Source organism: Roseobacter fucihabitans (assembly GCF_014337925.2).
Lineage (GTDB): Bacteria > Pseudomonadota > Alphaproteobacteria > Rhodobacterales > Rhodobacteraceae > Roseobacter > Roseobacter fucihabitans.
On record NZ_CP143423.1, the window covers coordinates 377,987 to 492,023 of the forward strand.

Genomic DNA, 114,037 nt, shown 5'->3' on the forward strand with positions numbered 1-114,037 from the left:
AGACCCTCTTTACCGTGCAAATGGTAGGGTTCCTCCCTCAGGTCCAGTTTGGATCGCCGCATCTTCTCATTTTTGACCGACGCAGTCGTAGTGAGAAAACCAAGTTCCACCACATCTCCCTCACCATCCGCTTGGTAGATGGCTTCAAGAAGTGGATAGAGGTCTACCGGCCCGTCAAGTGTTACCACGCCAAGGCTATTTGCTTTCTGACGCAAAGTGGATTGCAAAGCATGCGCAAGATCCATGGACATCCCCGTGGGAAGGTCCGTACGTATTTCGACGGATGCATGGTCGTGTGGCACCCAGATGACACTGAACAGCTGAACTGTACGAAACTTAAGACCAACGATTTCATCGTATTGCTGTTGCAAGGCAGTCGAATCGTCTGAAAGATCGTCAAACTCGATAGTTTCTCGCTTTGTCAGTCGAACCGCATTCGCGAAAACTGCACCGAGCCCATCGTCGGTTTTCTGAATGGCGACAAGCTCAGGATCACCCAGTTGCGTGATCTTTTCGGGATCGCGCGAAAGTGGATAGCAAAGCGCAAAATCGTTGTCGCCAGGCGAAAGACTCAGTATTGCCGTTTGGAGTGCGTCCCGCGTTTCAGAGGTGATTTGGTAAATCTTAGTAAACTTTTCGCCGCAGACATTGTGGTCGGCGAGGTAGTCCAAAAGCTTCGCTTCTGCATCCGGGTTTTGTGTGTCTGCATATTTCGCTTGGGTCTTGTCCCACCCGTGAGCAGGTTCGACACCTGCCCATCTCAATATAACTCGCGCTACATTCCACGACATGCGCTCGCGCATGCTATCAAGCACAGTCTTCATGATGCCTCATTACAGCAAAAAGCCCGGCAGTATTAAGGCAAACGACAATTGTCACTACTCATGCAAGGCCAAAGTGCGTCGCCACGGATAGTCGTGCAGCGTCCTCTGCCGCGCAGGCTTGATGGCTCGCTGTATAACGGCGTTTAGCTGGTGTAGCGGCCCCGTGCAGTCAATTCGAGCGCAGATGCCTATCTGTTTCACTTGGTGACACCTATACGTACAGGATCATGTCCGCTGCTACACCCAGATCAGGTTCTGGATCAGGAAACGTTGCAGGCTGCCCTATAGCGTGCCATCTCATTCTGGTCAGGAACTTGGCCGACGAGGGACTCGAGGCGCTCTGCCTCGGCGATCTAGAGTCCAGCAGCCGCGGCAACTTCATCTTGGGTCAGGCCCGCAGCATCCCGTAGGCAACGAAGCTCCATGGCCTGACGCCCCTTCGCGAAATGCGCCCTGCAATCTCGGGCCGGATTGCAAGCATCTTTTCTCGAAAACTGGTCTTAGACAATATTATTACAACCAGAACTGAAAAGAGAGTTCTTCGGCAAAAGATCCCGTTTTGCCCGTCCAAGTGCGCTGGACCTCTCTATTTTCCGCTCATCCGGCTGCTTCAATATAGCCTTTAATGCCGCCGCGCTGCATCAAAGGCCGCGAGGATATGTATGTGGTGAATAACGCGGGCTGAGATCGCTCTATGAGACGATGCCGAAACCAAGGTATGGCGGGGGGACGCTATCGGTGAGCCACACTCCGTTGTCCGTGCGGTAAAACGCGTGTCCGGCGGCATGCATTGCGGCGGCACCGACTCGAAGAACCGTGGGCTTGCCATGTCGCTGTCCGACACGCATGGCTGTTTCCGGGTCTGGCGAAAGGTGAACCTGATGTCGGCGGCCTGGGTTAAGGCCCGTCTCGAAGATCGCGTCGAGGCTCTGCGATGCGGTCCCATGGTAAAGCGTGTCTGGTGGGGTGACTGGTGACAGGTCGAGGTCCACGTCGATGGAGTGACCTTGTGCTGCGCGTAAGCGTCTGCCGTCTGGACTCAGCGTGAAACGTCGCTTGTCGTTCGTCTCTATGATTTTGAGGAGCTGCGCCTTGGTCAAGCCGCGCCCGGCCTTCTTTAGCTTGAGCAAGAGCTCGTCGACCTGCACCCAGCCCCGTCGGTCAATCCGGACGTCGATCAGCTCCGGTTCATGGCGGAGAATTCGAGAAAGGAATTTGCTGTCGCTGCTCATGGGGTCGGACCGTATCTGAATTCGTCGGTGTTGGCAGCTATTAAAACTGATCCGCCATCACCATCATCATCACCATCTCGCATCACCAACCAGATCATATCTCACGCTGTGGCACTGTCTCAACGAAAGCCGCCAAGGGATGTCTTGGCAACTTTCGTCGTTTCTGGCGGCTGGACGGTCGGCATGGTTCGTCGTGTAAAGATAGCGGAAAGTCACTGGCTTTGTTCTTCAGAACCGGCGCGAAATGCTGTTGGCGAATATCGCGCAACCTTTTGGGCGCAGCCCAGCGATTTTCCTTAGTGAATTCTGAGAAGGGTGCGCACGGTTACGCGGCATCTTACAAGTATTTGGGCTTGAAGCTTTCAGGCCGCGGTCGGCCGAGCAGGGCATATGGCAGCCGGAGTCAATCCCATCGAACAGTGCCTGCGTCTCGGGTTTGATAAGATGTCTTTGGGATCAGCTTCTCAGGCTTCGGGAAACGGAAAGCGCTCGGTGGTGCTGCTGATGTAAAGAGGGTGGCCAGCTGACCCGTCTTTGTTCAATTTCAAGCAGGAGAGCGGTTTTCCGGTCTTCCTGAGCGCGCTTAGGGTCTCAGCGACGATGGGTGCGAAGCGCTTATGTAGATTACCATAGGCCAGCAGAACTTCCTCAGCGGCCTCGGCTTCTCGGAGGATTGCCAGAAGATTCTCCGAGCTGCGTGCCAGTTCTGGATTATGTGGAACGTTCTTCGGTTCGGTTGCACGCCAATCCAGCATGTTGACTTTCACGTAGCGAGTGAAGCCCCACCGTTTGGCGAATCCAAGCTCCCTGTCACAGGTCGGGTCTGAAACGTTTTCCGTGGCGACGGAGGGATTATGGCCGACGAAGATTATGGTTCGCGGCTCTGTGCCGTCTGGTGTCCAGTCACGGGTCAAAACCTGTCGGTATCGGCCGCATGGGGAGAAGATCGCGCCACCGGTTACCCCGTCCGGAAGGTTGATTCGAACCTTGCCGCCGGCATCGTGCAGCCTGTGTGCATCTTCGCCGAGGCTTGTTGCCTTCATTTTAGTCATCTTTCTCTCCAATGCAGGAATACAGTCGGCAGCACACTGTATTTCTTTTAATAGACTGAATCTTAAGTAAGAAAACATTTTTTTAGTGTATATAAGACCGTCTCATCCGCCTTGGAGGGGTTGAGCATGATAAAATTGACCCGTGGTGCGGTTTTTTCTCAGATCCGCATGAGATCGTAGCGATAGAAACCACATTCGGAATAGCAGGCCGTCGAGGCCGTCGTGTCGGTTTGATGTGTGCGGATCAGCATGTTGGGACAATGCCAATTGACGCGCGCCGGGACAAGCTATTCCCATGCATGAAAGGGGGTGCCCTGCAAATGGCGCCCCCTTTGAGAGCTAGCCAGTTTCAGGCCGCTGTCGTGATCCGTTTGCGTGGGAACTCAAAAATTTCACCGCGCAATTCCAACACGGCTGCGGCGACCACCGCGTAGATGATGTGGCCCCAAAGCGCGACCCATGCGATGCCTGTGAAGCCAAGGAACGGTTTCATGCCGGCCACCAGATGCGCCATCCCGTAGAGTGCGAAAACCCACAGGGCGATGCCGTAAACGGTTGCCGTGATGGACCAGTGCAGCTGAGGCAGAACGGCGCGCTGGAGTGGGCGGGCGATGGCAAAATACCCGATGACATAGAAGATCAGCCCTGTGAGGGTGTGCAGCAGATGCGCCGCACCGGAGGGGGCCGCGCCAAAGACCGATTTGAGCGTCGCCCCGGCCAGCCCGACGGGGGCCAGTTTGGCGTAACCAAAGAGCGGGCTGAGCGCCTGTCCGAAGACGTCAAAAGCGATGGTGGCAAAGGCACCGGCGGTCAGGATCGAAAGGATTGTGCGTTGCATGTCAGGGTCTCCATATGGGATCAGGTTAATCTGTCTGACCCCGATATGGCATCGTAAATCGCCTCTGTGCAGCCCACTCACGCAGGGCTTACCGGGACATGCGGTTTTGTAACAAACCCTGTAACAAAGCACCCGAAACGCTGACATCGGCGCGAGGATTGCGACAGGTTGAAATATTTGGAACCGGTCAGTTCTTAATATTCAGAACGCGTGTGGGGTGCAACGCGCCGGATTTGTAGCGTCCGATGGCGACAACCTGCCCCTCATGGGACGCCCAGCACTCCTCGCCATACTCAATATTATGGGCGATCACCATGCCGGGATTGCCGTTGCGCAGGCGCGTTGCGCCCTCCTGCGTGGCTTTGACCTCTGGCAGCGCGATAAAGGCCTCCTCAACGGGGCGGATATGCGCATCAAGCGCCTCGGTGCGTGCGATCTCCTCGATTTGTGCCAGGGTCAGCCCATCGCTGGCCTCGAACGGACCCGACCAGATGCGGCGCAATTCCCGCACGTGACCATGACACCCCAGGGCCGCCCCCATATCGCGAGCAACCGAGCGCACATAGCCACCCTTGCCGCAGACCATTTCCAGCGTGACATGATCTGCGTCCGGCCGATCAACCAGCAGCAGGCTTTCGACATAAAGCGGGCGCGCGGCAATCTCCATGGTTTCGCCGTCCCGCGCGCGTTTATAAGCCCGTTCGCCGTCGATCTTGACGGCTGAAAATTGCGGCGGGATCTGCTCGATATCCCCGATAAAGGCGCTTAAAGCCTCTTTGATCGCGGCGTCGCTGGGGCGCAGATCACTTGTTGCGATGATCTCTCCTTCGGCGTCATCGGTATTGGTGGCCTGTCCCAGGCGGACGGTAAACTCATAGGCCTTCAAGGCTTCAGTCACATAGGGAACGGTTTTGGTCGCCTCACCCAGAGCCACCGCCAAAACGCCGGTCGCGTCCGGATCAAGCGTGCCTGCATGGCCTGCCTTCTTGGCGTCAAGCGCCCAGCGGACCTTGTTCACCACGGCCGTGGAGGTCAGCCCGGCGGGTTTGTCCACGATCATCCAGCCCGATATCTCTCTGCCGTTGCGTCTGCGACCCATGGTATCCTCATTCTTCTCTGCGACCGGTCCCATATCCGAGCCTCTCCGACATCGCCAGCGGTTTATGTTTCCAGCTTGCGGCTGAGGGCGCAGAAAGCCTAATTGGTCTCGGAGACAACGCCGACGATGGGTCCCAGCCGAAAGCCAAAGTCATTCCGGTTCAGGGCGGGGGCATAGATACGCGAGATGTTGCCATCGAAATAAAGCGCATTGGGGGTTTTCAGCACGTCCCGGAACAACACGGCGAAATCGTAGAAATTCACCGGCTTGTCCGAAATTGCAAAAACGACGCGCTGCCCGTCCGCTGAGGTGCCAACACCGTTACGGATGTATTTTGACGTCCCATCCGGCAGGAAGCGCGGATGCAACGCGCCATCAATGACCAGCATGGGCCCCGATTGCGTCGCATCGGTGCATTGCGGTGCATCGCTCACATATTTGGAGGTTTCAAAGACGTCCGCGCGGCCATCGCGCAGACAAAAGATACCGTTAGGCAACAGTCCGAAATTCCCCGGACCTGCGTTTTCGATAACCCGCATCAGCTCGCGGCCATCCTCAACGTAATGCCCCACGGGCGCGCGGTCTTCATGATACATGCCCGCATTCATGGCAAAGCTGAGCTTTTTGCCACTCGCGGCCAGGTTCCGGTCGATCGTGAAGAAATGCCCCAGAACTGTGTCATCCTCATCATAGAGGAAGAGCTCCAGTGTCTCCTGCACCGCATCCACTTCGCAGATGGTGTAGGGCGTTGCGGCGTGTTCCAGCGTTTCACATTCCACCGCACTTGCGCTTTGTGCAAGCAGTGAGAGGAGTGTCGCCGAAAGGACCGCCCGTATCATTCCGGCCCCTGTTCCTGCGTTGACCCTGTGGCGGTATCCCGGCGGACTTCATCGCGGTTGAGCATTTCGCGGGTTTCATCCATGCGATCAAATGTTTCATCCAGTTGGAAGCGCAGATCCGGCGCAAATTTCAGCGCCAGCTTTTTCGACACCATATGCCGTAATTCGCCCTTGTTACGGGCCAGCAGGGCGATCACCTCGTCGCGCCCCTGTCCGCCCAGAGGCAAAACATAGGCGGTTGCGATCCGCAGATCGGGTGAGGTGCGCACTTCGCCGACGGTTATGGACAGCCGGTTCAGGTCCGGATCATGCACATCGCCGCGCGCCAGCACATCGGACAGAGCGCGCCGGATAAGCTCTCCAACCCGGAGTTGTCGTTGTGAAGGGCCAGTGCCTTCGTGAAATTTGTTCTTTCCCATAGCTTCCATTTAAGCGGTCATCAGGGCTTTGCCAAGCAAGTGCTGTCGCGATAAGCAGGCCGTGACGTTGCGTGGATTGGAGAATGGAATGACAAAGCCAATGGGGATCGTGGTCACGGGGGTTTCTGGCCGGATGGGCAGGATGCTGGTGGAGACGATTACGACCTCTGAAAAGGCGCGGCTTGTGGGCGCGCTGGAGCGCGCGGGCCATGCATGGATCGGGCAAGATTTGGGACAGGCGATGGGATCGGCACCCATGGGTGTCATGGTTTCCGATGACATTGCGCAGACCTTGGAAGGTGCGGATGTGGTGATTGATTTCACGGCCCCCACCGCCACCATCGGTTTTGCGCAAGCGGCAGCGCGCGCGGGTGTCGCACATGTGATTGGCACCACGGGCATGAGCGGCGCGGAGATCGCGCAACTGCCACCGCCCTCCAGGGATGCGTTGATCGTGCGGGCCGGGAACATGAGCCTTGGTGTCAATCTTCTGGTGCAACTGACAAAGCAAGTCGCAGCCGCGCTGGATGAGGATTACGATATTGAGGTCATCGAGGCGCATCACAATCAAAAGGTCGACGCCCCCTCGGGCACGGCCTTGATGCTGGGGGAGGCGGCCGCGCAAGGGCGCGGTGTGATGCTGGAGGATGTATCGGATCGTGCACGCGACGGCATCACCGGCGCGCGGCAGCGGGGGCATATAGGGTTTGCCGCCATTCGGGGGGGGGACATTGTCGGTGAGCATGACGTGCTGTTTGCAGCGACCGGAGAACGCATCATCCTGCGCCATGTCGCCTCTGACCGCTCCGTTTTTGCGCGCGGAGCGTTGAAGGCGGCTCTGTGGACCGCCGGGAAAGCGCCGGGTCATTATGATATGCTTGATGTTCTCGGGCTGTCGGAGCAATAAATTAACGCTGTTGTGAGATGCAGGTGAACCAACCGCCTGTGACGTGCGTATACCCTATAGACGCTATTGGAGTTTCGTGAGATGCGCCCATTTTTTGTAGTAGTATCCGTCGCTGCCGCGCTCTGCGCCACATCTGCGGTAGCGGAGTTTGCCAAGGTCAACAGTCAGGATCAATTCGTTTCACTCATTGAAGGCAAAGAGTTGCGCCGCCCGTTTGTACGATTGGAGGTCTCGCCACAGGGTGATATCTCCGGCATGGGTGCGGTCTGGGCGGTCTCTGGAAACTGGACCTGGCGCGAGGGTTTTTTCTGTCGCGAACTCTTCTGGGGTGGCGATCCGCTTGGGTATAACTGCCAACAGGTCGATACCAAGGATAATCGCATTCGGTTCACTTCGGATCGCGGTGCTGGCGATTCGGCTGAGTTCCGCCTGAGATAGGCGTGCTGACCTGATCCAAATGAACGCGCTGCGCGCGTGCGACATGCGCCCGTGCCGGGCATTGGTGCACCCGGCCAGGGGCAGCGTCAAAAATCGATCGCCAGGCCTTTGTCTTCCCAATCCCCATAACGCACCGGCTCCGGGCCATCACGCCCCCCCAATTCGGTTGGCAGGTTGAGGGCCTTGGCTTTGGCGCGCCGCTCTTCGGCTTCTGCGAGCGCCCGTTGCGCCGCTGGCGTTAAGATGGGCTTTTCATTCATTGGGTCCGGTTCGTCGGTTGTTTCGGTCATGCGGGCTGATCCACCTTATATCTGTTCTTGATATACGTCACTCTTTGGCGCAGACAACCCGCCAACCATGATGGAGCTTTTCAGATGTCAGATACCGGCGTTCCGGCGCGCAGAAGTGCGGTTTACCTGCTCGACGAGATCCTTGATGAAGGGCGGCTGATGTCTGAACTCCTGGGCGCTGGCGTTCTTGACAAACTGCCCGTGGAGGATCGCGCCCGCGCTGCCCGGCTGGCGCTCGACACCCTGCGCGGTTTGGAACGTGCGGACCGTATTTTGCAGAAACATCTCAAGAAATACCCGCCTTCGACGGTGCGCAATGCGTTGCGCGTGGGGACCATTGAATTGTGCCAGGGCGCAGCAGCGCATGGTGTGGTGAATGCCATGGTCGAATTGGTATCACGGCACAATCGGTATTCACATCTCAAGGGGCTCACGAATGCGGTCTTGCGCAAAGTCGCCGCGGACGGCCCCGAAACATGGAACACCCTGCGTGTGCCGCGCTTGCCCAAATGGTTGCGGGTGCCGCTGGTTCAGGCCTGGGGGCCGGAGGCGATGGCAGCGATGGAGGCCGTGCATTTTGCCGGTGCGCCCCTCGATTTGACGGCAAAGGCGGATGCCTCTGCGGTGGCCGCGGCAACAGGGGGCATCGTGCTGCCGTCCGGTTCGGTGCGGATCAAGGAGGCCGGGCAGGTTTCCACAATGCCGGGCTTTGAGGCAGGTGATTGGTGGGTGCAGGACGCCGCCGCCGCCCTGCCGGTCCAGGTTCTGGCACCACAGCCTGGCGAAAAAATCCTTGATCTTTGCGCAGCACCTGGCGGCAAGACGATGCAGCTTGCGGCGAGGGGTGCGCATGTCACGGCGGTGGACGATTCCGCTGGCCGGATGGCGCGGGTGAAGGACAACCTGACCCGTACCGGCCTCAAAGCGCAGTTGATCGTGCAGGACGCGCGCGTCACGGCCGGTGAATATGACGCGATCCTGCTGGATGCGCCCTGTTCAGCCACGGGCACGATCAGGCGTCACCCTGATTTGCCCCACGCCAAGGACGGATCGGAATTCAGCGCATTGATCGAGTTGCAGGAACAATTCATCGATCACGCTTGGTCGCTACTGAAACCGGGGGGGCGCATGGTGTTTTGCACCTGTTCGCTATTGCCCGATGAAGGCGAGGTGCAGGTAGATGAAGCACTTTTGCGCCATTCGGACATGCAGGTGGATAAGGCGGCGCTGGATGTGCCGGGGGTCGATGCGGCCTGGCGTACTGTTGAAGGCGGGTTGCGTCTGCGGCCGGATTATTGGTCCGGGCTTGGCGGCATGGACGGGTTTTACATCGCCTGCCTGCGCAAGGCACCCGCCTGACCCCGGCCGGTTGGTGAAATCAAAGATTTCGTATGAAAGCCGGTGACTCATCTCATCTGCCGCGCTAACATGGCACAAAACGCCGCCAGAGCGTCCTCAGGCCGAGTAATGCATGTCCGATTCCATTAGCTTTGCGACCCGAAAGGTGAACTTTCTCAACCGCTGGCATGCGCTGCGGGCGGGTCGGATGCGCGCTCAGGCCGTGGGATTTGTGTCCTCTCCTGAACCGCGCACCATCGGCAGCTTTGCAAAGGGGCGCCAACTTTTGGCCGGCAACTTTCTCTTTGCGGGTCATCTGCTGGAGCATCGCGACATTGATCTGTGGGATTTGCCCGCGCCAAACGCAGAATATGAGCAGGAGACCCAAGGGTTTGCCTGGCTGGATGATCTGGCCGCCGTGGGGGACGCACAAGCGCGGGAGGCCGCACAGCGCTGGTTGTGGAGCTGGATCGACCGCTATGGGCGCGGGCGCGGGCCGGGATGGACGCCGGACCTGACGGGGCGTCGCCTGATCCGTTGGATCAACCACGCGCTGTTTGTCTTGCGCGGCCATGATGCCCCCGACAGCGATGCGTTTTACCGCAGCCTGCTCCAGCAAACCCGGTTTCTGGCCCGGCGCTGGCACGGTGCGGCGAGCGGTTTGCCGCGCTTTGAGGCCTTGACGGGGCTGATCTATGCCGGGTTGTCCCTGGAAGGGATGGAGCCCGTTGCTCTGCCCGCGATCAAGGCGCTGGCAAAAGAGTGCCGCACGCAGATCGACGCACAGGGCGGCTTGCCGACCCGCAATCCCGAAGAACTGCTGGCGGTTTTCACGCTACTCACCTGGGCCTCTGCGGCCTTGTCGGATGCGGGCCATGCCACACCGGCGGATCATTTAGATGCGATTGAGCGGATAGCTCCAACCCTGCGCACCCTGCGCCATGCGGATGGCGCGCTCGCGCGGTTTCATGGGGGCGGGCGCGGGGCTGAGGGCTGGCTGGATCACGCGCTGGCCGAGGCGCGGGTGAAAACGCGCCAGCCTGACGGTTTGTCGATGGGATTCGCTCGCCTTTCGGCAGGGCGCACCAGTGTCATCATTGATGCCAGCAAGCCGCCAAAGGGGCGCGCGTCCTATAATGCACATGCCTCGACCCTGGCGCTGGAGCTGACCTCGGGGCGCAGGCCTTTGATCGTGAATTGCGGCTCGGGGCGGTCCTTTGGGGCGGATTGGCGCCGTGCGGGGCGGGCGACGCCGTCGCATTCCACATTGTCGCTGGATGGCTATTCCAGCGCACGGCTCAGTGATACGGATCGCGCGACGGGGCGCGAGGAATTGATCGAAGCCCCCACAAAGGTCCCGATTGAGATTGGCCATGTCAGCGATGGGTTGCGCTTTCAGGGCGGACATAACGGCTTCGTCGCAACGCACGGCCTGACCCATGCGCGCACGCTGGAGATGACCTTTGATGGGCGCGCGATGGCGGGCGAAGACATGCTTTTGGCGCTGGATGATCCTGAAAAGCGACGCTTTGATCTGGCCCTGGATGCGACCCAATTGCAGGGAGTCTCTTATGACATACGGTTTCATCTGCACCCCGAGGTCGATGCGACGCTCGATATGGGCGGGGCGGCGGTTTCCATGGCGCTCAAGAGCGGGGAGATCTGGGTGTTTCGCTATGACGGGGCGCAACATCTGTCCCTGGAGACCTCGGTTTATCTCGAAACCGGGCGATTGAAGCCGCGCGGCACAAATCAGATTGTCCTTTCGGGCCGGGCCATGTCATACGCCACGCGTGTCCGCTGGTCCTTGTCCAAGGCGCAGGAAACTGCGATTGGCGTGCGGGATCTGAGCCTGGATGCGCCTGATCTGACGAAATAGCCTCAAAGGACCCCTATCTATGACCGATCTTGCCCCGCTGCGCCGCGCGCTTCTTTCCGTGTCCGACAAGACGGGTCTGGTGGAACTGGGACAGGCGCTTGCAGCGCGGGGCGTGGAATTGCTCTCCACCGGGGGCACAGCCAAGGCCCTGCGCGCGGCTGGGCTTGAGGTGCGCGATGTGGCGGATGTCACAGGGTTCCCCGAAATGATGGACGGGCGGGTCAAAACGCTGCACCCGACCGTGCATGGCGGCTTGCTGGCGCTGCGCGACAACGCGGATCACGTCGCGGCCATGCAGGCGCATGACATTGGCGCAATCGATCTGGTGGTGGTGAACCTCTATCCGTTTGAGCAAACCGTCGCCAAGGGTGCGGTTTACGATGAGGTGATCGGGAACATCGACATTGGCGGTCCGGCGATGATCCGCTCTGCGGCCAAGAACCACGGGTTTGTGAGCGTAGTGGTGGATGTCGAGGATTACGCCGCGCTGTTGGATGAACTGGCCGCGCATGAGGGGCAAACGACATATGCCCTGCGTCAACGTTTGGCGCAAACGGCCTATGCGCGCACTGCGGCCTATGACACGGCGGTCAGTACATGGATGGCGGCGCAGGTAGGGGGGACGCCACGGCGGCGTACATTCGGCGGCACACTGGCGCAATCGCTGCGCTACGGCGAAAACCCGCATCAGGCAGCGGCATTTTACACCGATGGGTCGGCGCGTCCGGGTGTGGCCACCGCGCAGCAGCATCAGGGCAAAGAGTTGAGCTATAACAATATCAACGACACCGATGCGGCCTTTGAATTGGTGAGTGAATTTGACCCCGCGCAGGGCCCTGCCTGTGCGATCATCAAGCATGCAAACCCTTGCGGTGTGGCAACGGGCGCGACGCTGCTGGAGGCATATCGCCGCGCCTTTGATTGTGACCGCACCTCTGCCTTTGGCGGGATTATTGCGCTCAACCAGCCCCTTGATGCCGAGACTGCGCGGGAAATCACCGGCATTTTTGCCGAAGTCGTGATCGCGCCTGGGGTAGATGAAAGCGCAATGAGTATTTTTGGCCAAAAGAAAAACCTCCGGTTGCTGAGCACGGATGGGTTGGCGGACCCGACTGTTGCCGCATTGGCAGTCCGTCAGGTCTCTGGTGGATTCCTGGTGCAGGATAAGGACATCGGTCGCGTCTCTCCGGATGATCTGAGGGTTGTTACCAAGCGAGAGCCCAGCGAGCAGGAGATGGCGGATATGCTCTTTGCCTGGACGGTGGCGAAACATGTGAAATCCAACGCGATCATCTATGTCAAGGACGGTGCGACCGTCGGTGTGGGTGCCGGGCAGATGAGCCGCGTCGACAGCACGCGCATCGCCGGGCGCAAGGCGCAGGACATGGCCGAAGCGATGGGTTTGCCCGCGCCGCTGACGCAAGGGTCGGTCGTGGCGTCAGATGCGTTTTTTCCCTTTGCCGATGGGCTGATCACGGCGGCAGAGGCCGGTGCCACGGCGCTGATCCAGCCGGGCGGATCGATGCGCGATGATGAGGTCATCGCAGCGGCGGATGCGGCCGGGCTGGCGATGGTCTTCACTGGCATGCGTCATTTCCGCCATTGAGAAAGGAGCCCTGATGCGCGTGCTTGGCCTTGCCGCTCTGGTGGCATTCTTGATCGACCAGATCAGCAAATATTTAGTGATTCATGTGATGGAATTGTGGCGCATCCGCTCGATTGATGTCCTGCCGCCGGTGCTGAATTTTCGCTACGGCGAAAATCGCGGGATCAACTTTGGCCTGTTCAGCGACGGCTCCGACGCCAGCCGTTGGATTCTGATCGCCCTTGCGGTGGTCATATGTGTCGCAATTGTGATCTGGTCACGCCGCCATCCGCTTGGCAACTGGGCGCTGATCGGTGCCGGATTTCTGGTCGGGGGCGCGCTCGGGAATGTTCTGGACCGCCTGGTATACGGCTATGTCCTTGATTTTCTGAACATGTCCTGTTGCGGCATTAACAACCCGTTTGTTTTCAACCTTGCGGACGTGTTTATCTTCGCCGGTGCCATCGCGCTTGTGTTTTTAGCCCCCGACCCGGAAAAAACGCCCAAAAAAGGCCAGTGACATTCCCCCTGCGCATGGCGTATTAACGGGGTGTTCGCGAGGAGATCTGATATGAGCCGGATTCTGGCCCTCATTTTGATAACGGCAAGCCTCAGCGCCTGCGCCAATCAGGGCTTGCGCGATCTGCGATCGAATTCGCGCGGGCCGGATGAGTTCATCGTTGAACCAAAGGCCGAATTGCAAACACCTGCTGATTTGAGCGCTCTGCCCGTACCGACTCCGGGTCAGGGAAATCTCACGGATGTGAATCCCATCGATGATGCGGTGATCGCTTTGGGCGGCAGACCGTCCAGCGCCACGGGTATCCCCGCTTCTGATGGTGCGCTGGTCACAGCGGCAAGCCGATTTGGTGTGACCCCTGATATCCGGCAGGATCTGGCGCAGGCGGATGCCGATTTCCGCCGCCGTCAATCGCGTTTCACGCAGTACCGGCTGTTTCGTGAAGACCTTTATAATCGCGCCTACCGCAGCCAGCGGCTCAATGCTGAGGCCACCGCGGACAGTTGGCGCCGTGCTGGCGCGAAAACGCCGAGTTATCCGCCGCTGAATTAGCAGTTTGTCAATGCGCTGGCCTCACATTCGTGACAGCGCACTTGAACGCAACCTCTCGGGGCGTATCTCTAGACGCAAGCTTGCTCATTTTATTGCAAAAGGATGGATCATGTCCCGACTTTCGGTTTTTGTCACGCTCCTGGCATGCATTCCCGGTCTGCTGGCCGCTCAGGAGGAGGCGGTGACGACCTTCGTTCTGGACAATGGGATGCAGGTGGTTGTGGTTGAGGATCATCGCGCACCGGTGGTGCAACATATGGTGTGGTATAAGGCGGGCTCCGCGGATGAACCAAAGGGCTCCTCGGGGGTCGCGCATTTTCTGGAGCATTTGCTGTTCAAGGCAACTGATGATATGGAATCCGGAGAATTATCAGCGACCGTGGCGCGCAATGGCGGACGGGACAATGCGTTCACCTCTTATGATTACACGGCCTATTTCCAACGCGTTGCAGCGGATCGGCTGGAATTGATGATGCGGATGGAATCCGACCGGATGCGCAATATTCGGCTGACCGAAGAAAATATCGCCACCGAGCGCGATGTGATCATCGAGGAGCGCAACCAACGCACCGAAAATAGCGCCGGCGCTCTGTTTGGTGAGCAGTTGAGTGCGGCGCAATACCTCAACCACCGCTACGGCGTGCCGATCATCGGCTGGATGCATGAGATGCGCACGCTGGATATGGAAGATGCGCTTGGCTTCTATGAAATTTATTATTCGCCCAATAACGCCGTGCTTGTCGTATCCGGGGATGTAACGCCCGAAGAAGTACGCACCCTGGCGGAAAAATATTACGGCGTTATTCCGGCAAATCCTGACCTTCCCGAAAGGCTGCGGACGGAAGAGCCGCCGCAAACTGCCGAGCGTCGGTTGATTTTCCGCGATGCGCGGGTAGCGCAGCCCTATGTCAGGCGCTCCTATTTGGCCCCCGAGCGGGATGCAGGCGCGCAGGAAACAGCCGCCGCCCTGACCTTTCTGTCCGAAATTCTCGGAGGCGGCACGACCTCTTATCTGGCCGAAGCGTTGCAATTTGACACGCAGATCGCAACCTATTCCGCCGCCTTTTACAGCGGCGTGCGATTGGATGATACGACGTTCAATGTGATCGTTGTGCCCAGGCCGGACGTGAGCCTGCAAGAGGCTGAGGACGCAATGGATGCCGCTCTGGAGCAATTCATGATCGACGGTGTGGACCCTGAACAATTGGAACGGATCAAGCGGCAAATCCGCGCCGATCAGATCTATGCACGTGACGATGTAGACAGGATCGCCAACCGCTATGGGCAGGCGCTGACGTCGGGTTTGACGGTCGACGATGTGAAGGCCTGGCCCGATATTTTACAGGCGGTAACGGGCGAGGACATCATGCAGGCGGCGCGCGATGTATTTGACATGCGCGCCTCTGTGACGGGGTGGCTGATGCGCGAGGAGGTAACCCAATGATGCGTTTTATACTGTCTTTTGTCGCCGTTATCGGTTTGGCGCTACCGGCCGGCGCGGAGGTGGACATCAAGGAGGTGACCTCCGAGGCCGGCTTGACGGCCTGGCTCGTTGAGGATCATTCGATCCCCTTTGTCGCACTTGAAATTCGCTTTCGTGGAGGTGCGTCGCTGGATGCCCCCGGCAAACGCGGTGCCATCAACCTGATGACGGGTCTGCTTGAAGAGGGCGCGGCGCAGATGGATGCGCGTGGCTTTGCGCGTGCGACCGAGGATCTGGCGACCTCTTTTGGATTTGACGTCAGTGACGATTCCGTGGCCGTTTCGGCACGGTTTCTGACGGAGAACACAGAGGCATCCGTGGCATTGTTGCGTGCGGCCCTGCTGGAGCCGCGCTTTGATGAAGATGCGATCGAGCGGGTACGCGAACAGGTCCTGTCGGGCATCCGATCAGACGCAAAGGATCCCAACGATATCGCCCGGCGCGCGTTTGATGCGATCGTTTTTGGCACCCATCCCTATGGGTCCTCCCTGAGCGGGACGCTGGAGAGCGTGGCGGGGCTGACACGTGATGACCTGCTGGCAGCGCATGAGGCCGTGCTGGCGCGCGACAGGATTTACATCGGAGCGGTGGGAGATATCACGCCGGAGCAGTTATCGGTGGTGATGGATGCGTTGTTGAGTGATCTGCCGGAGACGGGCGCACCGATGCCGCCCATGGCAGAGGTGAATATTCCCGGTGGCATCACCGTGGTGCCCTTTGAGACGCCGCAATCTGTCGCATTATTCGGTCAGAAGGGGATCACACTGGAAGACCCGGATTACTTCACGGCCATTCTGCTCAATCAGGTTCTGGGCGGCGGGTCTTTTGAGAGTCGCTTGATGGATGAGGTGCGCGAGAAACGCGGGCTGACCTATGGGGTTTATTCATTTCTGGCTCCCAAGGACCTCGCGGCGACTTATCTGGGGTCGGTCAGTTCAGCCAATGACCGGATTGCAGAGGCCATTGAGGTCATCAAAACTGAGTGGGCGCGTGCCGCTTCAGAGGGCGTGACACAGACTGAACTGGATGATGCAAAGACGTTTATGACCGGGGCGTACCCGTTGCGGTTCGATGGCAATGGACCGATTGCGCAGATCATGGTGGGTATGCAGATGTCGGGCCTGCCGATAGATTATATCCCGACGCGAAATGACCGTGTGGAAGCGGTCAAGCTGGCGGATGTGAAGCGTGTGGCTGGCGCATTACTTGACCCGGAAGGGTTGCATTTCGTTGTGGTGGGCCAACCTGTCGGACTGGAAAACACGCCCGGCAATTAGGTCCATGTCGCTGTTAAGCGGAGGCGCTTGCGCGCCATGACATGTCCTCGGCCCTGCCGGGCCGAGTGTTGGCGCGGGTGGCGGGTGTCATTCGCCGTAAGGCACCCAGATGTTTTTGATTTCAGTGGCGGCTTGGAGGAATTCCTGGCCTTGGCGAGGTGTTCCCATCCAGTCGCGCGCAACCCCGTTATTGACCCATGTGCGTTTGAGGTTGCTGGCGCTGGCTTTCTCAATCTCTCGGCTGAGAGATTTCCGGCCGAAACACCAGACGGCGTCGATGTCCATGTGAGCGGCCATATGCGTTGCCACGTCGTCATGGGTGCCGGTGAGGATATTCACGACACCTGCGGGAACGTCGGATGTTTCTAGGATCTGTATGAAGTCCGTGGCGGCCAGCGGGAAGATTTCCGAGGCGCTCAGGATCACGCGGTTTCCCATGGATATTGCCGGTGCCAGGCAGGAAATCAGGCCGAGCAGGGGGGCCTCATTGGGACAGATGGCGGCGATGACGCCCACCGGTTCCTTCATCGCCAATGCCACGCCGCGGATGGGGACGCCGTGCACCTGCCCATCGTATTTATCGGCCCAGGCGGCATAGGTGAAGAGCCGGTTGATGGAGGTGTCAACTTCTTTGGCGCCGGAATTGCCGCCTTGCATATCATTAAGCCTTTGCGCGAACTCATCTGCACGGGCAGAGAGGTTTTCGGCGATAAAATAGAGGATTTGCGCGCGTAGATGCCCGGTGGTTCTGGACCAGCTCCTTGCGGCATGCGCGGCTTCTACCGCATTGCGCAGGTCCTTACGATTGGCGCGCGATACGTGAGCGAGCAGCGCGCCGGATTTGCTCCACACAGGCGCGGAGTAGCCGCCATCGGGGCGTGATTGTTTGCCGCCGATGTAGAGTTTGGCCGTCCGGTCGATTGGATCGAGGGGCGCATTTTTGCCGCGCGCGGCGGCGCGTTCTTTGAGAGGTTTCTTGCTGCCTTTTGGTCGCGTATAGCCTGCCAGTCCCTCCCAACCGCCTTCGCGTCCAAACCCGCTTTCGCGCACACCGCCGAACCCCGCCGCCGCATCCATCAGGTTGGTGCCGTTGATCCAGACGATTCCGCTGGCCAGTTTTGGGGCGATATCAAGCGCGAGGTTGATGTTTTCGCTCCAGACTGTCGCGGCGAGGCCATATCGGGTGTTATTTGCCAGCGCCACGGCGTCGGCGGGTGTCCGGAATGTTGTGGACACCAAGACGGGGCCAAATATCTCCTCCTGCATAAGCGGATCGGCCGGGTTCAATCCGGTGATCAACGTGGGGGGATAGAAGCTGCCTTCTGTGGGCAGGTCGGTTTTGGCCACATGCATCTGACCCGCAGCATTGGAGGCAACAAGGTCAGTGATCATCTTGAGCTGTGCGGGGTCGATGATGGCACCGACATCTATGCTTTTGTCCAGAGGATCACCGACGCGCAGCTTGTCCATGCGGGCGCGCAGTTTGGCATAAAACACGTCGGCCACCGGTTCGTGCACCAGAAGGCGGGACCCGGCGCAGCAGACCTGGCCCTGGTTAAACCAGATTGCATCGACCAGACCTTCGACCGCCGAATCCAGATCGGCATCGTCAAAGACGATATAGGGGGATTTCCCGCCTAGTTCCAACGTCAGGGCCTTGCCAGTCCCCGCGGTTGCTTCGCGGATGCGGCGACCCACGGCGGTGGACCCGGTGAAGGCGATCTTGTCCACATCCGCCGCGACGATCATTTCACCGACCGACCCATCGCCGGTCACGATGTTCACCACACCCTTGGGTAGGCCCGCCTGTTGACAGATATCGGCAAACAGCAAAGCGGTGAGGGGCGTATATTCGGCGGATTTCAGCACGACAGTATTGCCCATCGCCAGCGCGGGCGCAATTTTCCAGGCCAGCATCAGGAGCGGGAAGTTCCAGGGGATGATCTGACCGCAGACGCCAAGGGCTTCGCGGTCGGGCAGTTCGTCTTCCATCAATTGGGCCATGCCCGCGTGGAAATAGAAGTGGCGTTGGGCCAGCGGAATGTCGATATCGCGGCTTTCGCGGATGGGTTTGCCGTTGTCGAGGGTTTCCAGCACCGCAAAAAGGCGGCTGTGTTTTTGCAGCAGGCGCGCGAGGGCGTAAAGGAAACGCGCGCGTGCGTGCCCCCCCAGCCCGGCCCATTTGGGGTGCGCGCGTCGTGCGGCCTGCACGGCAGCATCGACATCGGCCTGCGTGGCTTGCGTCACCGCAGCAAGCATGTCGCCAGTGGCGGGGTTGCGGGTTTCAAACCCATTGCCGGGGGTGGTGAAGGTGCCATTGATGAAATGCCCGAAGGTCCTGTTGCGGGTGTCCAGCCAAGCCTGCGCCTCTGTCGCGCTTTCCGGTGCGGTCCCGTAATCCATCGTTTCAAAAATCTCAGAGATGGTCATGGCCTTGGGCCCTTTCAAATCGTGTCAGCTTGTCGGATGGCGATAGCTGGCGGAATAATTGCCGGTGACGTGATGTTCCAACTGGCGTTCGATATCCCCGAGCAGCGACGAGGCACCAAAGCGAAAGAGGTCGGGGCGCAGCCAACGGTCCCCCAATTCCTCCTTCATCATCGCCAAATAGGTAATCGCATCCTTGGCCTTGGAAATGCCACCTGCGGGTTTGTAGCCGACGCGAAACCCGCTGCGTTCATGATAATCGCGAATGGCGCGCACCATCACCAGCGTCACGGGCAGGGTCGCATTGACGCTTTCTTTGCCGGTTGAGGTCTTGATGAAATCCGCGCCCGCCATCATGCAGATCATCGAGGCGCGCGCCACATTGCGCAGGGATCCCAATTCGCCGGTGGCCAGGATCGCCTTGACATGCGCTTCGCCACAAGCCCGGCGAAAGGCGCACATCTCGTCATAAAGCGCCTGCCAGTGACCCGACAGAACATGGCGGCGCGAAATGACGATATCGATCTCGCCAGCTCCGGCTTTGACGCTTTCCTCGATCTCGGCAAGGCGCAGATGAAACGGCGACAACCCTGCGGGGAACCCCGTGCTGACCGCAGCGACCGGGATGCCGGAGCCCTCCAGCGCACGCAACGCGGCGGGGATCATGTCGTGATAAACACAGACCGCTCCCGTGGTGATCGGCCCCATGCCCAGAGCATCCAGCAGCGGTTGTGCGACGGGTTGGCGCGCCTTGGCACAAAGCCGCGCAACGCGATCGTCGGTATCATCCCCGGATAATGTCGTGAGGTCGATACAGCTCACGGCACGCAATAACCATGCCGCCTGATGTTGCTTCTTGACGGATCTGCGGGCGGGCAGGCTCGTGGCGCGCCGTTCAATGGCGGATGTATTGGCCTGGAGGCCGCGCACCCAGTCCATATCCAACGCCATCCCGGGATTTCTGGGTTCGGTGACCTGTGGCAATTGGTGACGGGTGCCGTCAACTTGTTGTGTCTCGGTCTGACTGAGCATGGCGGCGTCCTCATCGATCATCGGGGCAAATTCGCACGGGTTGCACGGCATGGCAAGCAGAGCCCCTTGCGGGTCCTGCGACGGTCGGTAACAGGGCGGGCGGATGATTATAGCCACGTGGGTCCGTCGATTTCTGGATTTTGTATGTATTTTAGTAAAAAGGCCGAGAAAGCCAGTTTGCTTTTGCGAATTAGTCGCATTTGGGTTGACATTTTGCGAATGACTCTCATGTTCAATTTCATGAAAGATAAAACCAACACCACTTTTCTAAACCGCCGCGCCGCTATCACAGGACTGGGCGCTGCGTTTCTGCTGGGCCATGTACGCCCCTTGCAGGCCGCCGCCGCGCAAATTTCCGTCGTCGCGACAACGGGGATGATCGCGGACGTCGTGCGCCAAGTGGGGGGCGATCTGGTATCGGTAAAGGCTCTGATGGGGCCGGGTGTCGATCCGCATGCCTACCGGCAGACCCGCAGTGACATTGTCGCCATGACGCGCGCCGACATTGTTTTGTGGCATGGTCTCTATCTGGAGGCCCAGATGGAGCGGTTTTTTGAAGATCTGAGCCGAAAGGGCCGGGTCGTGCCGATTGCAGAGGGCGTATCACAGGATCTGCTTGTGTCTCATGCTGATTATGAGGGTCGCTATGATCCGCATATCTGGATGGACCCGATCCTGTGGCGCGATGTCGTCGTGGCGATCCGGGATGAGTTGAGCGTGTTTCACCCCGAGCATGCGGCGCAGTTCAAGACCAATGCTGATACCTTCCTGATGGAACTCGACGCATTGGCAGATTACGCGGTGGCGTCGCTCGCCAAAATACCGCGCGACAAGCGTGTTTTGCTGACGGCCCATGATGCCTTCAGTTATTTCGGGCGCGCCTATGATTTCGAAGTGATCGGGATTCAGGGCATCTCAACCGAAAGCGAAGCCGGGCTCAATCGCATATCCGAATTGGTCGATTTGCTGGTTACCCGCGACATTGGTGCCGTTTTTGTCGAAACCTCGGTCTCTGATCGAAACATGCGCGCCCTCATCGAGGGGGCCGCCGCGCAGGGTCATGCGGTGTCCATCGGCGGGTCGCTTTATAGCGATGCGATGGGACAGGACGGAACCTATGAGGGGACCTATCTGGGCATGATCGACCACAATGTAACCACCATCGCGCGGGCTCTGGGTGCTGATGTGCCCCAGAGTGGCCGTCTGGGTCGATTGGGATTGGAGAGCTGAGATGGCAATTGCACTGGCAACACGCGAGGGTTTAGCTGACGCAGACGATATCCGCACCACAAGCCCTTTGGCTGTGCGCGGATTGACCGTCTCCTATGGCCAGAAACCGGCGATTTTTTCGGTGGATATGACGGTCGTGCCCGGTGCGATGACCGCCATCATCGGTCCAAACGGGGCCGGTAAATCCACCTTGCTCAAGGCCGCGCTGGGGCTGCTTAAACCGCTCGCAGGGCAGACGACCATTTTTGGCAAACCGGTCGCGCAATGCCGTGACCGGATCGCCTATGTGCCGCAACGTGCCAGTGTGGATTGGGATTTTCCGACGCGGGTGATCGACGTGGTACTGATGGGGCTTTACCGCCAGCTTGGCCTTCTGGGTCGCGTGCGCGCGGCCCATCGCAGTAAGGCAATCGCCTGCCTGGCCCGTGTCGGCATGGAGGATTTCGCGACGCGCCAGATCGGCCAGCTTTCGGGTGGTCAGCAACAGCGCGTTTTTCTGGCGCGGGCATTGGCGCAGGATGCGGATCTCTACCTGCTGGACGAACCCTTTGCGGGTGTCGATGCCGCCACCGAAAAAGCGATCATCTCGGTCCTGAAATCATTGCGCGATGCCGGTAAGACCGTGGTCGCGGTGCATCATGACCTGAGCACGGTGCGCGAATATTTTGATCACGTCTACCTGATCAATACGCGGTTGGTGGCCGCAGGATCAGTCGAGGACGCCTTCACCGAGGACAACCTGCAAGCGGCCTATGGCGGGCGTCTGGCTGGCACTCAGATGGACCAGTTGAACGGCACGCTGGGCTAGGGGATGATCCTGGATGCGCTGTCCTTGCAACTGGGGTACAACGCCACCCTCGTGACGCTGGGCGCGATGCTTTTGGGTATGGCGGCGGGCGTGGGTGGCACGTTTTTGTTCCTGCGTAAACGCGCGCTTGTGAGTGATGCGATTTCCCATGCGACCCTGCCGGGGGTAGCGATTGCCTTCATGATCATGGTCGCTTTTGGCGGGGATGGGCGCAACCTGATCGGCCTGCTGACGGGCGCGGCGATCTCGGCGGCTTTCGGTCTTCTCTGCGTCAGCTGGCTCAGCACCCGCACGCGATTGGCCGAGGACGCTGCGATTGGGGCTGTGCTGTCGGTATTCTTTGGCATGGGTATTGTCGGGTTGACGGTGATACAGGGCATGACCTCCGGCCAACAGGCTGGATTAGAAGGGTTTCTGCTCGGCTCCACGGCCGGAATGCTGCGCTCTGACGCTTTGGTCATCGCCGTGTCTGCGGCGCTGACCCTGGTGTTGGTCATGATGTTGCGCCGCCCTCTGACGCTGGCCTCCTTTGACCCGGATTATGCGGCGGCCAGCGGGCAGAACGTGGCGCGCACCGATCTGGCGATGATGGGGATCGTGCTGGCCGTGACGGTCGTGGGGATCAAGATCGTCGGTCTGATCCTGATCGTAGCCCTGTTGATCATTCCGCCCGTAACCGCGCGTTTCTGGACCGACCGAACCGATCATGTGATCCTGATTTCCGGCCTGCTTGGCGGGGTTGCGGCTTATGTCGGGGCGTCGCTCTCGGCGGCGCTGCCAAACCTTCCGACCGGGCCTATCATTGTTTTGACTGGTTTTGCCTGTTTTCTGGTCTCGCTGTTGCTCGCTCCCAGGCGCGGTGTGCTGGCGGCAGTGCTGCGACATCGCAAATTCCAGCGACGCGTTCATTTGCGACAGGGCTTGCTCGCCTTGGCGCAGGGGCAGCCCATATACGAAAAACTGACACTGCGCCTTTTGCGCCGCGAAGGCTATGCGCTGCCGGATGGTGTGGCGACCCAGGAAGGCCGGGGCCGCGCGGGCAGAGCGCTGCTCGATGAGACGCGCTGGCAATTGATCCGGCGGGATCCCAGCTTTGAGGCCGCCGCCGCCCATTACGACGGGTTGACGCCGATTGAGCGCGTGTTGACCCCGGATCAGATCACCGAAATTGATAGCCGGATTCCGGCGCCGCAGGGGGTTCACCCATGAGTGGTGCCGAATTTGTGCCGTTGTCGCTGACCCCTTTGCTGATCGGCATCTGCGTGGCCATCGCATGTGCACTGCCCGGAAACTTTCTGGTGCTGCGCCGCCAGGCTCTGATCGGTGACGCGATCAGCCATGTCGTGTTGCCCGGTATCGTGGTCGCCTTCCTTATCACCGGTGTGATTGCGGCCTGGCCGATGCTCTTGGGGGCCGCCGGAGCCGCTATTATCGCGGTTGCCGCCATCGAGGCCATCCGGCGTTTGGGAAAGATCGAACCGGGCGCTGCGATGGGCGTGGTTTTCACAACCATGTTCGCAGGCGGCGTGCTTCTGCTGGAGCAATCGGACACATCATCGGTGCATCTGGACGTGGAACACGCCCTTTTCGGCAATCTCGAAAGTCTGATCTGGCTGGACGCGACGGGATGGCGGTCGTTGCTTGATCCACAGGCCTTGCGCGGTCTGCCGGTTGAACTGGCGCGGATGGCGGGCGCTATGCTGGTGGTCGCGACGTTTACGTTTTTCTTCTGGCGACCGCTGAAAATCTCCACTTTCGACGAGGGTTTCGCACAGACGATAGGCATGCGCACGCAGCCGCTTGGCCTGGCGCTGGTCATCGTTTCAGCCGTCGCTGCGGTCGCAGCTTTTGACGCCGTGGGCAGCATCATCGTCATCGCCATGTTCATCTGTCCCCCCGCGGCCGCGCGTCTGATGACCAACCGGCTCGAACATCAGGTGGCCTGGTCCGTCTTGTTTGCGGCCCTGGCGGCGGTGTTTGGGTATGTCGCGGCCGGATATGGCCCGATCTGGCTGGGACATGGCTCCTCTGTCTCTGCGGCGGGCATGATTGCAACTGTATCAGGGGTTATCCTTGCACTGGCTGCCCTCTGGGCCCCGCATCGCAAGCGAGGCGGTGACGCGATGCACACCGGCAGCGATACAACACCGTAAGGTGGGCTTTCAGGCCACCTTTGCCGCCGAAATCGGGTTTCAGAATCGCAGCGTACCATGCTATACTTAGCGGTATGGTCTCTCTCAACCCCAATATAAGCGAAACGCGCCCCGTCATTCGTCAGTTGGACGAAGGTACCGTCAATCGGATCGCTGCTGGTGAAGTCGTCGAGCGGCCGGCCTCTGCGGTCAAGGAACTAGTTGAAAACGCGCTCGATGCAGGGGCCCGACGCATCAGCATCGATTACGCGGATGGCGGCAAGACCCTGATCCGGGTTCAGGACGATGGGTGCGGTATGCTCGCCAGCGATCTGCCGCTTGCTCTATCGCGCCATGCGACGTCCAAAATCGACGGTTCCGACCTTCTGGACATTCACACCTTTGGATTTCGCGGCGAAGCCCTGCCGTCACTTGGGGCCGTTGGCAAACTCACGATCGCCAGCCGCGCCGAAGCTGCTGAAGGGGTCGAAATTTCGGTAAAAGGCGGCGTCACATCGCCCACCAGACCCGCCGCGCTCAACAAAGGTACGACCGTCACGCTGCGCGATCTGTTTTACGCCACACCTGCACGGTTGAAATTCCTGCGCACGGACCGCGCCGAAGCACAAGCCATCACGGATGTCATCAAACGTCTCGCCATGGCTGAACCTTTCGTGCAATTCACCTTGCGTGATGTGTCAAAGGACGGCGAGGGCCGCGTCCTTTTCAAGGCAGACGGCGAACAGGGCGATATGTTTGATGCCCTGCACGGTCGTTTGGCCTGTGTCATGGGGCGCGATTTTGCGCAAAACGCCCTGCCCATCGACGCGCTGCGCGACGGGTTGCACCTTACCGGTTATGCGGCCTTGCCGACCTATTCGCGCGGGTCTGCGGTTGCGCAATATCTCTTTGTGAACGGGCGTCCCGTGCGGGATAAATTGCTGGTGGGCGCGCTGCGCGGCGCCTATTTTGATTTCCTGAGCCGGGATCGGCACCCGGCGGCGGCGCTCTTTATCGATTGCGATCCAACGCTTGTGGACGTCAATGTGCATCCGGCAAAATCGGAGGTGCGTTTCCGCGATCCCGGCCTTGCGCGCGGATTGATCGTCTCTGCGCTGCGCCACGCGCTGGCCGAGGCCGGGCATCGCGCCTCCTCAACGGTTGCTGATGCAACCTTGGGAGCGATGATCCCGGAACCCACAGGCGCGCGCATTTACCAGATGGACCGGCAACCAGGCAGGTCCGCAGCACCCAGTTTTCAGGAAACCGCGCCTGTCTGGGGGCGGATCGAAGAGCCCGCACCTTTGACTGATGTCGAAGAGATCCCCGATTACCCCTTAGGTGCGGCGCGGGCTCAGGTGCATGAAAACTACATCATCGCCCAGACCAAAACGGGCATGGTTATCGTGGATCAGCATGCCGCCCATGAACGTCTGGTCTATGAAAAGCTCAAACGCCAGATGGCCGAGAACGGTGTCGCCCGCCAAGCCCTGCTGATCCCCGAAATCGTGGAGCTTTCCGCGCAGGATTGTGCAAGGCTTATGGCCATCGCCGACGCGCTTGAGAAATTTGGTTTAGGGATTGAACTATTTGGTGGAAATGCGGTTGCGATTCGCGAAACACCGGCAATTCTGGGTCAGGTTGACGCAAAGGGTATGGTGCTCGATATTCTCGATGAGTTGGAAGATGAAAGCAGCAGCACCCTGGTGCAAGCGCGCATCGAGGCGATCCTGAGCCGCATCGCCTGTCATGGGTCGATCCGCTCGGGCCGCCTCATGCGCGGCGAAGAAATGAACGCGCTGTTGCGCGAGATGGAGGCTACGCCGCATTCGGGGCAATGCAACCATGGTCGCCCGACCTATGTCGAGTTGAAACTGAGCGACATTGAGCGGCTGTTTGGCCGGACATGATTGAGCTCTTCGGCCAGACTTACACGATGGACGACCCTGTCGTTATCGCGGCGTTGGTGGTGGCGGGATTGGTCGCATTGCTTTTCCTGCTCCTCATTCTGGCGGTGCGCGCCGCGGGACAGGCGGCACGGATGTCGGCACCGCTGGCCCAGCAGATCGGCATGCTGGGCCAGCACGTGCAGCAGTTGGGTGCGGGGCAGGAGCAGTTGCGCGGTGGGCTGCAAATGGTATCGGACACACAGGCCACAGCGCAAACCCAGGTGATCCAGACCGTGGAGGCGCGTCTGGCCACGGTGCAACAACAGATGCAGGACCGTCTGGCGGATAACGCGTTGCGCTCGGCGCGCTCGCTTGCCGAGATGCAGGAGCGCATGAAAGAAGCGCTGCACGGCTCTTCCAAACAGACGACGACCTCATTGACGCAATTGCAGGAACGCCTCGCGGTCATCGATAAGGCGCAGGATAATATCACCAAACTCTCCGGCGATGTACTGTCCCTTCAGGACATCCTGAGCAACAAGCAGACGCGCGGGGCCTTTGGCGAAATCCAGCTGCATGACATCGTGTCCAAGGCCCTGCCGAAGGATAGTTTTTCGCTCCAGCATACGCTCAGCAACGGCAAGCGCGCCGATTGTCTGATCCACCTGCCTAACCCGCCCGGACCGATCGTGATCGACAGTAAATTTCCATTGGAGGCCTATGAGGCCCTGCGCGCGGCCAAGACGGAGTGGGACCTCAAGGAAGCGGCGGCCAAGATGAAGGTTGCGGTGCTCAAGCATATCAAGGACATCTCGGATAAATACATTCTGGAGGGGGAAACCGCCGATGGGGCGTTGATGTTTCTGCCCTCGGAAGCGGTTTATGCGGAGCTGCACGCGAATTTCCCGGAACTGGTGCGCAAGGGGTTTGACGCGCGGGTCTGGATCGTGTCACCGACCACCTGCATGGCCACGCTCAACACGATGCGGGCGATCCTAAAAGACGCCCGGATGCGCGAACAGGCCGGGGCGATCCGTTCGGAATTGTCCAAACTGGTGGCGGATGTGGACAGGTTGGGCGCGCGCGTCGGCAATCTGGACCGTCACTTTTCGCAGGCCTCAAAGGACATCGAAGAGATCAAGATCAGTTCGGACAAAGCAGGTAAACGCGCCCATCGCCTCGATAATTTCGATTTCGAGGAATTGTCGCCTGATGAGGTCGCCGCTGCTGTGCCGCTGAGCAAACTGGGGCCTTAGCCGCGATAATCGCCCGTGATCCGACCCGGCGTCTGACCAGGACGCATTTCAACTCAGAGCTGCCAGCCCCCATAGAGGGGGTGGTTATCGCAAAGCGGTAAATTGACGGTCTGACCGCTGCGCGCAGCGTGATAGATCGCAGTGACCAACGCGATGGATGCCCGCCCCTCTTCAAGGGTGACGGCGGTGCTGGCCCGGCCCGCCAACTGATCCGAAATTGCCGCGAAAAACCCCTCATACCCGATGGGTTCCGACCCCAATTCGGCCAGACAGGCATCAATTTGAGGCTGATGGTCGGGATTTCGAGCGGTGAACGACCAGGGCGCGGCTCCGGGCGCATAGGGGGCTGTTCCTGATGTTGCGGTCAAACGCTCAAACACCAGGCGGATGCGCGTTTCATCCCGCGCGGCCCCCAATGTGATGCTGCTCGTGGCCAGAGCACCGTTGGCCAATCTGAAACTGATCGCCGCGCAGTCTTCGGTCTCGATAGGGTTCACCCGTGTTGTCGTCATCGCGCCGACCGAGGCGACAGGGCCCATGAAATGGGTCATCAGGTCGTGGTTGTGGATGGCATGGCCCAGAACCGCACCGCCCTGTTCTCCCGCCCATGTCCCACGCCAGGGCACCGCATAATAATCAGCGCCGCGCGACCAATGGGTCTCGATTGCGCCAACCTGCGGTTGTCCGGTGAGCCCGGCAGCGATCAGGCCGCACAATTGCGCCAAGGGTGGACCCCAGCGGTATTGAAAGACCGGGAACACCTGCTTTTGGTTCAGCTGTGCCGCCGTGCGGAGCCGGTCGACATCAGCCAGCGATGTGGCCAATGGCTTTTCGCAGATCACATGCTTGCGGGCTTCAAGGGCTCGAAGCGCGACCGGGACATGTAAATGCGGCGGGAGGCAGATATCAATAACATCCACCTCTGGCGCGTCCAATGCCGCTTGCAGGTTGTCCGAAACCTCGAAGGTATCACCCTGCCGCAGGCTTTCTGCGCGGGCCTCGTCCTGATCGACGATCCGTGTGACGTCAAACGTGTCGTGTAATTTGCGATAGGCTGCGAGATGTTCACGCCCAATCCCCGCGCCAAGGATCGCAACGCGGATCACCATTGGGGGCCTTCCGCGACCGTTTGGATCTGTATCGCCAGCGACATCACAGTGAAACATCCTTTTAGGTCATTACCGTTTCGCTTTTGTACTGAATATCACGCAGCACCCATGCGAAATAGGGAAAACCTGACCTGCTTACCTCGTATTTTTTGCCACACCGTCCCGGTTCATCAAAGGGAAATGATCACGGTGCACCGCGTCGCCGCCAGCGATGAATTGCACAATTCGATCTATCCCTGCGCGCTTTATTGTGGCGCGTTTTTGGTCGCCGGGCGGGGCATGCCCTCCCGCGAGCGGTGGGCGCACAGCACGCACGTAACCACGGCCTGCGTCAGTGCTGAGCGGCAATCTGGGATCCTGGTTGGTGTCTTTGCGTGCCGTCGCCACCGTACCAGTGCGGCCAGACTCGCCGTTTGCGCCACGCGCGCAGATCACCGCCTCGGGTGATACAGCGGTTTGAAGCGGATCGGTGCGAAAGACTTCCGCGGGCTCATGCTGGGATGATCGCACCGCGATACTGCACCACGCGGGAGGCGCAGTCATGGCCCGCTTTCAGCGCGACCTGTTGAGATTTTCCCGCAAGAAGTGCACCGAGATAGCCACCGTTGAAACTGTCGCCTGCGGCGGTGGTATCCACGACGTTTGCTGCGGGCGCATAGGTTTGATCGACCGCTTCGCCCAGTGACAAAGGTCCCAGCCCGCCACGCTTCAAAGCACCTTGTGCGGCTCCCGCTGCAAACCGCGCGGCGACCGTTTCCGCGCTTTCCTCAAAGAGGGCCATCTCATCGTCAATGGACGGCAGCGCGATATCGGCGAGAGACCAAAGCGCGCGGGTGATCTGCCGCGCCGTGGTGGCATCCTCCCAAAGTCGGGGCCGGTAATTGCTGTCATAAGCCACGCGCGCGCCGGTTTCCTGCAACCAGCCCATCAGCGCCAGGCGCACCTGTTGTGGCAGGATGGCCATGGTAATCCCCGATAGATACACGACGTCATATGGCGCAAGTATTGAGAAATCATACTCCTCGCCAACCTGAAACATCTGACGCGCGGCAGAGGCATTGCGCCAATAGGTAAAGGCCCGTTCCCCGGCTTCATTTGTGGTTATCGCGTAGAGGCCGGGTGATTTGCCAGTGATCACACGGATATTGTCGCAGCCGATATTTTGGGCGGCAATGAAACCCATGATCTTTGTCGAGAACGGATCGTCGCCCAGGCAGGTGACATAATCCACCGCAATATCCGGGGCCGCGCGTTTGAGGTAAATGGCGGTGTTGAGCGTGTCTCCGGCCACGCCGACCTGCGCCTCAGCTTCGTTCATGGAAAGCTCAATCATGGCTTCACCGATACAGGCAACCCGCATTATTTCTGTTCCCTTTTCCAGATGATCAAGCCTGAAACAACGATGATCATCGCGCCCATGATTGTCCATTGATCCGGCACATGATGAAAGACCAGATAGCTGAGGATCGACAGGTAAATCATGAATGAATAGGTGTAGGGCATCAGCGTGTTCGCCGTGCCGAAGCGATGCGCATTTGTCAGCAATTGATGCCCGGCCCAGCCGAAGATACCCAGGCTGATCAGCACCGACCAATCCAGCAGGTTGTCCGGCCATTGCCATGCCCAGATCGCCATGGGTAACATCACCGCCGTGCCCAGTGCGCCCATGTAAAACTGCATGGTTTCGGTTGCGACCACGCCCGCGAGTTTACGGGTCATGATCGAATAGAGCGCGAGGCTCAGCGCATTGAACAAGGGCAGCAGCATGGCGATATGGAAGGCCTCGCCAAAGGGGCGGATGACCACCAGCACCCCTGCAAATCCCAGCAGTATGGCGAACCAACGCCATGGCCCCACCCGTTCTCCAAGTAAAGGGCCCGATAAGGCACAGACGATCACGGGGCTGGAGAACATGATCGCCGCCGTCACCGTCAGCGGCAGGAAATTCAGCGCATAGAAGTTGGACAAGGTCGCCGTTACCAGAAGCAAAGCGCGGCTGAGCACCTGCCACAGATGCCCGGTCTGAAACCGGTCGCGTGTCATGCCGCCCTTTGCGATCACGGCGATGGAAATCACGAAATGCCCGGCATATCGCATGAAAGCCAGTTGAAAGGCGGAAAAACCCGCGATCACCAGCCATTTGGCCCCGGTGTCGACCAGCGAAAACAAAAACCACGCGCCCAGCATCAATACGATGCCGAAATGGGGTCGATCCTCCAGCAGACCCGCGGTGACGGCCATGTTACGTGCTCATTTTCTGGACATAGAAATCGACCATTTCACTGACCATCTTCTCACCATGACCGGTTTCTGTCGCCTCGCGCAGAGCAGAGAGCGCGCCTTTGGACATGATGCTTTCAACGCCCGCCTCATCGGCCATGCGGGCATAATACCCCACGTCCTTGGCGGCGTTCTTGATGGCAAAGGCCAGTTGATTAGGATCGCCATCCACACCGTAGCCCTTGACGAAATCCATCATCCCCGAATGCAGCGGCCCGGCGGCCATGACGTCATAGACCTGTTTGCGATCAATCCCTGCGACATCGGCCATGGCAAAGGCCTCGGCCATCGCATTGGCGACCGTCATGCCAAAGAAGTTGTTGATCAGCTTGATCGTATGCCCGGACCCGGAGGCCCCGAGGTGAAAGACGTTTTCACCCAGATCCTGGAGCACCGGTTCGACCTTATCAAAGGCCCCCTTGTCCCCGGCGGCCATGATGTTGAGCAAGCCGTCCTTGGCATGGGAGGGCGTGCGCCCGAGCGGCGCATCAAGGTATTGCCCACCGGCGGCGGCAACCTCCTCGCTGAGTGCGCGCGTACTGGCGGGCAGCGAGGTGCCGAAATCAATGACCACGGCACCGGCGCGCAGGCCTTTGATCACCCCGTCATCGCCGCGCATGCGGGCCTCGACGCTGTCGCTGGTGTCCATGCACAGCATAACGATGTCGCTGGCCGCCGCCACCTCGCGCGCGGTTGCAACCTCGCTGGCCCCGCGCGCCACGGCGGCGTCCACATTGGGGCGCGACCGGTTGGCCATGACCGTCACGGCATATCCCTTGTCCTGAAGCCGCCCGACCATGGCCGCGCCCATCAGGCCAAGGCCGATAAATCCGATTGTGGGTTGTGTCATGTTCTGTCCCTCTCGCTTGCGCGGTTATGTGATGGTGTCAAAGGTCTGTTTTTCAAACCTTGCGATTTCAGCGTGGATAGGGGCCGACCAATCGTCCGGGATATGGTTTTGCGGCACCAGATACCCTTGCTCCCGATCGCGCGCGATTTGCTCAGCTGTTAGCGACTCCGCCATGTGCACCCTCCTCTTGAGTGGGCGAAAGCTGGGCCTCGATGTCCAGCGTTATGGCCAAGGTGCGCGTCGCATCGGCCACGTCGATCAAGGGGGTCGCGCCGTCGATGACATCAAGGAAATGGTTAAGCTGCGCGGCCAGTGGGGGGGTGGTGTTGACCTCGACCGCCAGAGGGACCCGCGTTGCGGCCTGACCCCAATCGGTCCCGGACCAAAGCGTCAGGGACGGGAAGCTCACCGCGCCCGCCGTGCCCATGATCCACATCATATCCTGCCCCGTTGCGCCGATATTGGGGTTCTCGCCGGTGCCCGCTTCAAAACCCCAGGGGCTGGGCGTGGTATCGGCAAAGCTGATCGTGCCTGTCGCGCCATTGGCAAAAGCCAGGGCCACCGCGCCGCTTTCGATGCGCGCACTCCCGCGCAGACCGGCCCCGCGCAACCCGGTGACGGCCAGGATGTCGCCGAGGACAAAGCGCAGGGTATCAATGTCATGCACCAGATTGATCATTACCGGGCTGCCGCCTGCCGTGCGCCAGTTCCCGTCAAAATACCCCTCCGGTTTGCGCATCGCCCAGATCAGATTGGCGCAGACCGGGGTACCGATACGCCCCTCATCAATCAGGGCCTTCAACTGCTGGACCGGCGCGTGATAGCGGCGGTGATGTCCGACCAGCGATCCAACGCCCGCTTGCACCACCGCGTGGGCCAGGGCCTGCGCCCCCGCCATGTCCGAGGCCACAGGTTTTTCGATCAGCATGGGCCACCCGCGGCTGGCGGCATAGATGCCGTGGCGCGCATGTAGCCCGGTCGGCGTGGCGATGATCACCCCATCCACCGGTTCCGTGACCTCTGCCATATCCACAAACCGCTTGAGGTGTGGCGCAATCGACGTATCCGGATCCACCAGCCCGACCAAGGTGCACCCCGGATGGGCCTCAACCGCCTCAACGTGGCGGATTCCGATCAACCCGCCGCCAAGCACAAGGATGCGTTTCACATGACCGCCCCAATTTGCCAGGGGACGAATTCATAATCGCCAAGGCCTTGCGCTTCGGATTTTGTCATCTCGCCGCTGGCCACGCGCAGGAAGGTTTCGTAAATTTCGCGCCCCTTTTCTTCAACGCTCACCCCTTCGCTCAGGATGGTGCCGGCGTCGATGTCCATATCCTCTATCATGCGCTTGGCCATCTGTGAATTCGTGGCGACTTTGATCGTTGGGCTGGGTTTGGAGCCGAAAGCGGAGCCGCGCCCGGTGGTAAAGCACACCAGATTGCACCCGCCCGCGATTTGTCCCGTGACGCTGGCCGGATCATAGCCGGGAGAATCCATGAAGGTGAAACCGCGCGCCCGAACCGGTTCGGCGTATTTATAGACGCCCATCAGGGGGCTGGTGCCGCCCTTGGCCGCGGCACCTAGCGATTTTTCCAGGATCGTGGTCAAACCGCCCGCCTTGTTGCCCGGAGAGGGGTTATTGTCCATCGAGCCCTTGTTGCGCAGCGTGTAGTCTTCCCACCATTTGATCAGATCAACCAGACGCGCGCCGGTGGCGTGGTCCACGGCGCGCCGGGTCAATAAATGTTCCGCACCATAAATCTCGGGCGTTTCGGCCAACACGCCGGTTCCGCCCTGTGAGGCCAGCAGATCACAGGCATAACCCAAGGCCGGATTGGCGGTGATCCCAGACCATGCGTCCGAACCGCCGCATTGCAGGCCCACCATCAATTCCGACGCCGGGCAGGGGGTGCGCGTCGCCTCATTGGCAATCGGCAGCATGGCTTGGATCTTCTGGATCCCCAGTTCCACGGTTTTGCGCAGACCCGCGACTGATTGAATGTTCATGACCTGAAACGTGGGGCCTTGTTTTAAGCCATAGGCCTCAACGAGCCAGTCGATCTGGTTCATTTCACAGCCCAATCCGACCATCAAAACACCGGCATGGTTGGGATGGCGCGCATAGCCCCACATCACCCGCTGGAGCGCCTCAAACCCATCACCGCTATCGGCCATGCCGCATCCCGTGCCATGCACAAAGGCCGCAACACCGTCCACATTGGGAAAGGGTGCAAGAACATCCGGCGTAAAATGGTTGGCGATCATCCGCGCGGCGGTGGCCGAACAATTCACCGATGTTACGATGGCGATGTAATTACGCGTGCCGACCTGACCGTTTGCACGGCGATATCCCATGAATCTGTCGCGATCTGCCTCAGCCGCCGGTGTGATGGGGCGCAGGTCAGTGGAGAAATCATAGGCCGCTTCGGTATTGCGAAATTCCACATTCTGGGAATGGACATGATCCCCCGCGGTGATGTTTTCCGCCGCATAGCCGATGATCTGAGCGTATTTGCGAATGGGTTGGCCTTGGGCGATATCGGCGGTGGCGATCTTGTGACCCGATGGGATCAGCGCGCGTGTCGCGGTGGTTTCAACGGCAACGCCGACCTCAAGGGCGCGGGTTGCTGTCACGACATTGTCGATGGGGTCGAGGCGAACGGTGTCCATAATCTCTCCTCAGGCGCAGAAAAGCGCATTATTTTGCCCGCGATCAATATGAATACGGGGCCGTTGTGCAAGCTCTTTGCGCGCCTCCTGCCAGATTTGCCTGCCCGTGAGCGTATGGTGGAGATTTGTCACGCTGTGGGTGAGGAAGTCGCGCAGAGGCATCTGCCCAATCGCATTACCGGTCGTATTGTCGCGCGACCTCAGAGGTATAATATCTTGCCGTGCAAGAGAACCTCTGATCGCGAATGCATTAGCCTGCACGGCGCTGAGCATGGGGCCTCCCCTGTCCTAGGGCAGAAGGATTGAAACGATGGGTGGATAGATCAGCAGTACCGAGAGCGCACAGAGCTGGATGCCGATGAAGGGCAGGAAGCCCTTGAAGATATCGGTCAGGCTGATGTGGGGCGGGGCCACGGATTTCAGATAGAAGGCGGCGGGGCCAAAGGGCGGCGACAGGAAGCTGACCTGCATGTTCATACAGAACACGACGCCGAACCAGATCGCCACATGGCGCGGGTTCAATTCGCCGAACATGCCGATTTCCTCGATCGGCAGGCGTTGCACGATGGGCAGGAAGACCGGGATGATCAACAAAACGATGCCGACCCAATCCATGAAGGCGCCCATGAACAGCAGGATCAGCATCATCGCCAGGATGATCCCCATCGTTGGCAGGTCCGAGCCGACGATGAAATCGGCCACATAGACCGGACCGCCCGCAATCGTATAGGCCCCGGCAAGGGCGGCCGCACCGATGGTGACCCAGATGATGGTGCCGGTGGATTTCAGCGTGCGCATCAGGCTTTCCCAAACCAGATCAAAGGAGGCCTCACCGCGTAGAATGGCGATGACGAGCACGGCGAGCGCGCCCATGCCTGCGGCCTCGGTGATGCCGGTGATACCGCCGTAGATGGACCCCATGACAACGCCGATGACGACGATGGGCGGCACGAGGCCTTTGCCCATGGCCCAGCCTGTTGCGGTGCGTTCGCGTCCCAGAACGGCGAACATCATCACGAAGGATATCGCGACAGCTCCGCCAAACCACGGCAGCCAATCCGCCGTCCCATAGGCAATGTCGGCACCCGTATTGGAAGCATTTTGCCCGGAGACTTCAAAGAAAAGCGCGCGCAAGAACAGCGCGGTGCCGAAGCCTGCCACCAGAACGGACAGGAAGGCCAAAAAGAGTTTCAGTTTCTCCATGCCATAGGGTTCGCCCTCAACGGGTTCGGGCAGGGGCGCGTCTTGTGGGCGCAGTTGCGTGCGGATGATGATGTAGATGATGATGAAGGAGGCCAGCATGAAACCGGGCAGGAACGAGGCGGTGAACAGCGCCTTGATCGAGGTTTCCGTGATCAGCCCATAGATGATCAATACAATCGAGGGCGGGATCATGGTGCCGAGCGATCCGGAGGCGCAGATCGTCCCGATGGCGAGGTTCTGGCTGTAGCCCAGTCGCAGCATTTGCGGCAGGGCGATCAGGCCCAGCAAGACGACTTCGCCCCCGATGATACCGGACATGGCGGCCATGATGACGGCCATGATGGATGTTACAATCGCGATTCCGCCACGCGTGCGGTTCAGCCAGATGTTGAGCGAGGAATACATATCCTTGGCAATGCCGGAGCGTTCCAGCAGTGCCGCCATGAAGATAAACAGCGGGATCGATATGAGGACATAATCCGTCAGGAGCCCGTATATCTTTTGGGCAAGGATATTGAGCGGCCCGGCCCCCGGTCGGCCCGTCAGAATACCATCACCAAAGCTGAACGGGTTCATCAGCAGCATGGGTTCGAATTTCATCACCAGCACCAGCACCGCAAGAATGGCAGAGGCAAAGCCCAATGGCATGCCGATGGCCAGCAGCAGGACAAGGCCCAGCATCAGGACCAGAGAGATCGTTCCGATATCCATTAGCTTTTCCTTGGCGTGTTGGATTGCGTTGCGCCGCGCGGGGCATCCAGATCATCCGCACCGACCGCAGCCTTGAGGCGTTCGATTTCATCCGCGTCAATGTCATCGGCGGCGGAATGGATCACCGGTTCCGCATTCCAGTCAGAGACCAGATTGACGACGGCCTGAAAGGCGACCAGCACCATGATCAGCAAGACCATGGGTTTCAAAGTAGCGGGAATGGGCGGATCAAAGGCGGTGCCAAAGGTCTCCCAGCGGTAAAATTTATCAAAAGCCTCGCCGTAGCCGCCATAGATAAGGAAGAAGGCAAAGGTCACGATCAGCCCCGTGGAGATGCAATCGCAGGTGCGTTGGAGGCTGCGCGGCAGCATGTCATAGAGCAGGAAAATGCGGATGTGGCTGCGTTGTTGCATCGCATAGAGGCCCGCGCAGAGGAACACGAAACCCGCCAGCCAGAGCGAGAGTTCATTGGCCCAGAGCGTGGGCGCCTCAAAAACATAGCGCAGGACGACCTCGTAGATCATGACGGAGCAGAGCAATACGATCAGCATCATGGTCAGACGACCAATGAAGACCGCCAGACGGTCCAGCGGTTTCCAGCTTTCAAATTCCATCGGTGCGCGGCGCACGGTGCGCACACCCAGATAACCGAAAATGGGGAGCAACAGTAAAGCAACCCAATCGACCATATCGGCATAGCCACCGAACAGACCAGCCATTGTCGGGGTCACGTCGATCCGGCCAAAAAGCGCGCTGAGTTTATCGTATTGGGATGGATCTTGCGGCGGGAACCAGGAGAGGGTGAAGGCCGGCAGATGCCAGGTGAGCCAGGCCGCGCAGGCGATGAAGGCGAGCGGGACAACCCATTCGACAAGGCTTCCGGATTTTTCCTGCATGATGTCCCCCAAAAGCGGTCGTTTGGTGTTGATTGTCCCGGCCCAAGACAAAAAGACCCCGCCGAATGATGTCCGGCGGGGTCTGTGGTCAGCTCAGCTTATTGCTTGAGCCCAAGCTGATCGAGATAGGCCAAATGGCTGTCAACCAGCGCTTTGGCTTCTGGCGTATCGGCGAACTCAGGCCATGTGGCCTGGGCTGCGGCACGAAATTTAGCCAGCTCTTCTGGGGCCCACTGGGACAATGTCACACCTTGTGCGCGCAACTGTGCCGCGGCTTCGGCGTTCTTCTTCTCAAACGTCAGAGCGGTGCGCAGTGCGAGGGCTTCCATCGCCACCTTCATGATCTTCTGGTGGTGCGCAGGCATCGCGTCAAACACGGCCTTGTTGCACGCCAGATGGTCCGACGGCATGGAATGGAAACCGGGGAAGTTGGCATGTTTAACGATATCATAGAGACCCAGACCGACGTTATTGGCCAGACCGGACGCATCGGCGCCATCAATGATACCTGTTTCCAGAGCGGTGAAGATCTCGGTGAAATCCATCACGATGGGCGAGGCACCAAGCTTTTCAAAGATCTTGGTTTGCATGCCGGGGGGGGAGCGGAATTTCCAGTCCTTGAAGTCTTCAACCTTGGCGATGGGTTTGCTCGAGGCAAAGCTTTCCTGCCCGTAAACCCACCAGCCGATCAGCTCCATGCCGTATTTATTATAGAGCGGTGCCGCCGCTTCGCGACCCCCACCGAAATAGAGCCAGCTCAGCTGTTGATAAGGCGTGTCATAGCCGCCCATGATGTCGCCCACGAATTGGAACGCGGAGTTTTTGCCGGTCTGATAGCCGCCCCCCGTCATGTCGCAATCCAGAATGCCCGTTGAGGCGGCGTCGAAGGTTTCGACCGACTTCACGACGGATGACGAATAGAACATCTCGACAACGATCTCGCCGTTGGACATGTCCTGAATGTCTTGCATGTATTGACCGGCCAATTGGCCCGACACTGTTTCGGGCGCGTAATGCGTCTGAATGCGAAGCGTTGTGGTTTCCGCCGACGCGGTAAACGCCGTCGAGGCTGCAAGGGCAGCTATTGCGGCAGCCGATGCCGCCTTTTTGATGATTTTCATATGTCCTCCCAGACGTTGAGCGCATGGATGGTACGGGTTTCTCATGGACCCGGTCGTGAATACGCTAACGAAACGTTAGGCTGAGCAAGGTGGATCAGGCAAGAAAATATTTTATTTTTCCAGAATTTCGATATTATTGTTGATTTTCGAAATTTTGCGGATCACGCTTGGGATGTGGTGGGAGAGCTTGAATGGCCGCGCAGGACGCTGACATCTTTGACGATATGAGACACCGTTTGATCACGGGCGAATTTGGCTACGGTACCAAACTGCGCGCAGAAAAGCTACGTGAAGATTACAATTGTTCGGCCAGCACAGTGCGAGAAGTGCTTTTTCGACTGTCCACAGTTGGCCTTGTGGAATTTCAAGAACAACGCGGATTCAAGTCGCCTTATCAATCTGCTAAGCGACAACATGAGTTGACGCACATGCGTATTCTGCTGGAAAGTGAGGGGGCCTGCCATTCCATCCGTCTGGGTGGCGTTGATTGGGAATCCCGTCTTAGCGCGGCGCATCACAAGCTGTCGCACATCGAAACACGCGTGCGCGCATCCGGTAATATGATTCCCCTGCTTGGGCTATGGAGCAGGGCAGAGCAGGAGTTTCATGAAACGCTGATCGACGCTTGCGGCTCGGATCTGCTTAAAAGCACGCATAAGGTGATTTATGAGCAATTTCGCCAGCAACTTGTTTCAGCCGAGACGAATTACGGATATTTTCCCGAAAATATCCGCGAGCATCAGGCGATTCTGGATGCCGCACTGGAACGCAACGAAGACCTCATGCGCGTCACTGTGAACGATCATCTGGCGCGCAACCTGATACGTCCTTTACCGCAAAAGCATCACGCCGATACGTTTGATAGATCCTCCGCGATATAGGTTTGGATGATGTCGTCAAATGAGGATTCCGCGCTGAACCCCAATGAAACAGCGCGCGCGGGATCAAAATCTCGCGGCCATCCCTGTACGATCCTGATGATATCGGGATCGTGCTTCACCTTGATCCGGTCCACGACGCCCTGACCCGCAATGCGGCGCAGCGCCTCGATTTGTTCTTCGACGGTGCAACTCAATCCCGGCAGGTTTAACGCGCGCCGCCCCTCAAGGCGTGCCGTATCCAACCCTGCGGCATGCACCAGAAACCCCGCAGCTGATCGCGGCGAGGCATGCCAATGACGCACTGAGCTTTCCACCGGCAGGATGGCCTCCTTGCCATTCAGAGGCTCGCGAATGATCCCGGAGAAAAACGACGACGCCGCCAGATTCGCTTTGCCCGGCCGCACGCAGATTGTTGGCAGACGCAGCGACAGCCCGTCAACGAACCCTTTGCGGCTGAAATCGGATAACATCAGCTCGCTGATTGCTTTTTGCGCGCCGTAACTGGTTTGCGGGGCCGACAGAAATTCATCGTCGATCTTGTCCGGGAACGGGCCTCCGAAAACGGCGATGGAAGAGGTGAAAACCACCTTGGGCACATAGCTCCCGCCTGATGTGTCGTGAGCATTTCGGAATGCTTCGAGCAGGTGCCACATGGACATCATGTTGATGTCCCAGCCTTTGGTGAAATCGGTTTCGGCCTCGCCCGACACAATTGCGGCCAGATGAAATATAAAATCTGGACGCTCAGATACCAAATCCCGAGCAACGCCCGGTCTGGACAGGTTTCCGGTTTTATGCGTCGCTCCGACAACACCATTTGGTGGGAAGGCAACGTCAAAGAGGGTGATGTCGGGTTCCGAATGCCCCGGCAGGCCTTCGTTCAGAAGGCGCGCGGCCAGTTTCTGACCCACCATACCGCCGCCGCCAATGATCAGGACCCGGCTCATGTGTTCAACCCATTGCGGGCCTTGAGTTCAAGGTAGAGACCGGAGTGGTCCTTCTCTGCGCCGTCCATCGCGTCGATGAAATGTTGAAACCGGTCGCGTACACTCTCTGTGGCGGGCAATTCAAGACCAAGACTGGCGGCCTCATCCAGCGTGTTATTCAGATCCTTGACCTGGAATTTCGTAAGCCCGCCGGGTTCGAAATTGCCTTCCGACATGCGTTCCCCATGCTGTTGCAGGATCACACTATCGGCAAAACCGCCCTTCAGCGCCGCGCGGACCGCTGCAGGGTTTGCACCGCCCTGCTCGACAAGCAACATGGCCTCGGCGACGGCTGAAATTGTCACGGCCACGATCGTTTGATTGGCCAGTTTGGAGAGCTGCCCCGCACCGGATGGTCCGACATGCACCGGGCGTCCCATCGCCTCGAAAACCGCGCGGGCTGCCTCAAAACGATCCGCCTTTCCGCCCACCATGATGGCGAGCGTTCCGGCCTCTGCCCCTTTCGTGCCGCCCGATACGGGCGCGTCCAGATGGCCAAACCCCAGCCCGGTGAGGGTTTCGGCCTGCTGGCGTGCGTGTTCGGGTTTGGCGCTGGACATGTCGATCCAGATCGCGCCGGGGGATAGCGCCGCTTGGACATCCGGGTTGTCGATCAGAGCGCCGGATGCAAAACCATCCGAGAGCATGGTGATCACGAATTCCGCCCCGGTGACGGCGTCCACTTCACTGCTGGCGATGCGCGCACCGTCATGCGCCAGGGGTTCGGCTCTCGCAATCGTTCGGTTCCAGACGGTAAGCTGATGGCCCGCCTTGAGCAGATTGCGTGTCATGGGAACCCCCATCAGCCCGGTTCCGATCAGCGTGACTTTGCGCGAAATTGTCATTGTCTGTGGTGTCCCATAAATTCTGATTTCAAAGCGGTAGCCAAAGCTTGGCTGCTGACATACGCTAACGAAAAAGAGCCGCTGGACCAGCCCGTCCAGTGATTTTTAGTGAAGTCAGCAATATTGATGACCTTCCAGAGCGGGTCCTGCATCGGATCATGCAGCAAGGTGGGCGCAGATAGGGGGAAAGATAATTATGACAGGACAGAGACTTAAGGGAAAGCGCGCGTTGGTGACGGCCGCCGGTCAGGGGATCGGTCGGGCTTCTGCGCTGGCAATGGCTGCGGAGGGGGCGCAGGTCTTTGCGACGGACATCAACATGGATGCGCTTTCCACGATTCGGGATACGAATCACGAAAATATCGAAATTTTCGAATTAAATGCCTTGGATGATACAAGCGTCAAAGAGGGCGTGGCGCGCGCGCAGCCGGATGTTTTGTTCAACTGCGCGGGCTTCGTGCATCATGGCTCTGTGCTCGATGCGACGGACGATGAATGGGAATTTGCCATGAACCTGAATGTGCGCTCGATGTTGCGCACGATCCGCGCGACGCTGCCGGGGATGCTGGAGCGCGGGCAGGGGTCGATCATCAATATGTCCTCGGCCTGTTCATCCGTGATCGGGGCCCCCAATCGGTTTATCTATGGCACGACGAAAGCCGCCGTGATCGGTTTGACCAAATCCGTGGCCGTTGATTACGTCGCCAAGGGCATCCGCTGCAATGCGATCTGTCCGGGCACAGTCGAAAGCCCGAGCTGGCATGATCGTGTCGACGCTTTGGGCGCGCAATTGGGCAGCAAAGAGCAGGCCATGACGCAATTCGTATCGCGCCAACCCATGGGGCGCGTCGCCACGGCGGAGGAAATCGCCGCGCTGGTGGTGTATCTGGCCAGTGACGAGAGCGGTTTCACAACCGGGCATCCACATATCATTGACGGAGGGTGGTCAGGCCAATGAGCAAGAAAATCGACATAAAAGACCTACGGTCGCGCAAGTGGTTCATGAACCCGGACAACCCGGAAATGACCGCGCTTTATCTGGAGCGGTACCTAAATTACGGGCTGACGCGCGCCGAATTGCAATCCGGCAAACCGATCATCGGGATTGCGCAGACGGGTAGCGATCTTTCTCCCTGCAACCGTCACCATCTGGAACTGACCAAACGTGTGCGCGACGGGATCATTGCGGCGGGCGGGACCTGTATCGAAGTGCCGGTGCACCCCATTCAGGAAACCGGCAAGCGCCCGACGGCGATGTTAGATCGTAACCTCGCCTATCTGTCCTTGGTTGAGACGCTCTTTGGCTACCCGCTGGACGGCGTGGTGCTGAACATCGGCTGCGACAAGACCACGCCTGCACTGTTGATGGCGGCGGCGACGGTGAATATTCCGGCGGTGGCTTTGTCTGTCGGGCCGATGCTGAATGGTTGGTTTAGGGGCGAGCGTACGGGCTCCGGCACCATCGTGTGGAAAGCCCGCGAAATGCTGGCGGCGGGTGAGATTGATGACGATGGGTTCATGGAACTTGTCGCCTCTTCCGCGCCTTCGGTTGGGTATTGCAACACGATGGGGACGGCGACGACGATGAACTCGCTGGCCGAAGCCCTGGGCATGCAATTGCCCGGATCGGCGGCTATTCCGGCCCCATATCGCGAGCGGGGGCAGATCAGCTATGAAACCGGGCGGCGGATTGTCGAGATGGTCTGGGAAGACCTGCGCCCCTCGCAGATCATGACACGCGAAGCCTTTGAAAATGCCATCGTGATCAATTCCGCGATCGGCGGGTCGACCAACGCGCCGATCCACCTCAATGGGATTGCGCGGCATCTGAATGTGCCTTTGGACAATAATGACTGGCAAAAAATCGGTCATGATGTGCCGCTATTGGTGAACCTTCAGCCCGCTGGCGAATACCTTGGCGAGGATTATCAGCATGCAGGTGGCGTCCCCGCCGTGGTCGGTGAACTGATGGAAGCCGGTCTGTTGCCGCATCCGGGTGCAATGACCGCGAATGGCAAGACAATGGGCGAGAATTGCGCGGCGCGGCGCAGCGAGGACACCAAGGTGATCAAACCCGTTTCCGATCCGCTGAAAGCGCAGGCGGGGTTTATCAACCTGACAGGCAATTTGTTTGACAGCGCAATCATGAAAACCAGCGTGATCAGCCCGAATTTCCGCGCCAAATACCTCTCCAACCCTGATGATATGAACGCCTTTGAAGGGCGCGCGGTGGTGTTTGACGGGCCGGAGGATTTTCATCACCGCATTGATGATCCCGCCGAGAATATTGACGAAAAAAGCGTGCTTTTCATGCGCGGTGCCGGGCCCAAGGGGTATCCGGGCGGGGCGGAGGTCGTGAACATGCGCCCGCCTTCCTATCTGATCAAAAAGGGTGTCGAGGCTCTGCCCTGCATCGGGGACGGGCGGCAGTCGGGCACTTCGGGCAGCCCGTCAATCTTGAACGCCTCGCCTGAGGCGGCGGATGGGGGTGGCCTTGCGTTGCTCCAGACCGGTGATACGGTGCGCATTGATTTGACCAAATGTACGGCTGACATGTTGGTGCCGCTGGATGAATTGGCCGAACGGGCGCGGGTCCTGCTGGCGGCCGGGGGCTATGAGGTCCCTGAAAACCAATCGCCCTGGCAACAGTATTTCCGCGAGAAAGTAGGTCGGTTTGATCAGGGCATGATCCTTGAGGATGCCGATAAATATCAAGATATTGCGCGCAAGTTCATGCCGCGCGACAACCACTAAGAGGGATACAGATGAAACTTGTACGTTATGGCGCGATCGGCGCGGAAAAACCTGGAATGCTGGATGCGGAAGGCACGCTGCGCGATCTGTCGGCCCATGTAAGCGATATTGCGGGGGATGCGCTGTCCGATGTGGGTCTGGCAAAGCTGCGCGCGATTGATCCTGCCACGCTGCCCGCGGTGGCGGGCTCTCCGCGCATCGGGGCTTGTGTTGGTAACATCGGCAAATTCATGTGTATCGGCCTGAACTATTCCGATCACGCGGCGGAAACAGGCGCGGAAATCCCCAAGCATCCGATCCTGTTCTTCAAGGCAAATTCCGCCGTGGTCGGACCCAATGACGATGTCTCGATGCCGCGCGGTTCAACCAATACCGATTGGGAAGTGGAGCTGGGCGTCGTGATCGGCACCAAGGCGAAATACGTCAGCAAAGAGAACGCGCTGGATCATGTTGCTGGCTATTGCGTGATCAATGACGTCTCCGAGCGGCATTTCCAGACGCAATTGACCGGGCAATGGACCAAGGGGAAATCCTGCGACACCTTCGGCCCGACCGGGCCGTGGCTGGTGACGCGCGATGAAGTGGCTGACCCGCAAAACCTCGCGATGAGCCTCGATGTGAACGGCAAGCGGATGCAGACCGGCAATACGTCGACGATGATTTTCACCGTGGCCGAAATCATCGAACATCTGTCGGGGTTGATGACGCTGCATCCGGGTGACGTCATTACGACCGGCACCCCCCCCGGTGTGGGCATGGGTATGAAGCCAAAGCCGGTCTACCTGAAAAAAGGGGACGTGATGGAATTGACGATTGAAGGTCTCGGCCAGCAGCGCCAGACCGTTACGGAGGACGCATAAATGGCGGAACTGTTTCTGATTGGCAGCGCAACGGACATCATGCTGGAACGGTTGGGGGAGAAATTCACCATTCACCGGGCTAAGGATATGGATGACCCACAAACCTGGCTGGATGAGCATGGCGCAAAGATCACCTATGTTGGCACCAATGGTCATGACGGGGTGAAGCCCGCTTTCATGGCGGCGATGCCGAACCTCAAGGCGATCAGCTGTTACGGGGTCGGCTATGATGCCATCGACACGGATGCCGCGCGCGCCAAGGGCGTTGTGGTCACCCATACGCCCAATGTGTTGAACGCTGAAGTGGCGACCACGGCCGTTTTGCTGATGCTGTCATGCTACCGCGAGGTGCTGCGCGATGATGCCTACGTGCGCGCGGGCCGTTGGGAGGCCGAGGGTAATGCGCCGTTGACGCGTTCTGCGGATGGGCAGACGGTCGGTATTCTGGGTCTGGGCCGGATTGGTCAGGCGATAGCGGATAAACTGGCCCCTTTTGGCACCAGCATTGTCTATCACTCGCGCAGCAAGAAGGACGTCGATTACAAATATTACGACAACCTGACGGCGATGGCCCGCGATGTGGATACGTTGATCTGTATCACGCCGGGCGGGGCGTCGACCAACAAGATCGTGAACCGCGAGGTCATGGATGCATTGGGGCCGCAAGGCACGCTGATCAACGTCAGCCGTGGGTCGGTCGTGGACGAGGCCGCGATGATTTCGGCTTTGCAGGACGGTCGTTTGGGTTGGGCCGGGCTCGATGTCTTTGAGGCGGAACCGAAAGTTCCCGAGGCTCTGCGCGCGCTCAGCAACGTGGTGCTCTTGCCCCACGTCGGCAGCGCGACACATGAAACCCGTGCCGCTATGGGGGCGCTGACGGTGGATAACCTGTTGCAACATCTGGAGAACGGCACGGTGATCAGCCCGGTGCCCGAATGCGCGGACATGTAACGCCATAACCAGGATCGCCGCCGTCAAAGCGCGCCTGTTCAACATCCCGCTCGATGAGGTGCTGCTGGATGCCAAGCACGGCAGTCACAGCCATTTCCACTTGATCACGGTGACGATCACGCTGGAAGATGGGCGCGAGGCAACCGGCTACACCTACAACGGTGGGCGCGGCGGGCATGCGACGGCGGCGATGATTGATCATGACCTTGCCCCCTTTCTGGTGGGGCAGGAGTGCGAGGACATCGAGGCGCTCTATGACGCGATGCAATGGCACATGCATTACGTCGGACGTGGCGGGATTGTGAGTTTTGCGATTTCAGCCGTGGATATCGCGCTATGGGATTTGCGATGCAAGGCCGCGGGTCAGCCGTTGTGGCAAATGGTTGGAGGGGTCGGTAAAACCTGCAAGGCTTACGGCGGCGGAATTGATCTGGGCTACCCGTTGCCTAAATTGTTGTCCCATGTGCAGGCCTATCTGGATGCCGGGCTCAACGGCGTCAAGATCAAGATCGGCCAACCAACGCAAGCCGAGGATGTGGCGCGGATTCGCGCGGTACGCCGACAGATTGGGCCGGATGTGGCCTTCATGATTGACGCGAATTACGCAATGACCGTGCCGCAGGCGATCTCGCTTGCCAATGCCGTCAAGGATCAGAATATTCTATGGTTCGAGGAACCGATTATCCCGGATGATTATCCCGGATATGCCCAGATCACGCACGCCTCGGGGATGGCCGTGGCCCAGGGCGAAAACCTGCATACGATCCATGAGTTTGAAATGGCGCTGGCGCAAGGCGACTTGGGATACATCCAACCGGATGCATCCAATTGCGGTGGCATTACGGGATGGTTGCAGGTTGCGGAAGTATCAAGGAAAGCAGGCGTTCCGCTGTGCAGCCATGGCATGCAGGAGTTACACGTCAGCCTGATGGCCTCGCAGCCCCACGCGGGTTGGATGGAAATCCATAGTTTCCCAATTGATCATTACACAACGCGCCCATTGGTCGTGACGGATCACCGGGCGGTTGCGCCCGATGATCCCGGTATCGGTGTCACGTTTGAATGGGGGCAACTGAAACCGTTCGATATTACGGTATGATTGCCTATCGCGTTTGCGGAAAGACCTTAGTCGATTAACCCTGCCCGAAATCAAATATCCCGACGGGTTAAATGATAGATCGTATTTCAGATATTCCGGGAAACGCTTTAAATACGCAGGAAACGTTGCGCGATTTTTGGCAGTAACGAATCAAACTGCAAAGGCGCATCCGTGACCGCGAGGCAGATGCAATCCTCGTGGATGTCCGCGACGGGCGTGTGATGCATATTACTATCCGCCGTCTCCACGTCGCCGCGCGCGAAATAGCCGTCCTCATCCTGGAAAGCACCCTGCAACACCATGGTCATTTCGGTTCCGCGGTGGCCGTGGTCAGGCATCGCCATGCCCGCCGGGATCAACAGCAACCTTGCGGAGGCGTCTTTTGACGTCGGCAGGATCGCCTGTTTCACACCCATGCCAACGGGTTTCCAGCGGATCGCGTTAAGATCACCGCCGACATAATCGCGCAGGGGTTTTGGCAAAACCGGACATGCGACGCTTGTCGTCTCGGGCGTTTCTACAGGACCGCCAGAGATCAATGCCAGGGTAGCCTCCAGACTGTTACGGCGCAGCGCTGTGCCTGCGTGCGCGTCGATATGCTCCAGCATCTCGCCGCCAAGGGCATCAAAGCTCTCGGCCTGCGCGCGACAGGTGTCACATAGCGACAAATGTGTCGCAACCATCAAACTGAACGCTTCGGGCAGCGTCCCGGCGGAATAGGCCATGAGGATGGTGTCATCAAGGTGGTGCTTAATTGACTCGGTCATATTACCATTCACTTCATTGCGTGACGCAGGCGTTCCAGCGCCAGACGAATTCTAGACTTGATCGTGCCGAGCGGCAGACCGGTTTGAGCGGCGATTTCGCTATGGGTCAAATCCCCAAAATACGCCTTTTCGATCAACTCCCTCTGGGCTTGCGGCAATTCAGCAAGGGCCGTGCCCAATAGTTCCGTTTCTTGTTGTAGAGTCAGGATATCCGCCTGATCGGGTTCTTCCTCGGGGCCCCATGTGAGGTCTTCGGGCTCCGGCCTTCGTTGTTTGCGCAACAGGTCGATCTTGCGATTTCGCGCAATCGTAAAAATCCACGTTGCAACGGAGGCCCGCGTCGGATCGAACTGGTGAGCCTTGTGCCACAGCGTCGCCATAACGTCTTGCGCGCATTCTTCCGCCAGCGACGCATCCGCACCGGATTTGATCAAAAACCCTTTTACGCGGGGCGCAAAATGGGCAAACAAATCGGCAAAAGCGGCGGTATCCTTTTGATCCCTGATCCGCACAACATGCTCCACCCATAAAAGTCGTTTGGGTTCAATCTTTACGTTCACGTCTCTTCGCCTGGTCCTTTCAGCCCGCGGTTCTTTCACCGCAGGATGTACGATTAAGCTGACTGCCGCCGCCTTTACAGCATCATGATTTGTCATTGATAACATGAAAACGATACGGCGCAGTTGCATCACCGGATCAAAAATAATTTGTTCTGACGCAGATGCATCCACTTTGCAGGGCGCATCGTATAAAAGACAATGAGACCAGCAAGACCGGAACCGTTTTTATGCCCTTCGAAGCCCTGGCATCAGGCCTCTATTCTCCCGATCCAACCTCCAGACAACCGCAGAAAATCGCCATCATAGGGGGGGGCATATCCGGTATGGGCGCCGCTTTTATGCTGGGTCGAAACCATAATGTGTCTCTCTTTGAAGCCGAGACCCGTTTGGGCGGGCATGCCCGGACCGTTATGGCGGGCAAGAACGGCGATCAGCCCGTGGATACAGGGTTTATCGTATTCAACCACGAGAATTACCCCTTTATGTCGGCATTATTCGAGCAACTCGAGGTGCCCGTGGTGGCCTCGAACATGAGCTTTGGAGCCTCTATTGATGGTGGACGGCTCGAATATGCGCTGACCTCTCTGGATGCATTGTTCGCGCAACGGCGCAACGCGGTGACGCCGGCTTTCCTAGGCATGGTGCGCGATATCTTGCGCTTCAACAAACACGCTCTGAGGATCGCGCAAGACCGTAGCCTGTCGCTTGGCGAATTTCTGCAACAGCTTGGCACGGGTGACTGGTTTCGGGATTATTACATGCTGCCGCTCTCCGGTGCGATCTGGTCGACGCCGACCCAGAAAATCATGGATTTCCCCGCCCACGCCATGGTGGCGTTTTTTAAGAACCACGCGCTCCTGGGCGTGAATGGTCAGCACCAGTGGTACACGGTTGAGGGCGGTTCGACGCAATATGTGCGCAGGCTGGAGGCGGCGTTGCGCGCGATGGGTGCCGATCTGCGGCTGGGCACAGATGTGCAATCGGTCACGCGCCAGCCAGGCGGCGTCATGATACGTGCGCAGGGCGGGGAGCCGGAGTTCTTCGATCATGTGATTTTTGCGACCCATTCGGATGATTCCCTGCGCCTTCTGGGGGACCCCTCACAGCAGGAGACCCGCGCGCTTGGCGCGATTGCCTATCAGCCCAACGATATCGTGCTGCATTGTGATACGCGGATCATGCCGAAACGTCGCAAGACCTGGGCCAGTTGGGTCTATACCGAGGATCAAGCGGCGAAATCCGATCGCATTGATTTGACGTACTGGATGAATTCGCTGCAACCCATTCCCCAGGACGATCTGCATTTCGTGACGCTCAACACGAAACGCACGATCCGCGAAGAGTGCATTTATGATGCGGTGACCCTGCGACATCCGGTCTATGATTTGCCGGCACTGGCGGCACAAAAAGAGATCACAGAGTTCAATGGCACGCAAAATACCTGGTTCTGCGGGGCCTGGATGAAAAATGGATTTCATGAAGACGGTTTGAGCAGTGCGGTTGATGTGGTGCGTGCTTTGGACCGGATGTCGCAAGATCGTGTTGCCGCCGAATGAGCACAGCCGTCGATCATATCGCAGGCCAGACCTACCATGGTCGCAAGGGATCGGTGGAAAACGCGTTTCGCTATTCGGTGGATTACGTTTTGCTGGATGCGGAGGCCGAGGTGCAGACGCCCCGGCTATTCACGCGCAATGGCCGCGGTTTGACCTCTTTGCACGATAGCGATCACGGCGGCGCGCCCAAACAGGGGCGCGGGGCCGTTTGGGTGCGTGACGTGCTGGAGCAACATCAGATTACAGGTGTGGAAAAGATCGAATTGCTCGCCCAGCCGCGCATGTTGGGCCATGTGTTCAATCCGGTCAGTTTCTGGCTGTGCCGCCGTGCGGACGGTGCCTTGATCACGGTCATCGCGGAGGTGAGCAATACGTTCGGGGATCGCCATTCCTATCTGTGTCACCATCCCGACCTTGCCCCGATCACACCGAGCGACACGCTGAGCGCGCAAAAGATATTCCACGTCTCCCCGTTTCAGCCCGTCGGCGGGGGGTATAGTTTCCGTTTCGACATCACCGATGAGCGTATCGGCATCTGGATCGATTACACGCGGGGGGACGGCGGGTTGATCGCCACATTGACCGGTAAACGGCGTGGCTTGAGCAACCGGTCGATCCTGGGATTTGCATTCAAACGGCCGTTTGGGGCGCGCCGGGTCGTGGCTTTGATCCATTGGCAGGCTTTCAAGCTATGGCTCAAGGGCGCAAGCTACCGCGCCCGCCCGACGCCCCCGAGCAAAGAGGTTTCGCGATGAGCACAGCGCGCGCGCGGATGCCAGCCTATTCTTTGTTTGCCGCCTTGCTCGCCGCGGCGGGCCTGCCGATCTATATCCACGCGCCGAAGTTTTATGTGGATGAATATGGCGTGTCGCTGGCATCCTTGGGGGCGATGCTTTTTGCTCTGCGTTTGCTGGATGTGGTACAGGATCCGTTACTGGCCCGGCTGTCCGAACGATTGCGCGATCACCGTGCGGTGGCCGTCGCCATCGGGTGCGGCGTGATCGCATTGGCGATGGTGGGGCTCTTTGCCATACCGCCGCTGTTGCCCCCGCTCATCTGGTTCGCGCTGACCCTGACGCTGGTTTTTTCGGCCTTCAGTTTCCTGACCATCAACTTTTATGCGCAGGGCGTCATGAAAGGCACGCAATTGTCGGGCCAGGGGCATCTGCGGCTGGCGCGTTGGCGTGAAAGCGGTGCCCTCTTGGGGGTCTGTGCGGCATCGGTGGCCCCGGTGGCACTTGCGCCGGTGATGGTGTCGCCCTTTGCCGGGTTCGCCCTGGGGTTTGCGATCTTGGCGGTGGGGGCGGTGCATGCCATGCGCGGTGAATGGGGCACCAAGGGCCTCGCCCCGCCGACTGGTTTTGGTGTCGTGTTCCGCGACCCGCTTGCACGCCGCTTGCTTTTGATCGCCCTGATCAACGCAGCCCCGGTGGCCGTAAGTTCCACGCTTTTTCTGTTCTTCGTTGAAAGCCGTCTGCAAGCGCCGGGATATGAAGGCCCGCTGTTGCTCTTGTTCTTCCTGTCAGCAGCTATTGCCGCCCCGTTTTGGAGCAAGATGGCGGAGCGTTTCGGGGCCAAGGACGTGCTGATTCTTGCCATGGTACTGGCCATTTGCGCTTTTGGATTTACTTTAACGCTGGGATCCGGAGATTGGGCGCTGTTCGCCTTGGTATGTCTGGCGTCCGGCGCGACACTCGGGGCTGATCTGACCTTGCTGCCTGCCCTCTTTGCCAACCGTATGGCGCAGATTTCGCCCTCCGCGGCAGAGGGGTTTGGGCTCTGGTCTTTCGTGTCCAAACTGACGCTGGCTTTTGCTGCGGTTGCCATCCTGCCGGTATTGGAGCGGGCGGGCTTCGTGAGTGGGGCAGCCGTGGACAACCCGCCCGAGGCGCTGGCGCTTTTGGCGTTTTTATATGCGGCCGTCCCTTGTGTGTTGAAAATCGTTGCAATCGCCTTGTTGGCGATGACCAATCTGAGAGAGGTCTGAGGAGATGAGTGCTTGGATATACGTGATCATAGGAGTGGTTCTGGGGTTTGTCATCGTTTGGGGGGTGCGCAAAACCACGGGGTTTGTGGCGCAAAGTCCCAGTGATTACGAAGACGCCGCGCCCGAATTTGACGCGCGCAAGCACCTCAAGGGGCCGATCCTGTGCGAAGGTGTGATTTTCGGTCCCCTTGGACGGGTCAGCAGTCGGTTTGTGGCAGAATTCGAAGGCTCATGGGAGGGTAACAACGGGGTGCTCAAAGAGCATTTCACTTATGACGATGGCAGCATCCAGAACCGTGAATGGCGTTTGACAGTCGCGGATGATGGGTCTTTGAGCGCGACCGCTGATGACGTGATCGGCAAGGGGGTTGGTCAACAGTCTGGCCCGACGGTCCTGTTGAAATACGACATAAAACTCCCGGAGGAATCAGGCGGACATGTATTGAAAACAGTCGACTGGATGTATCTTACCCAAAACGGCACGATCATGAACCGCTCACAATTTCGTAAATTCGGCATCAAGGTCGCGGAACTTGTTGCCACCTTGCGACCAAAGGATATGGGGTGAAGGATTGGAGCACAAAACGGTATTGGCTTGTCGGGGCAAGTGACGGGCTCGGTGCCGCGCTGGCGCACCGCCTGAGCCGCGCGGGTGCCCATGTGGTCGTGTCGGCGCGCTCTGAGGATAAGCTGAAAGAGCTGGTGGATGCGCTGCCGAATGAAGGGTCCTACAGATCGCTCGATGTGTCCGATGATCAGAGCGTCAGGGAGGCCTATGAGGCCATTGGTCCGGTTGACGGCGTTGTTTATCTGGCCGGTGTCTATTGGCCTTTTTCAGCCCAGGCGTGGGACGCTGAACAGGCGACGGCCATGGTGGATATTAACCTCACGGGTCTGGTGCGGGTCATGGGCGCGGTGGTGCCGGATATGGTGAAACGCAATCAGGGCCACATCATGCTCACCGGCAGCCTGACCGGGTTTCGCGGGCTTCCCGGCTCGATTGGGTACACCGCGTCTAAGGCGGGCATCATGTCCCTGGCAGAATGCATGTATGCGGATTTGCGCAAAACCGGGGTGCAGGTGCAGATCACCAACCCAGGTTTCATCAAGACGCAGCTTACGGATAAGAACGACTTCAAAATGCCCTTCATAATGACGCCCGAAGAGGCCGCCGAGGAAATGTTCAAGCAGATGAACACTGACCGCTTCAAGGTGAGTTTCCCGCGTCTCTTCTCGCTGGTGTTTCGCGGCAGCCAGTTCCTGCCTGATTGGTTATATTACCGGATCTTTTCCTAAAGGCGCGCGATATGTTTGCGGTAGGTTGCCTTTGCACGTAACCATACGGGAGCGTCTGGTTCTGCAAGCTCCGCCAGCACCGGCAGGAGTTGCGCAGCATAATCCTCACTGCTTTCAAGCGGCAACATTGAGGGCAAATTATCAATCGCCGTCACATCCAGCACCGGATCACCCTGCACACGCAGCGCCGGTTCAGCCCAGCTTGTCGTCTGATCATAAACCTTGATCGGGGAAAAATCGCTGTCCGGGTCGCAGGCGATATCGGCGATCACGCTCAGGCGGCGGTCCATTGTGAGGGCGTTTTTGGGGACAAATACCGGCGTGCCCAGGCGGGCGAGCACGCAGTTGAAAAATAGATCATGCGCCAGAACCTGTGGAAACGGTCCGCCCGTCGCGGTTTCGGCCATGTCCCATTTGGTGGTCGTAACGCCCATGGCCGTGCACAGATCCGCAACGCCTGTTCCTACGCGCCCCAAGGCCCCGATGATCAGGGCGGTCGGCCTGTGGCCCCCGGTGGCGACGAGGTCGGATTGCAGGTCCGCCAAAAGATGCGTGGCGCTATCATAGGCCGCGATTGGCCCCGCGATTTGGCCGTTTTGCTGCGCGGCCCAGCATTTCAAAGCAACCGCTGCACCGGCATATCCGGCCCAATATCCAAAGGCCGCGCGCCTGCGCTCGGTTTCATCGGTCAGATATTCAAGGTCCAGCAGCATGCCGCCCCCCGCCTTGAACCGTTGCAACAAACGCAATCCGGCGGGTTGTCCTTTGAATGCATGACCAAACATGATGTGGCGGTGGGGCAGGGGGCTGTCGTCCTCGGGCAATTCCTTGAGGCCGAAAATGATCGCATCCTTGGGGGCGTCCGGCCATGAATGGCTTGCAACCATGTTGCAACCGGCCTCGGCATAGGCCGCGTCGGGGATCACGCGCGTGGGCGAAGCTTCGACGCTGATCTTTATCCCCGCGGCCAGCAGGTTGGCAGCCCCTTTCGGGGTCAGGCCGACGCGGGTCTCATTGTCGCGCTGTTCGGCGCGCAGCCAGATATGGGTCATCAGAGCATCCCCTGTGCGATGGCCGACTGGACCGACGCGCGCCCCTGCATCCGAACCAGAAAAGCCTGAATTTTGGGAAAATCATCAAGCTCCACACCGTCCCCTTCAAGCCAGCTGCACACCATATAGGCGTGGGCGTCCGCCACCGAAAACGCATCCCCCAGCACATAATCACCACTCAGACAGGCGTCGGTGAAATAGCGCGCGCTTTGCGTCATGGTCTGCGCCACTTTGGATTTCATGTCATCGAAACTTGACTGCTGATCCGCCCAGCGGTGGCCGCGCATTTTATGCGCATGGTTCACATGCATCGTGGCGGCGAGGTAATACATCACGCTGCGCATCTGTGCGGCCTTGATCGGATCGGTGGGCATAAGTCCCGCATCCGGTGCCAAAGCGGCGATATACTCAAGGATCGCGCCGGTCTCGGTCAGCAGCGCTCCCATGTCGGTTTCCAACACCGGCACCCGCCCTTTGGGGTTCAGCGCGAGGTATTCGGGCTTGGTCTGCGCACCGGATGCGAAATCGACCGGGACGGGATCATAAGGCAACCCGGCCTCCTCAAGCGCTATGACTGCGGCAATCGATATGGTGCGGGGGGCATAATAAAGGCGCATCAAAGGGTCCTTTTACACATGGGTCTGGGCATAATGGCGATCGGGGTCTTCCAGATGGGGAATCGCGTTGAACATGGTCGGCGACAGCGTCCCGCCGATCGGAAACAGGCGGTGCTGCGAGGTATTGTAAATCGCCAGCGCCATTTGGGCCATGGCCTGAATGTCGAGCCGCAACACATGGCGCATCGCCATGGAAATCAGACCACCGGAGGTCACCACAAGTGCCGGGCCGTCACCGGCGGCAATTTCGCACAACACATCCCAGACGCGTTTCTCGAAATCCGCGAACCGCTCCGGCGCACCGGCAATTTCATCGCGCTGCCAGGCGGCGAAGACCTGCGGCAGATGCGTGGTAAAGGCCGCCTGATCCTGGGGGAAGGGTACGTTGTGTTCGGTCTCCAGGGCGCGCGCGAGCGTGAGGTATTCCAATTCGTTCAGGCGGGCGTCACGGATCGGTTCAAGGTCCGTACCCATGGCATGTGCCGTCTCGATATGGCGTGTCAGGGTCCCGGTATAAAGCCGCGTATGATGTTGGTTTTGCGCCCGCAGATGCGCGCCCAGCCAGGCCGATTGTTGATGGCCCAGCGTGCTGAGCTTGTCATAGCTGGCTTCGTCCTGTGCACCGGAATTGGCCTGACCATGACGTATGAGGGTGATGTGGGACATAAGTGCTTTCTATTGTTGAGGTCTTATTAGGCGAGCCTTGGGCGGGTGGAAAGGGGCTGGTGATGTTCCGCCGGGGACCCGAATACGCCCCAAGCGGTTCCAATGGGAAACACATCTGGCGCAAATTCTGCGCGATATGTCGGGATTCGGGTCCTGAGAGAGCGCGGCGCACCCTATAGTCTCCTAAGAATCTGAAAAAGCGGGTGCGACATGTCTGGCAAAATTACCTTTATCATGGACGGTCAGGAAGTGCAGGCCGAGGCCGGCTTGACCATTTGGGAAGTCGCAAATGGCCGCGGGCTTGTGATCCCGCATCTGTGCCACAAGCCCGCGCCAGGGTATCGCCCGGATGGCAATTGCCGCGCCTGTATGGTCGAGATTGAGGGCGAGCGCACCTTGGCGGCCTCCTGCATTCGCGAACCCAGCGACGGGATGGTTGTCACGACCAATTCTGCCCGCGCCGAGAGCGCGCGCAAGATGGTTGTCGAGATGCTTGTGACGGATCAGCCCGAGCAGGACGTGGCCCATGATAAATCCAGCCACCTGTGGGATATGGCCGAATTGAACGGCGTATCACAAAGCCGTTTTCCGAAACTCGAAGAGGGTCGCATCCCGTTGTTGGATGACAGCCACGTGGCGATGAGCGTCAATCTGGACGCTTGTATCCAATGCGGGCTGTGCGTGCGGGCTTGCCGCGAAGTGCAGGTCAACGACGTGATCGGTATGTCCGGACGCGGGCATGATTCATACCCCACATTTGATATGGCCGACCCGATGGGGGACAGCACCTGTGTGGCTTGCGGTGAATGTGTTCAGGCCTGCCCGACCGGGGCCTTGATGCCCGCGACGGTGGTGGATGAAAATCAGGTGGGGGATAGCGCGGATTTTGACAGTGAGGTCGAGAGCATTTGCCCGTTCTGCGGGGTCGGCTGTCAGGTGTCGCTCAAGGTCAAGGACGGCAAGGTGAAATATGTCGACGGGATCAACGGTCCGGCGAATGAAGGCCGCCTCTGCGTCAAGGGACGGTTTGGGTTTGACTATATCCACCACCCGCACCGTTTGACCAAGCCACTGATCCGCCGCGATGATGCGCCCGCCAAGGGCCTGAACGTCGATCCGGGCAATTGGCAAACGCATTTCCGCGAGGCGACATGGGACGAGGCATTGGATTTCGCCGCCGCGGGTATGAAGGGCCGGGGCCGTGAAATCGCGGGTTTCGGGTCGGCCAAATGCACCAATGAGGAGGCCTATCTGTTCCAGAAAATGATCCGTCAGGGGTTTGGGCATAATAATGTCGACCACTGCACGCGACTGTGTCATGCGTCCTCCGTTGCCGCGCTGATGGAAAACGTCGGTTCCGGGGCTGTGACGGCCACATTCAATGAGATCGAAAACGCGGATGTGGCCATCGCCATCGGTTGTAATCCCATCGAAAATCACCCTGTCGCGGCGACGTTTTTCAAACAATTCACCAAACGCGGTGGCAAACTGATCGTGATGGACCCGCGCGGTCAGGCGCTCAAGCGTTTCGCCAGCCACATGCTGCAATTCCGCCCCGGCGCGGATGTGTCGATGCTGAATGCGATCATGCATGTGATCGTTGAGGAAGGCCTTTACGATCAGCAATATATCGACGCCTACACCGAAAACTGGGAGGCCGAAAAAGCGCATCTGGCGGATTTTTCACCCGAGGCGATGGCCCCGATTTGTGGTATTGAACCAGACGTGCTGCGCGATGTCGCCCGTACCTTTGCCGGTGCCAAAGCGGCGATGATCTTTTGGGGTATGGGCATCAGCCAGCATATCCATGGCACGGATAATTCGCGGTGTCTGATTTCGCTGGCGCTGATGACCGGGCAAGTGGGGCGTCCGGGTTCCGGCCTGCACCCGTTGCGGGGTCAAAACAACGTGCAGGGCGCGTCTGATGCTGGTCTGGTGCCGATGTTCCTGCCGGATTACCAGCCGGTGACGGATGACGGCGTGCGCTCGGCTTTCACCAAAGTCTGGGGCTCTGCGGATTTCTCCAACGAACGCGGATTAACCGTGACGGAAATCATGGACGCGGTGCACGCAGATAAGATCAAGGGCATGTATATCCTGGGCGAAAACCCTGCGATGTCGGACCCGGATGTGGAACATGCGCGCGACGCCTTGGCGAAACTCGACCATCTGGTGGTGCAGGATATTTTCATCACCGAAACCGCGAATTACGCGGATGTGATCCTGCCCGCGAGCGCCTTTGCCGAGAAATCCGGCACCGTTACCAATACCAACCGACAGGTGCAGATGGGACGTGCTGCCGTGTCCCCTCCCGGTGATGCGCGCGAGGATTGGTGGATCGAGGTGGAATTGGCGAAACGTCTGGGGCTAGGCTGGTCTTATGATAGCCCCGCGGATGTATTCGCTGAGATGAAGCAGAACATGCGCTCTCTGGAGAACATCACCTGGAACCGGTTGGCGGAACAAAACGCGGTCACCTACCCCTCGCTCAGCCCCGAAGATCCCGGTCAGGCGATCGTGTTCGGCGATGGCTTCCCACGTCCCGAGGGGCGCGCGAAATTCACCCCGGCCAGCGTGATTGCACCTGACGATGTGCCCGACGCGGAATACCCGATGATCCTGACCACCGGGCGACAATTGGAACATTGGCACACCGGGTCGATGACGCGGCGTTCTGCGGTGCTTGATGGGTTGGAGCCGGAAGCGAACTGCTCCTTGCATCCCTCGACCTTGCGTAAACTGGGCGTGGCGCCGGGCGAGCATGTGCTTTTAACGACCAAGCGTGGCAGCATTTCGATCATGGCGCGCGAAGACCGGGCGGTCTCACCGGATATGGTTTTCGTGCCGTTTGCCTATGTGGAAGCGGCAGCGAATATTCTGACCAATCCGGCAGTTGATCCCTACGGAAAGATTCCGGAGTTTAAATTCTCCGCGGTCAGGGTGGAAAAGGCAGTGCAGGTGGCGGCCGAGTAGCAATTTTGCTTTACGCTGCCCCGAGCAATGAATGCTGGATTGGCTCTTAGGCTGAGTGCAAGGTGTCTTGGGCTGACGGTTTCACCAATGAAATCAAAGTACTTTTTGCGCCAGTTGGGAATAAAATAGCCGCTTGGCCCCCTCAAGTGATCGTACCAAATGACCTCATTATGTGTCTGGTCATGCTCGAGGGGCTAAGAGGCAGGGAATCATTGTCGTCCTGTAAGCTCACTTCGAAAAAAGCCGAAGGTGTAGCTTTTCTACAAGTCTGGGACGCCTTGAAACTGAAAACGCTGCATAATTTCTCGTGTAGGGCCTCATTTAGAACAGATGGATTGCCCGTCCTTATGTATCAAACGCATCAAGCGATTAAAGAAAAGACTCCACATTTCGTTCGATAAGCGCAAATTTACTTGAGATTGAGCCGAGAGTATTATGTCCGAAACGGCGTTTAGTATCCACTTATTGGTCTAAACCCCCCGTCTTCCAGACGGGAGTGCTTTAGCACGAAGAATCGTCTTATGATCTTATCCTCCCCAGAAATGAGCCGTCGCAGGTCTTAAGGCTCATTTCCGGGGAGGATAAGAACATGCAATACTCGACCGGCAAACATTGCGTTTACTATCACAGATATCACCTGGTCTGGTCGACGAAATACCGGTTCAAGGTACTGTGCGGCCTGTTGCGCTTGCGGGTCCGTGATATCTTCCGCCAGGTTTGTGCGCAGAGCGGCGTCGAGATCATCAAGGGCGTTTTGTCGAGCGATCACGTTCATATGTTCGTGTCGGTCCCACCGAAACTGGCAATCAGTGATCTGGTACGGCTGATGAAGGGCAGGTCGTCCCACAAAATACAGCAAGGGTTCCCCCATCTCAAAAAACGCTATTGGGGCAGGCACTTTTGGGGCCGTGGGTACTTTTCAACCACCAACGGTGCCATCCATTGCCCGACAGGGTCATGCGCAGCATGATCCCGAGAGGGACCAAAGACATCGTACTTCAGTATCTGGAACAGCATATCACCAATCCTACCGACGCCAGACGGGATGGTTGCCGCCCTCCCCAGACGGCATCGCAATGTGCCAATATGTGGTGTTGAAACTCACAATACGGAAAGGGCGGCAGGATGAAAGATACTATGATCGGGGTGGATTTAGCAAAGAATGTGCTCCAAGTTCACGGAGCATCTATGACTGGGGAGGTCAAGTTTCGAAAGAAGCTCTCGCGACCGCAGTTTCATAAATTTATGGCAGATCACCCACCTTGTGTAGTGGTTCTGGAATCCTGTGGTGGTGCTCACTACTGGGCTCGTCAGATGGTAAAATTTGGACATAGGGTAAAGTTAATTGCTCCTCAGTATGTAAAGCCCTTCGTAAAGCGGCAGAAGAATGATGCGGCGGACGCAGAAGCCATTGTGATTGCAGCACAGCGCCCTGAGATGCGCTTTGTCGAGCCTAAAACACAAGAGCAGCAGGCCCGGGCGGTATTGTTCCGAGCCAGAGAACGCCTTGTTCGCCATCGGACAGAATTGGTGAATGCTCTTCGGGCGGTGATGTATGAATATGGCCATGTTTTTCCGCTAGGCATTGCGAACCTCAAGCGTATCGAGGCCACCCTTGAGGGATCGAACGGAGAGCTACCTGAACTGGCCCTTGAAGCGTGCCGAGATCTCATTTTACAGATCGCCGAGAAGACAGCCCGAATTGAAGCCAAAACGAAGAAAGCCAAGGTCCTGTCAAAGAATGCGGATTTAACCCGGCAATTACAGACGATGCCAGGCGTTGGACCTCTAACGGCGTTAGCTATTGAAGCTTTTGCTCCGCCGATGAGCAGTTTTAAATGTGGGCGGGATTTTGCCGCCTGGCTTGGTTTGGTGCCCCGTCAACATTCCTCAGGCGGCAAGGCCCGGCTTGGGCGGATCTCAAAAGCAGGGCAGGCTGACATTCGCCGGCTTTTGATCATTGGAGCAATGATGCGGCTCAACTGGCTTGGACGCAAGTCGATCCGGCCAGGCTCGTGGCTGGCGCGAATGTTAGAGAGAAAGCCTCGGATGCTGGTGGCAATCGCATTGGCAAACAAAATGGCGCGCGCGATCTGGGCCATGATGACGCATAATGAAGATTACAGAGATCCGACGCAGGCGGCAGCAGCAGTATGACGCTAGCTCTGCGCACAGCAATCTGACGTCGGTGAAGGAGGTGTGAGAAGTCGATGACCTGAATGGGCAAATTGATCGAATAGACCTGGATTAGGAAAACCAAGACTACCGGCTGAGCAGCAAAGCTCGTACGTCAGATTTGGACCTGATCCGCAGATCACCATACCGGCCAGCGGCTGCTGAAGTGCCGCACTCAAAGGCCTGATAGAAGACCGCACTCAATCACATGCTTACAGCGTCAAAAACAACTTGCACCATAGGCGGTAACCATAAAAGGCGGTCGTGGTTTAGTTATTGTGCCGCATGTTTTGGCAGAGCGTCAAACCAGATTGAGAGGCGGGAGTGCTTAAGAATGGAAACCCGTCCAATGATTTTATCCTACAGGGAATGAACCGCGGCAGGGGCGGGAGGTACATTCTTTGGAAGATATGTCATGCAAAATGCGACCGGCAAGCATTACGTATACCAGTGACCGGCAAGTTTATGCGCAGTATGCACCGAAAGGGAGGGTTTCATCGCTACCACTTGGTGTGGTCCGTGAAATACCGTTTCATGGTGTTTCAAAGTCCGCTGCGCTTGCGGGTTCGTGATATCGGACGTCAGGTTTGTGCAGATCGCAACGTCGACATCATCAAAGGTTTTCCGTCCAACGGTCACGTTGATATGTTCGTATCCGTCCCACCCGAGCTGGTAATCAGCGATCTGATGCGGCCGATAAAGGGCCGATCGTCCCACAAGATCCAGCGGGAATTCTCGTAAATCAAGAAACGCAATTGGGGGTAACACTTTTGGGGTAGGGGTACTTTTCAATCAACGACGGTGCCATCAGCGGAGACATCCTACATCATTACCTCCAACGCTATATCGCTGACTGTAACGTGCAAGGAAGATCAGTGCCGTTCCACTTCATGGTCGAGACGTTGGCGTGCCACTTCCTCGTTGCGCTGTGCCTTGATCTGATCGCGCAATGCAGTTTCAACGTAGTCCAGATGCGCCTGCACGGCGGTGCGTGTGCCATCCGGGTCGCGCTGTTGCAGCGCGTCGTTGATCCGGCGGTGTTGGTCCAGCAACATGCCCCGTGTTGCGCGTTGTTTGAACATCATCTGGCGGTTATAGAACACGCCTTCACGCAGCAGCTCATACATCGAGCGCATCATATGCAGCATCACGACATTGTGGCTCGCCTCGATGATGGCCATGTGGAATTGGGCGTCCAATTGCGCCTCTTCTTCCGGGTTGCGCTTGGCGTGGGCGGTTTCCATCTTGTCAAACACCGCCTGAACCACGCGCAAATCAGTGTCCGAACCCAACCGTGCAGCGCGCTCGGCGGCCAGCCCTTCGAGATCGCGGCGAAACGAAAGGTAGTCGAAAACGGCTTCGTCATGGCGTGCGAAAAGCTGCACCAACGCGGGCGCGAAGGCGGAACCAAGAACGTCCGCAACAAAGACACCTGCACCGGCGCGCGTGCTCAACAGCCCCTGAGACTGGAGCGTGCCGATGGCGTCGCGCAGGCTCGGACGCGACACATTGAGCCGCTCGGCCAGTTCGCGTTCGGGCGGCAGGCGTTCGCCGGGGCGCAATATCCCGCGCAGGATCAATTGCTCAATCTGATGTACGACGGCTGTCGAGAGTTTTTCCAGATGGACCGGACGAAAGGGCATGGGGTCTCCTTAATTGGTCAAGATATATGACCACAGCAGCGCATGGTAAACCGTTTTCACGCGGATATCGGTTGGTGCATGCTCTGCCAGCCGCGCTGCTCAAGGCTCGATGATCCAGCGTTTCCAGCGTTGGATAACCGGTCTGGGCCGTAGCAACGTATCAATATCTTGTGGATAACTCATACGATACCGCAGCTTGTGGGGTGTCTCGGTTGACAGGGTCCCCTTCACGCCTGCACCTTTAAGACTTGGGAGAATCATTGGATCACAAGCATTGCGCTTCTCGAAACTCAGACTGACCGGCTTCAAAAGTTTCGTGGACCCCACGGACCTGATCATTGCGGATGGGCTGACCGGCGTGGTGGGCCCGAACGGTTGTGGCAAGTCGAACCTGCTGGAAGCGCTGCGCTGGGTGATGGGCGAAAACCGCCCCACGGCGATGCGCGGCGGCGGCATGGAGGATGTGATCTTTGCCGGCGCGGCCACCCGCCCGGCGCGCAATTTCGCCGAAGTAGCCTTGCAGTTGGACAATTCCGACCGGCTGGCCCCCGCCGGTTTCAACGATCACGACCAATTGGACATCGTGCGCCGGATCACCCGCGATGTGGGCAGCGCCTATAAGGTCGGCACCAAAGACGTGCGCGCGCGCGATGTGCAGATGCTCTTTGCGGATGCCTCGACGGGCGCACATAGTCCGGCCTTGGTACGTCAGGGGCAGATCGCGGAACTGATCAACGCCAAGCCCAAGAACCGTCGTCGCATTCTGGAGGAAGCCGCCGGGATCAGCGGGCTTTATCAGCGCCGCCATGAGGCGGAATTGAAGCTGAACGGTGCGGAGGCCAATCTGGCGCGGGTTGATGATGTGATCGAGCAGCTGGCCAATCAACTGGCGCAGCTGGCCCGGCAAGCGCGCCAGGCTGCGCGCTACCGCGAGATCGGCAATGAGTTGCGCCGGACAGAGGGCATGTTGCTTTATCGGCGCTGGCGCGAGGCGGATGAGGCGCGCGCGAGCGCCGAGGACAGCCTGCGGGCGCGGGTAACGGAGGCGGCACAGGCGGAAACCGCCGTGCGCCAGGCGACCAAGCAGCGCGAAGGTGCCGAGGGAGCTTTGCCAGCGATGCGCGAAGAGGAGGCGATCGCCGCGGCGGTGTTGCAGCGTTTGAGTGTCGAACGTGATGTGCTGAACGATCAGGAAACCCGCGCGCAGGCCTTGATCGAAACGCTGCAAGGGCGGATTGCCCAACTGGCGCGCGATATTGAGCGCGAGGGCGGTTTGAACCGCGACGCGGGTGAGACCATTGAGCGCCTGGAATGGGAAGCCGGGGAATTGGCCAAGGCCGCAGAGGGGCATGAGGCCAAGCTGGCCGATGCGGCAGAAGCCGCGCGCGAGGCTGCCGCCGTGTTGCAGGCCCGCGAGGGTGAGATGTCCCAGCAGACCGAGGATATGGCGCGCCTTTCAGCCCGGCATGGCTCCGCGCAGCGCCTTTTGGAAGACAGCCGCAAGACGCAGGAGAAGGCCGAAGCGGATGCGGCGCGGGCGCGGGAGGCCGTGGCGCAAAGCGAGGCAGCATTGAGTAAGGCGGCGCAGGATTTCACCGCCGCCGAGAGCGAGGAGAGTGCGGCGACGCAGGCCTCTGAGGAGGCCGAAGCGGCGTTGTTGGCGGCCGATGAAGCGCGGGCAGAGGCGCAATCGCGCGAGGCGGATGCACGGGCGCATCGCTCTGAAGCGGAAGGCGAGATGAACGCGCTGCGCGCCGAAGCCGGGGCATTGGCCAAGCTGGTGGATCGCGACACCGCCGAGGGTGGTCAGGTGCTCGATCAGTTGCAGGTTAAAACTGGCTATGAGAAGGCGCTTGGGGCGGCGTTAGCGGATGATCTGCGCGCGCCAGAGGTTGCCGCGGACGGGCCGTCGGGCTGGGCGATTTTGCCCGCTTATGAGGTGCATCAGCCGTTGCCAGCGGGCGTGCAGCCCTTGTCATTGTTTGTCGATGTGCCGGGCGTATTGCAGCGCCGGATCAGCCAGATCGGTCTGGTGGAGGCCGATGCGGGACCGGGATTGCAGGCGGCTCTTCGCCCTGGGCAGCGGTTGGTGTCATCGGAGGGTGATTTATGGCGCTGGGACGGGTTTCGGGCCTGGGCTGAGGATGCACCATCCGCGGCGGCCCTGCGCTTGCAACAGTTGAACCGTTTGGAAGAATTGAAGCAATCCCTGGAGCAAGCCACGCAACGTGCGGATGCGGCACGCGCCGCGCATGAGCATCTGGGCGCGCAGCTGGCGGAATTGACGCGGGCGGACGCGGCGGCGCGCGAGGCGCGGCGTGGGGCGGATCGTTTGGTCGCGGATGCGGGGCGCAGGTTGAGCCGGGCGGAGGCGGATCGCAATCTGGCCGAGGGACGGTTGGAATCCTTGGGGCTGGCGGTGTCGCGGCATGAAGAAGAGGCGATGGGTGCGCGCACGCGGCTGTTGGAGGCGGAGCGCGCGCTGGAGGAATTAGGCGATTTGGGTGATGCCCGTGCGATGGTGGAGGCCGTTCGTATGGCCGTGGAGGCCGCGCGCATCACCATGATGTCGCGCCGGTCCGGGCATGATGAATTGCGCCGCGAGGGCGAGGCGCGCACCAAACGCGCGCAGGAAGTCACCAAGGAAGTGAGCGGCTGGCGGCATCGGTTGGAGACGGCGGAAAAGCGCAGTGCGGAATTGGTGGAGCGCAAAGAGGTGGCGGAGGCCGAGTTACAGAACGCTAGTGCGGCCCCCGAAGAGATCGCGGCGCGGCGGGCGGATATGAGTGCCGCGATCGCCACGGCTGAGGCACGCCGGGCGCAGGCTGCTGATAGTTTGTCTGTTGCTGAGGCGGCGTTGCGCGCGGCGACATTGGCGGAGCGTGAGGCGGAGCGTGTCGCATCGGAGGCGCGCGAGGCGCGGGCGGGGGCAGAGGCCCGTAGCGAGGGCGCGCGTGAAACCGTGGCGCTGGCCGCAGAGCGGATCGCCGATGAGAGCCAGATGACGCCGAGCCAGTTGCTCGGCCAGCTTGATGTGGTGCCCGATCAGATGCCGGGGGTGAGCGTGCTGGAGAATGACGTGAACCGGTTAAAGCGGCAGCGCGATGCCCTGGGCGCGGTGAATTTACGGGCGGAGGAAGATGCGCGCGAGGTTCAGGTAGAGTTTGATACGCTGACCGGGGAGAAGGCGGATTTGGAGGAGGCGATCAAGACGCTGCGCAGCGGGATTGCCAGCCTGAACCGGGAGGGGCGCGAGCGATTGTTGACCGCCTTTGAGCAGGTGAATTCGAATTTTTCGATGTTGTTCACGCATCTTTTTGGCGGCGGTGAGGCCAATCTGGTGATGGTGGAGAGCGATGATCCGCTGGAGGCCGGTCTCGAGATTATGTGCCAGCCGCCGGGCAAGAAACTGTCAACCCTGAGCCTGTTGTCGGGGGGCGAGCAGACGCTGACAGCGATGGCGTTGATTTTCGCGGTATTTCTTGCCAATCCTGCGCCGATTTGTGTGCTCGATGAGGTGGATGCACCGCTGGATGATGCCAATGTGACGCGGTTTTGTGACCTGCTTGATGAGATGTGCCGTCAGACCGAAACGCGGTTTTTGATCATCACGCACCATGCGGTCACTATGGCGCGGATGGATCGGTTGTTCGGCGTGACGATGGCGGAGCAGGGCGTCAGCCAGCTGGTATCGGTCGATCTGAAGAAAGCTGAAACTCTGGTGGCGTGACCTGCGTTGGGAGCAGAGGTGGCCTGAAAGCCCACCCTACGGCGCGCGGAATCACCGGATCGTGTTTCTGCGCGCAGGGTTTCGGGGCTATGCTGGTGGCATGATGCGATATCCTTTTTGGGTTGTTTTGGTGTTCTTGCCCGTTGCTGCGGTAGCCCAACAGTGGGCAATGCGCGGAGATGATCGCGTTTTGAGCCATGCGGAGGTGGTTGCGTTGATCGAGAGGCAAACCCTGGTGTTTTATGATGATGGAGAGTCCAGGTTTTCGGTGGGCGGGGCTTATTCCTATACCTATGCGGGTAGCGGCACGGCGTTTGGTCAGTATGAGATTGATCCCGATGGGATGGTTTGTATCGCTTATCGCAACGGTTTCGAGCGATGTGATCGTTATGTCCAAAATGGCGCGCGTATTGTCATGCTGACGCAAAAGGGCGAGCGCTTTCCGTTGCGGCCCTTGACCGATGATTAAAAAAAACCCTGCATCGCCTCGGCGCGCAGGGTATAGTGGTGAAAACCTGAATGTATGTTTCGCCAGAGAAATTATATTTGCAGCGGTAAAAAAAGGTTAACAGCTCGGGCGTCAGAGGCGCGAAAGCAGGGTGGGCGTGGGCCATGCATCTGCCGGTAGGCCCAGACGCTTTTGCTCGGCCTGCACGGCGGCGCGGGTGCGGGCACCGAGGATGCCGTCGACCTTGCCCACGTCATGCCCGCGCGCCTGTAGCTTGCGTTGTAGTTCCTTCGTTTGGGCACCGCTGAGGCCGGTATCGGGGGAACCCTGCGTGTAGACCGGAGCACCCTGCAGTCGGGTTGCGAAATAGGCGGCAGTCATCACATAGGTAAAGCTTTGATTCCATTCAAAATAGACGTTGAAGTTGGGGTAAGCGAGGAAGGCAGGTCCCTTGTGACCTTGCGGTAAGATCAGCGCAGCGGTGAGGTTGTTTGCGAGCGTCCCATTGCGCGGTTTGACCCCGAGGGCGACCCAGTCCCGCACCGGTTTGACGACCCTCAGACCGCTTTGGGACCAGTCAAAATTGCCCGGTACCGCAACCTCTTGGATCCAAGGTTCGCCTGCCCGCCAGCCGAGGCTTTGTAGCATCGCACCCCCGGACATCAGCGCGTCCGTAGCAGAGGTTTTTAACGAAACCTTACCGTCGCCGTCGCCGTCCACACCGTTTTCGAGGATGTCGCGGGGCAACATTTGTACCATGCCGATCTCGCCCGCCCAGGCCCCGGTTGTCGTGCGCGGATCAAAAGCACCGCGTTCATAGAGTTCAAGGGCGGCAAAGACCTGGGGGCGGAACAGATTGGGTCGGCGGCAGTCGTGGGACAGCGTCACGAGCGCATTGGCGGTGTTGAAATCGCCCTGAAACCCACCGTAATCTGTCTCAAACGCCCAGAATGCCAGCAGGACACCGCGATCCACGCCGTAGCTGCGTTCGATCCGGTCGAATACCGCGTCATATTTCTGTGCGTTGCTGCGCCCGCGTTTGAGCCGATCGGCAGAGATCAGGCGTTTGGAGAAATCCAAAAACGGGCGTTGAAATACACCCTGGGCGCGGTCGGCCTTGATCACGCTGGGGTCCTGGCGGACGCTGGCGAAGAATTGATCGACCTTCGCGCTGTTGTGGCCTTTGGCGATGGCCTCGGACTTGAGGCCGTTGACGAAATCGGAAAAGGACCCGCCGCAGGCCTGTGCCGTAAAGGGAAAAGCGGCCAGACAAAAAGCCAGCAGGGACAGTCGCATCAGAAAACCTCCAAAGGTCGAATCACACAAAGACGATTAGCACGCAGAGCGTTAAAAAAGCCGCCCATGCGCGCCATAACATCGCGATACTGGCGTTGATGTCCATGGGTGTCAAAACACGACGACCTTCCGGGTTCACCCAAGCGAAATCGCGCATTTCACCATCATAGGCGCGCGGACCCGACAGGGCTATGCCAAGCGCGCGCGACATGGCGGCCTCGGGCCAGCCTGCGTTGGGGGAGCGGTGCAGCCCGGCATCCGCGCGGATACCGCCAGCGTCGAAACACAGGGCGGGCAGGGCGATCAGCACTGCGGTCAGGCGGGCGGGGATCAGGTTCAGCAGATCATCCAGACGCGCCGCCGCCCAGCCAAATTCAGCGTGGCGCGGGGTGCGGTAGCCGATCATGCTGTCCGCGGTGTTGATGAGTTTATAGACAACAAGTCCGGGCAGGCCCGCGATCAGGAACCAGAAGGCGGGGGCGATTACCCCGTCAGAGAGGTTTTCCGCGCCGCTTTCAATGGCAGAGCGGGCGATTTGGGTGGGGTCCATGGCGGCAGTATCCCGGCTGACGATTCGGGCGACCATGAGGCGGCCTTCCTGTAGGGAATTGCGCAAGCCGTCGGCCACCATACGCACATGTTGCACGAGTGAGCGGTGCGCCAAGAGAATCGCGACGGTAAGGATTTCCATCACCGGCCCGAGCGCCTCCAGCAGGGTGGCGATGAGCACGCCGGTACCGATCAGGAGGAGGACGGATGCGATGCCCTTGGCTTTACGCGCGGTGCCGTGATTGAAACGGGCATCCAGCCGGGCGATCAGCCGCCCCATCAGCACGGCGGGGTGCGGCAAACGGTTCCAGAGCCACTCCGGCTCGCCCAGAGCCGCATCCAGCAGCAAGGCGCAGACCAGCAGGGCCGCTGTGTTCATGCGAATGCCGCCATGACGCGTGGCCAATGCAGCGCATGGGGCAGTCCAAGGCGCAGCCATCCAGGCGCATAGGGGAAGGTGCGGGTCCAGATGTGATGGCGTGCCAGTCTGGCTTGCCACTCCGCGCCGCTCTCTACATCATAAAGCCGGAACAGCGGTGTGCCGCCAATGACCCGCGCGCCTGCGATCTGCATCAAAGCGTCCAGCCGGGCCGCGTCCTCTGAGAGACGCTGGCGAGTTGCGACAGCCCAGGCCGGATCATTCAGCGCCTGCGTCGCGATATGCAGGGCGGGACCGGAGACGGCCCAGGGGCCCAGCCTGTTGCGCAGGTCGTCGAGCCGTTCCTGCTCGCCTGCGATAAAGCCCAGCCGCAGCCCGGCGAGCCCCCAGAACTTGCCAAAGCTCTTGAGCACATATGTCTGCGGCGTTGCGGCCAGCTCGATCAGCGAATGGGAGGGGGCCACATCACAGAAGCTTTCGTCGATCACGGTAAACGCGGCGCTGGGCGCGGGGAGGGTCGCGCGGTCCCAAAGCCGCCCGTCTGGATTGTTGGGGTGTACGACGACCTGCGCCGTGGCTGCGCCGGCTTCGCTTAAGGTCCAGCCACTGGCTTCAAAGGCGGCGGCGTGTTCGTTATAAGTCGGCGCGGGGATGCAGACCGCGCCCGGCTCGGCCAGATAGGGGAGTTGTGCGATGAGCGCAGAAGCCCCCGGTGCGGCGATCACACCAGCCCTGTCGGGGATATGCCAGAACCGGCGGGCGGCGCGCAAAAGATCCGAGAGCGCGGCCTTGTCCGGCAGGGCGGTCCAGGCATCATGCGGCAAGCCCTGCAGCGGGTAGGGGTGTGGGTTGATCCCCGTGGATAGATCGATCCAGCTGAGTCGGTCTCCGCCAAATCGGGCAATTGCAGCATCCAGTCCGCCGCCATGATCGCGTTCGTTTAGCGTCACCAATTTGTCCATTTTATCAGTATTGTAGCGTAATATCGCGCAACGCGTGCAGGTTGAAAGCGAAATTTCGCCGGTTGTTAAAATCTGATGCCAAATGATAAAGATGTCATCGGTTCGTTAACCTTTTATTAAGTTTTAACACAGACCTAGGTGGTATGAAGGAGTATGATTTCGGCTCAGGCTGGAATGGAGGGCAGATGAAGGTTCTGATTGTAGAGAGCCAAGCAGATCTGGCTGTGATTTGGCAAAGGCATCTGGAGCGGATGGGCATGAGTGTGTCCTGCGCGTCGGGGCAGGCCGAAGCTATTGCGCATCTTGGCGAGCATAAAACAGATGTGATTATCATGGATCTGGTCCTGACCGAAGGCTCCGCGCTCGCGGTTGCCGATTACGCCAGCTATCGTCTGCCTGAAGCTCAGGTGATATTCGTGACCAATACGTCGTTCTTTTCGGATGGCTCGATCTTTCGACATGCGACCAATGCCTGCGCCTTCGTTCAAAGCGGTACGCCGCCCGAAGACCTGGCCGCCATGGTCGAGCATTACGGCACCGAATCGCCGTCCGACGGCGTGGCTTGATCCAAACCTGCGCGGCTGAGCACGGCCCTTAACTGCGCCCGTGAGGCTCCATAAAGTCAAGTTCCGGCCCAATAGGGATGATGCGATTGGGGTTTATGGTCTCGTGGCTGTAGTGATAATGCCGGATGATGTGATCGAAATTCACCGTTCCGGCCACGCCAGGCATCTGAAACAGCTCTCGGGTATAGGCCCAGAGGTTGGCGAAATCCAATAACCTTTTGCGGTTGCACTTGAAATGCAGGTGATAGACGGGATCAAATCGCACCAGCGTTGTGAACAGACGCCAATCGGCCTCTGTCAGGGCATCCCCCATCAGGTAACGGGTGTCCGCAAGGCGCGCCTCCAGCCAGTCCAGCGTGTCAAACAGGGGCGTGATGGCGGCGTCATAGGCCTGTTGCGAGGTAGCGAAACCGCATTTGTAGACGCCATTGTTCAGCGTGTCATAGATGCGGGCATTCACCGGGTCGATCGCATTGCGCATCTGTTGGGGCCAGTAGTCCGCCGTGTTGCCTGTGACTTCGTCAAAGGCGGCATTGAACATGCGAATGATCTCGGAGCTTTCGTTTGAAACAATTGTACCGCGTTCTTTGTCCCAGAGGATCGGCACGGTCACGCGCCCCGAAAATGTCGGATCCGCCCGCGTGTAGATATCGCGCGCAAAGGGCAGCCCGTAGAGCATATCGCCACGCGCCCCGTGATCATCGGTTTGAAACGTCCACCCGTCTTGCAACATATCCGGATGGACGACGGAAATCCCTATGTGATCGCTTAGCCCCTTGAGCTCCCGAAAGATCAACGTGCGATGCGCCCAGGGGCAGGCCATGCTGACGTAAAGGTGATACCGACCCGAATCGGCCCTGAAACCGGCGCCCCCGGTCGGCCCCGCCGTGCCGTCTGCGGTGACCCAATTGCGGAATTTCGCATCGGCACGTTGGAATTTTCCACCCGTTGAGTCGGTATCATACCACTTGTCCTGCCAGACCCCGTTAACCAAAAGCCCCATATCGGTTCTCCTTATTCCCTTGATCCACACCTAAGCGCGCGCGGAAAGTATTGACAGGGGTTTTGATGCGCATTGCCTGCGCAGCCATGCACAGGACCCGGCGCTTGATACAAAAACTTAACTTGATTTTTAGGGGATTGCGCCATCATCTAATCGCGGGGCGTAAATAGGATGGTGATGTTATGGAAGCGTTTTTTTCCAAGGAAATACAGGCGGGCCTTGATCAGGCGCGTGTCACGTCTCTGAAAAAAGCGTCACGGTTGCGGGTCACGGTCGGGAATGATGTTTACCCTGTACTGCGCTTGTGGAAATCCGGCTTTTCGATGGAAGCCGACGCGCCGAGCTTGCGTGGCTTGGTCGACTTATACGACGGCTCCTTGCATCTGATGCAGTGTCTGATCATCACAAATTATGCCCAGGAAGGCGAGCGGCGATACGAATTCAAGCGCGCCACGGTGGTTGCCGAGGGACCCGCCGTCGATTTTGAGGTCGAAGAGACCGCGCCCAAGGCTTTGATCGAGGATGCGCGCGGGGCTATTGCAGATCGCTGAAGGCCGCCGTGAGCCGTTCACAGGCCTCCTTGATGGTGGCACGCGGTGCGGCGAGGTTGAAGCGCAAAAAGGTCTCCCCCCCCGCGCCAAACTCCGGTCCGGCGCTCGGCGCAATGCGGGCGTCTTTCAACACCCGCCGGGACACCTCCTCATAGCTCATGCCGGTGCCGGAAAAATCCACCCAGGCCAGATAGGTCGAACAGAGTGGCAGCGAGTGCACACCGGGGATGGCATCCACCGCGGCATCAAATAAAGCGCGATTATCCGCCAGATAGGCGAGCTGTGCATCCACCCATTCCGCCCCGGCGGGCGAATAGGCCGCCGTGATCATCAGAAGGCTCAAACCGGCGGGCTTGTAATCCAGCGCATTCAGCCGGTCTTGCATTTGTTTGCGCAGCGCGGCATCCGGGATGATCATATTCCCCGTGCGCTGCCCCGCGATGTTGAAGGTTTTCGACGCCGAGGTCAGGATCACCATGCGGTCTTCCTGCTCAGGAGCGGCGACATGCATCGGCACGAAACGATTGCCCGGATAGACCAGATCGTGATGCACCTCATCTGAAATCAGCAGCAGTTTATTTTTCGCCGCAAAGGCCGCAATGGCGCGCAATTCATCCACGCTCCAGACCCGTCCGGAGGGGTTTTGGGGCGAGCACCAGAGCAGCATGGTTTCGCGCCCACTCAGCCGGTTCTGCGCATCCTCCAGATCAAGCACATAGGTGTCGTCCACGCGTTTGAGCGGACATTCGGTGACGCGCCTGCCCGCTTTTTCGACCTTATTGCGAAACTCGTGATAGACTGGGCTGAAAATGACGATGTCGTCCTGGGGCGCGCTCCAGACATCCAGCGCCATTCCGATGGCATGGCCGAGGCCTTGGGTTGTGAGGATCCAATCGGTGTCAATGGGCCAATCATGCCGGGTTTTCATCCACCATTGGATTGCGCACAGGTATTCATCGTTGACCGGGTAATAGCCGAAAATACCGTGATCCACCGCCCGTTGCAGCGCGTCGGTCACACAGGCGGGCGTGGGATAGTCGCTATCGGCGGTCCACATCGCGAGGCCATCGCCGGGGGACACGCCGTAGTATTTTTCCATGTAATCCCATTTACTCGACTGCGTGCCGCGACGGTCTGTGACGGTATCAAAACGGGTGTCGGGGCTGTGATCAAAGCTCATGGGGCGTCTCCTGGTCGATTTGGCTTATAGCTAGCGAGATTCTCGCGGGCTGCAAGGCCAGCGTTATTGCAGGCGGCGCGCTCCTGTCCTACATCGGTTCTCATGAAACGGAATATTTTACTGCACCCCGACCCCAGGCTGAAAAAACACGCCGAGCCCGTCGTCGATTTGAGCGATGAATTGCGCACTCTGGCTGATGACATGCTGGAAACGATGTATGATGCCCCCGGCGTGGGGCTGGCCGCCCCGCAGGTTGGCATCCTGCAACGGTTGGTCGTGCTGGATTGCGTCAAGGCAGACGAAGGCAGCCCGCGCCCCTTGATTATGTTCAACCCCGAAATCATCGCCGCCTCCGACGAGATGAATGTCTATGAGGAGGGGTGCTTGTCGATCCCGGAGCAGTTTGCCGATGTGACACGCCCCGCGGAAGTCGAAGTGGGCTGGATCGACCGTGACGGAAGTGCACAGCGCGAGGTGTTTGACGGGCTCTGGGCGACCTGCGCGCAGCATGAGATCGACCATTTGGAGGGCAAGCTGTTCATCGATTACCTCAAACCGCTCAAGCGCCAGATGATCACGCGCAAGATGGTCAAGTTCAAGCGCGAGCGCGCCCGGGAATGAGTCTGCGCGATATTCTCCGCTGGCCCGATCCACGCTTGAATATGGTCTGTGAGCCTGTGACACAGATCGACGCGGATGTGGCGACGCTTGCCGCGGACATGCTGGAGACGATGTACGCGGCGCCGGGACGCGGGCTGGCGGCCCCGCAGGTGGGCGAGATGTGGCGTGTCTTCGTTATGGATACCGAGTGGAAAGAAGGCGCGGCCGCACCGATGGTTTTTATCAACCCGGCGATTGTATCGCACTCTGAGGCGCAGGCGGTGCAGGTTGAAGGATGCCTGTCGATCCCTGGGATCAGCGCCGAGATCAGCCGGTCCGCCGAAGTTGTGATGACATGGCAGGCGTTGAGCGGTGCGCCGCAGCGCCGGGCTTTTAGTGGATTTGCGGCCGCCTGTGTGCAGCATGAGTTGGATCACCTGAATGGTGTCGTGACCTTTGACCACCTTGAGCCGGAACTGCGGGCTGAGTATAAAGCCGTCTACGTGCAGGCCGCGCCGTGACCGTGCGGCCTTGTCTGCGCTGGCCCGATCTGTGCTTGCGTAAGCCCGCGCTGGCGGTCGAAGAGATTTCCGAGGAGATCCGGACGATTTGGCAGGATATGGTGGATACGATGGATGCGATGCCGGGCGTTGGTTTGGCCGCGCCACAGATCGGGATTTCATTGCAATTAGCTGTGGTGGATGCGTCTGACGCACGGAACCGTCGTATTCTGATGGCGAATCCCAGCATTCTGGAAGCTTCTGCGATCATGAACCACCACGAGGAAGCCAGCCCGAACCTTCCCGGCGTGTCGGCCCAGGTCACACGGCCCCGTGGGGTAACGGTGCGGTTTATAGATGAAACTGGGGCCTATGTCCTCCGTGATTTCGTTGGACTGGAGGCCACCAGCGTGCAGCATCAGATTGATCACTTGCAGGGCAAGATGTATTTCGACAGGCTGAGCCGAATGAAACGAGACATGCTGCTGCGCAAGGCGCGTAAGGCGCGAGCCTAAGGTGGCCTGAAAGCCCACCCTACGGCAGAACACAATCGGTCGCGTTGAAGCGCCGTAAGGTGGGCTTTCAGGCCACCGCTTGTTGGAGAAGACGCGATGCGTGTGATTTTCATGGGAACGCCGGCGTTTTCGGTGCCAGTGCTCGAGGCCTTAGTGGATGCGGAGCATGAGGTTCTTTGCGTCTATTCCCAACCCCCCCGGCCTGCCGGGCGTGGCAAGAAGGAACGGCCCAGCCCTGTGCATGCAAAGGCGTTGGAACTCGGGCTGCCGGTCCGCACGCCCATGTCCTTGAAAGATGCGCAGGCGCAGGTTGAATTTCAGGAATTGCGCGCGGATATCGCAGTAGTCGTGGCCTATGGGTTGATCCTGCCGCAGGCCATTTTGGATGCGCCCCCGCGCGGCTGTCTCAACATCCACGCCAGCCTGCTGCCGCGCTGGCGCGGGGCGGCACCCATCCATCGTGCGATCATGGCGGGGGACACAAAAACCGGTGTGTGCATCATGCAGATGGAGGCGGGGCTCGACACGGGGCCGGTGCTGTCCCGGCTCGAAACTAGCATTGCGCCAGATGACACCACCGCCGCGTTGCACGATCGTTTGAGCCAGATGGGCGCGGGGTTGATCGTGCAAACCCTGACCGACCTCAATGCACATAGACCCCGGTCGCAGGACATGCAGGGTGTCACCTATGCACAGAAGATCGACAAATCCGAGGCGCGCGTTGATTGGAACCGACCGGCCAGCGAGGTTGATCGCCAGATCCGCGGGCTGTCGCCTTTCCCGGGGGCCTGGACGCTGCAGGGCGATACGCGGATCAAACTTCTCAACTCAAAGGTGGCTGAAGGGGGCGGCACTCCGGGCACCGTCTTGCGTGATCCGTTACGCGTGGTTTGCGGCGCAGGCGCGGTGGAACTTACGCGCCTACAGCGTGCAGGCAAGGGGGTGCAGGTGGCAGAGGAATTCCTGCACGGTTGGCCTCTGGACCCGGACACGCAGTTTGAATAGGGAAGCCTGATGTTTCTGACGCTTTTCGGTACAATCGTGATCGCGGGGATCGTGGGCTATGCCTGTGAACGCTCCGGCTTCACCCACAACGGTTACGTCCAGAGCATCATCATCTGCATTGGCGGTGCCTTCCTGTTTTACTTCATCCGTCTGATGTTTGGCATCGGTTTTTCAAGCCCTGGCATGAACGCCATCGCCGCGTCGATTGGGGCTCTGATCATCGTACCTTTCCACTGGCGCAAATAGCCTATTGTGCCGGGGTGCTGGCCAATATGACGGCGTCCTCATCCGGGCGCGGTGCGCGCACGCAGAGCCGCAACAAGGGCGGTACCGTCAGCAAGGTGAGGAAGGCAGACATCGATAAGCCGCCGACGACCACCGCGCCCAGACCGCGATAAAGTTCGGACCCTTCGCCGGGAAAAACAACCAATGGCAACATGCCGAAGACACTGGTCAGCGTGGACATGAAGATGGGGCGGATCCGGTTGCGCGTTGCCTCTTCGATGGCCTCAATCGGGGCCATGCCTTCCTCGCGCAGATGATAGAGTGTCTGATGCACGATCAGGATCGCATTATTCACCACAATCCCCACCAGGATGATGAAGCCGAGCAGCGTCAGCATGTCCAGCGGTTGCGCCTGAAAGGTGTTCAACAAGGCCAGGCCGCCCACACCGCCCGCCGCCGCCACAGGCACGGAGATCAAAATGACCAAAGGCAGAACGAAGCTTTCAAACAGGATCGCCATGACCAGAAATACAATGACCAGGGCCACGGCGAGGTTGATCTGAATGGCATCCCAGGTCTGGCTCAATTGATCAGCGGTGCCCGAGACAGAGACGCGCACGCCTTCCGGCAGGCCGCGTTCCTGCAGCACCTCAACCACCTGTGTTTCGAGCAATTCCACGGCGGTTTCCAAGGCTAACGTATCGGACGGGCGCACCTCCAGCGTCACTGTGCGCAATCGGTCACGATGTCGTATTTCGGTGGGTCCTGCGGTCACGATGACATCCGAAAGTGCGCTCACCGGCACAATCTGGCCCCCCGGCGTCAGCACGGGATAATTGCCGACATCCTGCGTGCGCTGCGCCGTATGCAGGCCGGGATCGCCCTTGAGCATCAGGTTCAGCCGTTCCGCGCCGACCGTAACCTCGGCAATGCGCAAGCCATCGTTAAATGCATCCACGGTCAGCGCAAGGTCAGAGGCGCTGAGCCCGGCATCCGCCAGCCGCACGCGGTCAGGGACCAGCCGGACCTCGGGCGCGCCCAGTTCGAGCCCCGGAATCGGACGGAACTGGTGGCCCTCCGAGCGGGGCAAGAGCCCGGCAATTGCGCCCGCAGCCTGGCCGGCGACACTGAGGATGTCTTCAAGGTTCTGACCGGAAATATTCAGCTCAATCGTGCGTCCACCGCTGATGCCACGTCCAAACAGCGAGGGCTGTGTCATAAACCCAAAGGTGCCCGGTTCGGCAAAGATCGGACCGGTCAGAACCGGCAAAAGATCGCCCGCCCGCGCGCCATCCACAGCTGTGGCCCCTACAAAACTCTGGCCACTTAGGGCGACAAAGAAGAAGTTATCAATTGTGGGCGTGCCGTCTTCCATTTGGAGTTCCGGAGCCGCCTCCCACAGCGGGCGGGCGGTGTTTTCAATCCGCTGAGCGATGGTTTGGGTGGTGGCAAGATTATAGCCCGGCGGGGGCAAAACGACGCCAAACACCAGATTGCGGTTGCCTTCGGGCAGGTATTCCAGGCGCGGCAGAAAGGCGATTGCCGCCACCGCTGCCCCACCGGCGATCAGCACCACCATCAGCATGCCGACCGCGCGAAACCGCACCGTCAGGCGCACATAGGCCATGACCAGCGCGTGAAAGCCGCGGGCCATATGATCCAGACCCCAGATTTTCATCGTTGTCTGTTCGCCCTGTTTGAGCAGGCGGCTGGCCAGCGCGGGGATCACCGTGACCGCGACAACCAGCGACAGCAGCACCGAGACTGAGATCGCCACAGCGATGTCGCGGAACAATTGCCCGGCCTCAAGCTGCATGATCAGGATCGGCACGAAAACCAACACGGTCGTGAGAGCCGACACAAGGATCGCGCCCCAGACCTGTTTTGCCCCCAAATAGGCGGCCTCGCGGCGCGATTTGCCCTGTTCGCGCAGCCGGTAGATGTTTTCCAGCACCACAATCGCAGCATCCACGATCATCCCCACGGCAAAGGCGATCCCCGCCAGCGAGATGACATTGAGCGTGCGCCCTGTCGCCGCCATGGCCACAAATGTCGCCACGATACTGACCGGAATGGCCAGCGACACCACCAATGTGGCACGCGGGCTGCGTAGGAACATCAGCAGGGTCAACGCCGCCAACGCCCCCCCGATCCAGATGTTTTGCGTCACCAGCTTGATCGCCCCGTTGATATAGACCGTTTCGTCATAGACCTGGCGCATCATCAGGCCTGCATCCGTCACCGGCCCGTCGTTAAGGTCGCTCAGGACGTCCTGAACCGCCTCCATGGTTTCGATCACATTCGCACCGGGTTCGCGCACAATGTTGAACGCCAACCCCGGTTGTCCGCGAAAGCGCAGGCGCGCGGTGGGGTCGCGATATGCAAAACCGACATTGGCCACATCGCCGACCCGGACCCGCCCGGAGCCGCCCGTGCTGAGTTCGCTGCGCAGCACCACTTCCTCAATGGCCGCCACCGTGTTGAGGTTGCCCTCAGCGCGCACCACATAGCGGCGCTTGCCCTCCTCGACGTCCCCGGCGGAGAGCGAGATGTTCTCATTGCGCAGCGTGCGCACCACATCCGGCACCGTCAGGCCAAAGCGGGCCAGTTGGCGCGGATCCACCACCACCTGCAATTCGCGCGTCACGCCGCCAAAGACATTGACCGCCGAGACGCCCTCGACACGTTCGATACGGTCCTTGATGGTGTCGTCGACGAAATCGCCATAGCTGGGCATGTCGCGCGTATTGCCTTCAAGCGCCGTCAGCAGCACCCAGGCGATGGGGCTGTCATCCCCGCCGGAGGTATTGAGCGAGGGTTCGCCCGCCTCATCGGGGTAATCCCCCACCCGGTCGAGCCGGTTGGAGACCAGCAAAAGCGATTGCCCCATATCGGTGCCGATACCGAATTCCAGCGTGACTTCGGCCTCGCCTGATTGGGAGCGCGAGGTCATGATGTCGAGCCCTTCAAGCCCGCGTAGGGCTTCCTCCTGAGGGTTGACGATCTCGCGCTCGATCTCGGAGGGGGCTGCACCGGGCCATTGGGTGGTGATGACCACGATCGGTTTGCGCACATCCGGGGCCAGCTGGATGGGGATGCGCGTCACGGCGATGATGCCAAAGAGCACGGCCATTATGACCGCAGCCAGCACAGCAACGGGACGGTCTATTGCAAAACGTATGATATCCATGCTGCCGCCCCTAATTGCCTGCGCCCATCGGCGCGATTTCCTGCCCTGGCCGCAGCCGCTCGTTGCCGCGCGTCACAACCGTGTCCCCGGCGCCCAAGCCCTCCAGCACCTCAAAGCGGTCCCCCAACGCTACGCCGATCTGCACGGGGCGGGGTTGAGCGGTTCCGTCCAGCGCTACGAACACGCTCCAGCCGCCGCGCGCCTGCACCAGCGCGTCCTTGGGCACGGCCAGAACCTCGCGCGGGGCGCTGATCGGGATCGCGACCGTGATGGATTGGCCGATGGCGATGGTGTTCAGTTCCATCAGGTCGGGCGATGAAAACCGCACCGGTCGCGTCCGGGTCGCGGCATCCTCGACGGGCAAGAGCACACGCACGGTCAGGTCCAATTCCTCGCCCACTTCGGTGACCCCCGTGACCTTCAGACCCGGTTGCAGCACGCGGATGTATTTTGACGGCACGCTGGCCTCGATCTCGAAGGACTGCGTATCCAGCAGGGAAACCACCGGCGCGCCGGAACTGATAAATTCGCCGGGATTAGTGTTTACTTCCAGAACGATGCCGGAAAACGGGGCCAGAATCTGCGCCCGTTCCAGTTGATACCGGGTCTCCGCCTCATTGGCTTCGGCGGTTTTCACTCGGGCTTCGGCCTCCGCCAGTTGGCCCTGTGCCTCAAAGACATCGCTTTGTGCCTCATCAAAACGGCTGGTTGAAAATGACGTCCCCCCGCGCAACCCTTCGATCCGTGCGAGGGCCTTGGTCGCACGGTCCACCCGCGATTTGGCCGTGGTGATGCCTGCGCGCGCCTCCGCCATGCGGGCTTCGGCCTGCCGGTCCAGAATATTGAGCAGTTCCGTGTCCAGTTCGGCAAGCACTTCGCCCTGCACGACCTGCACGCCTTCCAGCACATGCACGCGATCGACGGTTCCGGCTATCCGGCTGGCCACGGTGCCTTCGCGTGATGTCACCACCTCGGCAAAAAGCGGCACGGTTTCGGCGATAATCTGCGTTTCTACGGTTTCCACGCCGACGGAGGCTGGTCCGTTCTGCGCCATCACGGCGGGGGCCACAGGGATCAGTATGAACCAAAGGGCGAGGGCACATGCCGGACGCAGTACAGAAAAAACACTCATTGGACAGGCCTCTTGAAATCACGCTACTACTTATGTCGGTGACCTAGCACATAACCTCCCGATTCAAATAACACTTAAGTGCGTGACCGCACGTGCTTTTGTGCAAACGCATGAAGTCTCATCAGAATTGGTGTCCCTGATCGGGCAAGCTGTGCAGCGCGGGGGCGGGGTAGGCACGAAGTATGGGTCCCGGTTTGAGTGGGAAAGACGGGTGTGGGTCTGAGAGTTACCTCTTTTGCCGCCATCCCAACATGCGCGTTGGGTCGCCTCAATTCAGGCGTCGCACCAGTTCACCAGGAACGGAAATCGATTTTACGTTGGGAACAAGGGACCTGATGCAGCACCCGAAGTGTAGGATTGCAATCATCCGCGCGTTCCGGCTCAGGGGGCAAGGCCGGGGCCATAACAGCCGCTTATTTGTCGGTCACCACATCTTGGATTAACGCGGAATCGGGTGTTGCCAGTTTGAGGTGCGCAAGCGTTATCGCGAGCGATATCTGTCGTCCGGTGGTAATCGTTCATTGGGGGAAGGTATTATGAAATGGCAACGGCATCACTGGCGGGGGGCAGACGTGCCGCTGGTTTTGTAGCCGGATGCCGTAACGCCACGCATCCGCCTGTGGAATGCCGTGGAGTACCCATTCCGCGAGCCCGGCCGCCTCGCCTTCTCGATGCCTACTTGAGCGGGGGTGCTTTTTGAAGCCGATCTAACGTGCTGGCGGCGTGGGATCTGAGTGTCGACGAACCACACACCGATCAACTATAAGGAAAAGATCTCTCAATGCCTTCCACAAGGTCGGGCTCTTTTTCCAAAACCGCTTGAGCAATGCCGTCCGGCAGGAAACAGTAAATCCACGGCGCGCCATCACGGGTATGAATAAGCCATTGGTTATTTTCAGGACAAATAGTCAAAGCACAGGACGGATCATCGAATGGTTCCAGTAAATCTCCGCAAAGATACTCACGATCTTTAATGTGATGCTCCCTTTGGCCGTTATCGTCTCTTTCGATGTTCAATACCGCAGCTTCCACCAACAGATATTCGGCCAGCGAAGGAGGCAAGACCTTCTCGCCCTCCGTCAATGAGATCTCCGCCTTGAGCTTGGTCAAATCACGCGATCCGGTCATATGTTTGATCTCCCGAATGGACCGGCCTCGTCTGTCGCCAAAATACGCATCGTTGAGAAGAACAACAATTCTCATATTCACCGCATTTGGCATCACATCGCCAATGGTGGCCCGTCTGGTATCGGGGTGTTTCATCTGCATGTGGCAACCTTCGCCTGGCTTATCGTTCATGTTGCTCTCAGGACATGAAATCTCCATGCCTGCTGGGATACGCGTTGTATCATCCGGGATGCATCTAAGTCTGATGGTGCTTCCAGTGGAGATCCCCAGTACCGATTTCAAGCGTCGTTTCAGGTTTTGAAATGCCACGCGCAGTGTTGGGATTTCATGGCAATGAGCGATGCGTCCGGGAGTGCTTCCTTGCGCACCCAGGGTCGAAAACGGCTTGAAGCGCTATTCGCGCTGCCAGCCTTGCTGCGTCATGCCGATGAACCCAAGGCTGCCCGGATTGGCGACATTGCGGGCCACCAGATCGCGCAGTGATCCGCAGGCCGCAATCTGCTCCCAGCCATAGCGCGAAAATGTCGGGTGATCCGCCTCAGGGTCGGTCGGGGGTTTGAACACATGTTCTGACAGCAATGGGTTGGTCAGCGCCTGCGAAAACGCATCCAACGCCACGAAAGACAGGATCATGCTCGGCAGCGGCGCATTCTTCACCCGGTCTTCGCAGAAAATCCCGACAAAGAAATCAACCGTCTCGACATCGCCATATGCCTCCTGCAACAGCCCTGCGACCTCCGGATCCGAACTGATGTCGGACATTTTCTCGATGGGCAGGCGGCGCATGTATTCCAGGTAATCGCTAAAGGGGCGCAGTTCGCAGAAACGCCCCTGCGCCACCGAGGCCTCTTCGACATTCAGCAAGGCTTCGGTGGTGTTGCGCGGCCCCAATTCGCCCGCCTTCTGCGCGCTCATATCCTCAAACGCCTGCGCCAATCCGGTCTGGATCAGCGGCTGGTTGTTCATAAAATAAGATCGGTTGGTCTGATGCGTTGTGCCGCCCCAGGTGATCTCATCCGGGATCAGCGCGTGCCAGCGATAAAGCAGGCTGAACTCGGTGGTGATCCAGTTGGTACGATTCCATTTGGCGTGCCACGCGGCCTTCGGGTCGGCCTTGATGCGAAATTCACTGGGGGCGATGTGGTTGATGTAATCCTCCACCACCACCTTGATGAATTGCACGATGACGATATTGCGTGCAGTCTCGAAAACCTGTTCATCTTCCCAACCCGGATTGCGCTCCCCGATCTCGCCCGCCAGCCGGTTGTGTTCACGCAGCAAGAGCGTGTTGATCATCGCCGTTTGCGGCACCGAGTTGGCACGATCCCCGCCAAAGGCAAAGAGCCGCCCGCGTTTTTCATGCACCGATTTCGCAACCTCCGGGGTGCCGTTCGCAATCGCCTTATCGAGGTTTTCAAGGCCCAATGGTTTGTCCAGCAAAGCAAATTCCGGCTTGATCGCATCGCCGTCAAACAGGAAGGGCGCGAATTCCTCGCCGTTTTCGATCTGGCTTTTCAGCTTGCCGCGCTCGGCCGGGCCGGGGTTGTGCACGCGCAGCGCATGGGTTTGCGCCTCGGTGCGCCCATACAGCGGGCAAAGGTCGATGTTATGGTTGGAGGTGTTCATCTTGAGGCGATCGGGGGAGGTTTCATCTGTTGCTGTGCGGATGAACCCATCGGTCAGATACTGCGCAAATGAGGGAAAGAGGCAGGTCGATTTGGGACACATCCGCTGCGTGTCTTCGGTGCGCGCAAAGAGCGGGCGCAGTTTTTCGAATGCCGGCAGGGTGGTTTGATCAATCGGCGAAGCCTCCAGATGCCGCGCGCTCCATCGCGTATCCGTCAGGCTCGACCAGGACGTATAGGGCGTTTTGGTCGAGAACACATGGGGCCGGTTGCGCACCTGATTGACGATGCGGTTGATGACGATGCGGTTGATAAAAGCATCCAGCGGTGGAATTTTTGCGATGAGTCCCACGAGCCACGGGATATTGAGTAAGCCCATCGCCGCATCGCCGATTTTGCCCAGCAGTTTACGCCGCATCAGTTCCACCGAACGCGGTACGTTGAGATAGGGGAGATGTGACAGGAACGCGGCGGAGAAAATGATATGCAGCAGGGTGTTGCGCAGCCATGCGTCCTCGATCACGAAGATGAAAAGCGCGACCGCTGCGATGTTGACCGCGCTCAGCAGCCAGAAGCCGTGTCGCCCACCCCCGGCCATGACGAATATACCGATAATCCCGACGAAATGCAGCACACCGAGCAGTTTCAGAACGCCCTCTCCGGGGCCTGCGCCAAAGTAAATATACCCGCGATAGGCCATGATCAGGCCGATGATCAGACAGGTTGCGATAAAGACGGTTTGGCGCGAAAGCGCGCTGTTCTGTGCCATCGTGAATCCTCCGGCTATGTGTAAAGGGCTCTCTTAAATACCAACCACTTCACACCAAAACTTGGGAATTTTCCAGTATAGAGTGCGTTTTGGACGAAAATACCTGAGCGTAGCCGTTGTTAAAGAGCGGCCGGGGCCCTGTTGGGTGACGCGCCGTTCAGCGCGGATCGTCCAGTTCCATCGCAAAGCGGCGCGGTGACAGGGCGGCCTGAAACCACGTCACCAGCGTGTACATCGAATAGACCGGCAAGCCCGTCGCCACGCGGATGTCGCGCGCATAGGGTACCATATTCGTGCACTCCAGCACGATGGCGCCGATCCCATCGTTGTCGCGCACAAGCGCCCGCGCGGCGTCCACCATATCCAACCGGCAGGCGTCAAAATCGATCTGCTGATGGTCCTCCAGAAACGCTTCGTGAAAGCAGCGCCCGCCTTCGGTTCCCATCACGGGCGTATCGAGCGGTGCGCCCGCCGCGCGCAGATGATCCGGCGTCAGGTTATTTTTGGAGATGGTCAGCACCCCGACGCGTTTTCCCGGCGGCAGGGTCTGCGCGATCATCCCCACCTGCATCAGGGCGGAGGCGGCCACAGGCATGCCAAGCGCCTGTTTCAGATCGTCCTGAAGCACCGAGAGGAATCCGCAATTGGTCACGATCCCGTCGCACCCCATCGCCACCAGCGCCCGTGCCTCGGTGATAAAAGCGTCGCGCATCTGGCGCGCGTCCTGGCGCACGATCCGGTCCGGGCTCGCACCCGGCACAATGCGGTAATGCACGGGAAACGGCCATGTCGTCGCATTTCCGATATCGCCGGGAATGCGCGGAAAGCGTGTTTCCAGCATCAGGATGCCGACCGTTGCGCCGTAAACTGTCTTGCCACCGGACTGTAGAGCCATGTGAAACCCTTTTTGAAACCCACGCCTCCAAGCACCGCAATTCCGGGCAGAAGTCCAGTTCCGATGCGCCGATGACACCGCCGACCCCCGCGCGATGGTGTTCACCGCGCAATGCCGCCGACACAAACCGATTGACGCACCCGAAGGGACGCGCATTGTAGCGCCGGGCTTTGTTTGGTCCGCTAGCATTCAGGAAATACCGTGACGCAAAAAATCATCATCATCGGGGCTGGCATCGTCGGCGTTTCCACCGGTATCTGGCTGCGGCGGTTCGGCGCTGATGTCACGATATTGGACCGCGCTGCGCCGGGTCAGGGGACCTCCTATGGCAACGCGGGCGTGTTGGCGGCCTGTTCGATGGTGCCTGTTACCACGCCAGGATTGTTGCGCAAGGCACCGGGGATGTTGATGAACCGGGATTTTCCGCTGTTTTTGCGCGCGTCCTATTCGCCGAAACTAGCGCCCTGGCTGATGAAATACCTTAGCCACGCCAATGACGCAGACACCCGCAGGATTGCCGAGGGCCTGACTCCGATTGTCGCCGACACGGTGGAGCAGCACAAAGCCCTGACAGACGGGACCGACGCCGCCCATTGGATCAGCGATAGCGATTATCATTTCGCCTATGTCAGTCGCGCGGCCTTTGATGCCGACAGCTATGTCTGGTCCTTGCGGCACCAGACGGGGTTTGTGCCCACCTTGCATGAGGGCGCGGCGGTGCAGGGACAGGAACCCAACCTGTCCGGTGCCATCGGCTGTCTGGCGAGCGTCAAGGATCACGGCTTCATCCGCGATCCTGGTGGCTATGTCGCGAGCCTTGCCGAGGTGTTCACGCAGATGGGCGGGGACATCCGGCAAACGGAGGTTGTTGATTTCGACCTCTCTGGCGGGCGTATCACCTCGGTGATCACAAAGGACGGCGCCATGCTTTGTGACGCGGCGGTTCTGGCGACGGGCGTGTGGTCCAAGCCGTTGATGAAAAAACTGGGTATCTCGGTGCCGCTTGAAAGCGAGCGGGGTTATCACATCGTGTTTGAGGGGGCGGAGAACGGACCGCTGGCCCCGACCATGGTGGCGAGCGGGAAATTCGTGGCCACGCCGATGGCGGCGGGTTTGCGCTGTGCCGGTATCGTCGAGTTTGGCGGCTTGGAGGCGGGGCCCTCGAAAGCCCCGTTTGAATTGCTGCGCCGGAAGGTGGCGGAGGCCTATCCCTCGCTGACCCATACCCGGCAGGACGAATGGATGGGCCACCGCCCGGCCCCTTCCGACAGTCTACCGCTGATCGGTGAAATTGCGCAAAGCGGCGTGATGACCGCCTTTGGGCATCATCACATCGGTCTGACGGGCGGGCCGAAGACCGGGCGGCTGGTGGCGGAACTGCTGAGCGGGCGTCGCCCGAACATCGATATGCAGGTCTATACGCCCAACCGTTTCGCGCAGTCTTAGCCCCGCACCGGGTCGAATACCCTCGCGCGAAATGCCATGCGCGGGTAAATAAAACCGCCCTGAATTCCCGTAACAGTTGATTTTATCTGCGGTTTCGCGGACGCTATCGTAACGGCTGATCAATGCGGCGGGGACGCCAACCCGCGCCACGTGACCCTCTAATCGGCATCTAAGTCTGCCGAAATCGCGACGCATCGCAAGGTGAGGCTGTAACAGCGAATGGGAGGAATAAACATGAAACTATGGCACTGGACCTTATGCGTCCTGCTCGGGGCGGGGACGATATCCGCGCAATCCCTTACCCCCGAGCAGATCCGCGACGTCACCGGCACCATCAACACCGATGCGATCATCCAGAATGCGGAAACGACGCAAAACTGGCTGAACTACGGGTTGGATTACGCCGAAACGCGCCATTCCAAACTGACCGGGATCACCGCTGAAAACGTTGGCGATATGGGGCTTGCGTGGTCCCACAACCTGCAATCGCGCCGGGGGGTGGAGGCGACACCGATCGTGGTGGATGGCGTGATGTATGTCACCGGCTCCTGGTCGATTGTACACGCTTTGGATGCGGTTACGGGCGAGGAATTATGGGTTTATGACCCCGAAGTACCGGGCGAATACGCGTATAAAGGGTGCTGTGATGTGGTGAACCGGGGCGTGGCGCTCTATGAGGGCGTGGTTTTTGTCGGGGCCTATGACGGGTTCTTGCACGCGATTGACGCGGCCACGGGCGAACGCGTCTGGAAGGTCGACACCATCGAGAACCGCGAGATGTCTTATACAATCACCGGTGCGCCGCGTGTCATTGATGGGCGCGTGATCATCGGCAATGGTGGCGCGGAGTTCGGCGTGCGCGGCTACGTCAGTGCCTATGACGCCACATCCGGCGAGATGGATTGGCGGTGGTACGTGGTGCCCGGTGATCCGGCGGAGGGCTATGAAGACCCCTCAATGGAGGCCGCTGCGGCCACATGGGACCCTTCTGCGGAATATTGGAAAGCAGGCGGGGGCGGCACGATCTGGGACGCCATGGCCTATGATCCGGACCTTGGCCTGCTTTATGTGGGCACCGGCAACGGCTCTCCGTGGAACCGGCATCTGCGCTCTCCGGGGGGCGGGAATAACCTCTATCTCGCCTCTATCGTGGCCCTTGATCCGGCCACCGGCGAGTACAAATGGCACTACCAGAACACGCCCGGCGACACCTGGGATTATACCTCGACGCAACATATCATCCTGGCTGATCTCGAAATTGATGGTGCCGCGCGCAAGGTGTTGATGCAGGCCCCGAAGAACGGATTCTTCTATGTGATTGACCGCACGAATGGCGAATTCATCTCCGCCGAACCCTTTGTCGAGGTCACATGGGCCACGGGATATGATGAAAACGGGCGCCCGATTGAGGCTGAGGGCGCGCGTTCCAAGACCGACCCGTGGGAGACGATTCCTAGCGCCTACGGCGCGCATAACTGGCACCCGATGAGCTTTAATCCTCAGACCGGATTGGTCTATATCCCTGCCCAGGGCGTGCCGCTGGTGCAATCGACGGACCCTGCGTGGGAACTCAATTCCCACAAACCCATGTCCACCATGTCCGGTGTGGGTTGGAACCTCGGCTACCTCTTTAACGTGGTCGCCCCCGAAGCCACCGCCTTTGGCCATCTGCTCGCCTGGGACCCCGTCGCGCAAAAGGAAGTCTGGCGCGCGGAATATGTCTCACCGTGGAATGGCGGTACGCTCACCACGGCTGGTAATCTGGTGTTTCAGGGGACCGCGGACGGGCGTTTCATCGCTTATGATGCGGCCACCGGCGAGGTGCTCTGGCAGACGCCTGTGGGCTCCGGCGTGGTCGCGGCCCCGGCGACATGGGAAAAGGACGGCACGCAATATGTGACCATCGCCGTGGGCTGGGGCGGCGTTTACGGCATGATGCAACGTGCGACGGATCGGGTTGGGCCGGGGCGCGTCTATACCTTCAAGGTTGGTGGGGATGCGGCGATGCCCGAAGCGGTCAATTCCGAGCGTCTGAGCCTTGTGGAGGGTGTGCCTTATGATCCCAATCACGTCGGTGACGGGCTGGCGATCTATGTGTCCAACTGTCTGTTCTGCCACGGCGTGCCGGGGGTGAACAATGGCGGCGGGGTTCCGAACCTGGGCTATTCTGATGCTGCGATGCTGATGAATGCCAAGGACGTGGTTCTGGGCGGTTCTCTGGTGGAGGGCGGCATGCCGTCGTTCGCGGATAAGCTGACCGAGGCGGATGTCGAAAAGCTGATCGCCTTTGTTCAGGGCACGGCGGATGCGGTGCGTCCCAAGTAGGATGTTACGCGGGCGGGGCATCTGCGCCCCGTCCGACAGATAAAAACATACGATATCGTATGTTTTTTAAATCTCCACATCGCCCAGCAACGCGGCCCAGGAGGCCCCGTGCATGTCGCGATCCGTGACGGACCCCTGCACGGCGGGGCGGGGCAGCGAGAATTTCACCACATGCAATTGTTCGATGTCAAAGCGCTTGATGGCTTGTCCATCGGTGTCGAACACCTGCGCCACCCGCGTTGTGCTGAGGCCGTCGCGCACCCGCGCGTAGGCCTCGGGAGAGCCGCAGAAGATGTCGATGGTCAACCAAAAAGGTCCGGCATTTTTGCTGCGGAGTTTGGTGACGAGGCTGCGCAGTTCAGGCAATGTCGATCACCTCCAGTTCAAAGGCTGCCATCGGATCGCTCAGGTGCAACACATGGCTCAGCGCGAATTCATAGACCTGTCCCTGATGCATTTCGGGCGGCGAAAACAGAAAAGCAAAGGTCGGCTGCTCCTCCTCCTGCGTCAGCGGGTGGTGCAACAGATAGGGGTTCAAGAGCTTTCCGATCTCGCTCGCCTGCGCCTCATCCGGTGCGGTGATGATACCGATCACACCGATTTCCAATGGGGTTGCGGCGCGCGTCTCCAGCGTCCCAAAACTCGCCGATTGCCCGATCAGACGCAGTTCCAGCGTGAAATCTTCTGCCGCCAGCCCCATCCGTTCGATCACCTTGGCGCTACATTTATCCACGATATCATCGGCCCAGATCTGCGCATTGGCGACGTAATGCGGATCGCGCAGCAAGGCCATCACCACGGTGCGACACCCGACCGGGCGCGCGCCTTCCAGCTTCACCGTATAGCGGTCTGAGGCTACCCATTTCGACCCCTCAACCCGTACCGATGTGCCATCCACAGCGGCATATTCAGCCCCTGTCACATCCAGATACCCGCCGGGTTCATAAAGGATGAAGGGGTCGGAGTTCTCATAAAGCATATGGGCCGAAACCGTATGCGGGCTGGCGTGCGCGCCTGCCGCCAGTGGTGTGACGGTGAAGCCCGTCGCGTCAAAATCAATCGAAATCACGCCCGATTGCGGGTTGGTCGCACAAAGCGCACCACATTCGCCAATCTTGGCCCCGTGCCAGGCCCCGCCCGCGTGACAACCGCGCATCAGGGGCAGGGCGGCGATGATCGCCGTATCCGTGGTGCGCCCGGCGATGATGATATCCGCGCCGGTCTCAAGCGCTGCCGTGATCTGCTCCGCTCCGGCCAGCGCCACGATATTGGAACAGCTGCGGATGATTTGCGACGTCACGTCGGGCGCATTGGCCAGCGGCGTGATGTCACCGCCCTCAAAGGCCTGCGCGATCTGATCGGGGTCCTGAGAACTGCGCAGAACGGCGATTTTTAGCGGACGGCCCTGTTCAGCGGCAATCTCGCGGGTGATGTCGAGCATCCAGTCGACCGCGCTATCCGTGCCGCAGGTGCCAGCGGTGCCAATGACCAGCGGCACGCCCGCCTCGGCGCGCGCCGCCATCAGCCCGGCCCATTCCAGTTTGGTCGAGGCGCGCGCGTATTTCGACACGCCGCGCCCCAGGTAGGACGGCCCGCTATCGGTGGAGCCGCCGTCAATGGCGATGATGTCAGGTTTGGCCGCGATCCCGCGCTGCAAAGCCTGCGTGTCATAGTTCAGCCCCAGCGCCCCGGAGGGAATGAGAACACGTGTCATCAGTCGGTTACCGCCTGTGGTTTCGCAAGGAACTTGCGCAGGAACATGGGTGCCACAAAACCGACGACGGCCGCGATCCACAAGCCGATGGAGATGGGAGTGCCGAAAAGATAGGTGAAATCCCCATCCGACAGGACCATGGCGCGGCGCAACGCGTCCTCCATTTTGCCGCCCAGCAGGATCCCGAGGATCACCGGTACGGTGGGGATATCGAGCTTGCGCAGGATGTATCCGAGCACGCCGAAACCCACCATCAACAGCAGATCGAAATAGCTGCCCGACAGGGAATAGATACCGACAAAGGAGATCATCGTCACCCCCGGCAAAAGCACCCAGGCCGGGACCATGAGGACCTTCACGAAGATCTTGACCATCGGTACGTTCATCAAGAGCAGTACGACATTGGCGATGAGCAGCGAGGCGATCAGCCCCCAGACGACCTCTGGACGGTCGGTAAACAGCGTCGGTCCCGGTGTGATATTGAGCGTCATCAAGAGCGCCAGCAAAACGGCGGTGGTCCCCGATCCGGGCACACCCAGCGTCAGCATCGGCACCAGTGCCCCGCCCGCCGCGGCGTTATTGCCCGCTTCGGGGGCCGCAACGCCTTTGGGCACGCCTGTTCCAAAGCCGCCCTTGGGTCCGGCGATGGATTTCTCTGACATATAGGCGAGGAACGAACCGAGTGAGGCGCCCGCACCGGGCAGGATCCCCGCGATGAAGCCGACAAAGGAGGCGCGCAACATGGTCCATTTGGTGTCTCTGATGTCCTTCCAGGGGATGCGCACCTTGTCGAGCACCACCCCGATGGAGGAGCCCTTGCCGTGGCTTTCGATGAAGAAGAATACCTCGGCGATGGCAAACAAGCCCACAATGGCGACGAGGAAATCGATACCGTCATAGAGGTGAAGATTGCCCCCCGTCAGACGCGGCAGACCAGAGGAGGAATCCACACCGATCATCGCGATCCCAAGACCGATGCAGGAGGCCAGCGCCGCTTTGGCCTGATTGTTCGAGGCCATGCCGCCCAGCGTGCAAAACGCCAACAGATAAAGCGCGAAATACTCGGCTGGACCGAACAGATAGGCCACACGTGCCAGCATCGGTGCCAGCAGCATCAAACCGATCGTTGCCAGAAACGCGCCGACGAAAGACGCCACACCGGAGAGCACAAGCGCATCGCCCGCGCGGCCCTGTTTGGCCATAGGATAGCCATCCAGCGTGGTCATCAAGGCGGGTTCATCACCCGGAATGTTGAGTAGAATAGACGAAATCCGCCCGCCATACATCGCGCCGTAATAGACCGAGGTCATCAAGACCAGCGCGGAGGTCGCATCCAGCCCGAGCGTGAAGGTGATGGGGATCAGGATCGCCACGCCGTTGGAGGGGCCAAGCCCCGGCAGCGCGCCGATGATCGTACCCAGAAAACAGCCCGCCACCGCCAGCATCAGCGTGAAGGGCGACAGGGCGATGCTGAACCCCAGCGCCAGATTTGCCATCATGTCCATGTCAGAACCACCCCTTCGGGAAGGCCACAAGACCCAGACCCAGTGCAAATTTGAAAAGTATGAAAAGACCGACGGACAACCCCAGACCGGAGGCCACAGCCGCACCCGCGCGCGGTGAAATCTGATAGCTCAGGATGCCCGCGGCCAGCGCCGTCGGGATCACGAAACCCAATGGTTTCAAAGCATAAGCGTAACAAACCAGCACGATCACGGCGATGGCCAACCCGCCCCAGGTGCGCGCCACGGGCCAATCGGGATCAGGGTCCGGCTTGAAAATCATCACCAGCGCGCAGACTGCCGCGACCGCTCCAATCAGCATCGGAAACGCCTTGGGGCCGACGGGGTCGCTCAGAAAACTAGTCTGGATTTGCGTGGCGCTCGCGATATATGCGAGCGCCACAAAGAGCGTGACCAGACCGAAAATCCGGTCACTTGCCATTACTGGATAACCCCCAGCTCTTTGGACATGGTGTTGATCTCCGCCACCAGCGTATCAACATAGGCCTGGAAATCGCCACCGACCTTTGTGAAAGGGGCCAACCCATTGGCAACCATGGCTTCTTGCCACGCGTCGCTGTCCGCGACCTGCTGCAATTTGCCCGCCCATTCATCGAACTTGGCGTCCGAAATATCCTTTGGCACATAGAGACCGCGCCAGTTGACCGCGACCACATCAAGGCCCTGCTCCTTGGCCGTCGGGATGTCTTCAAACCCGGGTACGCGCTCCTCAGTCAGCACCGCAATCACGCGGATTTCGCCCGCTTTAAGGAAACCGACAACTTCGGACATGTCGCCCGTCATCGCTTGCGTAAAACCGCCAACCGTCTGGGTGATCGCATCCGCGCCGCCATCAACGCCGATGTATTTCACTTTTTTGATGTCGGTGAAGCCCGCGCGTTGCAGGATCATCAAAGGCTTGATGTGGTCAAACCCACCGACGGCGGAACCGCCCGCAAAAGCCACCGAACCAGGGTCGGCCTTGATCGCATCAACCAGTTCATTCAGCGATTGGTATGGGCTGTCGGCGGCCACGGCAATCACACCGGGATCGGCCCCGATGGCACCGACAAACCGCACCTGATCCGCCGTCATGCCCGCATAGGCGTTTTGCGCCAACCGGGTCGATGTCGCCGTGGAAGCGGCCACAAACAGATCCTCATCCGATCCGCGCTCCGCCACAACGTGGTTATAGGCCAGACCGCCGCCCGCGCCGGCCATGTTGGTGACCTGAACCGGTTTATCCACGACGCCGATGTCATACATGATCTTGCCGATCTGGCGGCAGGTGAAATCCCAGCCCCCGCCGGGGTTGGCCGGTGCGATACATTCGGCCGCAAACGCGCCCCCTGTGACACCCACAGACAGCACGGCACCCGAAATGAGCGCCTTGAAAAAGCGTTTTGTCATTGGTTCCTCCCATTTGACATGACGGGTCTCCACCCGTTTCTAGCAATGAGCGGACTGTATGAAGCTATTCGCAGGCTGTCACGTATCAAAAACATCCGCTGAAGAATAGATTTTCGCTTATGTCCTGGCCGTCGCCATTATGCGGCAGGGCCTTGTAGGCGACCGTAACCCCTGATCCGCTTGCTCAGCCGGGCGGACGCGATTTCATCTGACGACGCTGCCATTCGGCCACCACATCGCCCATCGTCTTGTCGCGCCCGTCCTTGACCCAGGCCATGAAGGGGCGGTCAAATTTGAAACCCGCGCCGCATTGCTCGGTCATGAATCGGCGCACATTCTGGGTGTTCTTGTAGGTCGCGGTGACGGGTGTTTGCGCGTCGATCCTATCTGAATGCCAATCAAACGCATGGCGGCCCCCCTGAATGATGAATTTCTGGATGCTACAGGTACCCCCATCAATTTGCCAAACGCAAGGCGCGCCGATTTGCGGAAACTTACTAAAACGGGCATTGCCAAGCGGGTTTGTTGCAAAACTGTCTTGCGACGGTGACGCTTTGTCGCGGTTCAAGTCGCTCAGATGAAAATTATTACGTTGAGATCACGAAAATTGTCTGGAACGATATCCCCGTCATAAGCGAAGCACTCTAGAGTAAGTTCATTGTTTTCGACGAATGCGACGAAACCGGTCAACAGCTCATCGACCTTGCCATTGACGGGCGGACTATTCAGAAGCAATCGTTCGATTGGAAAGCTGCTGGAACTCAAGGTTATAAAGTAGCCGCGTTCAGTGAAATCAAGCCTAATCAAATTATCGCTTGAGTGCATTTTATCAGCCTGCCACGCGGGAAAGACGTTAGCAGTAAGCAAATTTATAGCTTTCACTTCAAAGCTCTTCAGGACAATCAAAAGCGCAATTCCATTTACCAGTTTTGAGTTGACTATGTGCCAGTAGAGATTTCAAGAAGTGCTTGAAACAGCCCTTTGATTTTTCTTACGGCACTCGTCGAACTAATTACGCTCAAACCCTCGGCGGGCGTGATTTATACGCCGGCAAGCGCCACCCGAAGGCCAGCGAGCCTGCGCGCAAGGCCCATGTCACGCTGGCACAGAGCACCAGCGCAGGAAGGGGGTCCGCAAAATAGGGCCGCGCGAAGGCTGCGGCTGTTGCCCCGGCAAAGGCGGCCGTCACATAAAGTTCGCCCTGTTTGAGCACCAGCGGCACATCATCCAGCACCACATCGCGCAAAAGCCCGCCCATGCAGCCGGTGATTGTGCCCATCAGGACGACGACTAAAATGGGCTGATCCAGCGCCAGCGCCACACCGGTGCCTGCAGGAACTGCAACGGCCAGTGCAAAACTATCAAGCCAGATCAATGTCTTGAGGCGGCTCTCAAAGAGGTGCGCTGTCAGGAATACCAATAAGGCCGCCCCGCAGGCCACCCCGATATAAGTAGGCTGGGCGATCCAGAAGATCGGGTTGCGGTCCAGCAGCACATCGCGCACCGTCCCGCCCCCAACCGCCGTCAGACAGGCGACAAAGGCAAAGCCGACGATGTCTAATTGCTGGCGGCTGGCCACCAATGCGCCGGTCAGTGCAAAGACAAACACGGAGGCGTAATCGAGGAAACTGATCAGGCTCATTTGGGCTTGAACGGGGCCATGCCCGCGCGCGCCAATTCATCGGCGCGCTCGTTTTCGGGATGGCCCGCGTGGCCTTTGACCCACTTCCATGTCACGTCATGCTTGGCGTTGGCCGTGTCCAGACGTTGCCACAGCTCCACATTGGCCACGGGCTTTTTGGCGGCGTTTTTCCAGCCGTCTTTCTTCCAGCCGAAAATCCAGGAGGTGATACCGTTTTTCACGTAATTACTATCGGTCACAATGGTGATGGTGCTGCGCCGTGAGAGCGATTCCAAAGCGTTGATGGCGGCCAGTAACTCCATACGGTTGTTGGTGGTATCGGCCTCGCCGCCCTTGAGTTCGCGCTCCTTGACGATCTTTTCGCCGTCCATGGCTTGCAGCAAAGCCCCCCAGCCGCCGGGGCCGGGATTGCCCGAACAGGCCCCATCGGTATATGCGAATAACTCAGCCATGAGCGGTGAGGCTTATCCACGGGGATACTGCGCCGTCAAGGCCTTTACCCTCACCTGCCGCCAGGTCGGTCACGGTAAATCCCGCTTCCTGCAACAGCCCGGTCAGTTCGCTGTCCGTGTAGTAACTATAAAACCGTCCCATCCGGTCGCGCTTGCTGCCCGTGCCGGATTTCAGCGCGATGTGAAACAATCCGCCCGGTTTCAGCGCCATGGCGATCTGGGCCAAATGCCGGGGCATATCTGCGCGCGGCGCATGCAGCAGCGAGAAATTTGCCCAGACGCCGTCATAGATATCTGCGCCGGTGATATCCTCAAAGGTTGCCTGATACGCGCTGACACCGGGGTGCGCGGCGGCCAGGGCGACCATCTCGGGAACCGCGTCATAGGCGGTGACCTGCATCCCGGCGGCGGCCATGGCACCCGCTTCCTGTCCCGGTCCGCACCCCAGATCGAGCACATGCGCGCGGGCAGGAAGGCGCGCGATGAATGACGCCACGCGCGGATCAAGACCTGCGGTCTTGGTCATTGCAACATAGGCGCCCGCCTTCTCGGCATAGACTTTCAGGGTTTCCGCATCGCTCACAAAAATACGCCCACGGCAAGGCATATCACCACGATACTGGTGAGCAGAAGGCGCAGGGACATCCACCACAGCGGCGTCAGCCCCCAGCGCCAGAAGGCGAAATCCAGCACCAAAAGGCCTGCAAAGCCGAAGATCAGGTTCATACCCGCCGTGACCGGGCCACCCCCCGTCATGAAGAATGCCCATAGGGCGGGGATGACGGATAATGTGTAACCAACGGCCGCCCGCGCGCCTGTTGTTTTGGTCGCAAAGCCCCAGAGCACGCCGGACATGAAGGACAGGATCACCGAGCCGTAAAACAGCTGGATATAGGGACCGATGAAACGTGGGCCGAGCGCGCGCAGGCCCCAGTCGGCCAGTGGCGCATTGAGATAGGTCATCGCGCCCCAGACAAAGGGAATTAGGCCCGCAAGGCCGAGGATCAGGGGGGCAGTAGGGATGCGTTTCATGACGCCTGTTGTGCCATGCCGGAGGGGAAGGTCAAGCCATCTATCCGATCTCACGGTCAAAACCGGTATCGGTCTGGCGCATGCTGACACGCCCCGCCCAATGCGACCACCACGCCGACAGCGCGGGGTATTCCGCCAGCATCTGGGCCCCTTCCGGTGCTGCGCTAAAGGCGGCAATCATGGGGGCGAGGTGACAATCGGCCAGTGTCGGCTCAGGCCCCGCCAGAACATGGCCCTGCACTGCGATATCCTCCAGTGCGCGCAAAACGCGGGGTGCCTGTGACATTCCTTGGGCGATCTGATCCTCATCTGGTGCCAGCCCCTCCCAGGGCCGGAACACCCGATGTGCAAAAACCTGCCGGACCAGCGGCCAATAGCCATAGGAATCGGTGATGCTGATGACCTGGGCCATGCGTGCGGCGGCTTTGGGATTCTGCGGGATCAGGGCGGGATGCGGAAAGGCCAGATCGACATAGCGCAGGATCGCCGCCGTTTCATAAATCACAAAGCCCTCATGGCTCAGCACCGGCACCCGCCCGAAGGGATGCAATGCGCGGCAGGCATCCGCTGGATCCGTCTCAAACGGGTCTATAGGGTCGAATTGAAACGCAACGCGCTTCTCGGCAAGCGCCACCAGAACGGCCCGTGTATAAACGCTGTGCTCATAGCCATGGACCGTCAGGCCCGCGGTCATGCAGGCTCGCGCAACACCCGTGGCACCTTGAACTCGACGTTCTCAACAGCCGTTTCCACGACCTCTTGTGTCACCTCGTAATGCGCGGAAAACGCGTCGATCACCTCGTTGATCAAGACTTCGGGTGCGGATGCGCCTGCCGTGATGCCAATGCTGCGGATGCCTTCCAAGCTGCGCCAATCAATGTCGGATGCACGCTGCACCAGTTGCGAATATTTGCAGCCCGCGCGTGCGCCCACTTCGACCAGCCGCTTGGAATTACTCGAATTCGGTGCACCGACGACCAGCATGGCATCGCATTTCGGGGCCATCGCCTTCACCGCTTCCTGCCGGTTGGTGGTGGCGTAACATATGTCTTCCTTATGCGGCCCGACAATGCCCGGAAACCGCGCCTGCAGGGCGGCTACCACATCGGCGGTATCATCCACGCTCAGCGTCGTTTGTGTGACATAGGCCAGCCGTTCAGGATCGCGCACCACCACGCCCGCCACATCATGCGGCGTTTCCACCAACAGCACATCGCCTTCGGGCAATTGTCCCATGGTACCGACGGTTTCGGGGTGGCCTTCATGGCCGATCATGATCATCTGCAGGCCGTTGTCGGCATGGCGTTGGGCTTCGATATGCACCTTGCTGACCAGCGGGCATGTCGCATCGACATAGATCATCTCGCGCGCTGCTGCCGCCGCAGGCACGGATTTGGGCACACCATGCGCGGAAAAGATGACCGGCCGGTCGTCGGGGCACTCCGAGAGTTCCTCGACAAAAACGGCTCCCTTGTCGCGCAACCCGTCCACGACGAATTTATTGTGCACGATCTCATGGCGCACGTAGACGGGTGCGCCCCATTTATCCAATGCCATCTCGACGATCTTTATGGCGCGGTCCACACCCGCGCAGAATCCGCGCGGGGCTGCCAGATACAGGGTGAGAGGGGGTTTACTCATGGCTCAGGCTCCGGTCTAGCACGTCACGTGCGTCACATGTGTGTGACCAGAAGTAGGGCTTTGGTGTCCCAGCGTCCAGAGGGGCGCGCCATCACGCGCACCCTTTCAACCGGCGGCTGCGGCCTCCGGATACTCACGGGGCGGGCGCCCGATGACGTCCTTCAACTCATCCAATTCGATGAAATTATCCGCCTGACGGCGCAAATCATCCGAAATCATCGGCGGCTGGCTGCGAATCGTCGACACGACAGAGACGCGCACACCCGAGCGTTGCAGGCTTTCCACCAGCGGACGGAAATCGCCATCCCCCGAGAACAGCACGATATGGTCGATGCGCGGGGCCAGTTCCATCGCATCCACGGCCAGTTCGATGTCCATGTTGCCTTTGACCTTACGGCGGCCCATGCTGTCGGTGTATTCCTTGGCCGGTTTCGTGACCATGGTGAAGCCGTTGTAATTCAACCAGTCCACCAGGGGCCGGATTGGGGAGTATTCATCATTTTCCAACAGCGCTGTGTAATAGAACGCCCGCAGGAGTTTGCCCCGACGCATGAATTCCTGGCGCAGCAGCTTATAGTCGATATCAAAACCAAGCGACTTTGCAGCGGCGTAAAGATTCGAACCGTCGATGAACAGCGCGAGCCGTTCGTCCTTGTAAAACATTTTTTGTCCTTCCGATGGGTCAGGCGCTAGCGTTTAAAAAACGTCCAGATTAAATAAACAACGATCCGACTACGCTGAAAATAGGGTTTTTTTAGAGTGCCGCAAGGGATGATGATGGGTAAAGCAAGCGAAATTTCGCCACAAATCCGGTCAGTTGCGTTGATTGCCCTAGGGTCAAATCAGCCAAGTGCCAAGGGTGACGCGGGGGCAGCGGTGCAAATGGGCGTGCAATTTCTGGTTGAAAAATACAAAGCGATTCGCGCAGTTAGCCCCTTTTACCGCACCCCGGCCTTCCCCTCTGGCAGTGGGCCAGACTTCGTGAATGCTGTGGTCGCCATCGAGACCGCTGATGCGCCGGAAAAAGTGATCGCCACATTGCATGGGATCGAAGAAAAAATGGGGCGCACTCGTGAAATCCGCTGGGGGCCGCGCATTCTGGACCTCGATCTGATCGCGCTGGGGGGGCATGTATTGCCCGATAGGGCTACGCATGCGGTCTGGCGTGATCTCAGCCTGGAAGAGCAGATGCAGCGCGCGCCGGACCGTTTGATCCTGCCGCATCCGCGCGTGCAGGACCGCGCTTTTGTTCTGGTGCCGCTTGCGAATGTGGCACCCGATTGGGTGCATCCGGTTCTGGGCCAAAGCGTGGCGAAGATGCTTGCGGCCTTGCCCGCAGGGGCAAAAGAAGAGGTCGTGGCGCTGTCATCGGACAGTTCTGGGATTAGCTGAAAACAAGAATCACCCCCTAAAGCCCTGAAAGCCGGGATTTCAGCCTGCACGACGGGAATCACATTTCCGCCAAAACGCTATAGGTGCTTGTAAAACTCTCAAAAGGGGCCTAGACACTCGTTTTCTGACAAAACCCCGATTTATGGAGCGTTCCATGGCCCGCGTCACAGTAGAAGATTGCGTCGATAAAGTCCCCAACCGGTTTGAGCTGGTGATGCTGGCGGCGCATCGCGCCCGCGAAATTTCCGCTGGCTCTGCCGTCACCGTGAACCGGGACAATGACAAAAACCCCGTTGTGTCGCTGCGCGAGATTGCCGATGAGACACAGAGTGCGGATGATCTGCGCGAGCGTCTGATCGAGAGCAACCAGAATCAGATCGAAGTCGATGAGGCCGAAGAGGACTCAATGGCGCTTCTGATGGGTGCCGAGCAAGATAAGCCCGAAGAGGACAGCATGTCCGAAGAGATGCTCCTGCGCCAGTTGATGGCCGCACAGGGGCAGGGCTGAGGCTCACCCCCAGCGCCTCAAAGGGCAGATGAATGAGACCGCCGGACCAGATTGATTTTTCCGCAGATGATCTGGTCGGCCTCGTCACCAAATATAATCCACGCACGAACGCCGCCCGTATCCGCGCCGCCTATGAGTATGGGCGCGAGATGCACGAAGGTCAGCTGCGCCATTCCGGTGAGCCCTATTTCACCCATCCCGTGGCGGTGGCCGCGATCCTGACGCAGCAGCAACTGGATGACGCCACGATCATCACGGCGCTGTTGCACGACACCATCGAGGACACCAAAGCCTCCTATCTCGAGGTCACCCGTCTGTTTGGCGCAGAGGTGGCCGAATTGGTCGATGGCGTGACCAAGCTGACTAACCTGCAACTTAACTCCAGCGAGACCAAACAGGCGGAGAATTTCCGCAAGCTGTTCATGGCCATGTCCAAGGATCTGCGGGTTATTCTGGTGAAACTTGCGGACCGCTTGCACAACATGCGCACGATCAAGGCGATGCGCCCGGATAAGCAGGCGCAAAAAGCGCGCGAAACCATGGATATCTTTGCCCCCCTGGCGGGACGCATGGGCATGCAGTGGATGCGCGAGGAGTTGGAAGACCTCGCGTTTCGCGTGCTGAACCCGGAAGGGCGCGCCTCCATCATCCGCCGGTTCATCAACCTGCAACGCGAAACCGGCGACGTGATTGAACGGATCACCGGCGATATGGCGCTGGAATTTGACCGTGCGGGGGTTCAGGCAGAGGTGGTGGGGCGCGCGAAAAAACCCTATGCGATCTGGCGCAAGATGCAGGAGAAGAATCAGAGTTTCAGCCGTCTCTCCGACATCTACGGATTCCGCATCATCACCGAAAGCGAAGAGGATTGTTACCGCGCGCTGGGCGCAATTCATCAACGCTGGCGCGCCGTGCCGGGGCGGTTCAAGGATTACATCAGCCAGCCCAAATCCAACGGCTACCGCTCTATTCACACCACTGTCTCCGGGCGCGACGGCAAGCGCGTCGAAGTGCAGATTCGCACGACCCAGATGCATGATGTGGCCGAAACCGGCGTGGCCGCGCATTGGTCTTATCGCGACGGTGTGCGCTCTCAGAACCCCTTTGCCGTGGATCCGGCCAAATGGATCACGCAACTCTCTGAACGGTTTGACGCCGAAGAAGACCACGAGGATTTCCTTGAGGCGGTGAAGCTTGAGATGTATTCCGACCAGGTCTTCTGTTTCACGCCCAAGGGCGAGGTGGTCAAATTGCCGCGCGGGGCCACGCCGATTGACTTTGCCTTTGCCATCCACACGCGGATCGGGTCGGCTTGTGTCGGTGCCAAGGTCGATCACATGCGCGTCCCGCTCTGGACCCGGCTCAAAAACGGCCAATCGGTCGATATCATCACCGCCGAAGGTCAAAGCCCGCAGGCGACATGGCTTGATATCGCCACCACCGGCAAGGCGCGCTCTGCGATCCGCCGCGCGTTGCGCGATGAGGATCGCGCGCGCTTCATCAAGTTGGGGCGTGAATTGGCGCGCTCCGCCTTTGAGCACGTGGGGCGCAAGGCCACCGACAAGGTGCTGGCCACCGCCGCACGCCACATGCGTTTTGAAAACCGCGATGATCTGCTGGCCCGTATGGGCAGTGCGGAAATCACCGGGCGCGAAGTCGTCCAGATCGTTTATCCCGACCTCATGCCGAAACCGGGCGAAAAGGTCGATGCCAGCCGCGCAGTCGTGGGCCTGTCCCCGGCGCAATCCTTCGAGCGCGCGTTTTGTTGCCAGCCGTTGCCGGGCGAACGCATCGTTGGTATCACCTTCAAGGGACGCGGGGTCGTCGTGCATGCGATCGATTGTGACCGGCTGAGTGCTTATGAGGAGCAACTGGACCGGTGGCTCGACCTGCGCTGGCAAGAGGGCGATCACGGCGCCGTCAATGGGGCCACGCTTGATGTGACGCTGAACAATGACGCGGGCACCCTTGGTCGTATCTGCACCTTGATCGGGGAGAGTGGTGCGAATATCTCGGATCTACAATTTGTTGACAGGAAACCTGACTTTTACCGTCTTCTGATCTATGTGGACCTTAGAGATGCGGCGCATTTGCATAGCCTGATGCTGACGCTTGAAGCTGAAAGCGATGTAGCAGAAATTTTACGCTATCGTAATATGCCAAGGGAGACAGTGGATCCGTCGGCCTGATTGTACGTTTTGGCCCGCACTGGGCCATTTATTTGAGGGGGTTTGCGCGGGCAGACACCCTATATGGAGATTGTGAGGACCCCGCCCCTTGGTTTTTAAACGCCGCGACCCCAAAAGCTGGCCCCGTGCCACCGTCGAGCTGCTTTGGCCGCGCGGGGGATGGGCGCGTGCGTTCCACTATGTCAAACACCGCATGCGCCGCCTGCCCGACAGCCCCGAACGCATTGCGCGCGGTATCTGGGGCGGCGTCTTTGCCACCTTCACACCGTTTTACGGATTTCATTTCTTCATCGCAGCGGGAATCGCCATTTTGCTGCGTGGCAATGTGATCGCCTCGCTGATGGCGACCTTCTTTGGCAATCCGCTGACCTATGTGCCGATTGCGGCGGCGGCTCTGTCCACAGGCCATTGGATTCTGGGCGATCGTATGGACGAACAGCTGCCGCGTTCTTTTGGCGGTAAATTTCTCGATGCAGGCGCTGATCTCAGGGATAATTTCATGTCCATGTTCACCGACGCGACGGCGGATTGGACGCGCCTGTCGGTATTTTACGACGAGATTTTCTTTCCCTATATGGTCGGGGGCATCCTGCCGGGAATCTTCTTTGCGACGCTGTGTTATTATCTTTCCGTCCCCGTGATCCGCGTGTATCAAAAACGCCGCAGGGGGATGATCAAGGCCAAACTTGACGCCCTGAAACTAAAAACTGCCGCAAAAGCGGATGCAAAACGCAAAGCGGAACACTCGACCGGGGACTAACCTGCGATGGGTTTGATGCAGGGGAATGGGGCGCGCAAACCATGCGACCTTCTGGCAAAACGCGGCTTTTGTCTCCCTGTGGAACACATCGCGCCTGATAGGGGGCTAAGATATGGCCATGACTGACAAACTGCGCCTTGGCGTGAACATCGACCATGTGGCGACGGTGCGCAATGCGCGGGGCGGTGACACGCCTGATCCGCTGCGCGCGGCGCGCATTGCCGAAAGTGCAGGGGCGGATGGCATCACCGCGCATCTGCGCGAGGACCGCCGCCATATTTCGGATGCGGACATCGAGGGGCTGATGGAGGTTTTGAGCGTGCCTTTAAACTTCGAGATGGCCGCCACCGATGAAATGCAGAAAATTGCACTGCGTCACAAACCCCACGCGGTTTGTCTTGTGCCCGAAAAGCGCGAAGAACGCACCACCGAGGGCGGGCTTGAGGTCGCGCGCGAGGAAAACAAGCTGGCGCATTTTATCGCCCCCCTGCGTGAGGCCGGGTGCCGCGTGTCGATCTTTATTGCCGCAGACAAACGCCAGATCGAGGCCGCCCACCGCATCGGTGCCCAGATCATCGAGATCCACACCGGCGCTTATTGCGACGCGCATAGCGAGGGCGATTTCGTCGCGCGCGACGCCGAACTCGAACGCATGCGCGAAATGTCCACATTCGCCCATGCGCTGGGTCTTGAGGTCCACGCAGGTCACGGGCTGACCTATGAGACGGTGAAACCCGTCGCCGCCTTTCCCGAAGTGATGGAACTCAACATCGGCCATTTCCTGATCGGTGAGGCGATCTTTCGCGGGCTGGAACCGGCGATCCACGAGATGCGCCGCCTGATGGAGGAGGCGCGCGCATGAAAAGGCTGTATCTGGCCGCGACGCTCTGGTTCATGTCGCTGCCAGCTCTGGCGCAGGATTGGGGCGATCTGAATGCCGTCATTCTGCCCGCGTTGTCCTCCTCCGGCACGTCCGAGGCGACCTTCTGGCTGCCCAATGTGAATGACCCTGAAGCCGCCAGCCTGTCTCTGGCCGTGGTCTATGAATATATCCAGGGTTCTGCGGGCAACACCTCTATCGCCGTCGGGTTTTTTGTCCGACAACCGACGGGTTGGGCTTTTGGTGGCACGGTCGAAAATCTGTTTGGTCACAACCCTCGTGATGCGGTGTTCGCTGACAGCTTCGTGGAGCTGACGACAACCACGCTTGGCCCCAACGAGCCGCGCTGCTGTCCGACCATGCAAACCCGCTGGCGGGTGGATTACCAGAGCCGCACGGCGCAGCGGCTGAACTGAGGCGCGCCCATGATTCTCGGCATCGGCACGGACATCGCGAATATCGAGCGTATCCAAGGCACGCTGGACCGTTTCGGTGACCGCTTCCGCAATCGCGTCTTCACCGAGGTCGAACAGAAGAAGGCCGAACGGCGCAAGGATGCCGCCGGGACCTACGCCAAACGCTGGGCCGCTAAGGAGGCCTGCTCCAAAGCGCTTGGCACCGGACTCGCCATGGGCATTGCCTGGAAGGACATGTCCGTGAGCAACCTCAAGACCGGCCAGCCGGTGATGCATGTGACCGGCTGGGCGCGCGAACGGCTCGATAAAATGACCCCGCCCGGACATGTCGCGACCATCCACGTCACGCTGACGGATGATCACCCCTGGGCGCAGGCCTTCGTAGTCATTGAGGCCCGCCCGATGCCCGATTAACTCTTTGCTCACAAAGATCCGTTCCCGCTCCCTTTACGCCGTCCCGATACATGGCCTGTGGATGCTCTCTGCATCGTGATTTTTCACAAAAACACGCGCGTTAACCGTAATTAACCAAGATTGGGCGGCACGGGTCGCAAACCGTCACGTCCCCCCGCCTTGACTTGCCCCCCGCGCCCCCGCATTTAGACGCAAATCATATCACGGGAGCGCCCCATGGCCGCCAAGGAAGAAAAGAAGCAGAACGCGATCATCGAGACGATCAAAACCGTCGTCTATGCGCTGCTTATTGCCGGTGTATTCCGCACCCTGTTTTTCCAGCCGTTCTGGATCCCCTCGGGCTCCATGAAAGAGACCCTGCTGGTGGGCGATTTTCTCTTTGTGAATAAGATGGCCTATGGCTATTCCTATGCCTCCTGTCCCAGCGTGATCCTGCCGCGTTTCGGGATCAATATCGACGCCAAGAACATTTGCGGTTTCCTTGACGGTGACAACACGCGCCTGTTTGCCGGTGAGCCCGAGCGCGGCGATGTTGTGGTGTTCCGCCACCCGGTATCGGGGCGTGATTATATCAAGCGGGTGATCGGCATGCCGGGTGACAGCATCCAGATGCGGGGTGGGGTCGTGTTGATCAACGGCACGCCCGCGCCACAGGAACCCGCTGGTTTCTTTGAAGAAACCATGGAACCGCAAGGTCCCGAGGGGCGCCGCCCACGTTGTGCCAACGGTCCCGTTGGCGACGGTGGCATCTGTCGCAAAGCGCGCGCCATCGAGACTTTGCCAGGCGGCAGGACCCATGCGGTGCTCGACATCGGCGTGCAGGCCTCTGACAGCACTGGCGTCTATCAGGTGCCCGAGGGGCATTATTTCTTCATGGGCGACAACCGGGATAATTCCGCCGACAGCCGCCTGGGTCCCCAGATACAGGGCGTCGGTTACGTCCCGCTGGAAAACCTGATCGGACGTGCGGACCGCATCGTGTTTTCCTCCGCAGGGCGCTCCATGCTGTTCTTCTGGACCTGGCGTGCGGATCGTTTTTTCAAGGCGGTCGAGTGAAGCTTTCCGCTGAATTGAAGTCCTTTCAGGACCGGCTGGGGCATGTGTTTGCGCGCCCGGATTTATTGGCGCAGGCGGTGACGCATGCGTCGATGTCCTCGGCCAATCGGGATGACAATCAGCGGCTTGAATTTCTGGGGGACCGGGTCCTTGGATTGGTCATGGCAGAGGCGCTTCTGGCGTTGGACAAGGCTGCGGCCGAGGGACAATTAGCGCCGCGTTTCAATGCGTTGGTGCGTAAGGAAACCTGTGCTGATGTGGCCCGCGAGATTGATCTCGGGGCGGTTCTGCGGCTGGGACGTTCCGAAATGTTATCGGGCGGGCGGCGCAAACAGGCGCTGCTTGGGGATGGTATCGAAGCGGTGATTGCGGCGGTCTATCTGGATGCGGGGTTCGAGGTCGCCAAAGCGCTGATCCTGAACCTTTGGGGAACGCGCATCCACGAGGTCGAAGAGGATGCGCGCGACGCCAAAACCGCGTTGCAGGAATGGGCGCAGGCACGGGGTCTGCCCCCGCCCGCCTACGTTGAAGTGGCGCGCAGCGGGCCGGATCATGCGCCGGTTTTCACGATCGCGGCACAGCTTGAAACCGGAGAGAGCCAGCAGGCCACCGCCGGATCCAAACGGCAGGCCGAACAGGCCGCAGCCGGTAACCTATTGTCAGAACTGGAAAAAACGTCATGAGCACGCGCGCCGGTTTTGTCGCCCTGATCGGGGAGCCCAATGCGGGTAAATCCACGCTCCTCAACCGCATGGTGGGGGCCAAGGTTTCCATCGTGACCCATAAGGTGCAAACCACGCGGGCGCGTATTCGCGGCGTGGCGATGGAGGGGCAAAGCCAGATCGTTTTCGTGGACACGCCGGGTCTGTTTCAACCGCGCCGTCGTCTGGATCGGGCGATGGTTGCCGCCGCCTGGGGGGGCGCTGCGGATGCGGATGTCGTGGTCTTGCTTATTGAGGCGCAACGCGGCGTGACCGAGGGCGTCGAACGCATCCTTGAGGGTTTGGAAGACATCGGTGAGGGGCGCAAAGTTGCGCTTGCGATCAACAAGATAGACCGCGTGCAGGCCGAAGTCTTGCTGGGCCTTAGTCAGAAGCTGAATGAGCAATACCCCTTTGTCGAAACCTTCATGATTTCCGCCGAAAAAGGCCATGGTGTCGTGGCCCTGCGCCACTGGCTTGCCGGGCAGGTGCCGACAGGTCCGTGGCTTTACCCCGAAGACCAGATTGCCGACCTGCCGATGCGTATGATCGCCGCCGAAATGACGCGCGAAAAACTGACGCTGCGTCTGCATCAGGAGTTGCCCTATCAGCTTACCGTGGAGACCGAAGGTTGGGAAGAGCGAAAGGACGGATCGGCCAAGATCGACCAGCTGATCTATGTCATCCGCGACGGTCACAAGGGGATCGTGCTGGGCAACAAGGGTGAGACGATCAAGGCCGTGTCCAAGGCCGCACGCGAGGAGTTGGAAGAGTTTCTGGGCCGCAAGATCCATTTGTTTTTACAGGTAAAAGTGCGCCCCAATTGGCTGGACGAGTCTGAGCGGTATTCGCAGATGGGTCTCAATTTCAAAGATGGCAATGCGTGAGGGGACCTGAATGGCGCGCCTGACGGCACGGTTCTGGATTGACGCCTATCTGGCGCGGCTGCGGATTGAAAACATCCCGGCGTTTATCGTGTCCCACGGTGATGATACTGCCGGCAGCGTGCTGGTGAAGGTGAACCATCTGAACGGCCATGCAGACCTCTATCAGCGCAGTTATGATCTGATGTCCGATAGCCAGTCATGGAATGTTCTGGCGCAGGGCGATGAAGCGGAAATGGACAATGCGATCAAACGCCAACAGGGCTTTGATCCGGATCTTTGGGTGGTCGAGGTCGAGGACCGGCAGGGGCGGCACCTGCTGGATCAACCCGGTCTTGAGTGATGGAATGGCGCGATCAGGGGATATTGCTCAGCACCCGGCGCCACGGGGAAACATCCGCGATCATTGAAGTTTTTACGCCTGATCATGGCCGTCACGCGGGCGTCGTGCGCGGGGGCACCAGCCGCAAGATTGCGCCGATCCTGCAACCGGGCGCGCAGCTTGATGTGACCTGGCGCGCGCGTCTTGAGGATCATATCGGCAGCTTTAACGTGGAGCCCGTGCGCAGCCGTGCCGCCGTTGCCATGGGCGATCGCATGGCGCTTGCGGGGCTTAACGCCGTGACCGCGCTGCTGGGTTTCTGTCTGCCGGAACGCGAACCGCATGCCCCCCTCTACCGTCGCTCCGAACAATTACTCGATCTACTGGAGCAGGGGGATCTTTGGCCTCTGGCCTATTTGCGATGGGAAATCAGCCTTTTGGAGGAGATGGGCTATGCTCTGGACCTCAATACCTGCGCCGTGACGGGCACGACACAGGACCTCATTTACGTGTCCCCTAAATCGGGCCGTGCGGTGTCACGCGGGGCCGTGGGTGAGTGGCGGGATCGGATGTTGCCCTTGCCGGAGGTGCTGCGGGGCCGGGGGGAAGCCGGGACTGATGAAATCGCCCAAGGGCTTGTGACGACGGGTTATTTTCTGAGCGCCCATCTGGCACAGGATTTGGGAAACAAGCCCTTGCCCGAAGCGCGCGCGCGCTTCATCGAAGCGTTAAGCCGTCGGCTTTGAACACCATGATGCGGCCTTCATCATTGGACAGCAGCAGCGTGTCGCCAAGCACTTCGGACAGGCTCATTTGCGTAAGCGCTGTAAAATACGCGATCTCCGCGTCCAGATCAGGACAGGCCAGACGCGTCGCCGCAATCGGTCCGGCCTCAAACCAGGGGTATGGTACGGCCATGGTCGCGCCATAGGCGTTACAGGGCGCTTTTCCGGCGATCTGGCCGGTTTCGGGGAAGGTGAGCGTCGCATCATAGATCACGGATGCATTGTCGAGCTCCACGAGCCGCCAAGTCCTGTCAGCGGCACCGTAAGCTCTGACAGTTTCGTCACCTTGACACCCGGTCAGGATAAATACCGCCGCCACAAGTGCGCAAAACAGATACTTCATACCGACTATTTTAACGCCAGCACAAGGTCGATCATAGTGTCAAATGCGGCGCTTGGATTGGCTTGATCACCCAAGTGGGGCAAGCCGATCAAAGCGCCGAGGCAGCTTTGTGCAAAACCGGGGTTGGTCACGCCTAACTGGCGCAAAAGACTGCTGAAATATGTCAGTCTTTCCGCATCCACCTGTGCAATCGCAAAGGCAACATCGGGCGATGTTTTCGCCCAGGCTCTGAAGGCCGAATCCTGTTCATCTGACAGGATCAAAGCCCCAAACCGGCGCAGCCTCTGCTCTGCTGATCCGTCTTCGGAGAGTGCGGTGAGCACATCGGCAAAGGCACGGGATTGCCAGTCGGCCAGTATCGCCTGCTGAAAGGCAGGAACGTCCTTGAAGTGCCAATAAAATGAGCCTTTGGTGGTCCCAATCTTGCGCGCCAGAGGTTCGGCGGCCAAAGCTGCGGCACCGTTTTCGACCAGTTCCGAAAGACCGGCCTCAATCCATAATTGGCGGGTGAGTCGCTGATGTTTCATGCTTCAGGATTATGGAGCCAATGGCGATGCTGCAAGCGCGAAACAGCCGGATTCTACGGAATATTAATTGGCCCAACGCTGCAAGCCAAAATCCTCCTGTTTCGCCCGATAAAACGGCAATAACTTGCCGCATTCCGGTGTTAGGACAGCAAGCGACGGGCAATTACCTGAGCTTGGATTTCCGCGGCTCCCTCGAAGATGTTCAAGATGCGGGCATCGCACAAGACCCGACTGATCTTATACTCAAGCGCGAAGCCGTTGCCGCCATGGATCTGCAAACCATTATCCGCCGCTGCCCAGGCCACCCGCGCTCCGAGCAGTTTTGCCATGCCCGCTTCGACGTCACAGCGTCGCCCCTGATCCTTCTCGAAGGCCGAAAAATAGGTAAGCTGGCGTGCAATCATGATCTCGACGGCCATCATCGCCAGTTTGCCGGACACACGGGGGAATTCGATCAGCGATTTGCCAAATTGCTTGCGGTCTTGGGCATATTGCATGGATATGTCCAATGCGGATTGAGCCACCCCGATCGCACGGGCGGCGGTCTGAATACGGGCGCTCTCGAAGGTCTCCATCAATTGCTTGAAGCCCTTGCCTTCCTCGCCGCCAAGAAGGTTTTCACCCTTCACGTGGAAATTGTCGAAGGCCAGTTCATATTCCTTCATGCCGCGATAGCCGAGCACCTCGATTTCGCCACCCGTCATCCCCTCTGTCGGGAACGGGTTGGCATCATCGCCCGGCGTCTTTTCGGCTAAAAACATGGACAAGCCTTTGTAATCAGACGTTTCTGGGTCCGTGCGCGCCAGTAAGGTCATGATTTGTGTGCGCGTTGCATGCGTGATCCAGGTCTTGTTGCCGGTCACACGGTAATCCTCACCATCCTTGACGGCGCGTGTGCGCAGGCTGCCCAGGTCGGAGCCGGTGTTGGGTTCGGTAAACACTGCCGTCGGCAGGGTTTCGGCTGAGGCCAGGCGGGGCAGCCATTTTTCCTTTTGAGCGTCGGTGCCACCGGCGATGATCAATTCGGCGGCGATTTCCGAGCGGGTGCCCAGGCTGCCGACCCCGATGTAGCCGCGTGACAATTCCTCGGACACGACGCACATAGAGGCCTTGGACAGTCCGAAGCCGCCGTATTCTTCGGGGATGGTCAGCCCGAACACGCCCATTTCTGCGAGCTCTTCGATCACTTCCATCGGGATCAACTCATCCTTCAGGTGCCAATCATGCGCATAGGGTTCAACCTTCTCAACGGCATAGCGGCGGAATTGCTCGCGGATCATCTCAAGCTCTTCGTCCAGCCCGGATACGCCGACCGTATTATTGGCGGATTGTTCCTGCATCAATTCGACCAGACGGCTGCGCGCGGCTTGCGTGTTGCCCCCCTGCGTCAGGGTCATCACGGCCGGTTCCATTAAGGCGCGCATATCGGATTGGCTCAACCCCAGGTCCTGCAACCGCAGGATTTCACCCTGGTTCATCTGGATTCCACCGTAAATCTGCCACAGATATTCGCCAAAGGCGATCTGATGCAGCAATTGTTCGGTCTCTCCAAAGGTTCCTTTTGACTTCAGGTCTTCGGCCCAACGCTGCATTTGGCGTAACGCCTGAGCATAGGTTGCCAGCCACGCAAGGCCATGCGCCGCAGTCTGATGCGCTTCGATCAACGCGCCGGACACCCGGTCACCTTCACTTACCAGTGTTTTTACGCGGGCAGTTGCTGTTTTGAGCACCGCATCAACAGGCCCGAGCGCCTGTCCAGTCATCTCAAGTAGTCCCTCGATCACAACTGTCGTAGCAATGGGCGGTGTCTGTCCATCATGCGGCATCTTTGTCATCCTCTCTAGATCGTCAGTGATGTAGTTCTTTCGCAGTTGCAGCGCAACAAAAATACCAAGAATAATACATTTTTGATTGAATATTTCGCATCAATTCACGTCGTGTTGAGAGGATAGGTCTGCGTTTGGGTGGCGCAAGTGGGTTAGCTGTTAAAAATTACTGCTGGAAAAAGGAAAAGCACCGCTTTCGCGATGCTTCCCAGTCACACTTGTTAACAAGACTAAATGATTAAACGGACGATCTGGTGGCGGGTGCGCCCGCTCACCGAAAGATTTTTTTGTCTGAGGCTTAACCCTGCCGCGCGACAGTCACGCCGGAGACATCCTCGATAAAAGTAACAATGCGCGTCTTTATCGAGTCATCCCGAATTGCGGCAAGTGCTGTGACGATTTCGAGACTTGGGTCCCGTGCCTGCATATTTTCCGCTGATGTATCAATACCTTCAAAGAAGTATGAGGTCGGAACGTGAAGTATGCGGGATAACTCATAAAGCCTGCTGGCGGCGATTCGATTGGACCCGATTTCGTATTTCTGGATCTGCTGAAACGAAAGATTCAATTCCCGAGCGACATCTGTCTGGGACAAACGTCGCATCGTGCGAATCTGTTTCAATCTGCGGCCAACGTGAACATCGACTGGATGTGACATAACTATTTAACACCTCTGGTTGTGACTATGTTCACTCTTCACGGGAATAGCCGACTCGTTCAACTGACTACCTTTTTCTTTTTTTTGATTAAAAATGTTCTGATGCTGGATGAAAAATGTTGCATTAGTGGATGATTTATTTACCATCAACCGCGATGAATAGGATTGTGAACCCTTCTGAAACAACACAAGCGGTAACAAAAACCGCAGAATCTCATGGCCTTTTGCATGAGATGATCCGATCGTTCACGACTCTTGCGAGGACGTTAAATCTTAGTCACGCGGTAAAGGAGTTGGGGAGCACACGCCAAACCCTGCGTCGCCACATAACGCAGCTGGAGGGAATCAAAGGCGTTGCGTTGTTTACGGTAGAAGAGCGGCAGTATCGCTTGACCGAAGAGGGTGAGCGCGCGCTGCCGGAAGCCCTGGATATTCTGGCGCGTGGCAATGCCTGGTTGAATCGTAGCGTGCGCCATGTGGATGGGCTGCAGCTGTTCAATACGACCCTGCCGAACGGCTGGTGTTTTTGGCAACAGCAACATTCGCTCAGTCGGATATGGAATTCCCCCTCCTGCCTCATGCGCGAGACGCTGAGAAGCTGGTCGATGTCTGGCGGGGATATCGAATCACCCATGATGGAACATGTCCGCCCTTATCTGATCGTTTATCGCCATACGATCGCGGGCTGGATATGTGTCGAGTTCGGCGAGCAGTCTTTTTTCGTAAAATGGTTCGGTTGGGCGAAAGCGCGCAGCAGTGTGGGAAGGTCTTTGGGCCGGATGCCGGGTGGGGATGACTTCGCGCGCATGTTGGATCAGCCTTTTCACGAAGTTCAAACCACGCAAAATGTGCGTCTGGATCACGTATTTACACTTGTTCCGCGCGAATCTGACGGAACTTTGCAGCCCGTTAACTATCAACGCTTGATGCTTGGGGGACGATTCCCTGACGGTAGTTTGGCGCTTTATGCTTTGGTCGAGCCATCAGCAGATGTTGAGATATTTGGTCTGGATCAAGGCAAAATTGTGCAACCTTCTGCCGAGATTATGGTAAATTTCGATCCGGTTAACGCAAAATACGAGCGTTAACCACTTAATTAGGCTAGCCTTTGTCTGAGGATGCTCGGCAAAGGAGTTTTGGCATGTCATTTCACAGCATGAACGAAGGGGCGCAATTCGTCGCTACCAGTCGTGATATTTTACTACAAAATCAAATTAAGGTCACAATTGGGTCAGATTTCTTAGAATACCGCAAACTGCTGAGAGAAGAACGGCCGCAGCAGATCATGGGGGCTCCCTTCGATCCGGACATGCACGATCTTAACCATAAAAACGCTTTTTGGCTGGTGGCGCGCGATTCCGACGGGCTCATGATGCACACTCAGGCCTCGCGTCTCATCAATCTCAAGCAGCGCACGCTCAGCGGCTATATGCTCAAACGATTCCGTGATTTCCCCCCGGCAATCCCGGATATTGATCTGAAACGCTCCCGCTATCGCGCGAGCCCGGGTGCGAATCGCATTACCGGAGATGTTGTTTACCACGGCGAGGTCTGGATGGGTGATACGGGTCAATATCGCGGAACCGGGCTGTCCACGGTGTTGGCACGCTACGGCATTCATGAGGCCATGTGCCGTTGGAACCCCGATTATATCTTTGGTTTCATGGCCAGAACAGTTGCCTTTAAAGGGTTTGCCGAGCGTATGGGGTATATGCACAACGAGCCTGGTGCATTGCGGTGGTACCGCAAAGGCAGTGACATGCCGTTGGAGGGCTTTGTCAGCTATCTCAGCAATGAAGACACCAGGTATCTACTGCAGATGCCAGTGGTAGATGTCGTGGATGTCCCCCAACCACAGTCCAAAGCGGCTTAGAAGCCAGACCGTCAAAAGCGCAGGGCAACCGCGATCAACTGATCGCGGCTGCTTTGACCTCATCATCAATGAACGGCAGATACTGCTCGAAATTATCCGAGAACATTTTGACCAGTTTTGCCGCTTGTCGATCATAGCTTTCCGCGTCGTCCCAAGTGCGACGCGGATCTAGCAGGATGTTCGGGACGCCTTTGACATCAACCGGGACATCAAAGCCGAAGTTTGGATCCTTGCGAAACGCGGCATCCGCCAATGATCCATCCAACGCGGCCGTCAGCAGCCCGCGCGTGGCCCTGATCGGCATACGACTGCCGGTGCCGTAAGCACCACCCGTCCATCCGGTGTTCACCAGCCAACATGTCGCACCGTGGGTCGCGATCTTTTCGCGTAGGAGATTGCCATAGACCTCCGGTCGGCGCGGCATGAAAGGTGCGCCGAAACACGTTGAAAAAGTCGGTTCCGGCTCCGTCACGCCACGTTCGGTTCCGGCAACTTTGGACGTGAAGCCGGACAGGAAGTGATACATCGCCTGCGCCGGAGTTAGGCGCGAGATCGGGGGCAGCACTCCAAATGCATCACAGGTCAGCATGATAATGTTCTTAGGATGACCGCCTCGCGCTGAGGCCGAAGCATTTGAAATGTAATGCAAAGGATAGGCGCAGCGCATGTTCGCGGTCAGGCTGTCGTCCTCAAAGTCGAGATCCTTGGTATCCTCATCGTAGGTCATATTCTCGATGACGGTGCCGAATTTTTCCGTGGTGGCATAGATTTCGGGCTCGGCATCCGCGCTCAGGCTGATGGTCTTGGCATAGCAACCGCCCTCAAAGTTGAAAGTGCCCGTGTCTGACCACCCGTGTTCGTCATCGCCGATCAAGATGCGCGCCGGATCGGCCGACAGCGTCGTTTTTCCTGTCCCGGACAGACCAAAGAAAACAGCCGTATCGACCGGATTTCCCGTAGCGTGATTGGCCGAGCAGTGCATCGGCATCACACCCTTGCCAGGTAAAAGGTAATTCAGCAGGGTGAAAACAGATTTTTTGTTTTCGCCAGCGTATTCGGTGCCGCCGATCAATATGAGTTTCTTGTCAAAATTCATCGCGATCACGGTGTCGGATCGACAATTATGACGTTTGGGGTCCGCCTTGAAACTGGGGCAATTTATGACCGTGAAATCGGCGATGAAATGGTCAAGATCTTCGCGGTCTGGACGGCGCAGCATGTGGCGGATAAACAG

At 59.0% G+C, this 114,037-nt stretch carries 112 protein-coding genes and 1 pseudogene (2 of these 113 cut by a window edge); 55 read left to right on the top strand and 58 right to left on the bottom strand.

The features are described from left to right. The 7 genes from ROLI_RS01850 to rbfA form a co-directional block, all read right to left on the bottom strand. Positions 1–824 carry the 5' portion of a hypothetical protein gene (locus ROLI_RS01850; RefSeq protein WP_187428231.1) on the bottom strand. The gene continues 283 nt to the left of window position 1, outside the view, so the window shows 824 of its 1,107 coding nt (coding positions 1–824); the start codon lies at positions 822–824; the stop codon falls past the left edge of the window. A 692-nt stretch (positions 825–1,516) separates the two neighbouring features. Continuing rightward, entirely contained in the window at positions 1,517–2,056 is a 540-nt protein-coding gene (locus ROLI_RS01855; protein WP_187428232.1) for an RNA 2'-phosphotransferase, read from the bottom strand. Positions 2,057–2,520: 464 nt separating this feature from the next. Then, the gene (locus ROLI_RS01860) at positions 2,521–3,108 is read right to left on the bottom strand and encodes a DUF1643 domain-containing protein (RefSeq protein WP_262386359.1); all 588 of its coding nucleotides are present in this window, start codon (positions 3,106–3,108) and stop codon (positions 2,521–2,523) included. A gap of 349 nt (positions 3,109–3,457) precedes the next feature. After that, on the bottom strand, positions 3,458–3,946 hold the full coding sequence (locus ROLI_RS01865) for a hypothetical protein (RefSeq protein WP_187428233.1): 489 nt from the start codon (positions 3,944–3,946) through the stop codon (positions 3,458–3,460). Between the two features lie 187 nt (positions 3,947–4,133). Further along, the gene (gene truB, locus ROLI_RS01870; protein ID WP_187428355.1) at positions 4,134–5,045 is read right to left on the bottom strand and encodes a tRNA pseudouridine(55) synthase TruB; all 912 of its coding nucleotides are present in this window, start codon (positions 5,043–5,045) and stop codon (positions 4,134–4,136) included. A 98-nt stretch (positions 5,046–5,143) separates the two neighbouring features. Beyond that, positions 5,144–5,884 carry a phosphodiester glycosidase family protein gene (locus ROLI_RS01875; protein ID WP_187428234.1) on the bottom strand — a complete coding sequence of 247 codons (741 nt, stop codon included), beginning with the start codon at positions 5,882–5,884 and terminating at the stop codon, positions 5,144–5,146. Beyond that, positions 5,881–6,303: a 30S ribosome-binding factor RbfA gene (gene rbfA / locus ROLI_RS01880; RefSeq protein WP_187428235.1), complete on the bottom strand. Its 423-nt coding sequence runs from the start codon at positions 6,301–6,303 to the stop codon at positions 5,881–5,883. The genes ROLI_RS01875 and rbfA overlap by 4 nt, the downstream gene beginning before the upstream one ends. 88 nt (positions 6,304–6,391) lie before the next feature. Between rbfA and dapB the strand changes: the two genes are divergently transcribed. Both dapB and ROLI_RS01890 read left to right on the top strand, forming a co-directional pair. Beyond that, on the top strand, positions 6,392–7,210 hold the full coding sequence (dapB, locus tag ROLI_RS01885; protein WP_187428236.1) for a 4-hydroxy-tetrahydrodipicolinate reductase: 819 nt from the start codon (positions 6,392–6,394) through the stop codon (positions 7,208–7,210). Positions 7,211–7,291: 81 nt separating this feature from the next. Then, positions 7,292–7,648, top strand: coding sequence for a dihydrodipicolinate reductase (locus ROLI_RS01890; RefSeq protein ID WP_187428237.1), 357 nt, complete (start codon positions 7,292–7,294; stop codon positions 7,646–7,648). A gap of 86 nt (positions 7,649–7,734) precedes the next feature. On the opposite strand, the gene ROLI_RS01895 is transcribed toward ROLI_RS01890, so the two are convergent. Further along, positions 7,735–7,908, bottom strand: coding sequence for a DUF1674 domain-containing protein (locus tag ROLI_RS01895; protein ID WP_187428356.1), 174 nt, complete (start codon positions 7,906–7,908; stop codon positions 7,735–7,737). 114 nt (positions 7,909–8,022) lie between these two features. Between ROLI_RS01895 and ROLI_RS01900 the strand changes: the two genes are divergently transcribed. From ROLI_RS01900 to ROLI_RS01930, 7 genes are all read left to right on the top strand, one after another. Further along, positions 8,023–9,297 carry an RsmB/NOP family class I SAM-dependent RNA methyltransferase gene (locus ROLI_RS01900; RefSeq protein ID WP_187428238.1) on the top strand — a complete coding sequence of 425 codons (1,275 nt, stop codon included), beginning with the start codon at positions 8,023–8,025 and terminating at the stop codon, positions 9,295–9,297. Positions 9,298–9,409: 112 nt separating this feature from the next. Further along, positions 9,410–11,155 carry a heparinase II/III family protein gene (locus ROLI_RS01905; protein WP_187428239.1) on the top strand — a complete coding sequence of 582 codons (1,746 nt, stop codon included), beginning with the start codon at positions 9,410–9,412 and terminating at the stop codon, positions 11,153–11,155. Between the two features lie 19 nt (positions 11,156–11,174). Further along, positions 11,175–12,761, top strand: a complete 1,587-nt coding sequence (purH, locus tag ROLI_RS01910) for a bifunctional phosphoribosylaminoimidazolecarboxamide formyltransferase/IMP cyclohydrolase (protein ID WP_187428240.1) — start codon at positions 11,175–11,177, stop codon at positions 12,759–12,761. A gap of 13 nt (positions 12,762–12,774) precedes the next feature. Beyond that, positions 12,775–13,260 carry a signal peptidase II gene (gene lspA / locus ROLI_RS01915; RefSeq protein WP_187428241.1) on the top strand — a complete coding sequence of 162 codons (486 nt, stop codon included), beginning with the start codon at positions 12,775–12,777 and terminating at the stop codon, positions 13,258–13,260. Positions 13,261–13,311: 51 nt separating this feature from the next. Beyond that, positions 13,312–13,812, top strand: a complete 501-nt coding sequence (locus ROLI_RS01920) for a DUF3035 domain-containing protein (RefSeq protein ID WP_187428242.1) — start codon at positions 13,312–13,314, stop codon at positions 13,810–13,812. A gap of 109 nt (positions 13,813–13,921) precedes the next feature. Next, a complete protein-coding gene (locus ROLI_RS01925) occupies positions 13,922–15,256 on the top strand; it encodes a pitrilysin family protein (RefSeq protein WP_187428243.1) in 1,335 nt (444 codons plus the stop codon). Further along, on the top strand, positions 15,253–16,572 hold the full coding sequence (locus tag ROLI_RS01930) for a pitrilysin family protein (protein WP_187428244.1): 1,320 nt from the start codon (positions 15,253–15,255) through the stop codon (positions 16,570–16,572). The genes ROLI_RS01925 and ROLI_RS01930 overlap by 4 nt, the downstream gene beginning before the upstream one ends. Before the next feature lie 87 nt (positions 16,573–16,659). Here ROLI_RS01930 and ROLI_RS01935 read toward each other — a convergent pair whose 3' ends face one another. Then, positions 16,660–19,002, bottom strand: a complete 2,343-nt coding sequence (locus ROLI_RS01935; RefSeq protein ID WP_187428245.1) for an aldehyde dehydrogenase family protein — start codon at positions 19,000–19,002, stop codon at positions 16,660–16,662. Between the two features lie 24 nt (positions 19,003–19,026). After that, entirely contained in the window at positions 19,027–20,031 is a 1,005-nt protein-coding gene (deoC, locus tag ROLI_RS01940) for a deoxyribose-phosphate aldolase (RefSeq protein WP_187428357.1), read from the bottom strand. A 240-nt stretch (positions 20,032–20,271) separates the two neighbouring features. Here deoC and ROLI_RS01945 point away from each other — a divergent pair, with 240 nt between their 5' ends. The 6 genes from ROLI_RS01945 (at position 20,272) to ROLI_RS01970 (ending at position 27,346) form a co-directional block, all read left to right on the top strand. Continuing rightward, positions 20,272–21,261, top strand: a complete 990-nt coding sequence (locus tag ROLI_RS01945; RefSeq protein WP_187428246.1) for a metal ABC transporter solute-binding protein, Zn/Mn family — start codon at positions 20,272–20,274, stop codon at positions 21,259–21,261. Between the two features lies 1 nt (position 21,262). Next, positions 21,263–22,069: a metal ABC transporter ATP-binding protein gene (locus tag ROLI_RS01950; protein WP_187428247.1), complete on the top strand. Its 807-nt coding sequence runs from the start codon at positions 21,263–21,265 to the stop codon at positions 22,067–22,069. Between the two features lie 3 nt (positions 22,070–22,072). Continuing rightward, a complete protein-coding gene (locus ROLI_RS01955; protein ID WP_187428248.1) occupies positions 22,073–23,278 on the top strand; it encodes a metal ABC transporter permease in 1,206 nt (401 codons plus the stop codon). Beyond that, positions 23,275–24,222 carry a metal ABC transporter permease gene (locus tag ROLI_RS01960; RefSeq protein ID WP_187428249.1) on the top strand — a complete coding sequence of 316 codons (948 nt, stop codon included), beginning with the start codon at positions 23,275–23,277 and terminating at the stop codon, positions 24,220–24,222. Before ROLI_RS01955 ends, ROLI_RS01960 begins: the two co-directional genes overlap by 4 nt. A 74-nt stretch (positions 24,223–24,296) precedes the next feature. After that, on the top strand, positions 24,297–26,111 hold the full coding sequence (mutL, locus tag ROLI_RS01965) for a DNA mismatch repair endonuclease MutL (protein WP_187428250.1): 1,815 nt from the start codon (positions 24,297–24,299) through the stop codon (positions 26,109–26,111). Next, positions 26,108–27,346 carry a DNA recombination protein RmuC gene (locus ROLI_RS01970; protein ID WP_187428251.1) on the top strand — a complete coding sequence of 413 codons (1,239 nt, stop codon included), beginning with the start codon at positions 26,108–26,110 and terminating at the stop codon, positions 27,344–27,346. The genes mutL and ROLI_RS01970 overlap by 4 nt, the downstream gene beginning before the upstream one ends. A gap of 53 nt (positions 27,347–27,399) precedes the next feature. On the opposite strand, the gene ROLI_RS01975 is transcribed toward ROLI_RS01970, so the two are convergent. The 11 genes and pseudogenes from ROLI_RS01975 to ROLI_RS02025 all read right to left on the bottom strand — a co-directional run bounded on the left by ROLI_RS01975 (position 27,400) and on the right by ROLI_RS02025 (position 38,189). Further along, positions 27,400–28,455: a Gfo/Idh/MocA family protein gene (locus tag ROLI_RS01975; RefSeq protein ID WP_222869341.1), complete on the bottom strand. Its 1,056-nt coding sequence runs from the start codon at positions 28,453–28,455 to the stop codon at positions 27,400–27,402. A gap of 490 nt (positions 28,456–28,945) precedes the next feature. Then, positions 28,946–29,815 carry a sugar kinase gene (locus tag ROLI_RS01980; RefSeq protein ID WP_222869342.1) on the bottom strand — a complete coding sequence of 290 codons (870 nt, stop codon included), beginning with the start codon at positions 29,813–29,815 and terminating at the stop codon, positions 28,946–28,948. Further along, complete coding sequence (locus tag ROLI_RS01985) at positions 29,815–30,696, bottom strand: DMT family transporter (RefSeq protein ID WP_187428253.1); 882 nt, start codon at positions 30,694–30,696, stop codon at positions 29,815–29,817. Before ROLI_RS01985 ends, ROLI_RS01980 begins: the two co-directional genes overlap by 1 nt. 1 nt (position 30,697) lies before the next feature. Further along, a pseudogene (locus ROLI_RS01990) lies at positions 30,698–31,591 on the bottom strand (NAD(P)-dependent oxidoreductase); the annotation flags it as partial. A gap of 18 nt (positions 31,592–31,609) precedes the next feature. Beyond that, entirely contained in the window at positions 31,610–31,759 is a 150-nt protein-coding gene (locus ROLI_RS01995; protein WP_187428255.1) for a hypothetical protein, read from the bottom strand. Next, entirely contained in the window at positions 31,737–32,753 is a 1,017-nt protein-coding gene (locus tag ROLI_RS02000) for a Gfo/Idh/MocA family protein (RefSeq protein ID WP_187428256.1), read from the bottom strand. The genes ROLI_RS01995 and ROLI_RS02000 overlap by 23 nt, the downstream gene beginning before the upstream one ends. Beyond that, positions 32,750–34,258, bottom strand: a complete 1,509-nt coding sequence (locus tag ROLI_RS02005) for a UxaA family hydrolase (RefSeq protein WP_187428257.1) — start codon at positions 34,256–34,258, stop codon at positions 32,750–32,752. Before ROLI_RS02005 ends, ROLI_RS02000 begins: the two co-directional genes overlap by 4 nt. 9 nt (positions 34,259–34,267) lie before the next feature. After that, a complete protein-coding gene (locus ROLI_RS02010) occupies positions 34,268–34,531 on the bottom strand; it encodes a hypothetical protein (RefSeq protein ID WP_187428258.1) in 264 nt (87 codons plus the stop codon). A gap of 15 nt (positions 34,532–34,546) precedes the next feature. Next, entirely contained in the window at positions 34,547–36,172 is a 1,626-nt protein-coding gene (locus ROLI_RS02015) for a TRAP transporter large permease subunit (RefSeq protein ID WP_187428259.1), read from the bottom strand. Then, the gene (locus ROLI_RS02020) at positions 36,172–37,068 is read right to left on the bottom strand and encodes a TRAP transporter small permease subunit (RefSeq protein ID WP_187428260.1); all 897 of its coding nucleotides are present in this window, start codon (positions 37,066–37,068) and stop codon (positions 36,172–36,174) included. Before ROLI_RS02020 ends, ROLI_RS02015 begins: the two co-directional genes overlap by 1 nt. A gap of 98 nt (positions 37,069–37,166) precedes the next feature. Then, positions 37,167–38,189 (bottom strand): TRAP transporter substrate-binding protein, encoded by a 1,023-nt coding sequence (locus ROLI_RS02025; protein ID WP_187428261.1) that lies wholly within the window; start codon positions 38,187–38,189, stop codon positions 37,167–37,169. A 191-nt stretch (positions 38,190–38,380) separates the two neighbouring features. Here ROLI_RS02025 and ROLI_RS02030 point away from each other — a divergent pair, with 191 nt between their 5' ends. Continuing rightward, positions 38,381–39,070 (top strand): GntR family transcriptional regulator, encoded by a 690-nt coding sequence (locus tag ROLI_RS02030; RefSeq protein WP_187428262.1) that lies wholly within the window; start codon positions 38,381–38,383, stop codon positions 39,068–39,070. Here ROLI_RS02030 and denD read toward each other — a convergent pair. Together denD and ROLI_RS02040 are read right to left on the bottom strand one after the other, a co-directional pair. Then, positions 39,034–40,017: a D-erythronate dehydrogenase gene (gene denD, locus ROLI_RS02035; protein WP_187428263.1), complete on the bottom strand. Its 984-nt coding sequence runs from the start codon at positions 40,015–40,017 to the stop codon at positions 39,034–39,036. The genes ROLI_RS02030 and denD overlap by 37 nt on opposite strands. Then, positions 40,014–40,901, bottom strand: a complete 888-nt coding sequence (locus ROLI_RS02040) for an NAD(P)-dependent oxidoreductase (protein WP_187428264.1) — start codon at positions 40,899–40,901, stop codon at positions 40,014–40,016. The genes denD and ROLI_RS02040 overlap by 4 nt, the downstream gene beginning before the upstream one ends. 196 nt (positions 40,902–41,097) lie before the next feature. Here ROLI_RS02040 and ROLI_RS02045 point away from each other — a divergent pair, with 196 nt between their 5' ends. The 5 genes from ROLI_RS02045 to ROLI_RS02065 are packed head-to-tail and all read left to right on the top strand — an operon-like array spanning position 41,098 to position 46,565. Beyond that, on the top strand, positions 41,098–41,859 hold the full coding sequence (locus ROLI_RS02045) for an SDR family oxidoreductase (protein WP_187428265.1): 762 nt from the start codon (positions 41,098–41,100) through the stop codon (positions 41,857–41,859). Continuing rightward, entirely contained in the window at positions 41,856–43,655 is a 1,800-nt protein-coding gene (locus ROLI_RS02050) for an IlvD/Edd family dehydratase (RefSeq protein ID WP_187428266.1), read from the top strand. Before ROLI_RS02045 ends, ROLI_RS02050 begins: the two co-directional genes overlap by 4 nt. 11 nt (positions 43,656–43,666) lie before the next feature. Further along, entirely contained in the window at positions 43,667–44,515 is an 849-nt protein-coding gene (locus tag ROLI_RS02055) for a fumarylacetoacetate hydrolase family protein (RefSeq protein ID WP_187428267.1), read from the top strand. After that, a complete protein-coding gene (locus ROLI_RS02060; RefSeq protein ID WP_187428268.1) occupies positions 44,516–45,466 on the top strand; it encodes a 2-hydroxyacid dehydrogenase in 951 nt (316 codons plus the stop codon). Positions 45,467–45,524: 58 nt separating this feature from the next. Then, positions 45,525–46,565: a mandelate racemase/muconate lactonizing enzyme family protein gene (locus ROLI_RS02065; RefSeq protein WP_316247389.1), complete on the top strand. Its 1,041-nt coding sequence runs from the start codon at positions 45,525–45,527 to the stop codon at positions 46,563–46,565. Between the two features lie 107 nt (positions 46,566–46,672). Here the strand turns inward: ROLI_RS02065 and ROLI_RS02070 are convergent, their stop codons facing one another. Continuing rightward, positions 46,673–47,332 carry a ChrR family anti-sigma-E factor gene (locus ROLI_RS02070; protein WP_187428269.1) on the bottom strand — a complete coding sequence of 220 codons (660 nt, stop codon included), beginning with the start codon at positions 47,330–47,332 and terminating at the stop codon, positions 46,673–46,675. A gap of 8 nt (positions 47,333–47,340) precedes the next feature. After that, entirely contained in the window at positions 47,341–47,892 is a 552-nt protein-coding gene (locus tag ROLI_RS02075; protein WP_316247390.1) for a sigma-70 family RNA polymerase sigma factor, read from the bottom strand. A 227-nt stretch (positions 47,893–48,119) separates the two neighbouring features. Here ROLI_RS02075 and ROLI_RS02080 point away from each other — a divergent pair, with 227 nt between their 5' ends. The 5 genes from ROLI_RS02080 to ROLI_RS02100 are packed head-to-tail and all read left to right on the top strand — an operon-like array spanning position 48,120 to position 52,731. Beyond that, positions 48,120–49,448, top strand: coding sequence for an NAD(P)/FAD-dependent oxidoreductase (locus tag ROLI_RS02080; protein WP_187428271.1), 1,329 nt, complete (start codon positions 48,120–48,122; stop codon positions 49,446–49,448). Next, the gene (locus tag ROLI_RS02085) at positions 49,445–50,203 is read left to right on the top strand and encodes a DUF1365 domain-containing protein (protein ID WP_187428272.1); all 759 of its coding nucleotides are present in this window, start codon (positions 49,445–49,447) and stop codon (positions 50,201–50,203) included. The genes ROLI_RS02080 and ROLI_RS02085 overlap by 4 nt, the downstream gene beginning before the upstream one ends. Continuing rightward, positions 50,200–51,435 carry an MFS transporter gene (locus tag ROLI_RS02090; RefSeq protein ID WP_187428273.1) on the top strand — a complete coding sequence of 412 codons (1,236 nt, stop codon included), beginning with the start codon at positions 50,200–50,202 and terminating at the stop codon, positions 51,433–51,435. Before ROLI_RS02085 ends, ROLI_RS02090 begins: the two co-directional genes overlap by 4 nt. A 4-nt stretch (positions 51,436–51,439) precedes the next feature. After that, the gene (locus ROLI_RS02095; protein WP_187428274.1) at positions 51,440–52,003 is read left to right on the top strand and encodes a DUF3833 domain-containing protein; all 564 of its coding nucleotides are present in this window, start codon (positions 51,440–51,442) and stop codon (positions 52,001–52,003) included. Further along, positions 52,000–52,731 carry an SDR family oxidoreductase gene (locus ROLI_RS02100; RefSeq protein ID WP_187428275.1) on the top strand — a complete coding sequence of 244 codons (732 nt, stop codon included), beginning with the start codon at positions 52,000–52,002 and terminating at the stop codon, positions 52,729–52,731. The genes ROLI_RS02095 and ROLI_RS02100 overlap by 4 nt, the downstream gene beginning before the upstream one ends. On the opposite strand, the gene ROLI_RS02105 is transcribed toward ROLI_RS02100, so the two are convergent. Genes ROLI_RS02105 through ROLI_RS02115 form a run of 3 tightly spaced genes read right to left on the bottom strand, consistent with a single transcriptional unit; the run spans position 52,728 to position 55,066 of the window. Then, positions 52,728–53,783 carry a saccharopine dehydrogenase gene (locus ROLI_RS02105; protein ID WP_187428276.1) on the bottom strand — a complete coding sequence of 352 codons (1,056 nt, stop codon included), beginning with the start codon at positions 53,781–53,783 and terminating at the stop codon, positions 52,728–52,730. The two genes, ROLI_RS02100 and ROLI_RS02105, sit on opposite strands and share 4 nt — an antisense overlap. Further along, positions 53,783–54,400, bottom strand: a complete 618-nt coding sequence (locus ROLI_RS02110) for a glutathione S-transferase family protein (protein WP_187428277.1) — start codon at positions 54,398–54,400, stop codon at positions 53,783–53,785. The genes ROLI_RS02105 and ROLI_RS02110 overlap by 1 nt, the downstream gene beginning before the upstream one ends. 12 nt (positions 54,401–54,412) lie before the next feature. Further along, on the bottom strand, positions 54,413–55,066 hold the full coding sequence (locus ROLI_RS02115) for a histidine phosphatase family protein (RefSeq protein WP_187428278.1): 654 nt from the start codon (positions 55,064–55,066) through the stop codon (positions 54,413–54,415). A 210-nt stretch (positions 55,067–55,276) separates the two neighbouring features. Between ROLI_RS02115 and fdhF the strand changes: the two genes are divergently transcribed. The 4 genes from fdhF (at position 55,277) to ROLI_RS02135 (ending at position 60,955) form a co-directional block, all read left to right on the top strand. Next, entirely contained in the window at positions 55,277–58,039 is a 2,763-nt protein-coding gene (gene fdhF, locus ROLI_RS02120; RefSeq protein WP_187428279.1) for a formate dehydrogenase subunit alpha, read from the top strand. A gap of 589 nt (positions 58,040–58,628) precedes the next feature. After that, positions 58,629–59,009: an IS200/IS605 family transposase gene (gene tnpA / locus ROLI_RS02125; RefSeq protein WP_405048974.1), complete on the top strand. Its 381-nt coding sequence runs from the start codon at positions 58,629–58,631 to the stop codon at positions 59,007–59,009. A 155-nt stretch (positions 59,010–59,164) separates the two neighbouring features. Further along, on the top strand, positions 59,165–60,196 hold the full coding sequence (locus ROLI_RS02130; RefSeq protein ID WP_187428280.1) for an IS110 family transposase: 1,032 nt from the start codon (positions 59,165–59,167) through the stop codon (positions 60,194–60,196). A 537-nt stretch (positions 60,197–60,733) separates the two neighbouring features. Continuing rightward, positions 60,734–60,955, top strand: a complete 222-nt coding sequence (locus ROLI_RS02135; RefSeq protein WP_316247408.1) for a transposase — start codon at positions 60,734–60,736, stop codon at positions 60,953–60,955. A gap of 131 nt (positions 60,956–61,086) precedes the next feature. On the opposite strand, the gene ROLI_RS02140 is transcribed toward ROLI_RS02135, so the two are convergent. Then, the gene (locus ROLI_RS02140; protein ID WP_187429040.1) at positions 61,087–61,857 is read right to left on the bottom strand and encodes a FadR/GntR family transcriptional regulator; all 771 of its coding nucleotides are present in this window, start codon (positions 61,855–61,857) and stop codon (positions 61,087–61,089) included. 274 nt (positions 61,858–62,131) lie between these two features. Here ROLI_RS02140 and ROLI_RS02145 point away from each other — a divergent pair, with 274 nt between their 5' ends. Together ROLI_RS02145 and ROLI_RS02150 are read left to right on the top strand one after the other, a co-directional pair. Then, entirely contained in the window at positions 62,132–65,587 is a 3,456-nt protein-coding gene (locus ROLI_RS02145; RefSeq protein ID WP_187429041.1) for a chromosome segregation SMC family protein, read from the top strand. 169 nt (positions 65,588–65,756) lie between these two features. Next, positions 65,757–66,056: a hypothetical protein gene (locus ROLI_RS02150; RefSeq protein ID WP_262386419.1), complete on the top strand. Its 300-nt coding sequence runs from the start codon at positions 65,757–65,759 to the stop codon at positions 66,054–66,056. 111 nt (positions 66,057–66,167) lie between these two features. Here ROLI_RS02150 and ROLI_RS02155 read toward each other — a convergent pair whose 3' ends face one another. From ROLI_RS02155 to ROLI_RS02165, 3 genes are read right to left on the bottom strand one after another with little or no spacing between them, the layout of a single operon-like run. Continuing rightward, positions 66,168–67,331, bottom strand: coding sequence for a lytic murein transglycosylase (locus ROLI_RS02155; protein WP_187429042.1), 1,164 nt, complete (start codon positions 67,329–67,331; stop codon positions 66,168–66,170). A gap of 22 nt (positions 67,332–67,353) precedes the next feature. Next, positions 67,354–68,259 (bottom strand): adenosylcobinamide-phosphate synthase CbiB, encoded by a 906-nt coding sequence (gene cbiB, locus ROLI_RS02160; protein ID WP_187429043.1) that lies wholly within the window; start codon positions 68,257–68,259, stop codon positions 67,354–67,356. After that, complete coding sequence (locus ROLI_RS02165) at positions 68,256–69,209, bottom strand: threonine-phosphate decarboxylase (protein ID WP_316247409.1); 954 nt, start codon at positions 69,207–69,209, stop codon at positions 68,256–68,258. The genes cbiB and ROLI_RS02165 overlap by 4 nt, the downstream gene beginning before the upstream one ends. A gap of 197 nt (positions 69,210–69,406) precedes the next feature. On the opposite strand from ROLI_RS02165, the gene ROLI_RS02170 reads away from it, so the two are divergent. Next, on the top strand, positions 69,407–69,787 hold the full coding sequence (locus ROLI_RS02170) for a response regulator (protein WP_187429045.1): 381 nt from the start codon (positions 69,407–69,409) through the stop codon (positions 69,785–69,787). Positions 69,788–69,815: 28 nt separating this feature from the next. Here the strand turns inward: ROLI_RS02170 and ROLI_RS02175 are convergent, their stop codons facing one another. After that, positions 69,816–70,790: a glutathione S-transferase family protein gene (locus tag ROLI_RS02175; RefSeq protein ID WP_187429046.1), complete on the bottom strand. Its 975-nt coding sequence runs from the start codon at positions 70,788–70,790 to the stop codon at positions 69,816–69,818. Positions 70,791–70,972: 182 nt separating this feature from the next. On the opposite strand from ROLI_RS02175, the gene ROLI_RS02180 reads away from it, so the two are divergent. Beyond that, positions 70,973–71,341: a hypothetical protein gene (locus ROLI_RS02180; RefSeq protein WP_187429047.1), complete on the top strand. Its 369-nt coding sequence runs from the start codon at positions 70,973–70,975 to the stop codon at positions 71,339–71,341. Here the strand turns inward: ROLI_RS02180 and ROLI_RS02185 are convergent. Next, complete coding sequence (locus tag ROLI_RS02185; RefSeq protein ID WP_187429048.1) at positions 71,325–72,521, bottom strand: MalY/PatB family protein; 1,197 nt, start codon at positions 72,519–72,521, stop codon at positions 71,325–71,327. The two genes, ROLI_RS02180 and ROLI_RS02185, sit on opposite strands and share 17 nt — an antisense overlap. Before the next feature lie 102 nt (positions 72,522–72,623). Between ROLI_RS02185 and def (ROLI_RS02190) the strand changes: the two genes are divergently transcribed. From def (ROLI_RS02190) to ROLI_RS02210, 5 genes are all read left to right on the top strand, one after another. After that, positions 72,624–73,142, top strand: coding sequence for a peptide deformylase (gene def, locus ROLI_RS02190; protein WP_187429049.1), 519 nt, complete (start codon positions 72,624–72,626; stop codon positions 73,140–73,142). Then, positions 73,139–73,642 (top strand): peptide deformylase, encoded by a 504-nt coding sequence (gene def / locus ROLI_RS02195; protein ID WP_187429050.1) that lies wholly within the window; start codon positions 73,139–73,141, stop codon positions 73,640–73,642. The genes def (ROLI_RS02190) and def (ROLI_RS02195) overlap by 4 nt, the downstream gene beginning before the upstream one ends. Continuing rightward, positions 73,639–74,136 carry a peptide deformylase gene (gene def, locus ROLI_RS02200; RefSeq protein ID WP_187429051.1) on the top strand — a complete coding sequence of 166 codons (498 nt, stop codon included), beginning with the start codon at positions 73,639–73,641 and terminating at the stop codon, positions 74,134–74,136. Before def (ROLI_RS02195) ends, def (ROLI_RS02200) begins: the two co-directional genes overlap by 4 nt. Positions 74,137–74,232: 96 nt before the next feature. After that, the gene (gene fmt / locus ROLI_RS02205) at positions 74,233–75,141 is read left to right on the top strand and encodes a methionyl-tRNA formyltransferase (RefSeq protein WP_187429052.1); all 909 of its coding nucleotides are present in this window, start codon (positions 74,233–74,235) and stop codon (positions 75,139–75,141) included. 9 nt (positions 75,142–75,150) lie between these two features. Then, complete coding sequence (locus ROLI_RS02210) at positions 75,151–75,387, top strand: hypothetical protein (RefSeq protein ID WP_187429053.1); 237 nt, start codon at positions 75,151–75,153, stop codon at positions 75,385–75,387. Position 75,388: 1 nt separating this feature from the next. Here the strand turns inward: ROLI_RS02210 and ROLI_RS02215 are convergent, their stop codons facing one another. The 5 genes from ROLI_RS02215 to ROLI_RS02235 form a co-directional block, all read right to left on the bottom strand. Next, a complete protein-coding gene (locus ROLI_RS02215; protein WP_187429054.1) occupies positions 75,389–78,556 on the bottom strand; it encodes an efflux RND transporter permease subunit in 3,168 nt (1,055 codons plus the stop codon). Between the two features lie 10 nt (positions 78,557–78,566). Next, a complete protein-coding gene (locus ROLI_RS02220; RefSeq protein WP_187429055.1) occupies positions 78,567–79,688 on the bottom strand; it encodes an efflux RND transporter periplasmic adaptor subunit in 1,122 nt (373 codons plus the stop codon). Between the two features lie 756 nt (positions 79,689–80,444). Beyond that, positions 80,445–80,987: a hypothetical protein gene (locus ROLI_RS02225; protein ID WP_222869414.1), complete on the bottom strand. Its 543-nt coding sequence runs from the start codon at positions 80,985–80,987 to the stop codon at positions 80,445–80,447. A gap of 222 nt (positions 80,988–81,209) precedes the next feature. Beyond that, entirely contained in the window at positions 81,210–83,210 is a 2,001-nt protein-coding gene (locus ROLI_RS02230; RefSeq protein WP_262386420.1) for a peroxidase family protein, read from the bottom strand. A 157-nt stretch (positions 83,211–83,367) separates the two neighbouring features. Continuing rightward, the gene (locus ROLI_RS02235; protein WP_187429057.1) at positions 83,368–84,105 is read right to left on the bottom strand and encodes an aspartate/glutamate racemase family protein; all 738 of its coding nucleotides are present in this window, start codon (positions 84,103–84,105) and stop codon (positions 83,368–83,370) included. 201 nt (positions 84,106–84,306) lie between these two features. On the opposite strand from ROLI_RS02235, the gene ROLI_RS02240 reads away from it, so the two are divergent. Both ROLI_RS02240 and ROLI_RS02245 read left to right on the top strand, forming a co-directional pair. After that, entirely contained in the window at positions 84,307–85,551 is a 1,245-nt protein-coding gene (locus ROLI_RS02240) for an FAD-dependent oxidoreductase (RefSeq protein ID WP_187429058.1), read from the top strand. A 234-nt stretch (positions 85,552–85,785) separates the two neighbouring features. After that, on the top strand, positions 85,786–87,876 hold the full coding sequence (locus ROLI_RS02245) for a PQQ-dependent dehydrogenase, methanol/ethanol family (protein ID WP_187429059.1): 2,091 nt from the start codon (positions 85,786–85,788) through the stop codon (positions 87,874–87,876). Positions 87,877–87,942: 66 nt separating this feature from the next. Here ROLI_RS02245 and ROLI_RS02250 read toward each other — a convergent pair whose 3' ends face one another. The 14 genes from ROLI_RS02250 to ROLI_RS02315 form a co-directional block, all read right to left on the bottom strand. Continuing rightward, on the bottom strand, positions 87,943–88,242 hold the full coding sequence (locus ROLI_RS02250) for a DUF4387 family protein (RefSeq protein ID WP_187429060.1): 300 nt from the start codon (positions 88,240–88,242) through the stop codon (positions 87,943–87,945). Continuing rightward, entirely contained in the window at positions 88,235–89,590 is a 1,356-nt protein-coding gene (locus ROLI_RS02255; protein WP_262386421.1) for a DUF1446 domain-containing protein, read from the bottom strand. Before ROLI_RS02255 ends, ROLI_RS02250 begins: the two co-directional genes overlap by 8 nt. After that, a complete protein-coding gene (locus ROLI_RS02260) occupies positions 89,590–91,095 on the bottom strand; it encodes a tripartite tricarboxylate transporter permease (protein ID WP_187429061.1) in 1,506 nt (501 codons plus the stop codon). Before ROLI_RS02260 ends, ROLI_RS02255 begins: the two co-directional genes overlap by 1 nt. A 1-nt stretch (position 91,096) precedes the next feature. After that, on the bottom strand, positions 91,097–91,534 hold the full coding sequence (locus ROLI_RS02265; RefSeq protein ID WP_187429062.1) for a tripartite tricarboxylate transporter TctB family protein: 438 nt from the start codon (positions 91,532–91,534) through the stop codon (positions 91,097–91,099). Continuing rightward, complete coding sequence (locus ROLI_RS02270; RefSeq protein WP_187429063.1) at positions 91,534–92,502, bottom strand: tripartite tricarboxylate transporter substrate binding protein; 969 nt, start codon at positions 92,500–92,502, stop codon at positions 91,534–91,536. The genes ROLI_RS02265 and ROLI_RS02270 overlap by 1 nt, the downstream gene beginning before the upstream one ends. Positions 92,503–92,686: 184 nt before the next feature. Next, entirely contained in the window at positions 92,687–93,070 is a 384-nt protein-coding gene (locus ROLI_RS02275; RefSeq protein ID WP_222869415.1) for a DUF6434 domain-containing protein, read from the bottom strand. A gap of 5 nt (positions 93,071–93,075) precedes the next feature. Beyond that, positions 93,076–93,408, bottom strand: coding sequence for a hypothetical protein (locus ROLI_RS02280; protein WP_187429064.1), 333 nt, complete (start codon positions 93,406–93,408; stop codon positions 93,076–93,078). Between the two features lie 112 nt (positions 93,409–93,520). Further along, entirely contained in the window at positions 93,521–94,144 is a 624-nt protein-coding gene (locus tag ROLI_RS02285) for a trimeric intracellular cation channel family protein (protein ID WP_187429065.1), read from the bottom strand. Beyond that, on the bottom strand, positions 94,141–94,596 hold the full coding sequence (gene rnhA / locus ROLI_RS02290) for a ribonuclease HI (RefSeq protein WP_187429066.1): 456 nt from the start codon (positions 94,594–94,596) through the stop codon (positions 94,141–94,143). The genes ROLI_RS02285 and rnhA overlap by 4 nt, the downstream gene beginning before the upstream one ends. After that, entirely contained in the window at positions 94,589–95,179 is a 591-nt protein-coding gene (locus ROLI_RS02295; RefSeq protein ID WP_187429067.1) for a bifunctional 2-polyprenyl-6-hydroxyphenol methylase/3-demethylubiquinol 3-O-methyltransferase UbiG, read from the bottom strand. The genes rnhA and ROLI_RS02295 overlap by 8 nt, the downstream gene beginning before the upstream one ends. Continuing rightward, positions 95,176–95,628 (bottom strand): DUF3429 domain-containing protein, encoded by a 453-nt coding sequence (locus ROLI_RS02300; protein WP_187429068.1) that lies wholly within the window; start codon positions 95,626–95,628, stop codon positions 95,176–95,178. The genes ROLI_RS02295 and ROLI_RS02300 overlap by 4 nt, the downstream gene beginning before the upstream one ends. Positions 95,629–95,668: 40 nt before the next feature. After that, positions 95,669–96,322, bottom strand: a complete 654-nt coding sequence (locus tag ROLI_RS02305) for a glutathione S-transferase family protein (RefSeq protein ID WP_187429069.1) — start codon at positions 96,320–96,322, stop codon at positions 95,669–95,671. Next, positions 96,319–97,269, bottom strand: a complete 951-nt coding sequence (gene ispH, locus ROLI_RS02310) for a 4-hydroxy-3-methylbut-2-enyl diphosphate reductase (RefSeq protein WP_187429070.1) — start codon at positions 97,267–97,269, stop codon at positions 96,319–96,321. The genes ROLI_RS02305 and ispH overlap by 4 nt, the downstream gene beginning before the upstream one ends. A 105-nt stretch (positions 97,270–97,374) precedes the next feature. Continuing rightward, positions 97,375–97,932, bottom strand: a complete 558-nt coding sequence (locus ROLI_RS02315; protein WP_187429071.1) for an NYN domain-containing protein — start codon at positions 97,930–97,932, stop codon at positions 97,375–97,377. 114 nt (positions 97,933–98,046) lie between these two features. On the opposite strand from ROLI_RS02315, the gene folK reads away from it, so the two are divergent. From folK to recO, 12 genes are all read left to right on the top strand, one after another. Then, entirely contained in the window at positions 98,047–98,661 is a 615-nt protein-coding gene (gene folK / locus ROLI_RS02320; protein WP_316247410.1) for a 2-amino-4-hydroxy-6-hydroxymethyldihydropteridine diphosphokinase, read from the top strand. 154 nt (positions 98,662–98,815) lie between these two features. After that, the gene (gene rpoZ, locus ROLI_RS02325) at positions 98,816–99,169 is read left to right on the top strand and encodes a DNA-directed RNA polymerase subunit omega (protein ID WP_187429072.1); all 354 of its coding nucleotides are present in this window, start codon (positions 98,816–98,818) and stop codon (positions 99,167–99,169) included. Between the two features lie 32 nt (positions 99,170–99,201). Continuing rightward, positions 99,202–101,358: a bifunctional (p)ppGpp synthetase/guanosine-3',5'-bis(diphosphate) 3'-pyrophosphohydrolase gene (locus tag ROLI_RS02330; RefSeq protein ID WP_187429073.1), complete on the top strand. Its 2,157-nt coding sequence runs from the start codon at positions 99,202–99,204 to the stop codon at positions 101,356–101,358. Between the two features lie 88 nt (positions 101,359–101,446). Then, positions 101,447–102,118: a DUF2062 domain-containing protein gene (locus tag ROLI_RS02335; RefSeq protein ID WP_187429074.1), complete on the top strand. Its 672-nt coding sequence runs from the start codon at positions 101,447–101,449 to the stop codon at positions 102,116–102,118. A gap of 112 nt (positions 102,119–102,230) precedes the next feature. Further along, positions 102,231–102,980 (top strand): pyridoxine 5'-phosphate synthase, encoded by a 750-nt coding sequence (locus ROLI_RS02340; protein ID WP_187429075.1) that lies wholly within the window; start codon positions 102,231–102,233, stop codon positions 102,978–102,980. Further along, positions 102,977–103,414 carry a hypothetical protein gene (locus ROLI_RS02345; RefSeq protein WP_187429076.1) on the top strand — a complete coding sequence of 146 codons (438 nt, stop codon included), beginning with the start codon at positions 102,977–102,979 and terminating at the stop codon, positions 103,412–103,414. Before ROLI_RS02340 ends, ROLI_RS02345 begins: the two co-directional genes overlap by 4 nt. Positions 103,415–103,423: 9 nt before the next feature. Beyond that, positions 103,424–103,828, top strand: a complete 405-nt coding sequence (gene acpS, locus ROLI_RS02350) for a holo-ACP synthase (protein WP_187429077.1) — start codon at positions 103,424–103,426, stop codon at positions 103,826–103,828. Between the two features lie 216 nt (positions 103,829–104,044). Continuing rightward, the gene (lepB, locus tag ROLI_RS02355) at positions 104,045–104,884 is read left to right on the top strand and encodes a signal peptidase I (protein ID WP_187429078.1); all 840 of its coding nucleotides are present in this window, start codon (positions 104,045–104,047) and stop codon (positions 104,882–104,884) included. After that, positions 104,881–105,567 (top strand): ribonuclease III, encoded by a 687-nt coding sequence (gene rnc / locus ROLI_RS02360; RefSeq protein WP_187429079.1) that lies wholly within the window; start codon positions 104,881–104,883, stop codon positions 105,565–105,567. The genes lepB and rnc overlap by 4 nt, the downstream gene beginning before the upstream one ends. After that, on the top strand, positions 105,564–106,472 hold the full coding sequence (gene era / locus ROLI_RS02365) for a GTPase Era (protein WP_187429080.1): 909 nt from the start codon (positions 105,564–105,566) through the stop codon (positions 106,470–106,472). The genes rnc and era overlap by 4 nt, the downstream gene beginning before the upstream one ends. A 10-nt stretch (positions 106,473–106,482) precedes the next feature. Further along, positions 106,483–106,812 carry a DUF1491 family protein gene (locus ROLI_RS02370; protein ID WP_187429081.1) on the top strand — a complete coding sequence of 110 codons (330 nt, stop codon included), beginning with the start codon at positions 106,483–106,485 and terminating at the stop codon, positions 106,810–106,812. After that, positions 106,812–107,537, top strand: coding sequence for a DNA repair protein RecO (gene recO, locus ROLI_RS02375; protein ID WP_187429082.1), 726 nt, complete (start codon positions 106,812–106,814; stop codon positions 107,535–107,537). The genes ROLI_RS02370 and recO overlap by 1 nt, the downstream gene beginning before the upstream one ends. Here recO and ROLI_RS02380 read toward each other — a convergent pair. The 4 genes from ROLI_RS02380 to ROLI_RS02395 all read right to left on the bottom strand — a co-directional run bounded on the left by ROLI_RS02380 (position 107,509) and on the right by ROLI_RS02395 (position 110,930). Next, positions 107,509–107,919 (bottom strand): META domain-containing protein, encoded by a 411-nt coding sequence (locus ROLI_RS02380; protein WP_187429083.1) that lies wholly within the window; start codon positions 107,917–107,919, stop codon positions 107,509–107,511. The genes recO and ROLI_RS02380 overlap by 29 nt on opposite strands. Before the next feature lie 5 nt (positions 107,920–107,924). After that, positions 107,925–108,446 carry a TetR/AcrR family transcriptional regulator gene (locus tag ROLI_RS02385; RefSeq protein WP_187429084.1) on the bottom strand — a complete coding sequence of 174 codons (522 nt, stop codon included), beginning with the start codon at positions 108,444–108,446 and terminating at the stop codon, positions 107,925–107,927. A gap of 140 nt (positions 108,447–108,586) precedes the next feature. Continuing rightward, a complete protein-coding gene (locus ROLI_RS02390; protein ID WP_187429085.1) occupies positions 108,587–110,272 on the bottom strand; it encodes an acyl-CoA dehydrogenase family protein in 1,686 nt (561 codons plus the stop codon). A 298-nt stretch (positions 110,273–110,570) separates the two neighbouring features. Then, positions 110,571–110,930, bottom strand: coding sequence for a helix-turn-helix domain-containing protein (locus ROLI_RS02395; protein WP_187429086.1), 360 nt, complete (start codon positions 110,928–110,930; stop codon positions 110,571–110,573). A 131-nt stretch (positions 110,931–111,061) separates the two neighbouring features. Between ROLI_RS02395 and ROLI_RS02400 the strand changes: the two genes are divergently transcribed. After that, entirely contained in the window at positions 111,062–112,018 is a 957-nt protein-coding gene (locus tag ROLI_RS02400; RefSeq protein ID WP_187429087.1) for a LysR family transcriptional regulator, read from the top strand. Positions 112,019–112,071: 53 nt separating this feature from the next. Further along, positions 112,072–112,803 (top strand): hypothetical protein, encoded by a 732-nt coding sequence (locus tag ROLI_RS02405; protein ID WP_187429088.1) that lies wholly within the window; start codon positions 112,072–112,074, stop codon positions 112,801–112,803. A gap of 34 nt (positions 112,804–112,837) precedes the next feature. Here ROLI_RS02405 and ROLI_RS02410 read toward each other — a convergent pair whose 3' ends face one another. Further along, positions 112,838–114,037, bottom strand: partial view of a phosphoenolpyruvate carboxykinase gene (locus ROLI_RS02410; protein WP_338469222.1) — the 3' portion only. It continues 399 nt past the right edge of the window; 1,200 of the gene's 1,599 nt are visible here — the last part of the coding sequence; its start codon lies beyond the right edge, outside the window; its stop codon occupies positions 112,838–112,840.

Bases quoted from the DNA above. Each gene is read 5' to 3' on its own strand.
- ROLI_RS01855 (WP_187428232.1), bottom strand. From the start codon at position 2,056: ATGAGCAGCGACAGCAAATTCCTTTCTCGAATTCTCCGCCATGAACCG.
- ROLI_RS01860 (WP_262386359.1), bottom strand. From the start codon at position 3,108: ATGACTAAAATGAAGGCAACAAGCCTCGGCGAAGATGCACACAGGCTG.
- ROLI_RS01865 (WP_187428233.1), bottom strand. From the start codon at position 3,946: ATGCAACGCACAATCCTTTCGATCCTGACCGCCGGTGCCTTTGCCACC.
- truB (WP_187428355.1), bottom strand. From the start codon at position 5,045: ATGGGTCGCAGACGCAACGGCAGAGAGATATCGGGCTGGATGATCGTG.
- ROLI_RS01875 (WP_187428234.1), bottom strand. From the start codon at position 5,884: ATGATACGGGCGGTCCTTTCGGCGACACTCCTCTCACTGCTTGCACAA.
- rbfA (WP_187428235.1), bottom strand. From the start codon at position 6,303: ATGGGAAAGAACAAATTTCACGAAGGCACTGGCCCTTCACAACGACAA.
- dapB (WP_187428236.1), top strand. From the start codon at position 6,392: ATGACAAAGCCAATGGGGATCGTGGTCACGGGGGTTTCTGGCCGGATG.
- ROLI_RS01890 (WP_187428237.1), top strand. From the start codon at position 7,292: ATGCGCCCATTTTTTGTAGTAGTATCCGTCGCTGCCGCGCTCTGCGCC.
- ROLI_RS01895 (WP_187428356.1), bottom strand. From the start codon at position 7,908: ATGAATGAAAAGCCCATCTTAACGCCAGCGGCGCAACGGGCGCTCGCA.
- ROLI_RS01900 (WP_187428238.1), top strand. From the start codon at position 8,023: ATGTCAGATACCGGCGTTCCGGCGCGCAGAAGTGCGGTTTACCTGCTC.
- ROLI_RS01905 (WP_187428239.1), top strand. From the start codon at position 9,410: ATGTCCGATTCCATTAGCTTTGCGACCCGAAAGGTGAACTTTCTCAAC.
- purH (WP_187428240.1), top strand. From the start codon at position 11,175: ATGACCGATCTTGCCCCGCTGCGCCGCGCGCTTCTTTCCGTGTCCGAC.
- lspA (WP_187428241.1), top strand. From the start codon at position 12,775: ATGCGCGTGCTTGGCCTTGCCGCTCTGGTGGCATTCTTGATCGACCAG.
- ROLI_RS01920 (WP_187428242.1), top strand. From the start codon at position 13,312: ATGAGCCGGATTCTGGCCCTCATTTTGATAACGGCAAGCCTCAGCGCC.
- ROLI_RS01925 (WP_187428243.1), top strand. From the start codon at position 13,922: ATGTCCCGACTTTCGGTTTTTGTCACGCTCCTGGCATGCATTCCCGGT.
- ROLI_RS01930 (WP_187428244.1), top strand. From the start codon at position 15,253: ATGATGCGTTTTATACTGTCTTTTGTCGCCGTTATCGGTTTGGCGCTA.
- ROLI_RS01935 (WP_187428245.1), bottom strand. From the start codon at position 19,002: ATGACCATCTCTGAGATTTTTGAAACGATGGATTACGGGACCGCACCG.
- deoC (WP_187428357.1), bottom strand. From the start codon at position 20,031: ATGCTCAGTCAGACCGAGACACAACAAGTTGACGGCACCCGTCACCAA.
- ROLI_RS01945 (WP_187428246.1), top strand. From the start codon at position 20,272: ATGAAAGATAAAACCAACACCACTTTTCTAAACCGCCGCGCCGCTATC.
- ROLI_RS01950 (WP_187428247.1), top strand. From the start codon at position 21,263: ATGGCAATTGCACTGGCAACACGCGAGGGTTTAGCTGACGCAGACGAT.
- ROLI_RS01955 (WP_187428248.1), top strand. From the start codon at position 22,073: ATGATCCTGGATGCGCTGTCCTTGCAACTGGGGTACAACGCCACCCTC.
- ROLI_RS01960 (WP_187428249.1), top strand. From the start codon at position 23,275: ATGAGTGGTGCCGAATTTGTGCCGTTGTCGCTGACCCCTTTGCTGATC.
- mutL (WP_187428250.1), top strand. From the start codon at position 24,297: ATGGTCTCTCTCAACCCCAATATAAGCGAAACGCGCCCCGTCATTCGT.
- ROLI_RS01970 (WP_187428251.1), top strand. From the start codon at position 26,108: ATGATTGAGCTCTTCGGCCAGACTTACACGATGGACGACCCTGTCGTT.
- ROLI_RS01975 (WP_222869341.1), bottom strand. From the start codon at position 28,455: ATGGTGATCCGCGTTGCGATCCTTGGCGCGGGGATTGGGCGTGAACAT.
- ROLI_RS01980 (WP_222869342.1), bottom strand. From the start codon at position 29,815: ATGCGGGTTGCCTGTATCGGTGAAGCCATGATTGAGCTTTCCATGAAC.
- ROLI_RS01985 (WP_187428253.1), bottom strand. From the start codon at position 30,696: ATGGCCGTCACCGCGGGTCTGCTGGAGGATCGACCCCATTTCGGCATC.
- ROLI_RS01995 (WP_187428255.1), bottom strand. From the start codon at position 31,759: ATGGCGGAGTCGCTAACAGCTGAGCAAATCGCGCGCGATCGGGAGCAA.
- ROLI_RS02005 (WP_187428257.1), bottom strand. From the start codon at position 34,258: ATGGACACCGTTCGCCTCGACCCCATCGACAATGTCGTGACAGCAACC.
- ROLI_RS02010 (WP_187428258.1), bottom strand. From the start codon at position 34,531: ATGCTCAGCGCCGTGCAGGCTAATGCATTCGCGATCAGAGGTTCTCTT.
- ROLI_RS02015 (WP_187428259.1), bottom strand. From the start codon at position 36,172: ATGGATATCGGAACGATCTCTCTGGTCCTGATGCTGGGCCTTGTCCTG.
- ROLI_RS02020 (WP_187428260.1), bottom strand. From the start codon at position 37,068: ATGCAGGAAAAATCCGGAAGCCTTGTCGAATGGGTTGTCCCGCTCGCC.
- ROLI_RS02025 (WP_187428261.1), bottom strand. From the start codon at position 38,189: ATGAAAATCATCAAAAAGGCGGCATCGGCTGCCGCAATAGCTGCCCTT.
- ROLI_RS02030 (WP_187428262.1), top strand. From the start codon at position 38,381: ATGGCCGCGCAGGACGCTGACATCTTTGACGATATGAGACACCGTTTG.
- denD (WP_187428263.1), bottom strand. From the start codon at position 40,017: ATGAGCCGGGTCCTGATCATTGGCGGCGGCGGTATGGTGGGTCAGAAA.
- ROLI_RS02040 (WP_187428264.1), bottom strand. From the start codon at position 40,901: ATGACAATTTCGCGCAAAGTCACGCTGATCGGAACCGGGCTGATGGGG.
- ROLI_RS02045 (WP_187428265.1), top strand. From the start codon at position 41,098: ATGACAGGACAGAGACTTAAGGGAAAGCGCGCGTTGGTGACGGCCGCC.
- ROLI_RS02050 (WP_187428266.1), top strand. From the start codon at position 41,856: ATGAGCAAGAAAATCGACATAAAAGACCTACGGTCGCGCAAGTGGTTC.
- ROLI_RS02055 (WP_187428267.1), top strand. From the start codon at position 43,667: ATGAAACTTGTACGTTATGGCGCGATCGGCGCGGAAAAACCTGGAATG.
- ROLI_RS02060 (WP_187428268.1), top strand. From the start codon at position 44,516: ATGGCGGAACTGTTTCTGATTGGCAGCGCAACGGACATCATGCTGGAA.
- ROLI_RS02070 (WP_187428269.1), bottom strand. From the start codon at position 47,332: ATGACCGAGTCAATTAAGCACCACCTTGATGACACCATCCTCATGGCC.
- ROLI_RS02080 (WP_187428271.1), top strand. From the start codon at position 48,120: ATGCCCTTCGAAGCCCTGGCATCAGGCCTCTATTCTCCCGATCCAACC.
- ROLI_RS02085 (WP_187428272.1), top strand. From the start codon at position 49,445: ATGAGCACAGCCGTCGATCATATCGCAGGCCAGACCTACCATGGTCGC.
- ROLI_RS02090 (WP_187428273.1), top strand. From the start codon at position 50,200: ATGAGCACAGCGCGCGCGCGGATGCCAGCCTATTCTTTGTTTGCCGCC.
- ROLI_RS02095 (WP_187428274.1), top strand. From the start codon at position 51,440: ATGAGTGCTTGGATATACGTGATCATAGGAGTGGTTCTGGGGTTTGTC.
- ROLI_RS02105 (WP_187428276.1), bottom strand. From the start codon at position 53,783: ATGACCCATATCTGGCTGCGCGCCGAACAGCGCGACAATGAGACCCGC.
- ROLI_RS02110 (WP_187428277.1), bottom strand. From the start codon at position 54,400: ATGCGCCTTTATTATGCCCCCCGCACCATATCGATTGCCGCAGTCATA.
- ROLI_RS02115 (WP_187428278.1), bottom strand. From the start codon at position 55,066: ATGTCCCACATCACCCTCATACGTCATGGTCAGGCCAATTCCGGTGCA.
- fdhF (WP_187428279.1), top strand. From the start codon at position 55,277: ATGTCTGGCAAAATTACCTTTATCATGGACGGTCAGGAAGTGCAGGCC.
- tnpA (WP_405048974.1), top strand. From the start codon at position 58,629: ATGCAATACTCGACCGGCAAACATTGCGTTTACTATCACAGATATCAC.
- ROLI_RS02130 (WP_187428280.1), top strand. From the start codon at position 59,165: ATGAAAGATACTATGATCGGGGTGGATTTAGCAAAGAATGTGCTCCAA.
- ROLI_RS02140 (WP_187429040.1), bottom strand. From the start codon at position 61,857: ATGCCCTTTCGTCCGGTCCATCTGGAAAAACTCTCGACAGCCGTCGTA.
- ROLI_RS02150 (WP_262386419.1), top strand. From the start codon at position 65,757: ATGCGCGGAGATGATCGCGTTTTGAGCCATGCGGAGGTGGTTGCGTTG.
- ROLI_RS02155 (WP_187429042.1), bottom strand. From the start codon at position 67,331: ATGCGACTGTCCCTGCTGGCTTTTTGTCTGGCCGCTTTTCCCTTTACG.
- cbiB (WP_187429043.1), bottom strand. From the start codon at position 68,259: ATGAACACAGCGGCCCTGCTGGTCTGCGCCTTGCTGCTGGATGCGGCT.
- ROLI_RS02170 (WP_187429045.1), top strand. From the start codon at position 69,407: ATGAAGGTTCTGATTGTAGAGAGCCAAGCAGATCTGGCTGTGATTTGG.
- ROLI_RS02175 (WP_187429046.1), bottom strand. From the start codon at position 70,790: ATGGGGCTTTTGGTTAACGGGGTCTGGCAGGACAAGTGGTATGATACC.
- ROLI_RS02180 (WP_187429047.1), top strand. From the start codon at position 70,973: ATGGAAGCGTTTTTTTCCAAGGAAATACAGGCGGGCCTTGATCAGGCG.
- ROLI_RS02185 (WP_187429048.1), bottom strand. From the start codon at position 72,521: ATGAGCTTTGATCACAGCCCCGACACCCGTTTTGATACCGTCACAGAC.
- def (WP_187429049.1), top strand. From the start codon at position 72,624: ATGAAACGGAATATTTTACTGCACCCCGACCCCAGGCTGAAAAAACAC.
- def (WP_187429050.1), top strand. From the start codon at position 73,139: ATGAGTCTGCGCGATATTCTCCGCTGGCCCGATCCACGCTTGAATATG.
- fmt (WP_187429052.1), top strand. From the start codon at position 74,233: ATGCGTGTGATTTTCATGGGAACGCCGGCGTTTTCGGTGCCAGTGCTC.
- ROLI_RS02210 (WP_187429053.1), top strand. From the start codon at position 75,151: ATGTTTCTGACGCTTTTCGGTACAATCGTGATCGCGGGGATCGTGGGC.
- ROLI_RS02215 (WP_187429054.1), bottom strand. From the start codon at position 78,556: ATGGATATCATACGTTTTGCAATAGACCGTCCCGTTGCTGTGCTGGCT.
- ROLI_RS02220 (WP_187429055.1), bottom strand. From the start codon at position 79,688: ATGAGTGTTTTTTCTGTACTGCGTCCGGCATGTGCCCTCGCCCTTTGG.
- ROLI_RS02225 (WP_222869414.1), bottom strand. From the start codon at position 80,987: ATGAACGATAAGCCAGGCGAAGGTTGCCACATGCAGATGAAACACCCC.
- ROLI_RS02230 (WP_262386420.1), bottom strand. From the start codon at position 83,210: ATGGCACAGAACAGCGCGCTTTCGCGCCAAACCGTCTTTATCGCAACC.
- ROLI_RS02235 (WP_187429057.1), bottom strand. From the start codon at position 84,105: ATGGCTCTACAGTCCGGTGGCAAGACAGTTTACGGCGCAACGGTCGGC.
- ROLI_RS02245 (WP_187429059.1), top strand. From the start codon at position 85,786: ATGAAACTATGGCACTGGACCTTATGCGTCCTGCTCGGGGCGGGGACG.
- ROLI_RS02255 (WP_262386421.1), bottom strand. From the start codon at position 89,590: ATGACACGTGTTCTCATTCCCTCCGGGGCGCTGGGGCTGAACTATGAC.
- ROLI_RS02260 (WP_187429061.1), bottom strand. From the start codon at position 91,095: ATGGACATGATGGCAAATCTGGCGCTGGGGTTCAGCATCGCCCTGTCG.
- ROLI_RS02265 (WP_187429062.1), bottom strand. From the start codon at position 91,534: ATGGCAAGTGACCGGATTTTCGGTCTGGTCACGCTCTTTGTGGCGCTC.
- ROLI_RS02270 (WP_187429063.1), bottom strand. From the start codon at position 92,502: ATGACAAAACGCTTTTTCAAGGCGCTCATTTCGGGTGCCGTGCTGTCT.
- ROLI_RS02285 (WP_187429065.1), bottom strand. From the start codon at position 94,144: ATGAGCCTGATCAGTTTCCTCGATTACGCCTCCGTGTTTGTCTTTGCA.
- rnhA (WP_187429066.1), bottom strand. From the start codon at position 94,596: ATGGCTGAGTTATTCGCATATACCGATGGGGCCTGTTCGGGCAATCCC.
- ROLI_RS02300 (WP_187429068.1), bottom strand. From the start codon at position 95,628: ATGAAACGCATCCCTACTGCCCCCCTGATCCTCGGCCTTGCGGGCCTA.
- ROLI_RS02305 (WP_187429069.1), bottom strand. From the start codon at position 96,322: ATGACCGCGGGCCTGACGGTCCATGGCTATGAGCACAGCGTTTATACA.
- ispH (WP_187429070.1), bottom strand. From the start codon at position 97,269: ATGAGTAAACCCCCTCTCACCCTGTATCTGGCAGCCCCGCGCGGATTC.
- ROLI_RS02315 (WP_187429071.1), bottom strand. From the start codon at position 97,932: ATGTTTTACAAGGACGAACGGCTCGCGCTGTTCATCGACGGTTCGAAT.
- folK (WP_316247410.1), top strand. From the start codon at position 98,047: ATGGGTAAAGCAAGCGAAATTTCGCCACAAATCCGGTCAGTTGCGTTG.
- rpoZ (WP_187429072.1), top strand. From the start codon at position 98,816: ATGGCCCGCGTCACAGTAGAAGATTGCGTCGATAAAGTCCCCAACCGG.
- ROLI_RS02330 (WP_187429073.1), top strand. From the start codon at position 99,202: ATGAGACCGCCGGACCAGATTGATTTTTCCGCAGATGATCTGGTCGGC.
- ROLI_RS02340 (WP_187429075.1), top strand. From the start codon at position 102,231: ATGGCCATGACTGACAAACTGCGCCTTGGCGTGAACATCGACCATGTG.
- ROLI_RS02345 (WP_187429076.1), top strand. From the start codon at position 102,977: ATGAAAAGGCTGTATCTGGCCGCGACGCTCTGGTTCATGTCGCTGCCA.
- acpS (WP_187429077.1), top strand. From the start codon at position 103,424: ATGATTCTCGGCATCGGCACGGACATCGCGAATATCGAGCGTATCCAA.
- lepB (WP_187429078.1), top strand. From the start codon at position 104,045: ATGGCCGCCAAGGAAGAAAAGAAGCAGAACGCGATCATCGAGACGATC.
- era (WP_187429080.1), top strand. From the start codon at position 105,564: ATGAGCACGCGCGCCGGTTTTGTCGCCCTGATCGGGGAGCCCAATGCG.
- ROLI_RS02370 (WP_187429081.1), top strand. From the start codon at position 106,483: ATGGCGCGCCTGACGGCACGGTTCTGGATTGACGCCTATCTGGCGCGG.
- recO (WP_187429082.1), top strand. From the start codon at position 106,812: ATGGAATGGCGCGATCAGGGGATATTGCTCAGCACCCGGCGCCACGGG.
- ROLI_RS02380 (WP_187429083.1), bottom strand. From the start codon at position 107,919: ATGAAGTATCTGTTTTGCGCACTTGTGGCGGCGGTATTTATCCTGACC.
- ROLI_RS02385 (WP_187429084.1), bottom strand. From the start codon at position 108,446: ATGAAACATCAGCGACTCACCCGCCAATTATGGATTGAGGCCGGTCTT.
- ROLI_RS02390 (WP_187429085.1), bottom strand. From the start codon at position 110,272: ATGCCGCATGATGGACAGACACCGCCCATTGCTACGACAGTTGTGATC.
- ROLI_RS02395 (WP_187429086.1), bottom strand. From the start codon at position 110,930: ATGTCACATCCAGTCGATGTTCACGTTGGCCGCAGATTGAAACAGATT.
- ROLI_RS02400 (WP_187429087.1), top strand. From the start codon at position 111,062: ATGATTTATTTACCATCAACCGCGATGAATAGGATTGTGAACCCTTCT.
- ROLI_RS02405 (WP_187429088.1), top strand. From the start codon at position 112,072: ATGTCATTTCACAGCATGAACGAAGGGGCGCAATTCGTCGCTACCAGT.